Annotated in this window: 115 protein-coding genes, 2 tRNA genes and 2 pseudogenes; 55 read left to right on the top strand and 64 right to left on the bottom strand. The window is 59.2% G+C overall.

The annotated features are described in order from the left end of the window. Positions 1–84: 84 nt before the first annotated feature. Positions 85–231: a hypothetical protein gene (locus OC445_RS04555; protein ID WP_169918770.1), complete on the bottom strand. Its 147-nt coding sequence runs from the start codon at positions 229–231 to the stop codon at positions 85–87. Between the two features lie 197 nt (positions 232–428). On the opposite strand from OC445_RS04555, the gene OC445_RS04550 reads away from it, so the two are divergent. Next, positions 429–1,736 carry an MFS transporter gene (locus tag OC445_RS04550; protein ID WP_003189550.1) on the top strand — a complete coding sequence of 436 codons (1,308 nt, stop codon included), beginning with the start codon at positions 429–431 and terminating at the stop codon, positions 1,734–1,736. Then, a complete protein-coding gene (locus OC445_RS04545; RefSeq protein WP_034126595.1) occupies positions 1,733–2,491 on the top strand; it encodes a substrate-binding domain-containing protein in 759 nt (252 codons plus the stop codon). Before OC445_RS04550 ends, OC445_RS04545 begins: the two co-directional genes overlap by 4 nt. Here OC445_RS04545 and OC445_RS04540 read toward each other — a convergent pair. Continuing rightward, positions 2,483–3,385 (bottom strand): LysR family transcriptional regulator, encoded by a 903-nt coding sequence (locus tag OC445_RS04540; RefSeq protein ID WP_262020012.1) that lies wholly within the window; start codon positions 3,383–3,385, stop codon positions 2,483–2,485. The two genes, OC445_RS04545 and OC445_RS04540, sit on opposite strands and share 9 nt — an antisense overlap. A 333-nt stretch (positions 3,386–3,718) precedes the next feature. On the opposite strand from OC445_RS04540, the gene OC445_RS04535 reads away from it, so the two are divergent. Continuing rightward, a complete protein-coding gene (locus tag OC445_RS04535) occupies positions 3,719–4,000 on the top strand; it encodes a type II toxin-antitoxin system ParD family antitoxin (RefSeq protein ID WP_034127030.1) in 282 nt (93 codons plus the stop codon). Beyond that, positions 3,997–4,350, top strand: coding sequence for a type II toxin-antitoxin system RelE/ParE family toxin (locus tag OC445_RS04530; protein ID WP_034126594.1), 354 nt, complete (start codon positions 3,997–3,999; stop codon positions 4,348–4,350). The genes OC445_RS04535 and OC445_RS04530 overlap by 4 nt, the downstream gene beginning before the upstream one ends. 18 nt (positions 4,351–4,368) lie before the next feature. Here the strand turns inward: OC445_RS04530 and OC445_RS04525 are convergent, their stop codons facing one another. The 3 genes from OC445_RS04525 to OC445_RS04515 form a co-directional block, all read right to left on the bottom strand. Beyond that, complete coding sequence (locus tag OC445_RS04525) at positions 4,369–5,421, bottom strand: histone deacetylase family protein (protein ID WP_054897599.1); 1,053 nt, start codon at positions 5,419–5,421, stop codon at positions 4,369–4,371. Between the two features lie 134 nt (positions 5,422–5,555). Beyond that, on the bottom strand, positions 5,556–6,788 hold the full coding sequence (locus tag OC445_RS04520; RefSeq protein ID WP_057975667.1) for a Zn-dependent hydrolase: 1,233 nt from the start codon (positions 6,786–6,788) through the stop codon (positions 5,556–5,558). A gap of 11 nt (positions 6,789–6,799) precedes the next feature. Continuing rightward, positions 6,800–8,116 (bottom strand): MFS transporter, encoded by a 1,317-nt coding sequence (locus OC445_RS04515; RefSeq protein WP_054897601.1) that lies wholly within the window; start codon positions 8,114–8,116, stop codon positions 6,800–6,802. A 156-nt stretch (positions 8,117–8,272) separates the two neighbouring features. Here OC445_RS04515 and OC445_RS04510 point away from each other — a divergent pair, with 156 nt between their 5' ends. Together OC445_RS04510 and OC445_RS04505 are read left to right on the top strand one after the other, a co-directional pair. Continuing rightward, positions 8,273–9,214, top strand: a complete 942-nt coding sequence (locus OC445_RS04510) for a LysR family transcriptional regulator (RefSeq protein ID WP_054897602.1) — start codon at positions 8,273–8,275, stop codon at positions 9,212–9,214. 133 nt (positions 9,215–9,347) lie between these two features. Then, the gene (locus OC445_RS04505) at positions 9,348–10,574 is read left to right on the top strand and encodes an MFS transporter (RefSeq protein WP_262019975.1); all 1,227 of its coding nucleotides are present in this window, start codon (positions 9,348–9,350) and stop codon (positions 10,572–10,574) included. 72 nt (positions 10,575–10,646) lie between these two features. Here OC445_RS04505 and OC445_RS04500 read toward each other — a convergent pair whose 3' ends face one another. Further along, positions 10,647–10,898: a DUF6124 family protein gene (locus OC445_RS04500; protein WP_054897604.1), complete on the bottom strand. Its 252-nt coding sequence runs from the start codon at positions 10,896–10,898 to the stop codon at positions 10,647–10,649. Positions 10,899–11,540: 642 nt separating this feature from the next. Between OC445_RS04500 and OC445_RS04495 the strand changes: the two genes are divergently transcribed. Beyond that, positions 11,541–11,780, top strand: coding sequence for a type II toxin-antitoxin system RelB/DinJ family antitoxin (locus OC445_RS04495; protein WP_054897605.1), 240 nt, complete (start codon positions 11,541–11,543; stop codon positions 11,778–11,780). Further along, a pseudogene (locus OC445_RS04490) lies at positions 11,770–12,061 on the top strand (type II toxin-antitoxin system RelE family toxin). The gene OC445_RS04495 and the pseudogene OC445_RS04490 overlap by 11 nt, the downstream one beginning before the upstream one ends. 96 nt (positions 12,062–12,157) lie before the next feature. On the opposite strand, the gene OC445_RS04485 reads toward OC445_RS04490, so the two are convergent. The 5 genes from OC445_RS04485 to dapA all read right to left on the bottom strand — a co-directional run bounded on the left by OC445_RS04485 (position 12,158) and on the right by dapA (position 15,846). Beyond that, positions 12,158–12,247, bottom strand: a tRNA-Ser gene (locus tag OC445_RS04485). Between the two features lie 83 nt (positions 12,248–12,330). After that, entirely contained in the window at positions 12,331–13,044 is a 714-nt protein-coding gene (purC, locus tag OC445_RS04480) for a phosphoribosylaminoimidazolesuccinocarboxamide synthase (RefSeq protein ID WP_027604309.1), read from the bottom strand. Between the two features lie 27 nt (positions 13,045–13,071). After that, entirely contained in the window at positions 13,072–13,830 is a 759-nt protein-coding gene (locus OC445_RS04475) for an MBL fold metallo-hydrolase (RefSeq protein WP_054897606.1), read from the bottom strand. A gap of 4 nt (positions 13,831–13,834) precedes the next feature. Further along, on the bottom strand, positions 13,835–14,950 hold the full coding sequence (gene bamC, locus OC445_RS04470) for an outer membrane protein assembly factor BamC (protein WP_032892980.1): 1,116 nt from the start codon (positions 14,948–14,950) through the stop codon (positions 13,835–13,837). A 17-nt stretch (positions 14,951–14,967) separates the two neighbouring features. Next, positions 14,968–15,846: a 4-hydroxy-tetrahydrodipicolinate synthase gene (gene dapA, locus OC445_RS04465; protein WP_054897607.1), complete on the bottom strand. Its 879-nt coding sequence runs from the start codon at positions 15,844–15,846 to the stop codon at positions 14,968–14,970. A 262-nt stretch (positions 15,847–16,108) separates the two neighbouring features. On the opposite strand from dapA, the gene OC445_RS04460 reads away from it, so the two are divergent. Together OC445_RS04460 and OC445_RS04455 are read left to right on the top strand one after the other, a co-directional pair. Continuing rightward, entirely contained in the window at positions 16,109–16,669 is a 561-nt protein-coding gene (locus OC445_RS04460) for a glycine cleavage system protein R (protein WP_003189463.1), read from the top strand. Between the two features lie 14 nt (positions 16,670–16,683). After that, positions 16,684–17,157 (top strand): peroxiredoxin, encoded by a 474-nt coding sequence (locus tag OC445_RS04455; RefSeq protein ID WP_198791479.1) that lies wholly within the window; start codon positions 16,684–16,686, stop codon positions 17,155–17,157. A gap of 19 nt (positions 17,158–17,176) precedes the next feature. Here the strand turns inward: OC445_RS04455 and OC445_RS04450 are convergent, their stop codons facing one another. Further along, positions 17,177–17,416 (bottom strand): sulfurtransferase TusA family protein, encoded by a 240-nt coding sequence (locus OC445_RS04450; RefSeq protein ID WP_054897608.1) that lies wholly within the window; start codon positions 17,414–17,416, stop codon positions 17,177–17,179. Between the two features lie 95 nt (positions 17,417–17,511). On the opposite strand from OC445_RS04450, the gene OC445_RS04445 reads away from it, so the two are divergent. Next, entirely contained in the window at positions 17,512–18,945 is a 1,434-nt protein-coding gene (locus tag OC445_RS04445; RefSeq protein ID WP_003189458.1) for a M48 family metalloprotease, read from the top strand. A 68-nt stretch (positions 18,946–19,013) separates the two neighbouring features. On the opposite strand, the gene OC445_RS04440 is transcribed toward OC445_RS04445, so the two are convergent. The 4 genes from OC445_RS04440 to rpoE all read right to left on the bottom strand — a co-directional run bounded on the left by OC445_RS04440 (position 19,014) and on the right by rpoE (position 22,862). Next, on the bottom strand, positions 19,014–20,450 hold the full coding sequence (locus OC445_RS04440) for a DegQ family serine endoprotease (protein WP_014717365.1): 1,437 nt from the start codon (positions 20,448–20,450) through the stop codon (positions 19,014–19,016). 234 nt (positions 20,451–20,684) lie between these two features. After that, on the bottom strand, positions 20,685–21,644 hold the full coding sequence (locus OC445_RS04435) for a MucB/RseB C-terminal domain-containing protein (RefSeq protein WP_262019974.1): 960 nt from the start codon (positions 21,642–21,644) through the stop codon (positions 20,685–20,687). Between the two features lie 16 nt (positions 21,645–21,660). Next, on the bottom strand, positions 21,661–22,248 hold the full coding sequence (locus OC445_RS04430; protein ID WP_034126575.1) for a sigma-E factor negative regulatory protein: 588 nt from the start codon (positions 22,246–22,248) through the stop codon (positions 21,661–21,663). A 32-nt stretch (positions 22,249–22,280) separates the two neighbouring features. Beyond that, complete coding sequence (gene rpoE, locus OC445_RS04425; protein ID WP_003172477.1) at positions 22,281–22,862, bottom strand: RNA polymerase sigma factor RpoE; 582 nt, start codon at positions 22,860–22,862, stop codon at positions 22,281–22,283. 460 nt (positions 22,863–23,322) lie between these two features. On the opposite strand from rpoE, the gene nadB reads away from it, so the two are divergent. Beyond that, entirely contained in the window at positions 23,323–24,930 is a 1,608-nt protein-coding gene (gene nadB, locus OC445_RS04420) for an L-aspartate oxidase (protein WP_020301035.1), read from the top strand. Positions 24,931–25,544: 614 nt separating this feature from the next. On the opposite strand, the gene OC445_RS04415 is transcribed toward nadB, so the two are convergent. From OC445_RS04415 to OC445_RS04385, 7 genes are all read right to left on the bottom strand, one after another. Further along, positions 25,545–26,588 carry a hypothetical protein gene (locus OC445_RS04415; RefSeq protein ID WP_056789499.1) on the bottom strand — a complete coding sequence of 348 codons (1,044 nt, stop codon included), beginning with the start codon at positions 26,586–26,588 and terminating at the stop codon, positions 25,545–25,547. Between the two features lie 38 nt (positions 26,589–26,626). After that, on the bottom strand, positions 26,627–27,058 hold the full coding sequence (locus OC445_RS04410; RefSeq protein WP_056789497.1) for a hypothetical protein: 432 nt from the start codon (positions 27,056–27,058) through the stop codon (positions 26,627–26,629). 195 nt (positions 27,059–27,253) lie between these two features. Continuing rightward, positions 27,254–27,544, bottom strand: coding sequence for a hypothetical protein (locus OC445_RS04405; RefSeq protein ID WP_056789494.1), 291 nt, complete (start codon positions 27,542–27,544; stop codon positions 27,254–27,256). Next, positions 27,541–28,338, bottom strand: coding sequence for a Rha family transcriptional regulator (locus tag OC445_RS04400; protein ID WP_056789493.1), 798 nt, complete (start codon positions 28,336–28,338; stop codon positions 27,541–27,543). The genes OC445_RS04405 and OC445_RS04400 overlap by 4 nt, the downstream gene beginning before the upstream one ends. Positions 28,339–28,810: 472 nt before the next feature. Beyond that, entirely contained in the window at positions 28,811–29,419 is a 609-nt protein-coding gene (locus tag OC445_RS04395; RefSeq protein ID WP_153442915.1) for a hypothetical protein, read from the bottom strand. A gap of 96 nt (positions 29,420–29,515) precedes the next feature. Next, positions 29,516–29,893, bottom strand: coding sequence for a hypothetical protein (locus OC445_RS04390; RefSeq protein WP_056790528.1), 378 nt, complete (start codon positions 29,891–29,893; stop codon positions 29,516–29,518). Between the two features lie 28 nt (positions 29,894–29,921). Continuing rightward, complete coding sequence (locus OC445_RS04385) at positions 29,922–31,364, bottom strand: tyrosine-type recombinase/integrase (protein ID WP_056790525.1); 1,443 nt, start codon at positions 31,362–31,364, stop codon at positions 29,922–29,924. A 43-nt stretch (positions 31,365–31,407) separates the two neighbouring features. Between OC445_RS04385 and OC445_RS04380 the strand changes: the two are divergent. Further along, positions 31,408–31,599: pseudogene (locus tag OC445_RS04380) on the top strand (L-aspartate oxidase); the annotation flags it as partial. Here OC445_RS04380 and OC445_RS04375 read toward each other — a convergent pair. Further along, a complete protein-coding gene (locus OC445_RS04375; protein WP_034126566.1) occupies positions 31,568–32,014 on the bottom strand; it encodes a protein YgfX in 447 nt (148 codons plus the stop codon). The pseudogene OC445_RS04380 and the gene OC445_RS04375 sit on opposite strands and share 32 nt — an antisense overlap. After that, positions 31,998–32,252: a succinate dehydrogenase assembly factor 2 gene (locus OC445_RS04370; RefSeq protein ID WP_003189444.1), complete on the bottom strand. Its 255-nt coding sequence runs from the start codon at positions 32,250–32,252 to the stop codon at positions 31,998–32,000. Before OC445_RS04370 ends, OC445_RS04375 begins: the two co-directional genes overlap by 17 nt. A 140-nt stretch (positions 32,253–32,392) precedes the next feature. Between OC445_RS04370 and OC445_RS04365 the strand changes: the two genes are divergently transcribed. Continuing rightward, on the top strand, positions 32,393–33,334 hold the full coding sequence (locus tag OC445_RS04365) for a YgfZ/GcvT domain-containing protein (RefSeq protein ID WP_057975661.1): 942 nt from the start codon (positions 32,393–32,395) through the stop codon (positions 33,332–33,334). A gap of 35 nt (positions 33,335–33,369) precedes the next feature. Then, positions 33,370–34,191 carry an HDOD domain-containing protein gene (locus OC445_RS04360; RefSeq protein ID WP_034126564.1) on the top strand — a complete coding sequence of 274 codons (822 nt, stop codon included), beginning with the start codon at positions 33,370–33,372 and terminating at the stop codon, positions 34,189–34,191. Here the strand turns inward: OC445_RS04360 and OC445_RS04355 are convergent, their stop codons facing one another. Both OC445_RS04355 and OC445_RS04350 read right to left on the bottom strand, forming a co-directional pair. Next, positions 34,192–35,577 carry a sensor histidine kinase gene (locus OC445_RS04355; protein WP_197900777.1) on the bottom strand — a complete coding sequence of 462 codons (1,386 nt, stop codon included), beginning with the start codon at positions 35,575–35,577 and terminating at the stop codon, positions 34,192–34,194. It abuts the gene before it with no gap. Continuing rightward, complete coding sequence (locus OC445_RS04350; RefSeq protein ID WP_014717358.1) at positions 35,570–36,241, bottom strand: response regulator; 672 nt, start codon at positions 36,239–36,241, stop codon at positions 35,570–35,572. The genes OC445_RS04355 and OC445_RS04350 overlap by 8 nt, the downstream gene beginning before the upstream one ends. A gap of 235 nt (positions 36,242–36,476) precedes the next feature. On the opposite strand from OC445_RS04350, the gene OC445_RS04345 reads away from it, so the two are divergent. The 5 genes from OC445_RS04345 (at position 36,477) to OC445_RS04325 (ending at position 41,939) form a co-directional block, all read left to right on the top strand. After that, positions 36,477–37,769 (top strand): OprD family porin, encoded by a 1,293-nt coding sequence (locus OC445_RS04345; protein WP_054897614.1) that lies wholly within the window; start codon positions 36,477–36,479, stop codon positions 37,767–37,769. A gap of 28 nt (positions 37,770–37,797) precedes the next feature. After that, positions 37,798–38,787 (top strand): Bug family tripartite tricarboxylate transporter substrate binding protein, encoded by a 990-nt coding sequence (locus OC445_RS04340; RefSeq protein WP_161793218.1) that lies wholly within the window; start codon positions 37,798–37,800, stop codon positions 38,785–38,787. 147 nt (positions 38,788–38,934) lie between these two features. Beyond that, positions 38,935–39,393 (top strand): tripartite tricarboxylate transporter TctB family protein, encoded by a 459-nt coding sequence (locus OC445_RS04335; protein ID WP_054897615.1) that lies wholly within the window; start codon positions 38,935–38,937, stop codon positions 39,391–39,393. Between the two features lies 1 nt (position 39,394). Continuing rightward, on the top strand, positions 39,395–40,909 hold the full coding sequence (locus tag OC445_RS04330) for a tripartite tricarboxylate transporter permease (protein WP_014717355.1): 1,515 nt from the start codon (positions 39,395–39,397) through the stop codon (positions 40,907–40,909). Then, positions 40,902–41,939, top strand: a complete 1,038-nt coding sequence (locus tag OC445_RS04325) for an AbrB family transcriptional regulator (protein ID WP_057975659.1) — start codon at positions 40,902–40,904, stop codon at positions 41,937–41,939. The genes OC445_RS04330 and OC445_RS04325 overlap by 8 nt, the downstream gene beginning before the upstream one ends. Before the next feature lie 29 nt (positions 41,940–41,968). Here the strand turns inward: OC445_RS04325 and ung are convergent, their stop codons facing one another. Further along, positions 41,969–42,661, bottom strand: coding sequence for a uracil-DNA glycosylase (gene ung / locus OC445_RS04320; protein ID WP_020301023.1), 693 nt, complete (start codon positions 42,659–42,661; stop codon positions 41,969–41,971). Between the two features lie 136 nt (positions 42,662–42,797). Between ung and OC445_RS04315 the strand changes: the two genes are divergently transcribed. Then, a complete protein-coding gene (locus OC445_RS04315) occupies positions 42,798–43,910 on the top strand; it encodes an enoyl-CoA hydratase/isomerase family protein (protein WP_262019973.1) in 1,113 nt (370 codons plus the stop codon). On the opposite strand, the gene OC445_RS04310 is transcribed toward OC445_RS04315, so the two are convergent. After that, positions 43,896–44,348 carry a DUF3757 domain-containing protein gene (locus tag OC445_RS04310; protein ID WP_054897618.1) on the bottom strand — a complete coding sequence of 151 codons (453 nt, stop codon included), beginning with the start codon at positions 44,346–44,348 and terminating at the stop codon, positions 43,896–43,898. The genes OC445_RS04315 and OC445_RS04310 overlap by 15 nt on opposite strands. 157 nt (positions 44,349–44,505) lie before the next feature. Then, positions 44,506–44,865, bottom strand: a complete 360-nt coding sequence (locus OC445_RS04305) for a hypothetical protein (protein WP_262019972.1) — start codon at positions 44,863–44,865, stop codon at positions 44,506–44,508. Positions 44,866–44,932: 67 nt separating this feature from the next. Between OC445_RS04305 and OC445_RS04300 the strand changes: the two genes are divergently transcribed. The 7 genes from OC445_RS04300 (at position 44,933) to OC445_RS04270 (ending at position 49,971) form a co-directional block, all read left to right on the top strand. After that, on the top strand, positions 44,933–45,100 hold the full coding sequence (locus tag OC445_RS04300; protein ID WP_155718216.1) for a hypothetical protein: 168 nt from the start codon (positions 44,933–44,935) through the stop codon (positions 45,098–45,100). A gap of 8 nt (positions 45,101–45,108) precedes the next feature. Further along, positions 45,109–45,321, top strand: coding sequence for a cysteine-rich CWC family protein (locus OC445_RS04295; protein WP_262019971.1), 213 nt, complete (start codon positions 45,109–45,111; stop codon positions 45,319–45,321). Continuing rightward, positions 45,311–46,003, top strand: coding sequence for a 16S rRNA pseudouridine(516) synthase (locus OC445_RS04290; protein WP_236454081.1), 693 nt, complete (start codon positions 45,311–45,313; stop codon positions 46,001–46,003). Before OC445_RS04295 ends, OC445_RS04290 begins: the two co-directional genes overlap by 11 nt. Positions 46,004–46,307: 304 nt before the next feature. After that, positions 46,308–47,192, top strand: a complete 885-nt coding sequence (locus OC445_RS04285; RefSeq protein ID WP_054897622.1) for an alpha/beta fold hydrolase — start codon at positions 46,308–46,310, stop codon at positions 47,190–47,192. 113 nt (positions 47,193–47,305) lie between these two features. Next, positions 47,306–47,379, top strand: a tRNA-Gly gene (locus OC445_RS04280). 181 nt (positions 47,380–47,560) lie between these two features. Beyond that, positions 47,561–48,820, top strand: coding sequence for a tyrosine-type recombinase/integrase (locus tag OC445_RS04275; RefSeq protein WP_060772891.1), 1,260 nt, complete (start codon positions 47,561–47,563; stop codon positions 48,818–48,820). Positions 48,821–48,855: 35 nt separating this feature from the next. Then, the gene (locus tag OC445_RS04270; protein WP_060772892.1) at positions 48,856–49,971 is read left to right on the top strand and encodes an acyltransferase family protein; all 1,116 of its coding nucleotides are present in this window, start codon (positions 48,856–48,858) and stop codon (positions 49,969–49,971) included. Positions 49,972–50,005: 34 nt separating this feature from the next. On the opposite strand, the gene OC445_RS04265 is transcribed toward OC445_RS04270, so the two are convergent. The 26 genes from OC445_RS04265 to OC445_RS04140 form a co-directional block, all read right to left on the bottom strand. Further along, entirely contained in the window at positions 50,006–51,943 is a 1,938-nt protein-coding gene (locus OC445_RS04265; protein ID WP_060772893.1) for a hypothetical protein, read from the bottom strand. A 70-nt stretch (positions 51,944–52,013) separates the two neighbouring features. Beyond that, positions 52,014–58,487, bottom strand: coding sequence for a hypothetical protein (locus tag OC445_RS04260; RefSeq protein WP_262019970.1), 6,474 nt, complete (start codon positions 58,485–58,487; stop codon positions 52,014–52,016). Continuing rightward, positions 58,484–60,586 (bottom strand): transglycosylase SLT domain-containing protein, encoded by a 2,103-nt coding sequence (locus tag OC445_RS04255; RefSeq protein WP_262019969.1) that lies wholly within the window; start codon positions 60,584–60,586, stop codon positions 58,484–58,486. The genes OC445_RS04260 and OC445_RS04255 overlap by 4 nt, the downstream gene beginning before the upstream one ends. Beyond that, a complete protein-coding gene (locus OC445_RS04250) occupies positions 60,586–61,047 on the bottom strand; it encodes a hypothetical protein (RefSeq protein WP_158688678.1) in 462 nt (153 codons plus the stop codon). Before OC445_RS04250 ends, OC445_RS04255 begins: the two co-directional genes overlap by 1 nt. Positions 61,048–61,058: 11 nt before the next feature. Then, positions 61,059–61,526, bottom strand: a complete 468-nt coding sequence (locus OC445_RS04245; RefSeq protein WP_262019968.1) for a phage protein Gp13 family protein — start codon at positions 61,524–61,526, stop codon at positions 61,059–61,061. Next, positions 61,513–63,855, bottom strand: a complete 2,343-nt coding sequence (locus tag OC445_RS04240) for a hypothetical protein (RefSeq protein WP_262019967.1) — start codon at positions 63,853–63,855, stop codon at positions 61,513–61,515. The genes OC445_RS04245 and OC445_RS04240 overlap by 14 nt, the downstream gene beginning before the upstream one ends. Then, complete coding sequence (locus tag OC445_RS04235) at positions 63,852–64,451, bottom strand: hypothetical protein (protein ID WP_262019966.1); 600 nt, start codon at positions 64,449–64,451, stop codon at positions 63,852–63,854. The genes OC445_RS04240 and OC445_RS04235 overlap by 4 nt, the downstream gene beginning before the upstream one ends. Before the next feature lie 58 nt (positions 64,452–64,509). Continuing rightward, positions 64,510–64,797 carry a hypothetical protein gene (locus tag OC445_RS04230; RefSeq protein ID WP_262019965.1) on the bottom strand — a complete coding sequence of 96 codons (288 nt, stop codon included), beginning with the start codon at positions 64,795–64,797 and terminating at the stop codon, positions 64,510–64,512. 9 nt (positions 64,798–64,806) lie between these two features. Beyond that, entirely contained in the window at positions 64,807–65,247 is a 441-nt protein-coding gene (locus OC445_RS04225) for a Bbp16 family capsid cement protein (RefSeq protein WP_057710808.1), read from the bottom strand. A 36-nt stretch (positions 65,248–65,283) separates the two neighbouring features. Beyond that, positions 65,284–66,276, bottom strand: coding sequence for a major capsid protein (locus OC445_RS04220; protein ID WP_262019964.1), 993 nt, complete (start codon positions 66,274–66,276; stop codon positions 65,284–65,286). A gap of 18 nt (positions 66,277–66,294) precedes the next feature. Beyond that, the gene (locus OC445_RS04215; RefSeq protein WP_262019963.1) at positions 66,295–67,014 is read right to left on the bottom strand and encodes a hypothetical protein; all 720 of its coding nucleotides are present in this window, start codon (positions 67,012–67,014) and stop codon (positions 66,295–66,297) included. Then, complete coding sequence (locus tag OC445_RS04210) at positions 67,011–67,331, bottom strand: hypothetical protein (RefSeq protein ID WP_262019962.1); 321 nt, start codon at positions 67,329–67,331, stop codon at positions 67,011–67,013. Before OC445_RS04210 ends, OC445_RS04215 begins: the two co-directional genes overlap by 4 nt. Further along, positions 67,331–69,025, bottom strand: coding sequence for a portal protein (locus OC445_RS04205; RefSeq protein WP_164486617.1), 1,695 nt, complete (start codon positions 69,023–69,025; stop codon positions 67,331–67,333). Before OC445_RS04205 ends, OC445_RS04210 begins: the two co-directional genes overlap by 1 nt. Before the next feature lies 1 nt (position 69,026). Further along, positions 69,027–69,344 (bottom strand): hypothetical protein, encoded by a 318-nt coding sequence (locus OC445_RS04200; RefSeq protein ID WP_262019961.1) that lies wholly within the window; start codon positions 69,342–69,344, stop codon positions 69,027–69,029. A gap of 37 nt (positions 69,345–69,381) precedes the next feature. Continuing rightward, a complete protein-coding gene (locus tag OC445_RS04195; RefSeq protein ID WP_241173655.1) occupies positions 69,382–70,842 on the bottom strand; it encodes a terminase large subunit domain-containing protein in 1,461 nt (486 codons plus the stop codon). Then, positions 70,805–71,431, bottom strand: a complete 627-nt coding sequence (locus OC445_RS04190) for a hypothetical protein (RefSeq protein ID WP_057710802.1) — start codon at positions 71,429–71,431, stop codon at positions 70,805–70,807. Before OC445_RS04190 ends, OC445_RS04195 begins: the two co-directional genes overlap by 38 nt. After that, positions 71,428–71,643, bottom strand: a complete 216-nt coding sequence (locus tag OC445_RS04185) for a hypothetical protein (RefSeq protein ID WP_262019960.1) — start codon at positions 71,641–71,643, stop codon at positions 71,428–71,430. Before OC445_RS04185 ends, OC445_RS04190 begins: the two co-directional genes overlap by 4 nt. Further along, entirely contained in the window at positions 71,640–72,116 is a 477-nt protein-coding gene (locus OC445_RS04180; RefSeq protein WP_262019959.1) for a DUF2514 domain-containing protein, read from the bottom strand. Before OC445_RS04180 ends, OC445_RS04185 begins: the two co-directional genes overlap by 4 nt. Then, positions 72,113–72,628: a glycoside hydrolase family protein gene (locus OC445_RS04175; protein WP_262019958.1), complete on the bottom strand. Its 516-nt coding sequence runs from the start codon at positions 72,626–72,628 to the stop codon at positions 72,113–72,115. The genes OC445_RS04180 and OC445_RS04175 overlap by 4 nt, the downstream gene beginning before the upstream one ends. Continuing rightward, a complete protein-coding gene (locus tag OC445_RS04170) occupies positions 72,625–72,876 on the bottom strand; it encodes a holin (protein WP_262019957.1) in 252 nt (83 codons plus the stop codon). The genes OC445_RS04175 and OC445_RS04170 overlap by 4 nt, the downstream gene beginning before the upstream one ends. Before the next feature lie 175 nt (positions 72,877–73,051). After that, a complete protein-coding gene (locus tag OC445_RS04165) occupies positions 73,052–73,933 on the bottom strand; it encodes a hypothetical protein (protein ID WP_060772913.1) in 882 nt (293 codons plus the stop codon). A gap of 40 nt (positions 73,934–73,973) precedes the next feature. Further along, the gene (locus tag OC445_RS04160; RefSeq protein ID WP_060772914.1) at positions 73,974–74,408 is read right to left on the bottom strand and encodes a RusA family crossover junction endodeoxyribonuclease; all 435 of its coding nucleotides are present in this window, start codon (positions 74,406–74,408) and stop codon (positions 73,974–73,976) included. After that, entirely contained in the window at positions 74,401–75,120 is a 720-nt protein-coding gene (locus OC445_RS04155; protein ID WP_198342822.1) for a replication protein P, read from the bottom strand. Before OC445_RS04155 ends, OC445_RS04160 begins: the two co-directional genes overlap by 8 nt. After that, positions 75,047–75,820, bottom strand: a complete 774-nt coding sequence (locus OC445_RS04150; RefSeq protein ID WP_262019956.1) for a DnaT-like ssDNA-binding domain-containing protein — start codon at positions 75,818–75,820, stop codon at positions 75,047–75,049. The genes OC445_RS04155 and OC445_RS04150 overlap by 74 nt, the downstream gene beginning before the upstream one ends. Then, positions 75,820–76,128: a CII family transcriptional regulator gene (locus OC445_RS04145; protein WP_198798677.1), complete on the bottom strand. Its 309-nt coding sequence runs from the start codon at positions 76,126–76,128 to the stop codon at positions 75,820–75,822. Before OC445_RS04145 ends, OC445_RS04150 begins: the two co-directional genes overlap by 1 nt. Before the next feature lie 2 nt (positions 76,129–76,130). Further along, positions 76,131–76,367 carry a helix-turn-helix domain-containing protein gene (locus tag OC445_RS04140; protein ID WP_073844292.1) on the bottom strand — a complete coding sequence of 79 codons (237 nt, stop codon included), beginning with the start codon at positions 76,365–76,367 and terminating at the stop codon, positions 76,131–76,133. Positions 76,368–76,381: 14 nt separating this feature from the next. Between OC445_RS04140 and OC445_RS04135 the strand changes: the two genes are divergently transcribed. The 20 genes from OC445_RS04135 to OC445_RS04035 all read left to right on the top strand — a co-directional run bounded on the left by OC445_RS04135 (position 76,382) and on the right by OC445_RS04035 (position 87,921). Further along, on the top strand, positions 76,382–77,134 hold the full coding sequence (locus OC445_RS04135; protein WP_315986348.1) for a helix-turn-helix domain-containing protein: 753 nt from the start codon (positions 76,382–76,384) through the stop codon (positions 77,132–77,134). 711 nt (positions 77,135–77,845) lie between these two features. Beyond that, on the top strand, positions 77,846–78,118 hold the full coding sequence (locus OC445_RS04130) for a hypothetical protein (RefSeq protein WP_262019955.1): 273 nt from the start codon (positions 77,846–77,848) through the stop codon (positions 78,116–78,118). Further along, a complete protein-coding gene (locus OC445_RS04125; RefSeq protein ID WP_233093613.1) occupies positions 78,115–78,351 on the top strand; it encodes a hypothetical protein in 237 nt (78 codons plus the stop codon). Before OC445_RS04130 ends, OC445_RS04125 begins: the two co-directional genes overlap by 4 nt. Positions 78,352–78,478: 127 nt before the next feature. Next, positions 78,479–78,994 (top strand): hypothetical protein, encoded by a 516-nt coding sequence (locus OC445_RS04120; RefSeq protein WP_262019954.1) that lies wholly within the window; start codon positions 78,479–78,481, stop codon positions 78,992–78,994. Between the two features lie 110 nt (positions 78,995–79,104). Then, positions 79,105–79,365, top strand: coding sequence for a hypothetical protein (locus OC445_RS04115; protein WP_198798672.1), 261 nt, complete (start codon positions 79,105–79,107; stop codon positions 79,363–79,365). A 3-nt stretch (positions 79,366–79,368) separates the two neighbouring features. Beyond that, positions 79,369–79,740: a hypothetical protein gene (locus OC445_RS04110; RefSeq protein ID WP_198798671.1), complete on the top strand. Its 372-nt coding sequence runs from the start codon at positions 79,369–79,371 to the stop codon at positions 79,738–79,740. 52 nt (positions 79,741–79,792) lie between these two features. Continuing rightward, positions 79,793–80,545 carry a hypothetical protein gene (locus OC445_RS04105; protein ID WP_198798670.1) on the top strand — a complete coding sequence of 251 codons (753 nt, stop codon included), beginning with the start codon at positions 79,793–79,795 and terminating at the stop codon, positions 80,543–80,545. Continuing rightward, positions 80,542–82,200, top strand: a complete 1,659-nt coding sequence (locus tag OC445_RS04100; protein ID WP_198798669.1) for a Heme peroxidase — start codon at positions 80,542–80,544, stop codon at positions 82,198–82,200. The genes OC445_RS04105 and OC445_RS04100 overlap by 4 nt, the downstream gene beginning before the upstream one ends. Next, positions 82,197–82,397, top strand: a complete 201-nt coding sequence (locus tag OC445_RS04095) for a hypothetical protein (RefSeq protein ID WP_198798668.1) — start codon at positions 82,197–82,199, stop codon at positions 82,395–82,397. The genes OC445_RS04100 and OC445_RS04095 overlap by 4 nt, the downstream gene beginning before the upstream one ends. A 9-nt stretch (positions 82,398–82,406) precedes the next feature. Further along, positions 82,407–83,411, top strand: coding sequence for a DNA translocase FtsK (locus OC445_RS27025; RefSeq protein WP_198798667.1), 1,005 nt, complete (start codon positions 82,407–82,409; stop codon positions 83,409–83,411). A gap of 63 nt (positions 83,412–83,474) precedes the next feature. Then, positions 83,475–83,795, top strand: a complete 321-nt coding sequence (locus OC445_RS04085) for a hypothetical protein (RefSeq protein WP_233093612.1) — start codon at positions 83,475–83,477, stop codon at positions 83,793–83,795. Beyond that, positions 83,795–84,052 carry a hypothetical protein gene (locus tag OC445_RS04080; protein ID WP_198798666.1) on the top strand — a complete coding sequence of 86 codons (258 nt, stop codon included), beginning with the start codon at positions 83,795–83,797 and terminating at the stop codon, positions 84,050–84,052. The genes OC445_RS04085 and OC445_RS04080 overlap by 1 nt, the downstream gene beginning before the upstream one ends. Then, positions 84,049–84,225 (top strand): hypothetical protein, encoded by a 177-nt coding sequence (locus OC445_RS04075; protein ID WP_198798702.1) that lies wholly within the window; start codon positions 84,049–84,051, stop codon positions 84,223–84,225. The genes OC445_RS04080 and OC445_RS04075 overlap by 4 nt, the downstream gene beginning before the upstream one ends. Further along, positions 84,218–84,607: a hypothetical protein gene (locus OC445_RS04070; RefSeq protein WP_198798665.1), complete on the top strand. Its 390-nt coding sequence runs from the start codon at positions 84,218–84,220 to the stop codon at positions 84,605–84,607. Before OC445_RS04075 ends, OC445_RS04070 begins: the two co-directional genes overlap by 8 nt. Before the next feature lie 292 nt (positions 84,608–84,899). Further along, a complete protein-coding gene (locus tag OC445_RS04065) occupies positions 84,900–85,202 on the top strand; it encodes a hypothetical protein (RefSeq protein WP_198798664.1) in 303 nt (100 codons plus the stop codon). After that, complete coding sequence (locus OC445_RS04060; protein ID WP_198798663.1) at positions 85,199–85,891, top strand: hypothetical protein; 693 nt, start codon at positions 85,199–85,201, stop codon at positions 85,889–85,891. Before OC445_RS04065 ends, OC445_RS04060 begins: the two co-directional genes overlap by 4 nt. A gap of 51 nt (positions 85,892–85,942) precedes the next feature. Continuing rightward, positions 85,943–86,314, top strand: a complete 372-nt coding sequence (locus tag OC445_RS04055) for a hypothetical protein (RefSeq protein WP_262019953.1) — start codon at positions 85,943–85,945, stop codon at positions 86,312–86,314. Beyond that, positions 86,311–86,541 (top strand): helix-turn-helix transcriptional regulator, encoded by a 231-nt coding sequence (locus OC445_RS04050; RefSeq protein ID WP_262019952.1) that lies wholly within the window; start codon positions 86,311–86,313, stop codon positions 86,539–86,541. The genes OC445_RS04055 and OC445_RS04050 overlap by 4 nt, the downstream gene beginning before the upstream one ends. A gap of 449 nt (positions 86,542–86,990) precedes the next feature. Beyond that, positions 86,991–87,323: a hypothetical protein gene (locus OC445_RS04040; RefSeq protein WP_262019951.1), complete on the top strand. Its 333-nt coding sequence runs from the start codon at positions 86,991–86,993 to the stop codon at positions 87,321–87,323. A 97-nt stretch (positions 87,324–87,420) separates the two neighbouring features. Next, positions 87,421–87,921, top strand: coding sequence for a methylated-DNA--[protein]-cysteine S-methyltransferase (locus tag OC445_RS04035; RefSeq protein ID WP_034126552.1), 501 nt, complete (start codon positions 87,421–87,423; stop codon positions 87,919–87,921). Positions 87,922–88,012: 91 nt separating this feature from the next. Here OC445_RS04035 and OC445_RS04030 read toward each other — a convergent pair whose 3' ends face one another. The 4 genes from OC445_RS04030 to OC445_RS04015 form a co-directional block, all read right to left on the bottom strand. After that, positions 88,013–88,540: a DUF4142 domain-containing protein gene (locus tag OC445_RS04030; protein ID WP_262019950.1), complete on the bottom strand. Its 528-nt coding sequence runs from the start codon at positions 88,538–88,540 to the stop codon at positions 88,013–88,015. A gap of 119 nt (positions 88,541–88,659) precedes the next feature. Further along, positions 88,660–89,301, bottom strand: a complete 642-nt coding sequence (locus OC445_RS04025) for a LysE family translocator (RefSeq protein WP_198791464.1) — start codon at positions 89,299–89,301, stop codon at positions 88,660–88,662. Between the two features lie 47 nt (positions 89,302–89,348). Then, positions 89,349–89,765: a fosfomycin resistance glutathione transferase gene (gene fos, locus OC445_RS04020; RefSeq protein ID WP_054898736.1), complete on the bottom strand. Its 417-nt coding sequence runs from the start codon at positions 89,763–89,765 to the stop codon at positions 89,349–89,351. Further along, positions 89,766–90,698, bottom strand: coding sequence for a LysR family transcriptional regulator (locus OC445_RS04015; RefSeq protein WP_405647278.1), 933 nt, complete (start codon positions 90,696–90,698; stop codon positions 89,766–89,768). A gap of 77 nt (positions 90,699–90,775) precedes the next feature. Here OC445_RS04015 and OC445_RS04010 point away from each other — a divergent pair, with 77 nt between their 5' ends. Further along, positions 90,776–91,252 carry a DMT family transporter gene (locus OC445_RS04010; RefSeq protein WP_034126548.1) on the top strand — a complete coding sequence of 159 codons (477 nt, stop codon included), beginning with the start codon at positions 90,776–90,778 and terminating at the stop codon, positions 91,250–91,252. Here OC445_RS04010 and OC445_RS04005 read toward each other — a convergent pair. Together OC445_RS04005 and yiaY are read right to left on the bottom strand one after the other, a co-directional pair. Beyond that, positions 91,224–91,898 carry an NAD(P)H-binding protein gene (locus OC445_RS04005; RefSeq protein WP_197900785.1) on the bottom strand — a complete coding sequence of 225 codons (675 nt, stop codon included), beginning with the start codon at positions 91,896–91,898 and terminating at the stop codon, positions 91,224–91,226. The genes OC445_RS04010 and OC445_RS04005 overlap by 29 nt on opposite strands. 86 nt (positions 91,899–91,984) lie before the next feature. Further along, positions 91,985–93,133, bottom strand: a complete 1,149-nt coding sequence (gene yiaY, locus OC445_RS04000) for an L-threonine dehydrogenase (RefSeq protein ID WP_034126546.1) — start codon at positions 93,131–93,133, stop codon at positions 91,985–91,987. Positions 93,134–93,256: 123 nt separating this feature from the next. Between yiaY and OC445_RS03995 the strand changes: the two genes are divergently transcribed. Further along, positions 93,257–94,273, top strand: coding sequence for a DUF4917 family protein (locus tag OC445_RS03995; protein ID WP_262019948.1), 1,017 nt, complete (start codon positions 93,257–93,259; stop codon positions 94,271–94,273). A gap of 113 nt (positions 94,274–94,386) precedes the next feature. Here the strand turns inward: OC445_RS03995 and OC445_RS03990 are convergent, their stop codons facing one another. Continuing rightward, positions 94,387–94,914, bottom strand: a complete 528-nt coding sequence (locus OC445_RS03990; RefSeq protein ID WP_197900787.1) for a helix-turn-helix domain-containing protein — start codon at positions 94,912–94,914, stop codon at positions 94,387–94,389. A gap of 160 nt (positions 94,915–95,074) precedes the next feature. Here OC445_RS03990 and OC445_RS03985 point away from each other — a divergent pair, with 160 nt between their 5' ends. Beyond that, positions 95,075–95,857 carry an aldolase gene (locus tag OC445_RS03985; RefSeq protein ID WP_034126544.1) on the top strand — a complete coding sequence of 261 codons (783 nt, stop codon included), beginning with the start codon at positions 95,075–95,077 and terminating at the stop codon, positions 95,855–95,857. Between the two features lie 30 nt (positions 95,858–95,887). Next, positions 95,888–96,766 (top strand): dihydrodipicolinate synthase family protein, encoded by an 879-nt coding sequence (locus tag OC445_RS03980; RefSeq protein WP_057975652.1) that lies wholly within the window; start codon positions 95,888–95,890, stop codon positions 96,764–96,766. A gap of 48 nt (positions 96,767–96,814) precedes the next feature. Here OC445_RS03980 and OC445_RS03975 read toward each other — a convergent pair whose 3' ends face one another. Continuing rightward, positions 96,815–97,147 (bottom strand): YegP family protein, encoded by a 333-nt coding sequence (locus OC445_RS03975; RefSeq protein ID WP_054917601.1) that lies wholly within the window; start codon positions 97,145–97,147, stop codon positions 96,815–96,817. A 168-nt stretch (positions 97,148–97,315) separates the two neighbouring features. On the opposite strand from OC445_RS03975, the gene OC445_RS03970 reads away from it, so the two are divergent. The 3 genes from OC445_RS03970 to OC445_RS03960 all read left to right on the top strand — a co-directional run bounded on the left by OC445_RS03970 (position 97,316) and on the right by OC445_RS03960 (position 101,500). Beyond that, positions 97,316–97,855 carry an RNA polymerase sigma factor gene (locus OC445_RS03970; protein WP_181124959.1) on the top strand — a complete coding sequence of 180 codons (540 nt, stop codon included), beginning with the start codon at positions 97,316–97,318 and terminating at the stop codon, positions 97,853–97,855. After that, positions 97,852–98,820 (top strand): FecR family protein, encoded by a 969-nt coding sequence (locus OC445_RS03965; protein WP_054898729.1) that lies wholly within the window; start codon positions 97,852–97,854, stop codon positions 98,818–98,820. The genes OC445_RS03970 and OC445_RS03965 overlap by 4 nt, the downstream gene beginning before the upstream one ends. Positions 98,821–98,947: 127 nt before the next feature. Next, positions 98,948–101,500 (top strand): TonB-dependent receptor, encoded by a 2,553-nt coding sequence (locus tag OC445_RS03960; protein WP_072446845.1) that lies wholly within the window; start codon positions 98,948–98,950, stop codon positions 101,498–101,500. Positions 101,501–101,737: the final 237 nt, after the last annotated feature.

Genomic DNA, 101,737 nt, shown 5'->3' with positions numbered 1-101,737 from the left:
GGTGGATCAGCCGACGACTCCGTTGACTGACACACCGCCTTCGCGAGCAAGCCCGCTCCCCCAATTAGACCGCGTTTACCTGACTCAAGGCTTGAGCGGTCGCTCCTGGTCACGCTCGGAAAGCTCGGTGCCATCGTCCGGATGCTTCCAGGTTTGCGGCTTTTCGTCTTCGCGCTGCCGCCGGGGTTCTTCACGCTCCGGCTCGTTGTGCTGCTTGTGTTCGTTCCCCATAACGGCCTCCGCCCATAAGAATTGGAAACAGCTTCAAGCATAGGACACGGCGGGTTGTCTTGAAGCCGGAATGGATTGATAGCAAATACGCATCAATTCATCCAAATTAGTCACTTATCATTTCTAAATGTGTCAGCCACTATCCCAAGTCTTAAGCGAAACAAGCACTTTAAAAAGAACGCTGGAGACACAAAACCATGACGACCCCTTCCCGGCCTGCGGCTGCCCCCTCGAAAGTAGGCGCGGTATTGCGCGTTACTTCGGGCAATTTCCTCGAACAGTTCGACTTCTTTCTGTTCGGTTTCTACGCCACCTATATCGCTGCCGCGTTCTTCCCGGCCGCTAATGAGTTTGCGTCATTAATGATGACCTTCGCCGTGTTCGGCGCTGGCTTCCTGATGCGTCCATTGGGCGCGATTATTCTGGGTGCCTACATCGATGACGTGGGCCGTCGCAAAGGCTTGATCGTGACCTTGTCGATCATGGCCAGCGGTACGCTACTGATCGTGCTGGTGCCGAGTTATCAGACCATCGGCCTATGGGCGCCGTTTCTGGTGCTGCTGGGGCGCCTGCTGCAAGGTTTCTCGGCCGGTGCGGAGCTGGGTGGCGTGTCGGTGTACCTGTCCGAAATGGCCACGCCGGGCCGTAAAGGCTTCTACACCAGTTGGCAGTCGGGCAGCCAACAGATCTCCATCGTCGTCGCCGCGGCCCTGGGTTATGGCCTGAACGTGTGGATGGAACCTGCGGTGGTGGCCGATTGGGGCTGGCGTATTCCGTTCGCCGTCGGCTGCGTGATCATTCCGTTCATCTTCGTGCTGCGTCGCAACCTGCAGGAAACCGAAGAGTTCGCCAACCGCAAGCATCGCCCGACCATGCGTGAAGTGATGGCGACCCTGGTGAAGAACTGGACCGTGGTCATCGGCGGCATGCTGATGGTGGCCATGACCACCACCGCGTTCTACCTGATCACCGTGTACGCGCCGACTTTCGGTAAAACCGTGTTGCACCTGAGCACCTCGGACGCCTTGCTGGTGACCTTGCTGGTCGCGATCTCGAACTTTTTCTGGCTGCCGATCGGCGGCACGTTAAGCGACCGCTTCGGCCGTAAACCCGTGCTGATTGCCATGACGGTGCTGACTGTCCTTACGGCTTATCCGGCATTGTCCTACGTGGTCAACGCACCAAGCTTTGCGCACATGCTGGAAACCCTGCTGTGGTTCTCGTTCCTGTATGGCATGTATAACGGCGCGATGATCCCGGCGTTGACTGAAATCATGCCGGTGGAAGTGCGTGTGGCGGGTTTCTCCCTGGCCTACAGCCTGGCGACAGCAGTGTTCGGTGGCTTCACGCCAGCGATCTCCACCTGGTTCATTCACATCACCGAAGACAAGGCTTCACCTGCGTATTGGATGATCTTCGCCGCGCTGTGTGCATTGTGTTCGACCCTGGCGTTGTATCGCCGCGCCAATACCCGCGGCCAAGTCATGCAGGAGGCTGCGCAATGAAGCCGCTGTTCAAAACCCTCGCTGCTGTCGTCCTCGGCACCCTGGCGCTATCAGCCCAGGCCGAACAACTCAAGGTCATGACCTCGGGCGGCTTCACCGCCGCGTATAAATTGCTCGGCCCGCAATACGCCGAGCAAAGCGGTGACACCCTCGACACCATCCTTGGCCCGTCCATGGGCAAGGCGCCGGAAGCGATTCCCAACCGCCTGGCCCGTGGCGAACAGGCCGATGTGGTGATCATGGTCGGCTATGCCCTGGATGAGTTGATCAAACAAGGCAAAGTCGATCCCGCGTCCCGCGTGGAGCTGGCCGACTCGCGGATTGGCCTGGTGGTGAAGGAAGGTGCGGCCAAACCTGTGATCAATACAGACGCCGAGTTGAAGGCCGTGCTGAGCAAAGCCAAATCGGTGGCCTATTCGGATAGCGCAAGCGGCGTTTATGTCGAGAAGGAATTGTTCAAGAAGCTCGGCATGCCGGCCAAGGGCACCATGATCCAACGCGTGCCGGTGGGCGAACAGGTGGCCAAGGGTGATTACGAGGTCGGCTTGCAACAAGTGGCGGAATTGTTGCCAGTCAAGGGCGTGACGTTCGTAGGCAAGATCCCGGAAGACGTGCAGTCCGTTACCCGTTTCGCCGCCGGTATTCCAGTGAACGCCAAACACCCTGAGCAGGCCAAGGCACTGTTGCAGTTCATGGCATCGCCCGAGGCCCAGCAGGAGGTGCAATCCACCGGCCTGGACTCGGTGTCACGCTGACCGGAACGGCATCTCCCGTACCAGTCGCTCCAACTCCAGCGCCGCCGGTGGCAACGTCCGCCCGCGGCGCTTGATCAAGCCCACATTGCGCAGCACCTGGGGCTCCACCAGCGGCACACTGACCAGAATCGGGTGAGTGTGCGCCGGCATCGCAATCGACGGCACCATCGCCACTCCCAGCCCCGCCTCCACCAGCCCGATCATGGTGGTCACGTGGTGCGTCTCGCAGATACTCGGCTTTTTCACCCGCACCCCACGCAAGGCCTGGTCGAGCAGGAAGCGGTTGCCCGACGTCTTGTCCACCTCGATGTAGTCATGCTCATAGGCCTCGGTCCAGCTCACGCTGTCACGCCCAGCCAGAGGGTGATCACGCCGGCAGGCCAGCACGTAGCGCTCCTGCAGCAGCAACTCGAATTCCACCTCATCGGCCAGGCTACCGCTGAAACTCACGCCAAAGTCCGCCTCGCCGCTGGCCACCGCATTGCACACCTCGCCGGCACTGGCATCCAGCACCCGCAGGCGAATCCTCGGATACAGCTTGTGGAACTCGGAGATTACGTGGGGCATGAAGTAGTACGCGGTAGACGGCACGCAGGCGATGGTGACATTACCCATGCGCGTCGAGGCGACGTTGCTGATACCCATCAGCGCGATGTCGAGATCGTCGAGCATGCGCTCGACCTGGGGTAAAAATGCACGCCCGACCATGGTCAGGCTGACCCGTCGCGTGGTGCGTTCGAACAGCTTTACATCCAGCGCGGATTCGAGCTTTTCGATACGCCGACTGAGGGCCGGTTGCGAGATACGGATGGCCTCGGCAGCGCCACGAAAACTGCCCTTGTCCACCACGGCGCGGAAAGCTTGGAGGTCGTTGAGGTCGAAGTTGATGATCACGGGAGGCAGGCCAAAGGTGGTCGAGGTGGCGAGCATTATCGTATGGGAGCCGGTGGGACGCCATGTGTGCCTAGATGGTTTGCCGAGATCATCCTGTTACACATATGAAGTCATACATATCAGCAGGTTATCAGCCACCTACGGCAACGCGATCGCCAAAACGGGTCAATACTTTCGGCCTGACCTACACAACTGGAGACGTAGCAACTCATGGAAACCTACCCCTTCTGGATGGACGACGAGGCGCCGGGCATCGGCATCGATCAGTTGCTTCTTGCATCGCGCCAATGGTCGAGTAGGATTGAATCCCACTCACCTCAGGCGGATACACCCATGCGCTCAACCCAGCAAATGAGCATCACCTTGCCCCTTGAAATGGCGGCTCTGGTCAAAGCCAAGGTGGCTGCTGGCGAATATGCCAGCGAAAGTGAAGTGATTCGCGACGGCCTGCGGGCGTTGCTGGCGCGTGATCGTGCCATGGAGGATTGGCTCAGAGCCGAAGTCATCCCCGCAGCGACCGCCCTTGAGGCGAAGCCTGAGCTTGGGTTATCGCCAGAACAGGTCCGCGAACATATGGCCGCCAGACGTCAGCGCAAAGGCACAGGGGAAGCGTGAGCTACTCGGTAGTTTTCTCGCCCGAGGTCTTGGCGCAACTCGATGCTCTCGAAGACTACATCAGCGATGTCGGCTCCCCTCCTGTAGCGGCGCGTTTTATCGACAATCTTGTCAGCTACTGCGAAAGCCTTGCCCTGTTTCCCTTGCGTGGCATGCGCCGTGACGACCTGCTGAAAGACTTGCGCATCACTCACTATCGTCGCAGCACCATTATTGCTTTCAGGGTGAAGCCTGACTTCAAAACGGTATCGATAGTAGGGGTGTTTTATGGCGGGCAAGACTACACGGCGTTGTTGCACGCAGATCAGAACGAGCACCCGACAAGGGCTGAAAAGCCTGCTGAAAACTGATCAGCAGGCTTTTAGCGTTCAAACATCCTTTAATGAAGGGCCTGATAGCGAGTTCCAAGCCGCTGGTGCACCGAAAAACGCCTGGGCATTACTGTCCAACGTTTCCAAGTGATACCCGCCTTCCTGCACGATCACGCAGGGCAACCCCAGCGCACGGATGCGGGCTCCCAACCGCGCAAAGCCTTCCCGCGTCACCGCGACTTTGCTTTGTGGGTCCAGCTCATAGATATCGAAGCCCAGTGACAACACCAGCACATCCGCCGAGAAGTCCTTCACCGCTGCCAGGGCCTGCTCCAGTTTTTCAAAGAACACCGCTTCGCTGGCACCATGGGGCATCGGCAGGTTGAGGTTGTACCCCTCGCCGGCGCCGTTGCCTTTTTCCTCGGCAAAGCCTGCGACGCCAGGATAGAAGTTGGTCGGGTCGCCGTGGATCGACACATACAGCACGTCGTCGCGGTCGTAGAAAATTTCCTGGATGCCTTGGCCGTGATGCATATCGGTATCGAGCACGGCGACACGCTGGAAACCTTGGCGCAGTGCCTGCGCAGCCACGGCCGCATTGTTGATGTAACAGAAGCCACCGGCCGCGTCGAAGCGGGCGTGATGGCCCGGGGGCCGGCACAAGGCGTAGGCGGCAGGGGCGCCGTCGAGGATGTCTCCCGCTGCGGCGATGGCGCTTTGGGCTGACCAATAAGCCGAGCGCCAGGTCAACTCACCGATGGGGCAACTGCCATCGGCCAGGTAGCGTGCCGCCTGAGCCAGGATGCCGCGCAAGGCATTGGGTTCACGCACGAAGATGTTGGACATGACTTCGTCGCCCCAGTCTTCGGGAATTTCTTTCCAGCGCTGGTGAGCTTCTTGAAGAAAAGCCAGGTAGTCGCCGCCGTGCACCGCGAGCAAAGGATCCATACCGCAATCGGTCGGTTGCTGGATATCGAAGCCCAGGGTTTGCGCAGCCAACAGCAGGTTGCGCGCTCGCTCGGGAACCTCCTGGGGCGTGCGCATCTGGCCGCGGGAATAGTAGCTACGCGGGTGATGCAGGAGTTGTTCGGGGTGAAAAAACGTCTTCATGAGTTGCTCCTGGATAAACACAGAACCTGTGGGAGCTGGCTTGCCTGCGATGGCGGTGAATCAGGCAGTACATTGCTCTCTGACAGTGCGCAATCGCAGGCAAGCCAGCTCCCACAGGGGTGCGGCGTCGGCCTTTAGAAATGAACATGCCCGGCGCGTTTCAAGACGGCGTTGAGCAAGACATCGGTACCCTGGCGCACATCGTCGGGCAAGACATCCTCGGCTTCGTTGTGGCTGAGGCCGCCGACGCAGGGGATGAAGATCATCGCGGTGGGGCAATAGCGCGCCAGGTGAATCGCATCGTGGCCGGCGCCGCTGACGATGGTCTGCTGGCTGTAGCCCAAGCCGTCCACCGCAGCCTGCACGCAAGCCACGCACTCGGCGTCGAACGGCGTAGCCGGGCTGATCCATTGAGGCGTGATGGTGACGCTCAGGCCACGGTTGTCCGCGATAGCCTGCAGGCGTGCACGCACTTGCTGCTCCATGGCGTCGATGTCGGCGTCGCGGTGATGGCGCAGGTCGACGGTAAAGTTGAGCAAGCCGGGGATGGTGTTGCGCGACGACTTGGCGATGCTCAGTTCACCCACAGTGGTAAGGCCCTGCGGGGCAAAATCGGCAGCGAGGTTTTCCAGGGCCTGGATCATTTTTGCCGCGCCGCACAGCGCATCTTTACGCAACGGCATCGGCGTGGTGCCAGCGTGCGCGGCCATGCCTTCGACCCGTACATCGAGCCAGCGAATCGCTTGACCACCGGTGACTACGCCGATGCTGTTGGCGTTGTCTTCCAGAATCGGGCCTTGCTCGATATGCGCTTCGAAATACGCATCCACTGCGCCACCCAACGGGCGCTCACCGTTGTAGCCGGTGGTGCGCAACGCCTCGTTCACGCTGATACCGTCTACATCAGCGGTTGCCAGTGCCATGTCCAGGGCAAGCGTGCCGGTGAACACTGCCGAGCCCAGCATCGCCGGGGTGAAACGGGCGCCCTCCTCGTTGGTCCACACTGCAATTTCCAACGGCTTGCGCGTCTGGATGCCGTGGTCGTCGAGGCTGCGGATGACCTCCAGGCCAGCCAACACGCCGTACACCCCATCGAAGCGTCCGCCTTCGGGCTGGGTATCCAGGTGGCTGCCCATCATCACCGGGGCGGCGTCATTGTCGGTGCCCGCGCGGCGGGCGAACAGGTTGCCGATGGCATCCACGCTCAACGTCAGGCCGGCTGCTTTACACCAGTGGCTGAACAGCTCACGACCGGCCTTGTCTTCAGCGCTCAACGCCAGGCGGCAGCTGCCACCGCGTGCGGTCGCGCCGATCTCGGCCATGTCCATCAGGCTACGCCACAGGCGCTCGCCATTAATCTTCAACATTGCTGACTCCCTCAACTGTGTGCCATTTCCAGGCGGTGGGCCGTGGCATGGCGGCGGGACAAGGCCAGTACGCACACCAACGAAACCGCCGCGATCACGCTGTAAAACACTGCCATCGGCCACCATTGGCCCAAGTATTGATGGGCCAGCCAGGTGCCGATCAACGGTGTCAGGCCGCCGGCCAGCGCGCCGCATACCTGGTAAGCCAGGGAGATCGCGGTGTAGCGCACACGGGTTTCAAACAGGCCGCTGACAAAACCTGCGATGACGGCGTAGAACGACGCCATGCACACCACCGCCAGGGCAATGCCGAGGATGATCAACGGTGCCTGAGCGCTGCTGACCAGGACGAACATCGGGTACGGCGAGGCCATTGCCAGCACGCACATGGCGCACAGAAACCGCGTAGCGCCGACCTTCTCCGCCACCCAGGCGGCCAGCGGCTGGACGCAGAACTGAATAATGGCGACGAAGAACAGGCATTCCAGAATCAACGAGCGCGGCAGATTAAGTTGCTGAGTGCTGTAGGCAATCATGAAGGTGTTGGTGAAATACACGCCGGCAATTCCCAACGTATTGGCGCCAATGCACAACAACAGTGGACGCCAAGCGGTCTTCAGCACTTCCAGCACGGGGGCTTGGTCCTGCTTGATCGCTCGCGCTTTTTCCGCCAGAGCCTTGTCTTCGAGGAACTCCGGCGACTCGTTCACACCCAGGCGAATCGCGAGGCCGACGATCAACAGCAAGGCACTGGCCAGGAACGGCAGGCGCCAGCCCCAGCTGAGCAGGTCCTCTTCAGGTAAACGAGTGACGGCACTGAACGCTAGCAAGGAAAGAATCAAACCGGCCGGGCTGCCCAACTGCGCGAAGGATGCAAAGAAATTACGCCGCCCTTTCGGCGCGTGCTCGCCAGCCATCAACACCGCCCCACCCCACTCGCCGCCAACCGCAATACCCTGCACCACCCGCAACAGGATCAACAGCACCGGTGCGGCAGCGCCGATCTGGGCATAGGTCGGTAACAGGCCGATGCACACCGTGACCACGCCCATCATCACGAGGGTAATCACCAGGGATTTCTTGCGGCCGATGCGGTCGCCGATATGACCGAACACGATGCCGCCCAACGGCCGCGCAAAAAAGCCGACGGCGAAGGTGCCGAACGCGGCCATGGTGCTGAACAATTTATCGTCGGAGGGGAAGAACAGTTGACCGAACACCAGCGCTGCAGCGGTGGCATAGATGTAAAAGTCGTACCACTCGATCATGGTGCCGATAAAGGCGGCGGCCGCAGCACGGCGAGGCTGCGGCGAAGCGGAAGGCTTCATGGGGCTGGCTCCTTTGTTTATTTTTTTGGCAGGAGAAAGTCAAACCGGTGCGCTCTGGTGGCGCTCGTTAAACCCGATTTTTCGGCCAGGGGCTATGATTAGTCAATTTTCTATTTATTATCTTGATTATAAGAACTGCTTATATCGAGCGCCGCCATGCCCGAATTCCGCCGCGATATTCACCCTCTGCTCAATGACCGCCTGGACTGGAACCTGCTGCGCACCTTCCGCGTGATCGGCCAGGAACTGAGCATCAGCCGCGCCGCCGCCCGCCTGCATCTGACGCAACCGGCCATCAGCCAGGCGCTCAAGCGCCTGGAAGAACAGCTGGATTGCCAGCTCATCCTGCGCCGTGGCCCGCGCTTCGTGCTCACCGAAGCCGGTGAGCAGATCTTCGCCATTGCCGGAGAGATGTACGGCCAGGTCTCGCAGATGAGCAACGCCCTGCAAAAGCCGGGTGATGAAGTGATCGGCAAAGTGCGCTTGCTGATGATCAGCCGGATTAATTCCGACACTTTCGATGACTTTCTCGCGGGTTTTCATCGCGAACATCCACGGGTCGATCTGGAAGTAGAAGTGATGCGCAGCTCCGACATTGTCGCCGCGCTGCTGGAAAAAACCGCGACCCTGGGGCTCAGCCTCAATCGCCGGCCACAACCGCGCCTGGAACAGCATCTGTTTCTGCGTCAGCGTTATGCGTTCTTTTGTGGAAAACACCACCCATTGTTCGGACGCACAGGGTTAGTCGAAGGGGATCTGCAATCGGAGAATTTCGTGAGTTTTACCAGCGACCAGATTGGCGGCATGTTGTCGCCGCTGACTATTTTCCGTGATCAGCAAGGGTTTGGCGGGCGGATCGTAGCGTCATCCTCCAGCCTGGAAGAAGTGCGGCGATTGGTCATCGCCGGGTTTGGCTTGGGCTGTTTACCCACTCATGTGGTGGCGGACGATGTGGAGCGCGGGCTGCTGTGGCGGTTGCCGCCGGATGAGGGGATTGCGGATGTGGATATTCATCTGTTGTGGAACCGGGAGCAGAAGATGAGTCGGGCGGAGGGGGTGTTTATTGAGTGTCTTCTGGAGCGGTTGGCCGAAAAATGATTGCTCACATCGATAGCACTGATGATTACTATCGAAACGAGCGCCTGAACGATTGCCGACACTGATTCCTATAATCGCCCCACATTCCCTCCTCGCCTGGCTTCAGGCGACATTCCTCCCGGAACCCAATCCCATGCCAAGCGCGAGCCAGGCCCCTAGCGGGCATCCTGAACATAATCAACTAAGCGTCAAACAGCAGTGGTTGGCGATTCTTTCGGTCGCCGTGGGTGCCTTTGCCCTGGTGACCAGTGAGTTCCTACCGGTGGGCGTACTCAACGACGTCGCCAGCGATTTGGGCATCAGTGCCGGTCACGCCGGATTGATGGTGACATTGCCCGGCATCATGGCTGCCCTCGCCGCGCCGTTTCTGTCGGTCAGCATTGGCGCCATGGACCGTCGTTACTTGCTGATCGGCCTGACATTGGTGATGATCATCGCCAACTTGGTGGTGGCCTTCGCTAATGATTTCAGCCTGCTGCTGTTCGGCCGCGTATTGCTCGGCATCAGCATCGGCGGCTTCTGGGCCACGGCCATTGCCCTCAGCGGGCGGCTGGCGCCCAAGGGCGTGGGCGTAGCAAAGGCCACCTCGATCATCATGATGGGCGTGACCCTGGCCACCGTTCTGGGCGTGCCTGTGGGTACCTGGCTCAGCGGCCTGATGGGCTGGCGGATGACCTTCCTGGTCACGGCGTTGGTGGGCATTCCGGTGCTGTTGGCGCAAATCTTCCTGCTGCCGCGACTCACCCCTGAGAAAGCCATTCAGATCCGTGACCTGCCAGCTTTGTTTATCAACCCACAAGCGCGGGTCGGGTTGATCGCCGTACTGCTGATCGGCCTGGCGCACTTTGCTGCGTATACCTATGTCGCGCCGTTCTTTAAACACAGCTCCGGCTTCGACGGGCCAACGATTGGCTCATTGTTGCTGCTGTATGGCGTGGCGGGCGTGCTGGGCAATGTGTTCGCCGGCTTCGCCGCCAACCGCAGCGTACGCAACACCCTGCTGCTGGTCGCGCTGATGATCGGTACCAGCACTGCACTGTTCCCCTACTTCGCCACCGGTATGACAGGCGCCGTGGTGCTGATCGCGCTCTGGGGCTTTGCCTTTGGCGCCTTCCCGGCCTGCGCCAGTATCTGGATGTTCGTGGTAGCGCCCAAGGATGTGGAGCGAGGCATGCCGCTGTTCGTGGCGCTGTTTCAGGTGATCATTGCCCTGGGCTCGTTCTTTGGTGGGCGGATCGTCGACCAAATGGGCAGCTCGGTGTTGTTGAGCCTGGCCACTGTGTTGGTGGGGTTGGGGTTTGCGACCGTGCTGGTGTTGGGCCGCAAGGTGAGCAACAGCTTGGTGGCGCAGCCTGCCTGACCGAGTTGCAGCCAAAAAAAAGCCTGCTGAGCGTTGAGTTCAGCAGGCTTTTTTCGTTTCCGGAGCAGGTGTTTATTGGGCCGTGGGGAAATCACGCTCGAGGACAGCGTCCACCAGGGCTTGCGCGTTCTCAATCAATTGAGCCAGGGCCATGATCACGGGTGACTGCGTGCTGACTGGATCTTCGGCGCATTGGTAAGCGGTTTGCAGGGCGGATGACAGGATTTCGGTGGCGTTTGTGAGGGCTTCTTCGGTGCCAACGTCAGCGCCTACATGGAATATTTTACGAGGGGAAAATTCGGAATCAGAATCGAGATTGCTCATTGTGTAGCTCCTGTATGCAATGGGAACTGCCACATCCCGCTGTCAAACAGGATCAGGTGGCAGCTGTGCGCGGGTTGACAGACCGGTATACAGGACCCGGCGCACCCGAAGATGCCCCACGCACAGCCGCCATAAAACGACGTCACAGCAGAAACGCTGTAATCGCATGGAGGACGTACACCTGTAAATCAGTCTGTCAAAACTGGTCGCCATGAGGACGACGGCGGAAGGTTAGCGCCCTACCCCAGCCAACGCAACCCTGCCCGAAAACTGCCGCCTCCGCATAACGTAAGCACCTGTTTCGGAAAAGCTTGGTAACCAGAATGCCCACAGGGAACCTTGTGCGCATAAGCCTCTGAGCTAGCCTGAAAAAGGTCGCCGCCGGGGCGGCATACTGTCAAGGGTGCTTATATGCCAACAAGATATCGCGATGCGGTCACAGGTGAATACGTAACAGAGCAAGAGGCGAAGAAAAGACCAAGAGAAACGGTGAAAGAAACCGATAAAAAGCGCCCGGCAAAGCCGACGAGCAAAAAGTAGGATCAACAGATGAGAGCGATTGCCGTATGTCTAGACAGACTTGCCAATGAAACCCGATTGCTCCAATGTAATGACCAACGTCATTACACAAGGAGCTATCCCTTGGCATCTATCAACATCCGTATCGATGACGACCTGAAAACTCGCGCCTACCTGGAGCTGGAGAAACTCGGTGTCACCCCTTCCGAACTGATACGCCAGGCGCTGCAATATGTTGCCGAGCGCGGCCAGTTGCCATTTAAGCCTGTGCTGATGACTGAAGAGGATGAAGCCTTGATGGCGACCGTACGTGAGCGTCTTGCATCGCCTCAACGCGTGAAGGTTTCTTTGGATGACCTATAGCCTTGATTTTGATGCGCGTGCATTGAAGGAATGGCAAAAGCTCGGTGACACCCCGTCAGCAACTCAAAAAGAAGCTAGTCGAAATCCTGAACAACCCACGTATTGAAGCTAATCGCCTCCATAGCCTGCCTGACTGCTACAAGATCAAACTGCGTAGTAGCGAGTACAGGCTGGTGTATCAAGTGATCGATCAGGAAATTACGGTGTTCGTGGTCGCCGTTGATAAACGTGAGCGTGATCAGGCTTATCGCAAAGCGTCTGAGCGCCTTGAACAGCGCTAGGCAGGACTAAAACAAATCCCTGAAACAGCCATTAATAACGGCCGGAAACGAAAAAGCCCCGCAACTTATTCAGCTGCGGGGCTTTTTTCTATGTAATGGCGGAGAGATAGGGATTCGAACCCTAGGTACCGGTGAAGGTACAACGGATTTCGAATCCGTCCCATTCGGCCACTCTGGCATCTCTCCAACGGCGCGCATCATAACAGCATGATTGATGGATGCAAAGCGCCGAAGCGATTTTTTTCCGTGCTATCAGATGCTTGCGTCGATTACAGCGGTACGCCGAGGCGCTTGGCGACTTCTTCGTAGGCTTCGATCACGTCACCGAGGCCTTGGCGGAAGCGGTCTTTGTCCATCTTCTTCTTGGTGTCCTTGTCCCACAGGCGGCAACCATCCGGGCTGAACTCGTCGCCCAGGACGATGGAGCCGTCGTGGAACACGCCGAATTCGAGCTTGAAGTCCACCAGCAACAGGCCGGCGTCGTCGAACAGCTTGCTCAGCACGTCGTTGACCTTGAGGGACAACTCCTTCATGCGCGCCAGTTGCTCAGCGGTGCCCCAGCCGAACGCCACGACGTGGGATTCGTTGATGAACGGGTCGCCCTTGGCGTCGTCCTTCAGGAACAGTTCGAAGGTGTAAGGGTTGAGCTTGAGGCCCTCTTCCACGCCCAAACGCTTGACCAGGCTGCCGGCGGCGTAGTTACGCACGACGCATTCCACCGGGATCATGTCGAGCTTCTTGACCAGGCACTCGTTGTCGCCCAGAAGTTTGTCGAATTGGGTCGGGATACCGGCCGCTTCGAGTTTCTGCATGATGAAGGCGTTGAACTTGTTGTTCACCATGCCTTTGCGATCCAGCTGTTCGATGCGCTTGCCGTCGAACGCCGAGGTGTCGTTGCGAAACAGCAGGATCAGGCGGTTGGCGTCGTCGGTCTTGTACACCGACTTGGCTTTGCCGCGGTAGAGTTCTTCACGTTTTTCCATGATGGGCTCCGCTTTGAGTAAGGTGGGCTAGGCGATGTGTCGCCAGTCGAGCCCTGAATCTTGATCGGCCAGTTGCAGCCAGTCCGGGTCGCACCCTAGGGTGTCGACAAAACATTGCCGGGCAAGCGTCGGCAGGTTGTTCTTGCTGCTGAGGTGAGCCAGGACCAGGTGTTGCAGGTCTTGCCAGCCCAACTCGTACACCAGATATGCCGCCTGGTGATTGTTCAAATGTCCCAGCTCGCCGCCCACCCGTTGCTTGAGAAAGTAAGGGTAGTGACCGCGTGCCAGTAGATCCCTGCAGTGGTTGGACTCGATCATCAAGGCATCGAGGTCCCGGTAACCGTCCAGCACCCTGGCGCAGTAGGAACCCAGGTCGGTCAGCACGCCGAAACGCCGCTGGCCGTCACTGAATACGTATTGCGTGGGCTCCTGGGCATCGTGGGCAACCGCGACGACATTGATGCTCAGGGCACCGATTTGCAGTTGCTCGCCACCGGCCAGAAAACCTGCCGGCTCAATGGGTTTGCGCATCCCGCGCAACGTGCCACGACTCAAGTACACCGGCAGATTGTAGCGCCGAGACAGCAAACCCACGCCATGCACATGGTCGGCATGTTCGTGGGTTACCAGAATCGCGCTCAGTTGCGTGGGGTGAACCCCCAGGCGCAACAGGCGCCGCTCGGTTTCCCGCAGGGAGAAACCACAATCGACCAGCACGTACGTGTCATCATGGGCGACCAGCGTACCGTTCCCTTGGCTACCGCTGCCGAGAACGGCAAAACGCATCGAATCAGCCCAGGTTGTCTTGAATCACGCCCAACACTTTGCGCGCTGTTTCAGCTGGCGCGACGGTGTTGATGTTCTTCTCGACGGTGACTTGCACGCTTTCGCCCACCTTGCTCAAACGAACCTGGTAACGCTCGGCACGGGTTTCGATCTCTTCCTTGGTCGGCGCGCTGCCGAACAATTTGCCGAAGAAACCTGGCTCGTCGTCCTTCTTCTCAGCCTTTTCAGCCACGTTGATGTAGTACAGGCCCAGGCTGCGGTTGATGTCTTCAACGCGCCAAGGGCCCTGCTCCAACGCGCGGCCAACACTGGCCCAGGCGCGGTCGAGGTCTTCACCCAGGTTCAGCACGACGTTGCCGCTGCCGTCTTCGGTGAGGCTGACGCGGCTAGGGGTGTCGTAATCACGGGCGGCGAGTAAGGATACGGAACCGCCCTTCTCGGAGATACGGCTCATGCTGGCCAGCATCTCGTCGACCAACGCGGCGTCGACACCGGTGTTGACCGAGCGCGGCGTGAAGTCGACGTCAGCCGTGCTGCCGGCAGGCCGCTCGGCGCTGACTACATAGACTTCGCTGGTGTTGCGCTGCACGCCAGGCTCGATGCGTACACGCACACGGGCTTCGCTGTCGGCGGCAACACCGCCCGCCAGCAGGCGCTGGGCCATGTTGGCTGACAGCTCGCGACCTTGCTGCCACGCGGTGGTGAACTCACCGGTCTGCGGGCGCTGCTGGTCGAGACGGAAACCGTTGTCCTGGAAGAACTGCACCGCCACCGGCCAGACTTCGGCAGGTGGGCGCTGGGCCACGATCCAGCGGTTGTCGCCGCTTTTCTGCAGGCTGTAGTCGCTGGCATCGGCCACGGCCATGATCGGCTGTGGGCGCGGCACTACGTACTCACCCTTGACCGTGTCGTCGGCGACGTTGCGTGGAATCGGCAACAATGGGTCAAGGCGCTTGGCGACATTGACATCAGGCGGCAGTTGCATCGGTTTGGTTGCTTGCGCTTCCAGGTAATCGCTGCCGCGGTCACGGAAGTAGCCTTCCGGGCCCCATACCCAACCGCAGCCACTGGTGCTGGAGATAATCAAGGCAAGTGCGGAAAGTCCGGCCAATCGCTTCATGCGTAGTGCTTCCTCAATTAAACCAGGACGCCGGACTGGCGCAGGGCCTGTCGCAGCGGTTCGTGACAGGCTTCGCTGAGGGGGGTGAGCGGCAGACGGATACCGTCCGGCATCAGGCCCATCTCAAACAGCGCCCACTTCACGGGAATAGGATTGGATTCGATAAACAGTGTCTTGTTGAGCGGCATCAGCTTTTCGTGGATGGCGCGAGCGGTGGCTGCATCGCCCGCGATGGCGGCGGCACACATATCGCTCATGGCGCGCGGGGCCACGTTGGCGGTCACGGAGATATTGCCCTTGCCACCCAGCAGGATCAGCTCGACAGCGGTGGCGTCGTCACCGGAATACACCAGGAAGTCGCTGCTCACGCCGGCCAGGATGTCCTTGGCGCGTTGCAGGTCGCCAGTGGCTTCCTTGATGCCGATGATGTTCGGCACGGTGGACAGGCGGATCACGGTCTCGGCCTTCATGTCGCACGCGGTGCGACCCGGTACGTTGTAGAGGATCTGCGGGATCTGCACGGCTTCGGCGATGGCTTTGAAGTGCTGGTACAAGCCTTCCTGGGTCGGCTTGTTGTAGTACGGGGTTACCAGCAGGCAAGCGTCGGCGCCAGCCTTCTTGGCGTTCCTGGTCAGCTCGATCGCTTCACGCGTCGAGTTGGCGCCCGTACCGGCGATCACGGCAATGCGGCCCGCAACGCGCTTGACCACGAACTCGATCACCTGGATGTGCTCTTCCACATCGAGGGTGGCCGATTCACCTGTGGTGCCGACCGCCACAATGGCGTTGGTGCCCTCTTGCAGGTGGAAGTCCACCAGTTTGCCCAGGCTGTCCCAGTCGAGACGACCTTGTGCATCCATGGGTGTGACCAGTGCCACCATACTGCCCGCAATCATGCAACCGCTCCTGCCGGAAAAAGAGAGCCGTAATGGTACTGGCGCCAAGATGCTTGTACAAGCGAAGTACCGCGTGAGGATGCGTTCTGGCGCAACTAAACGTCGGGCAATGACATCATCGGGCCAAAGCACCGCCCGAAGCCGGCTGATCACGCAATGAAAACGCCACCTCCTAGCCCTTGGCGACGCTTTTCGCTACCCTTGATCCTTTGATCGATACAGCCCACACGGTATCGACCGCTCATCGCTTTAGGAAGGCTGCATGTCCACCCCCACAGTTCGCGAACAATTCCTTGTTATCAGTGCCCTCGGCGCCAACCCCATGGAGCTGACCAACGTCCTGTGCCGCGCCAGCCATGAGAACCGCTGCGCCGTCGTGACCTCCCGCCTGACCCGCCACGGCGAGTGCAGTGCGCTGGTCCTGCAGATTTCTGGCTCCTGGGATGCCTTGGCACGCCTTGAAACCGGCCTGCCGGGCCTGGCCAAAAAGCACGACTTTACCGTCAACGTGGTACGCAGCGCCGCCCTGGAAAATCGCCCACAGGCTTTGCCTTACGTGGCCTATGTCAGCTCGGCCTACCGTTCGGACATCGTCAACGAGTTGTGCCAGTTCTTTATCGACCATAACGTCGAGCTGGAAAACCTGACCTGTGACACCTACCAGGCGCCACAAACCGGCGGCACCATGCTCAACGCCACCTTTACCGTGACCTTGCCGGCCGGCGTACAGATCAGTTGGCTGCGCGACCAGTTCCTCGATTTCGCCGATGCCCTGAACCTCGACGCCTTGATCGAACCATGGCGCCCACAGAACCCCATGTAAGGAAGTACCTCTCTATGCCGGTAGCCATCGACACACCCGTGGCCGATTTCGAGGCCCAGGCCACCAGCGGCCAGACCTTCAGCCTCGCGGCCCTCAACGGCAAGCAAGTGGTGATCTACTTTTACCCGAAGGACAGCACCCCAGGCTGCACTACCGAAGGCCAAGGCTTTCGTGACCAGTACGCCGCATTCAAGGCCGCCAATACCGAAGTGTTCGGCGTGTCGCGTGACAGCGTGAAGTCCCACGAGAACTTCAAGGGCAAACAGGAATTTCCTTTCGAGCTGATCAGCGATAAGGACGAAGCGGTCTGCCAGCTGTTTGATGTGATCAAGTTGAAGAAGCTGTATGGCAAGGAATACCTGGGTGTGGATCGCAGCACATTCCTGATCGACAGCCAAGGCGTGCTGCGTCAGGAATGGCGCGGAGTGAAAGTGCCGGGGCATGTTGATGCCGTGTTGGCGGCAGCGCAGGCGCTGAATAAGGCCTGATTCTGCGTCGACAAGGCCGTCAGGCCTTGCGCAACCAATAACGGTACACACCCTCGGCGGCGTCTTCATGCTCCAGGGTGTGGCCGGCCAGCTTGGCAAAGGTGCGAAAATCACGCTGGGAGCCGGCGTCGGTGGCAGTCACCTTGAGCACGGCACCGCTGGCCATTTTATTGAGCTCCAGCTTGGCCTTGAGCAACGGCAAAGGGCAGTTAAGACCGCTGGCGTCGAGTTCGGCGTCACAGGCTACAACGTCGGTCATGGTGCTACTCCAGGCAAACATTCGGGCCGCTTAGAATATCTGGTCCCAAGCTCAGTGTCCGGCTACAGTAAGCTCTTTGTCGAAAGGCTTTGTGCATGACTTTTTTGCGCCCTACCCTGCTGACGCTGGCCTGCCTGCTGGCCTCCCCGGCCTTTGCTGACGACCTGCCGTCACTTGGTGACGCCAGCTCTGCCATAGTCTCGCCGCAACAGGAATACCAATTGGGCCGCGCCTGGCTGGCCTACCTGCGCGGCCAGGTTTCGCAACTCAATGATCCGCAACTCAAGGATTACGTTGAAACCAGCGTGTACAAGCTGGTGGAGACCAGCCAGGTCAATGACCGGCGCCTGGAATTCATCCTGATCAACAGCCCACAGCTCAACGCCTTTGCGGCTCCCGGTGGGATCGTCGGGGTCAACGGCGGCCTGTTTCTCAATGCACAGACCGAAGGTGAATACGCGTCGGTACTGGCCCACGAACTGGCGCACTTGTCCCAGCGTCACTTCGCCCGAGGCGTGGAAGCGCAATCACGCATGCAACTGCCGATGATGGCCGCCCTGCTTGGCGGCATTATCGCCGCCGCTGCGGGTGCCGGCGATGCCGGTATCGCCGCGATTGCCGGCTCACAAGCCGCCGCGATCCAGGAACAGCGCCGCTTCTCTCGCCAGAACGAGCAAGAGGCCGACCGCATCGGCATCCTCAACCTGGAGAAAGCCGGCTACGACCCGCGCTCCATGCCCACGATGTTCGAACGGCTGATGCGCCAATACCGCTTCGACGCCAAGCCACCGGAGTTCCTGCTGACTCACCCGGTAACCGAATCGCGTATCGCCGACACCCGCAACCGCGCCGAACAAGCCAAACCTGGCGGCAAGGAAGACAGCCTGCGCTATCAACTGATTCGCGCACGGGTGCAGCTCAAGTACGAAGACACACCTGGTCTGGCCGCCAAGCGCTTCCAGGCGCAGCTGGATGAGAACCCTAAAAATGACGTAGCGCGTTATGGCCTGGCCATCGCTCAGATCAAGGGTACTCAACTCAAGGAAGCGCGGGAAAGCCTGGCGCCGCTGTTGGCCAAGGCGCCCAACGACATTACCTACAACCTGGCCCAAATCGAACTGGACATCACCAGCAACCGCATGCCGGATGCGCAGCAACGTACCGACCGCATGCTCACCCAGTACCCCAGCAACTACCCGCTGAACCAGGTGCGGGTAGACCTGCTGCTTAAGCAGAACCGTACCGCCGATGCAGAAAAGGCGCTGGATGGGCTGCTCAAGTCGCGGCCGGACGATCCGGACGTGTGGTATCAGGTCGCCGAGACTCGCGGCTTGTCCGGCAATATCATTGGCCTGCATCAGGCTCGCGCCGAATATTTCGCATTGGTGGGGGATTTCCAGCAAGCCATCCAGCAATTGGACTTTGCCAAGCGGCGCGCCGGCAATAACTTCCCGTTGTCCTCACGCATCGACGCCCGTCAGCGCGAACTGATCGAACAAGAGCGTTTGGTGAAAGGCATGATGAGCTAAACCCGGCGCCCACAAAAAAGCCCCGCTGCCGTTAACTGGCAGCGGGGCTTTTTTATAGGTCTAGCGGATTACTCGGCCAGTTTGAAGGTGATGAAGCTGGCACGGCCTTGACGCAGGACGCGCATCGACACCGAGCGATTCTTCGGCAACGCCTTGGCGATGTCGGCGAATTCCTTGGTGGTATCGATTGCCTGGTTGTTCAAGTGGGTGATCACGTCACCCGGTTGCAGGCCGATCAAGGCGGCTGGGCCGTCCTGCACTTCCTTGATCACGACACCGCTTTGCAGGTCGAAGGTTTTCTTCTGCTCGGCGGTCAGTTCAACGACGGCGATACCCAGGCGGTTACTGCTGCGCTCGGCGCCTGGCTTGGCGTTGCCCAGGGCGTCCAGGGTCGCGCCTTCTTCCGGAATTGCCCCAACGGTCAGTTCGACGTTCTGGCGCTTGCCATCACGAATCACTTCCAGCTTGGCTTTGCCGCCGGCCTTGAGCGCGCCGACCAAGTGAGGCAAGTCCGCCGACATGATGATCGGCTGGCCGTTCATGCTCAGAATTACGTCACCGACTTTCAGGCCGCCCTTGGCCGCAGGGCCATTGTCCTGAATCTGCGCAACCAGGGCACCGGCCGGCTTGTCGAGACCGAAGGACTCAGCCAGGTCCTTGTTCACTTCCTGGATTACCACACCCAACCAGCCGCGGCTGACCTTGCCGCCGCTTTTGAGCTGATTGGAGACGTCCATGGCCACATCGATCGGGATCGCGAAGGACACGCCCATGAAGCCACCGGAGCGGGTGTATATCTGCGAGTTGATCCCCACCACTTCGCCGGCCAGGTTGAACAGCGGACCACCGGAGTTGCCCGGGTTGATCGGCACGTCGGTCTGGATGAACGGCACGTAGTTTTCGTTTGGCAGGCTGCGACCAATGGCGCTGACGATGCCTTGGGTAACGGTATGGTCAAAGCCGAACGGCGAACCGATCGCGACCACCCACTGACCGGCCTTCAGGTCCTGGGACTTGCCCAGTTTAAGCACCGGCAAGTCCTTGCCATCGATTTTGAGCAAAGCCACGTCGGAACGTGGATCGGTACCAATCAGCTTGGCCTTGAGTTCACTGCGGTCGGCCAGGCGCACGAGAATCTCGTCGGCATCGGCAATCACGTGGTTGTTGGTGAGGATGTAGCCGTCAGGCGAAATGATGAAGCCGGAGCCCAGGGACTGGGCTTCGCGCTGACCACCGCCGCCACGAGGAGAGCGAGGTTGCGGCATCCCGCGTTCGAAGAACTCGCGCAACATGGGCGGCAAGCCTTCCAGGTCGGGCATCTGCTGGTTCGAGACTTTGCGATCCGGCAGCTTCTGCGTGGTACTGATGTTCACCACGGCAGGCGAGGCCTGCTCCACCAGTTGGGTGAAGTCAGGCAGCTCGACCGCTTGCGCAGGTAAGGCCTGGCCCAGCACCAGCACTGTGGCGACTATGGATAAGTAAGACTTCAAACGTGGTATCGACATACAGCTCCCGTTACGACGAGCAGGGTTAAGCGACAGGGTTCAATAAACGCCGGATACTGCGAGCGGCATTTTTGTTCCGCGAACAAACAAGGCCAGAGCCATCAAACCCTGACCTATAAAAAACATGGGAAGTTTTTGCAAGTGAAAATGCTGATCCAGAGATTTCATACGCCCAGCACCCAACGAAATTCGGGCCCAGATTGATAGACCAGGATGAACATAAGATTAACAATCTCAGGGCTTGGCGGCGGCCTTTTCACCACGCACCGACAACGCGATGCGCTCAGCAGTGCCAATGGGAATTTCGCCCACCACCGTGACCATCATTTCGCCATCTACCGTATTCAAACGCCGGGATACTGCCACGGTCGGCCAAAGCTGAGCGCGGGTTTCATTCACATCGGCGCCGTTGGCTGACTCAAGAAACACCGAAAAACGCGCGAGCCCATCGTCATACATCAGGCTGTCGACGGTAGATTTCGTTTGGGCATCTTTGCGCGTAGCGCTGCTGATCTGTTGGAAACCAGGCGGTAGCCAGTCCAGATGCCACTTTTGCGTGGCAGACAGCTCAGGTGCTTTAGCGGCGGACATCGTTACCGGCGAACAGTCGCCGCTGGGCTGCAAGTCCTGGTCAGAAGGAATGGCCGAAGCATCCAGACGGGTGAACTGAAAACGCTCCAACAACTGCCCTTGGTCATTCAGCAGCAAGGATTTAAGCGGCAGCGCAGTTTCACGGTCCAGGTGTAATTCAAACCCATAACGGTAGGGATCACGCGGGCTGATCGACACAATCACCGCATGACGACCGGCCACGCGCGATTTGCCAATAACGGCCAGGTCATAGAATGAAGTGAGTTTTTTTGGATCAAGAATACGCGAGGGTGCCTCAGGTGACTGACCGAGACCAGCTGCCAACGTGCCACTGACACATTGTGCCCGACCATCAACCCTGACCGCTTCCTGGGCGGAGCCGTCAAGTTGCAACAAGCGTTCACGGACATGACCATTCTGGACACGGTGCCAGATGTCATGGGTAGAAAAACTGCCGTTACGTTCGTAGACAAACGTACCTTCAAAGCTTTGCTGCTGCTCTGCACGCCCAAGTCGAATCAGCCAGTCTTGGGCTTCATCGGCATGGGCGGATAGTGCAAACCAACTACTGAGCAAAAGCGTAAGGAGCGGTATGGCGCGCATAGGGCTCCTTAGCGAATCAGCGGTTTTCCTGGCTTGCTGCACGAGCGTATGGCAGAGCGCTGTCAGTGCCTTTGGCAGCCGATTCCTGCGCATGTTGACGCAGGTAGCCTGGAAGGCGCTGATCCTGCCAGCCGGATTGCCCCTGAAGTACACCATTAGCCATAGGGCCGGTGGTATCAGTGCTTTCCTTGTAGCCAGCCAGCACGGCCGGACCTTTGACTTGCGGACCGGCCATGACCGGTTGCTGAGTCTGTTGGGCCAGCTCGTTGCCTGCGATCTCGTCCTGGTTGTACAGGCGAACACCTGCCAACACAGCAACAGTCACCGAAGCGGCCACTGCCAGACGACCCAGGCTGCGCCACGGACCACGCGAGGCTTTTGCCGGAACGGCTTCATCAGCCAGTGCAGCAGAAACGGCCGCAGCAATATCCAGACGAGGGATTAGGAGATCCTTGTGCATCACCGCCCGAGCGACTTGGTAACGAGACCAGGTATCACGGGTTTCGGCGTCATCAAATGCGTTGAGCACTCGACGAAGTTCCAGTTCATCCGCTTCGTTATCCATCACTGCGGACAGCGATTCCTGCAGGGCATCACGACTCATGGCGGTTCCTCTCTTGGCTGTCGCCGCTGTCTTTAGTTTTCCTGCAACAACGGTTGCAAGGCTTTGTCGATGGCTTCCCGGGCCCGGAAAATCCGCGACCTCACAGTCCCCACCGGACATTGCATGACGCTCGCAATGTCTTCGTAACTCAGACCATCGAATTCACGTAAAGTTAACGCCGTACGCAAATCTTCTGGCAGTTGCTGAATAGTGCGATGGACGGTGCCTTCGATCTCGTCGCGCAGCAATGCACGCTCCGGCGACTCGAGATCTTTGAGGCCGTGATCACCATCGTAGAATTCAGCATCTTCTGAACTGACATCACTGTCTGGTGGGCGGCGACCGCGTGACACCAGATAGTTTTTCGCCGTGTTGATGGCGATGCGGTATAGCCACGTGTAAAACGCACTGTCACCGCGGAAATTTCCAAGTGCACGGTAAGCCTTGATAAAGGCTTCCTGCGCAACGTCCTGCGCTTCATGGGTGTCGTGCACAAACCGCACGATCAACCCGAGAATTTTGTGCTGGTATTTCAGCACTAGCAGATCAAATGCTCGCTTATCACCGCGCTGTACGCGCTCGACCAGCTGCTGATCCTCTTCCTGGGTTAGCATGAACACTCCTCGTTGTACTTGAAGGAGGCTTGCATAACTAAACGATCAGGCTTGCAAACATAGACTCGGGCTTTTCGCAAAAGTTCTCCCCCTTCAAGCAAGTTTCCGGCATGCACTGATTTGGCACACACGAAAAACGCAGCACGGTCGGTGCCGGCTGCGCGAATAATCTTGTCGCCGGTTTCGTGACGCGTCCAATGCTCCCGACGGGCCAATAAACTCAACGTTTTCCCAGCTTTCGGGCAACCTGCTATTGAGTCGGGGCTTATGCAAAAAGTTCCCGTCCCGCCAACCGGCCGTTTCCCAAAGCTGCGCAGCATAATCTCACAATGCCACGAAGGCGTGGCTATTGTGCCGCTCCACCCCTCTATATACTAGTGGCCCGTGTGACCCTTTGATTCGCCGATCCAGGCGTCCTGTTTGCGCCCCCCTTTGGATCGCTTTTTGCGGAATCCGTCAAATGAGCCAACAGTTTCAACACGATGTCCTCGTAATCGGCAGCGGCGCCGCCGGCTTGAGCCTGGCCCTGACCCTGCCCAGCCATTTGCGTATAGCGGTTTTGAGCAAAGGCGACCTGGCCAACGGCTCGACCTTCTGGGCCCAGGGCGGCGTTGCTGCGGTGCTGGACGACACAGACACCGTGCAATCCCACGTCGAAGACACCCTTAACGCTGGCGGTGGCCTGTGCAACGAAGACGCCGTGCGCTTCACCGTCGAGCACAGCCGGGAAGCCATCCAATGGTTGATCGACCAAGGTGTGCCTTTCACCCGCGATGAACATGCCGGCAGCGACGACGGTGGCTTTGAGTTCCACCTGACCCGTGAAGGCGGCCACAGCCATCGCCGAATCATTCACGCTGCCGATGCCACCGGGGCCGCGATTTTCAAGACCCTGCTCGACCAGGCCCGCCAACGTCCAAATATCCAATTGCTGGAGCAGCGCGTCGCGGTCGACCTGATCACCGAAAAACGCTTGGGCCTGCCGGGCGAACGCTGCCTGGGCGCCTACGTACTCAACCGCACCAGCGGTGAAGTCGATACCTATGGCGCACGCTTCACCATTCTCGCCTCGGGCGGCGCCGCCAAGGTCTACCTCTATACCAGCAACCCCGACGGTGCCTGCGGCGACGGCATTGCGATGGCCTGGCGCTCGGGCTGCCGGGTCGCCAACCTGGAGTTCAACCAATTCCACCCCACGTGCCTGTACCACCCGCAGGCCAAGAGCTTCCTGATCACCGAAGCCCTGCGCGGCGAAGGCGCACATTTGAAGCTGCCCAATGGCGAACGCTTCATGCAGCGCTTCGACCCACGCGCCGAGCTGGCACCACGCGATATCGTCGCCCGCGCCATCGACCACGAAATGAAGCGCCTGGGTATCGACTGCGTGTACCTGGACATCAGCCACAAGCCCGAAGCCTTCATCAAGACCCACTTCCCGACCGTCTACGAACGCTGCCTGACCTTCAACATCGACATCACCAAGGGCCCGATCCCCGTGGTACCGGCCGCGCACTACACCTGCGGTGGCGTGATGGTCGATCAGCATGGCCGCACCGACGTACCGGGCCTGTATGCCATCGGCGAAACCAGCTTCACCGGCCTGCACGGCGCTAACCGCATGGCCAGCAATTCATTGCTTGAATGCTTCGTGTATGCGCGCTCGGCGGCAGCGGACATTCTTGAGCAACTGCCGCGCATCCCGGTACCGGCCGCCCTGCCCCGCTGGGACGCGAGCCAGGTCACCGATTCGGACGAGGATGTGATCATCGCCCACAACTGGGACGAGCTGCGGCGCTTCATGTGGGACTATGTGGGCATCGTGCGCACCAACAAACGCCTGCAACGGGCGCAACATCGGGTGCGCTTGCTGCTGGATGAGATCGACGAGTTCTATAGCAACTATCGCGTAAGCAGAGACCTGATTGAATTGAGGAACCTTGCTCAAGTAGCGGAACTGATGATCAGGTCTGCCATGAAACGTAAGGAATCTCGGGGTCTGCACTACACGTTGGACTATCCAGAGCTGCTGCCAGAGGCGAAGGATACGATCCTTACACCCGACAAATGAGGCACGTTAGGAGCCATAGCGTAGCACCATGGGGCCCCAGTTTGTAACAGCTTTGGCGCACATTTGTCCCAACGCTGAGGTCCTTATCACCTGCCCGCAAGGGTCCTTATCGTGCGCCTGAGCGAGCATGCGAGGGCCTATGGGGGTAAGCGCGCAGGTTAGTAGTTACAGGTGGTCACTCAGATTTTTGTGCCAGATCCTCATGAGGTGCCCTTGAGGCACCCATACAGCCAGAAGGCCACATGAACACCAACGCAGGCCCGTAGGCCGCGCTAAACGTGTCCATGAAGTTGTCCTAAGAGTTAAGGGATCGGTGAACCGTCAGGTTTGTGAGACCGTATTGAGTGGCAATCTCAAGGATGCCCTCATAGGATTTAGGCCAGCCTCCACCACTTGAGTCGTTGGTGGCCCCTGACTGGAGCAGGGCAAAGCAAACGGCTGCATATGGGGTCAGGTGATCGACTTGTATCTTCGTAACCACCCGTTTGTCCTTGTAGGTATAACAGAGAGTAAAACTCATGGCTGGCCTTGCCGTAACATGGTCGATGCCCAAGCATAGCAACTAAACAGCTCGCCCACGAGGCCCATTACGGACCTCATGGATACAGCGGGTGTTACGGCTTGACGACCACACGGGTGATCAACGGGAAGTCTACGGTCTCGACCTGAAGTTTCTCAGTAGGGTCCGCTGGGTTTGCCAACTTGATCCTGACCTTGGCCTGAGCCATTACGTCAGCCACACCGCTCACCTCAAAGTCCCAGCCCTGTACGCCAGCGTTACGGCTCGCCAGGATCTTCCATACGTCGCCTTCTTGATCATGGCGGAACGACAGCGAGGCAAAGCCCTTAGGCAGCATGAAGACACCACGGTCAGACCCAGAGTAGAACTGAGTGCGGCAACCCAACAGGTCCTCAATGGATTCGACACCGGCACGCTGGGCAGCACGCTCAAGCATTGCCTGCTCGGTCATGTGCATCAGCAACACGAAGTCGCTCAGAGAGTTACCTACCGACTGGTTGATGCTCATGGTCAAAGCGTCGATCCAGTCCTCAGCACGATCTCGTGGAGTGGTGCCCGCAATGGTGACCTCCTTGGCTTCGGTGCTTGGGGACTTAATGAGGATGTCCACAACGGTGGAACCACATGCCTTCTCGAAGTCGGCCAGCATCTTGTCCATCATCTGTTCCATGCCGTTGCCGGTGAAACCAGCGACCACATGAGCATCCAGAAGGGTGAAGCGGTGCGAGAAGAACGCAGCGGTATTGGTCGGCTCAGTGAAGATGAAGTCGCCCGCTACGGCCTCCCCTTTAGTGATCTTGGAGTGATCGTAGATCGACTGGCGCGGGTCAAACTCTACGTTGCGATTGACCATGTTGACCAGTTGAACGGGGGTCGGCTCGGTGCCCTTAGGGCGGAACTCGCAGGGGATCGCATCGACAGCGTTGTCGTGCCATTCGCCACCATTGAAGAATTCGTCCATACCTTGGGTGATGGCCTGGGCCAGCACACTGGAGTCAGTCGCCTGGGCGCCCATAGAGGCCTGGGTGGTGAACTGAAGGTTACCGCCATTGCCCCATACGGCAGCCTCATAGGAAGTCGGCGTGGTGTAGCGGTCGCGTTGGTCGCGGTGATCTGTAGATTTGAATGGGTTGGACATGAAATTGGTCTCCTGAATAAAGTTGAGAAAGGACAGGCTTAGTTGTTGTTGTCGAGCCAGTTGCCAGACGAGAAGTCGCTACGACCATTGGCACTGCGGATAGCGCGGCCCATGTCTTGATACTTGCGCTCACGGTCTTCACGCTTGGCACGGCGACGCGCTTCGTCCAAAGGGGTGATCTCGTAGGACTTGAAGCGCTCCGCATGTTCACGAGCTTCTTTGAGGCGCTCTGCAGTTTCACGCTCGGCCACAAACTTACGGGTCTCGACGGACCTCACGATGGCCGGGAAGGCAGCAACGCTCAGCCCAGCGTCCATGTACTGGCTTACGATGACTTCCTGGGCAGGCTTATTGGTTCCCGCTGTGGCAATCAAGGTAGCCAGCATCACGCCTTCAGCGTAAGCACGAGCCACGACCTGACCTTGTACTTCGACAGTTTCAGGGGTTACGTTTTGGATATTCAGTTGCATAGTGTTGGGTCTCCTACATCGAGACATTGATTCATGGCCTTGCCGCATAGAGGCAACGTGACCAGATGGCAAGGAGTAGCCGCACGGGCCTCTCAAGGTCATGATCAATATCTTCTGGGTTTGGGTTAGTTAGTGCGATCACGGGTCTGTAGCTTGGCGGGTGTGATCCGGGTGCCGATGGCGGACGGCGGAAAGTTAAAGCGGGGAAGTGATCGGCTGGCGGGTCAGCGGGATGCGCATGGGCGCTCGCATAACGGCGTCAAGATTCATGCTGGTTGTGGTGGTGATGGACTCGACGAATGAGACCATGACCGGATTGATCGCCTTCAGGTGTCCTATAAGTTTCTGGTAGTCCACTCCATACTCATCGTTGGTGATGACCTGTTCGCGGACATGCCAATCACGCCAGATTGTGCGCAAGGTGATCAGCTTGGTTCGGCTGGCTGGAGACGTGAAGAATGCGTTTAGCTGTTCGGTGAAAGTCACGGGCACATTCCCTTCGGTAGATCGGCAATCGTCATGCGTGCAGCGCCATCGCCCTTGATGTCGATCACATAGCCGTCAGTGTCGACCACAGGACGAGGCTTGCGGTGTTCGATCAGTCCCTTGGCGATGTTCTCAGCGTTCGGTCGAAGCCACTCATTGATACCCTTGAGGGTGACCTTGAAGAGGTGGCCGGTCAGTTGAATAGCCTTGTTGGACGTGGAGACCTCACGGACCCAACCGCTCTTGGCGTACTTAGGGTGCATCCGGGTCAGATCCTTGCGCTTAGCTGCGCGCCCCGTGGAGATGAACATTTCCATCACCTTATCTGGGTTCGCTACGCCAGCCAGACGGCAGGCTTCACGCCACGTATAGCCCGTGGTGGTCCCTTTACGGACATGTTCGTCGTAGGCTGGTGCCATTGCATCGACTCGGGTTTGCAGGTCGATCAGCGTTTCCGTGATTGCCTGTGAGGCGAACGCCGGGTTGGCTGCCTGCTCCAGTTCGATCCAGCGACCGACCACGGTGTAGCGCAGACCAGTGTCATAACCGGTGATAAGGGTGAATACCATGTGCTTGTTGAGGACCAGCATCGGGCGCTCAGCCTTCCGCCCGTCCAGGTATGTAGCTTCGATGGCCCCTGTAGATTGGTCATTATTTGAACACTCCTCAGATTTGAGGGCGTTAACCTTCGCGACAATAGCGTGTGCATCTCGAAGTACGTTGTCGTGACGCTTGCCAGTCATTGCGGCAATCTCGACGGTGGTCATGGTGATTTCTTTGATACCGTTAAACATAGTTGTCGGTCCTTTTCTGATAGCGCTCTCCAGGTCGCACCCACAGCCGATCATCCAGCCCCGACAAAGGGAACCGGCGTGGCATGAAGAGCGCTATCAGAAAAGACTGGATTGATGGTTGGCCCAGCGACGGGCGTTTGTGACCAGGGAATGGCTGCTGATATTTATTTCAGAATAAACCGAGCTGTCCCTGTTATTGTGAGGGTTTTTAAATCCACTTGACGAACCGCTTCGATTCCTTTAGGGAATCATGAAGTCCGTACCGGATGGCGAGACCCGTGGCAGACCCAAAGGGAGGGAGTTTCTTATGGGATCTTAAAGTCCACTTGTGAGTAGGGATTATTTTGCATTAGCAAATCCCTTCACCCTGGGTCCACCTTCATCCCAGGGAGTCCGCATTGAGAAACTCAGAGTTTTACCCCCAGACCTTAAAGACCTGGGTCATAAAGTTTTTCTTTTATATTATCCGGCGTTAAGTCTGAAAGGCCCGGAATAGAGCCTCCGAGTCCAATTCAGCCTTGATTGAAGGGTACCGCTCGACGTAGGAGGCGATCCCATGAGCAGCATGTCGGGCAGCCTTGGCGATGCGCTGTGCGGTCCGTAAACTGATCTCGCCGGTCTTGCAGGCCTCCGCCGTGATCTCCGTGGCGAACAACGCACCGATGACTGCACGGGCCTTTACGTTGATCTTGCCATTCGTAACCCCGGCACTGGTGATGATCGACCCCGTGATGATGTGATCGACCCACGGCAGTAGGTTAGGCACCGCGAGAAGGTACATGTAGGCAGCTACTGGATTAGCAAAACTGGTCTTGGGTCTGCCACGGACTGAATTGGCTGGCTCGACAGCTTCAGCAGTTGGTTCAACCTTTGACAGGGTGACATTGCCATGGTCCGCCGCGAGGCGATTATCAGCCCTACGCTCAGCAGTCCAGGCTTGATACTGCGCTTCAGGATTCTTGGGCCTGACCATCTCCCTTTGAGTGATGACCTCGCCCGTGGTCGGATCAGTGTGGAGGATGTGCCCCGTCTCATAATCAACGTGACGGTGAAGTGGTCCGGGTTGAGTAAGCAAAGTCATAGGGTGCCCTCACAAGATCAAATTGGCGACCGTTGCGGCCACCGTGTTCTTGTGAGGGTTTTTGGATCTTCATCGAAGGTGTAACTAAACCGTCGCTCAGGAAAAGAGCTTGTACAAACCGAATAACCCGAGGGCGACGAAGATATAGAAAGCTATCTGCACACCCTTTTTGGTGACCTTGCGGTTAATGACACCAAGCTCATCGAAAAAGTACGAAACAAACGTATTTGAGTCAACGTCCATCTCGTCGCCGGTTTCCCAAAAAGCAGCTATAGCCTCACCGTGTTTAATTCGCGCAAGGTTCGAGGTTCGCTCGTTGCTGTCTTCTAAATTTATCTGATCTTGAATGAAACATTGCCAAGCCATAATTCGAGCTGTTTTTTCACCAAGAGAGGGAATTCGATCCACTACTATCGCGCGCGCCTGTAGCTCGCTGTTGACCTTAGCAATTCCGTATAAATCAAGGTTTCTCATAGCCGACTCCATTCAATTTTCAGCAATATCATAAGGCCATACGGAACGCGCTCACCAGAGCTTTCGCCATCCGTTCAATAGCCACGGCGCTCCCTGCCCCATACAGGTCATAGCTAATCGAACCTGAAGCGTGTCCCAAGATGGACTCAGCGGTCCCCACAGGCACCTCAGCGGCCTTCAAGGCACCTGCCAGCGAATGACGCAACGAGTGAAAGGTCTGGGTCCGATCAGCGTTCAAGCTCAGGACATCTCGTAGTGCACCATTAAGCACGTTCGAGAACTGACCAGCGCCCAATTTGAACAGCCGAGAGTCGGAGCTATCGACAAACTCACGGAACGCCTGAAGGTCAAACCCATAGGCACCGTCAGTTAGCGGTATGACCCTCAAAGCATTCTTGGTCTTGGCTGTCTTGCCATCGTTCCTATTGATGTCGATGACCCACACGCCCCCAACCTGCTTAATGTCAGCCTTGGTCAACTGCCTCAGTTCCTCGATACGGGTCCCTGTGATGACCCCAAGGGACAAAGCCCAACGCTGCCATGCGTCCACTGGTAGTGAGTTAGCGTAAGCCATCAAGGCTGCTACCTGATCCTGGGAGAACGCCTCACGGGAGCTGTCAGCATCCTTGGATAGCTTCAGTCCCTTATCGAAGCCCTTGGTGAGGTAGCCGTTATTCACAGCCCAATCCATCACCGTTGATAGCCGGGTCATTAGCTTATTCACAGTGGAACCTTTGCGGTCCTCAAGGAGCTTGTCCCGAAGGTTCTTCATGTCCTCCCGAGTGTGGCCCCGCATGTCCAAGTCGCCCAGGATCACGCTGATAGCCTCACACGATGACTTCACGTCACGCATGGTGCTGGCCTCAATGCTGTCTTTGCGTTCCTCCATGTACAGCGCAGAAAGGAACTTGAAGGTCAAAGCTGGGGAAGCGTTTACAGATATAGGCAGGGAGAGGGCCAAAGGCGTGCCACAAGGTTCACTATTGAGGTCCTTCACGATCTCGACCAGCTTCCCTGAACGCCCCCGCATACGCTCCTGTGAGGCCTCAAGGATCTCCAGTGCCTTACTCACTGCCCGTTGCTGATTGATGCTCAGGGGTAGCTTTGCGGAGGCCTTACGAAGCGCCAAGTGATGCTCATCGTTGATCATCTCGTAAGCGACCAGTGAGCTGTCACCGTGTGCCATCGTCAGGTTGTACTCAGCGAACTCAATCAAGCGCTCACGGAGTTCGTCCCATGACGCCTCGGGGTTGTCCAAGTGGTAGGCCTTGAGGGTCGAGAGGATGTCGTCGGAGATGGTCATTGCGGTGGCCTTGTCGGTAGTCCTGAGTGACAGCGTGAAGAAGCCCTTAACGGTTCCTTGAGGGCGAAGGCGAAGGTAATAGCGACCAGACCGGCGATAGTGGTACGGCTTGGCGAGCGCAGTTTGTAACAGGTTTGTCCCACTTTGGGAGCGGTGGTTGATGGTCATCGGCTGAAACCCCTGTATCCATTGGGTTTAGCCTCAAAGGGTCGAGTTCTATAGCAATTATAAGGTCAGCCGCGACTTGATCGAGTTGCGCAACCTGGCCCAAGTGGCCGAGCTGATGATCCGGTCGGCCATGGAGCGCAAGGAAAGCCGCGGCCTGCATTACACCCTCGACTACCCACAGATGCTGCCCGAAGCCCGGGACACTATCCTGGTGCCAACCACCTACGGCGGCTGAACTTCAGGCGTACCCGCAGGCGCCGGTGCACATCGGCGGCCTGCGCATCCTTTGCCACGCAGATGGACCGCACTCGCCGTTCACCCTGCACTCGGTAACGCAACACCACGATCAGCGGCAACGCCAGGCTGTCGGGCCGCAGCTGCACTGGGTGCCACCCGCGTGCGGCGCTCCATAATTGCCAACCATCGTCGTCACGGCGCAGGCCACGAATCGACGAACGGTGAGTGAGTAGGATTTGCCGCGGCAATACCCAGGCACAATGAGCCAGGCATAGCAGGATGCCAAGGCTTGAATAAGGCAGGTCGAGAGCCAGCAGGCTGCCCAGTGCGACCAGCTGGGCAAGCACATAGGCCGCCAGCAACAGCCGCGAGGCCTGCCAGCGGCATTCGAAACGATTACTTGGGCTGGACACGATCCAGGATCATCCGAACCATGCGCTGCAGCTCCGGGTCTTCGGATTCGGCGCGCTCCATGAACCAGCCAAACATGTCCTGGTCTTCGCACTCGAGCAACCTGACGTAGAGGTCGCGGTCCACCTGATTGAGCGTCGCATACACCTCTTTGGTGAAAGGCACCAGCAACACATCCAGCTCCAGCATGCCGCGACGGCTGTGCCAGTAGAGGCGATTGATTTCTACATCTTCGACCATGGAGCCCTCCTAAAATAGAGCGCAAGTATACAGCCCCGACGACACTGGAACAGTCGGCTTTGGTCGCCCTATATGGAAACTATGCATTTGCCGGACGCCCCTCTATGATGCACCCATGACTTTTTGACCTGCGATGACCCATGGCTGACTCCGCTTTTTTCTGCTCCCTGTCCCACGAAGGCGTTCTCGCCGTCCGCGGCTCTGATGCTGCCAAGTTCCTGCAGGGCCAACTGACCTGCAACCTCAATTACCTGAGTGATACCCAGGCCAGCCTGGGCGCGCGCTGCACGCAAAAAGGCCGGATGCAGTCGAGCTTCCGCATCCTGCTGCAGGGTGATGGCGTGCTCCTGGCCATGGCCACCGAGTTGCTTGAGCCGCAGTTGGCGGATTTGAAAAAGTACGCGGTGTTCTCCAAATCCAAGCTCACCGACGAAAGCGCTGCCTGGGCGCGCTTCGGCCTGGCGAACGCAGACGCGGCCCTGAGCGCCCTGGGCCTCGCGCTGCCGGTCGAGACCGATAGCGTGGCGCGCAACGAGGCATCGATTGCCGTCCGCGTTTCCCCGGGCCGGGCCGAACTCTGGGTACCTGCCGAACACGCCGACGCCGTGCGCAGCCAATTGGCCGCGCAGTTGCAACAGGCTGACTTGAATGCCTGGTTGCTTGGTCAGATCCGTGCCGGTATCGGCCAGGTGATGCCCCAGACGCGCGAGCTGTTCATTCCGCAGATGCTCAACCTGCAGGCTGTGGGCGGCGTCAGCTTCAAGAAAGGCTGCTACACCGGCCAGGAAATCGTCGCGCGCATGCAGTACCTGGGCAAACTCAAGCGGCGCCTGTATCGCCTGAGCCTGGAGGCCAACGAGCTTCCCGAGCCAGGCACTCCGTTATTTTCCCCGAGCCATAACAGCGCGATCGGCGAAGTGGTCATCGCAGCAAAAGCCGACCAGTCGATTGAACTTCTCGCCGTGCTGCAAGCCGAAGCTGCCGACAGTGGCGACGTGCGCTTGGGCACCCTCGAGGGCCCGGGCTTGAATCTGCTTGACCTACCCTACCAACTGGACCGTGACCGCGAGATCCAGCGTTAATCGCCGTACTTTTTGCAGCACCCTAGAGAGCATGAATGAACAAGCTGGCGGAAAAAGTCCAACAAGCGTTGGTAACGGCCATCGACAACGATGACCTGGTTCTGCCGACATTGCCGGAGGTGGCCCTGAAAATTCGCCAGGCCGCCGAAGACCCGGACATCAGCATCAGCCACCTGAGCAAAGTGATCAGTCGTGACACGGCCCTGTCGGCCCGCCTGATCAAAGTGGTCAACAGCCCGCTGCTACGGGCCAGCCAGGAAGTCACCGACCTGCACACCGCCATCACCCGGCTCGGTACCAACTACAGCAGCAACCTGGCTATCGGCCTGGTGATGGAGCAGATCTTCCACGCCCGCTCAGAGGTGGTCGAACAGAAAATGCGCGACGTGTGGCGCCGCAGCCTGGAAGTGGCGGGCGTGAGCTACGCCTTGTGCCGTCGCCACAGCCAGCTCAAGCCAGACCAGGCGGCCCTGGGTGGCTTGGTGCATCAGATAGGCGTGCTGCCGATCCTCACGTATGCCGAGGATCACTATGAGCTGCTGGCCGACCCCGTCAGCCTCAACCACGTCATCGACAGCATCCACCCGGTGCTGGGGGACAAGCTGCTGCGGGTCTGGGACTTCCCTGAGATGCTGGTGAACGTGCCGGGCCAATACCTGGACCTGACACGCGACTCTGCAAGCCTGGACTACGTCGACCTGGTGCAGGTCGCCGCGCTGTACTGCCACCGCGGCACCGACCACCCCCTGGGGACCGTGCCGATTACCGCCTTGCCGGCCCTCATGAAGTTGCGCATAGACCTGCACAGCGACGCCCTGCGCAGCGAACTGGACGAAGCGCGGTCGATGTTTTACTGATCAACCCGCGATAAAACTCACGCGCACCTTAAGCCCCGCCAGCTCGCCATCATGCAGGCTGATCTGCGCCAGGTGCGCACGGCAAATCTCCCCGACAATCGCCAGCCCCAAGCCCGACCCCATGCCCTGCTGGCTGCGTCGATAAAAGCGTTCGAACACCCGGTCCCGCTCATCCAGTGGGATGCCAGGGCCGTCATCTTCGACTTCCAGCACCGCCGGGGCCGTCACTCGCAGAATCACATTGCCGCCGGGCGGGGTATGGGCCAAGGCGTTATCCACCAGGTTGCTGAGCAGCTCATTCAACAGCGTTGGTTCGCCGCGCAGCCATACCGGCTCGTCGGCCTCCAGCGCCAGGGCCACGCCCCGCGCGTGGGCCAGCGGCGCCATGGCCATACCGAGCTCACGGGCCAATTGGCTTAAATCGAGCAGTTGCGCACCGCCTTCGGCAATGGCGCGGGCACCGTTTTCGATGCGGGCCAGGGACAACAATTGATTCGCCAGGTGCGTCAGGCGGTCGGTGCCCTGGGCGGCCGTCTCCAGGGTGCTGCGCCAGTTGGCTGGTTCTTCGGCACGCAGGCCCAGTTCCAGCCGGGCCTTGAGCGCCGCCAGGGGGGTGCGCAGCTCGTGGGCAGCGTCGGCAATAAACTGTGCCTGGCGCTCGAACTGCCCGCGCAAACGTTCGGTGAAATGGTTGAGCGAGCGCACCAGTGGGCCGAACTCATCCTGAACTTCCACTAATGGCAGAGGCCGCAGGTCATCAGGCTGGCGCTCTTCCACCGCCGTACGCAGGCGTTCCAGCGGGCGCAGTGCGGCGCTCACCGCGAACCACACCAGCAATAACGCACCGATGGCGAGCATGCCCAGACGCAGCAGTGTATCGGCCATCAGGCTGCGGGCCATGGCCACCCGGGCTTCGTCGGTCTCCGCAACACGAATTTCGGCCATGCCGTTCATGTTCGGTTCCGAGACGGCCTTGAGCAGGCTCACCACGCGCACATGCTGGCCCAGGTACATGGCGTTATAGAACCGCGCCAAGGCTGGATAATCGTCGGTGCGGGGCGTGCCTGGCGGCGGGCCAGGCAGGTTTTCGTACCCGGAAATCAGTTTCTGATCAATATCATTGACCTGGTAATAAATGCGCCCGGCACTGTCGTAGGCAAAAGTGTCCAAGGCCACATAGGGCACATTGGCGCTGAGGGTGCCGTCCACCTGGGTCAAGCCGGCGGCAATGGTGCGTGCCGAGGCCAGCAGCGTGCGGTCATAAGCGGTGTCGGCGGCTTCGCGACCGTTCCAATAAGCGCTCATGCCGCTGGCGAGCATCAACAACACCAGCAATAACGCAAGGTTGCACAGCAAGCGCCAGCGCAGGCTGCTGGGCTTATGCATCACGGGCTTCCAGCAAATAGCCAAGGCCCCGGAAGGTGACGATGGCGATGGGTTGGCCATCGAGCTTCTTGCGCAGACGATGCACGTAGATTTCGATGGCGTCGGGACTGGCCTCCTCGTCCAGGCCGAATACCTGGGACGCCAATTGTTCCTTGCTCATCACGCGCCCCGGCCGGGCGATCAACGCTTCGAGCACCGCTTGTTCTCGGGAGGTCAAGGTCATCAGCTCGCCTGCGACCGTGAAGCGCCGGGTGTCGAGGTCGTACACCAGCACACCGCAGGTTTGCTGACGCTCGCCGCCCAGCACGCTGCGCCGCAACAGTGCCTTGACCCGTGCTTCGAGTTCCGTGAGTTCAAACGGTTTGGCCAGGTAGTCATCGGCGCCCAGGTTCAGGCCGTGCACGCGGTCTTTTACATCACTGCGAGCAGTCAGCATCAGCACCGGCAGGTTTTTTCCACGTGCCCGCAAACGTGCGAGCACCTCGAAACCATCCAGGCGCGGCAACCCTACGTCCAGGATCACCGCGGCGTATTCCTCGCTGCTCAAGGCCAGGTCCGCCGCCACGCCGTCATGCAACACATCAACGGTCAAACCCATGCTCTTGAGCGCTTGGGCCACGCTTTCGGCGAGCTGCAAATGGTCTTCAACCAGGAGGACACGCATGGATTTCTACCTCGTTCAGGGGTGGTCGACGCCACGCTTTGCCCGGCAGTTTACAGCCGCAACCTGGCCTGTGAAGCCCGAAAACATTGAAAGGCGATTGAAAGGTTAGTGAAAGCTTCGCCCTTTAGCATCCAACCACGGTGGTCTATGCCCGCCGAGTTGCCTGACCCGTAGCGCCCGAAAAACGCCTCGAAGCGTTTTCGCCAGAATAAGAACAATAACGGAGTACACCACGATGCTGTCGACCCAGCCACAGGCTTGCCCGCCTGTTCGTTCTTCCCGCCTGACCCACACCGCCCTCGCCAGTGCCGCTGCCCTTGCCGGCTTTTCGCCGCTCAGCCAGGCTGCCTTCTTCGAAGACAGTAGCGCGACCCTGGAAACCCGCAACATGTACTTCAACCGCGACTTTCGCGACGGTACCAGTGCCCAGCAATCCAAGCGCGACGAATGGGCCCAGGGCTTCATGCTCAACGTGCAATCGGGCTACACCGACGGCACCGTCGGCTTTGGCGTGGATGCGCTGGGCATGCTCGGCGTCAAGCTCGACTCCAGCCCCGACCGCACCGGCACCGGCCTGCTGCCGACCCACGATGACGGCCGCGCCGCCAACGAGTACTCCAAGCTGGGCCTGACCGGTAAAGTGAAAATCTCCGCCACCGAGCTGAAGATCGGCTCGCTGATCCCCGAACTGCCGATCCTCAAGCCCAACGACGGGCGCATCCTGCCGCAGACCTTCAACGGTGGCTTGATCACCTCCAAGGAACTCAAGAACCTGGTATTCACTGGTGGTCGCCTGGACAAAGCCAAGGACCGCGACGACACCAACTACGAAGACATCGCGCTCAATAACAAGAACAGCCGCTTCCTCAGCGGTGCCACCGGCAAGCACTTCAACTTCGGTGGCGTCGACTACAAGTTCGCCGACAAGATCACCGGCAGCTACCACTTCGCCCAACTCGACGACGTGTATCGCCAACACTTCCTCGGCATGGTCGCCTCACGCCCGATGGGCCCTGGCACTTTCGCCGCCGACCTGCGACTGGCAATCAGCGATGACACCGGCTCGGCCCGCGGCGGCAATATCGACAACACGTCCCTCAACGGCTTGTTCAGCTATGCCCTCAATGGCCATAAGCTCAGCGCCGGCTACCAGCACATGTCCGGCGACAGCGCCTTCCCGTATGTGGATGGCAGCGACCCATACCTGGTCAACTTCGTGCAGATCAACGATTTTGCCGGCGCCGAAGAACGCTCCTGGCAGGCACGCTACGACTACGACTTTGCCAAGCTGGGCATTCCTGGCTTGAGTTTCATGAGCCGTTACCTCTCGGGTGACAACATCAAGCTCAAGAACGGAGAGACCGGCAAGGAGTGGGAACGCAACAGCGAGATCAAGTACGTGGTGCAAAGCGGCACGTTCAAAGATGTGGCCGTGCGCCTGCGTAACGCCACCTATCGTTCCAACTATTCGGCCCGTGACGCAGATGAAATGCGCTTGCTGGTCAGCTACAGCGTCGCACTTTGGTAGTAACCCCCTCATAACAAAAACGATGGAGATCACCATGACCCTTTCACTGCGTAAATTTGCCCTCGCCGCTGGCTGCATGCTGTTCGCCGGCCAACTGCTGGCCGCCGACGAACCCAAGCGTCCGGAATGCATCGCCCCGGCCTCCCCAGGCGGCGGTTTTGACCTGACTTGCAAACTGGCGCAAAGCGCGCTGGTGAACCAAAAGCTGCTGACCAAGCCGATGCGTGTGACCTACATGCCAGGCGGCGTGGGCGCGGTAGCCTACAACGCGGTCGTCGCCCAGCGCCCTGCGGATGCGGGCACGTTGGTTGCCTGGTCGAGCGGTTCGCTGCTGAACCTGGCCCAGGGCAAGTTCGGCCGTTTTGATGAAAGCGCCGTGCGCTGGTTGGCGGCAGTGGGCACCAGCTATGGCGCCATCGCGGTGAAAAGCGACTCGCCCTACAAGACCCTCGACGACCTGGTCAAAGCCCTGAAGAAAGACCCAGGCAGCGTGGTGATCGGCTCCGGCGGCACCGTCGGCAGCCAGGACTGGATGCAAACCGCACTGATCGCCAAGGCCGCCGGGATCAACCCGCGCGAACTGCGTTACGTCGCCCTTGAGGGTGGCGGTGAAATCGCTACGGCTCTGCTGGGGGGGCATATCCAGGTGGGCAGTACCGACATCTCCGACTCCATGCCGCATATCCAGAGCGGCGATATGCGCCTGCTGGCGGTGTTCTCCGAGCAACGCCTGGATGAGCCGGAAATGAAGGATATCCCGACCGCCAAAGAGCAAGGCTACGACATCGTCTGGCCGGTGGTGCGTGGCTTCTACCTGGGGCCAAAGGTCAGCGATGCCGACTACGCCTGGTGGAAAGACGCCTTCGACAAACTGCTGGCTTCCGAGGAGTTCGCCAAGCTGCGTGACCAGCGCGAGCTGTTCCCGTTCGCCATGACGGGCCAGGAGCTGGACACCTACGTGAAGAAACAGGTGGCTGACTACAAAGTGCTGGCCAAAGAGTTCGGCCTGATCCAGTAATCGCCCCTCTTTTGTGTAATGCCCCTGTAGGAGCGAGCGTGCTCGCGAAGAACCCAAGGACATCCACGTGCGTCCAGAGAGCACGCGTTATCGTTGACGTTTTTCGCGAGCAAGCTCGCTCCTACAAGAGGGGCCTTGGAGTTTTCTATGCTCTTACAACGCATTTTCGCTGCCGTGCTATTGCTGGCCTGTATCGGCCTCGCGCTGATGGCCTGGCCGTATCAGGCGGCTTTTTCCTACGAACCCGTAGGGCCAAGAGCCTTCCCCCTGCTGTTGCTCGGGCTGATGGGCCTGGCGCTCATCTACATGATGATTCGCCCGCAGGCGACCAAACACACTGACGATGAACCCGCGCTGGATCAACCCACGTTGGTCAAGATCGGCATCTGTGTGGCTCTGCTGCTGGTGTTTGCAGGCACATTCGAATCCTTGGGTTTCATTCTCAGCAGCATGCTGATCGGTATTCCGATGGCACGGCTGTACGGCGGCCGCTGGTTGCCCAGCGTGGTGATCATCACCTTGATGAGCGTCGGTCTTTATCTGCTGTTCGATAAAACCATGGACGTACCGTTGCCCCTCGGCCTGCTCGACGTTCTGGAGAACTGATATGGATACTTTTGGCTATTTGGGCCAGGGTTTCGGCGTTGCGCTGAGCCCCTATAATCTGGTGACCGCGTTATGCGGCACCCTGATTGGCACCGTGGTCGGCCTGTTGCCGGGCCTGGGCCCGATCAACGGCGTGGCACTGCTGATCCCCATCGCCTTCGCCCTGGGCTTGCCGCCAGAGTCGGCGCTGATCCTGCTGGCAGCCGTGTACCTGGGCTGCGAATACGGCGGCCGCATCAGTTCGATTCTACTGAACATCCCGGGCGAAGCCTCCACCGTCATGACCACCCTCGACGGCTACCCGATGGCCCGCAAAGGCCTGGCTGGCGTGGCACTGTCATTGTCGGCCTGGAGTTCGTTCATCGGCGCGTTTATCGCCACCTGCGGCATGGTGCTGTTCGCTCCGCTGCTGGCCAAGTGGGCGATTGCGTTCGGCCCGGCGGAATACTTTGTCTTAATGGTGTTTGCGATTGTCTGCCTGGGCGGCATGGCCGGTGACAAACCACTGAAGACTTTTGTTGCGGCGCTGATCGGCTTGTTCCTCTCTTGCGTGGGCATCGACGCCAACAGCGGTGTGTACCGCTTTACCGGCGACAATATTCACCTGACCGACGGTATCCAGTTCGTGGTCCTGGTGCTCGGCCTGTTCTCCATCAGCGAGATTCTCCTGCTGCTGGAAAAAACCCACCGTGGCCAGGAAGCGGTGAAAGCCACAGGGCGCATGATGTTCAACGTCAAGGAAGCCTTGTCGGTACTGACCGTGAACCTTCGTTGCGGCGTATCGGGTTTTATCATCGGCGTATTGCCGGGTGCGGGTGCGACCATGGCCTCGGCCGTTGCCTACATGACCGAGAAACGCATCGCAGGCGCCAGCGGCAAATTCGGTCAGGGCGACATGCGCGGCCTGGCCGCTCCAGAAACCGCGATCGGCGCGTCGGTCTGCGGCGCCATGGTACCCATGCTGACCCTCGGCGTTCCTGGCTCGGGCACCACGGCGGTGATGATCGGCGCCCTGTCGCTGTACAACATCACCCCCGGCCCACTGCTGTTCCAACAGCAACCGGACATTGTCTGGGGCCTGATAGCCTCGTTGTTCATTGCCAACATCATGCTGGTCGTGCTCAACATCCCGATGATCCGCATCTTCACCCGTATCCTCGCCGTGCCGAACTGGGCGCTGGTGCCGGTGATTGCCATCATTACCGCGATTGGCGTGTACGCCGTGCATGCCACCACCTTCGATCTGTTCCTGATGATTGCCATCGGCATCTTCGGCTACATCCTGCGCAAGCTGGACTTCCCGCTGTCGCCGCTGCTGCTGGGCTTTATCCTCGGCGGCCTGATGGAGCAGAACCTGCGCCGTGCGCTGTCGATCTCCAACGGTGCGCTGGAAATCCTGTGGTCGAGCCCGATCACCTTTGGCGTCTGGGTGCTGACCGCAATCATGCTGCTTGTACCGCTGCTGCGTATCTGGCGTAAACGCGTGCAACAGCGTCGTGCCCTGGCCGATGTCTGAGGTCACCTTTAAACATTGGTGGGGAACACCGCTGGTCGGCCTGGCCGGCGGTTACCTGGCCAGCCTGGTGGGCTGGCCTTTGCCGTACATGGTCGGCTCGTTGCTGGCGATCATCCTGGTGCGCTGCCTGACGCCCTGGCAATTGGCAGAGATTCCCGGCGGGCGCAAATGCGGCCAATGGGTGGTGGGCATCGGCATCGGCCTGCACTTCACCCCGGTGGTGATCGAGCAGGTGATGAGCCACTTCGGCCTGATTTTCTTCGGTGCACTGGTCACCAGCTTGTCGAGCGTGGTGGGCGTGTGGTTGATGCGCCGCAGCGGTGAAGACCGCGCCACGGCGTTTTTCTCCAGCATGCCGGGCGGTTCCGGGGAGATGGTCAACCTCGGCGCTCGCAATGGCGCGGTGCTCAGCCGGGTTGCGGCCGGGCAAAGCCTGCGTGTGCTGGTGGTGGTGCTGTGCGTGCCAGCGATCTTCAAATATTTGCTCGGAGGCGGCGCGCCGCAGTTCCATCCGGCGCCCGTGGACTGGGCGTGGCTGGCCGTGCTGTTTCCGGTGGGTGCGCTGGTTGCCTGGGGCTGGCAGCGCTTGCGCCAACCCAACCCTTGGCTGTTCGGGCCATTGCTGGTGAGCGCGATCGCCAGTGTGACTTGGGATTTACACATCGGCCTGCCAGACGGCGGCAGTCAGATCGGCCAATGGTTGATCGGCAGCGGTTTGGGCTGCCACTTCAATCGGCAGTTCTTCCGTCGCGCGCCATCGTTCATGGGCCGCACCTTGATTGGCACGGCATTGACCATGCTGCTGGCGACGTTAGCGGCGGTGGGCTTGAGCGCCCTCACTCACCTCGACCTGCGATCACTGACCCTGGGCATGATGCCAGGCGGTATCGCTGAAATGAGTCTGACAGCTGAAACCCTGCAGCTGTCGGTGCCCTTGGTGACGGCGATGCAGGTGATGCGCTTGTTGTTCGTGCTGTTTTTGGCCGAGCCTTTGTTTCGGCACTGGAACCGTCAGCCAGCCCCCCTCTAAAACCTCCCACATGTTGAATGTGCCAGGCCTCACACCGGTGGCAAACGCCACTCGATGGGGGCCTCGCCATTCTGCTCGAGAAACTTGTTGGCCCGGCTGAAATGCCCGCAGCCCAGAAACCCGCGATACGCCGACAACGGCGACGGATGCACCGAGGTCAGCACCAGATGCTTGGTGGCGTCGATAAGCTTCTGCTTGCTTTGAGCATGGGCGCCCCACAGCAGGAACACCAGGTGCGGCTGATGCTCGCTGACCACTTCGATAATCCGATCGGTGAAGAACTGCCAGCCCTTGCCGGCATGGGCGTTGGCGTTGGCGCGCTCCACGGTCATGGTGGTGTTGAGCATCAGCACGCCCTGGTCGGCCCAGCTTTGCAGGTAGCCGTGGTTGGGGATGTCGATGTTCAGGTCGCGCTTGAGCTCTTTATAGATATTGACCAGCGACGGCGGTGCCGGCACGCCCGGTTGTACCGAGAAGCACAAGCCGTGGGCCTGGCCAGGGCCGTGGTACGGGTCTTGTCCGAGAATCACGACCTTGACCTTGTCCAGCGGCGTTGAGTTGAGCGCGTTGAAAATCAATGGGCCGGGGGGGTAGATCTCTTTGCCAGCGGCATGTTCCTGGCGCAGAAACTCGCGCAATTGCGCCATGTAGGGCTTCTCGAACTCCTCCCGCAGGGCGTGTTTCCAGCTGGGTTCGAGTTTGATACGGTCGCCATCGGTCATAGTTGAATTGTCTTGTAAAAAAGAATGAGGCGAACCCTAGGAAAGCCGACCCCGCTTGTCAATTGATCTGACACAGCACCGGCACTTTCCCACGAAGGGATCATACTCATCCTTCACCTTCTCGATTGAGGCCACGATGAACCTGCATTTCGAAGAACTGACCGGCAGTGGCGGCGCTCGCATCGGTATCGCCAGCCTGGACGCGCCAAAGTCCCTTAACGCCCTCTCCCTGCCGATGATTCTGGCCCTGGATGAGCGCATGGAGGCCTGGGCCAAAGACCCGCAGATCGTCTGCGTGCTGCTGCGCGGCAACGGCCCCAAAGCTTTTTGCGCCGGTGGCGAAGTGCGCAGCCTGGCTCAGGCTTGCCGTGAACAGCCGGGCGAAGTTCCGACCCTGGCCGCGCAGTTTTTTGCCGCCGAATATCGTCTTGACTACCGCCTGCACACCTACCCGAAGCCGTTGATCTGCTGGGGCCACGGTTATGTATTGGGCGGCGGCATGGGCCTGTTGCAAAGCGCCGCCGTGCGTATCGTTACGCCAAGCAGTCGTTTGGCCATGCCCGAAATCAGCATTGGCTTGTACCCGGATGTGGGGGCCAGTTGGTTCTTGTCCCGCTTGCCGGGCAAGCTCGGCCTGTTCCTGGGCCTCACCGGCGCCCATATCAACGGTCTCGACGCGCTGGACTTGGGCCTGGCCGACCGTTTCCTGCGTGATGACCAGCAAGACGATCTGCTCGATGGCCTGCTGCAGCTGAACTGGCAGGAACAGAGCGCGATGCAACTCAACAGCTTGCTCAAGGCCCTGGCGCAGGAGGCAAACAGTGATCAACCCGAAGCGCAATGGCTACCGCGCCGCGCACAGATCGACGAATGGCTTGATGTAGGAGATGTGCGGTGTGCCTGGCGCGCCTTGAGCCTGCTGCGCGACCACAGCGACCCGCTATTGAGCCGGGCCGGCAAAACCCTCAGTGAGGGCTGCCCACTGACGGCGCATCTGGTGTGGGAACAGCTCCAGCGTGCCCGTCACCTCTCATTGGCCCAGGTGTTCGAGATGGAATACACCCTGAGCCTCAACTGCTGCCGTCATCCGGAATTCGCCGAAGGGGTTCGGGCGCGCCTGATCGACAAAGACCAGGCGCCTCGTTGGCACTGGCCGGATATCAACACACTCCCGCAAACGGTGGTGCAGGCGCACTTTGACAAGGCCTGGGAAGGTAGGAATCCTCTGGCGGATTTATCTGACTACTGACAGGTCTGTACGCTTGTCGTTGACCTTGAAAGCGCAATTGTCCGGCTGGCTGTCCTCGCACGTATACACCGGCAACTCGAACGCATCGGGCTGCAGCCTCCAATACAAGGTGCTGGTCAACGACATGTTGATAACCTCATTTCCGCTGCTTGGCCTCAACGCTACAACACCGTTCCAACTGGTGCGGTAGATGCACTTGTCCATGTAGCCGTTTCCTCTCTCCTCGCCGTCGCCCGGCATGAAGATTGCGCCAATGAACCCGTCGACAACACCACGCGACGCTACCTTCGGGCTTTGCCAGCGCAGGCCATTGTCCTGGGCGCGATAATGGCCGTCTGCATACGCGACCTGCGACGGATAAGGACAGCCTTGCTCCGCTCTTGCCGATGCAATGAAGCAGCTCATCAGCAGGAGCACGCAAATCAATTGTTTGAACATAGGGTTTCCATCTGCTCAGTCTCACCACGCAAAAGCACAAGGCTCCTCGTTAGTGAAGTACAGCTAGCGCCTCAAAGATAGCTGTTAAATCTGACAGTACGGACATACGGTACCTATAAAAAACGGCGCATGATGCGCCGCTTGTTTTTCAAGATATTTAACGGTGACCGCCGCGGCCACCTCCGTGGTTGGAACCGCGTCCACGCCCGCCATTGCCCCAGCGGTCGCCCCACCCCTGGTTTGGGTAGGGCCGGTACCCGGCGCGGGGGTAATAGCGCGGGGCCGGTTGGTAGTAGCGCGGCGCCGAATAGTAGCGAGGCTGTGGCGCATAGTAGCGAGGCGCTGGCGCGTAATAGCTGCGCCCAGAAGGGTAATAACGCGGGCCGCCGTAGTAATAGGCTGGCGCCGGCGCGGTGTAGACCTCGGAGCGATAGTAGGAAGCGCCTCCATCGTAATAGGGCACGCAGGCTGAAAGGGTCAGGCCGAGCAAAGCGATGAGCAGCAGTCGTCGATACATGGCGGCCTCCTGGACCGCGGAAGAGCTCCTCCAGCGACGCTGGCGAGCGGCATTCAGCTTTCACTGAATGACGAAACATCTGACATCAAAAACCGAATCTGGTGCGTTCGTGACACAAGTGGAAACACCTGTTTCAGACGAAGTGAAAGCCCGTCAAAACGCCATGATGATGGAATGCCGCGCAGCCGCGCTGTATCGTGCAACAACTAACGCGCCCTACCCGATTTCCTTCTGAACCGACCCATGACCACACCGCCCCTTTGCCCCGCCTGTGGTGCCCGCAACGACTGCTCCCTAGCCGATCCGCGCACTGCCGATCAAGCCTGCTGGTGCTACGGCGTCATCATCGACCCGGCGGTACTTGAAGCCCTGCCGGATGAGTTGCGTAATAAAGCCTGCCTGTGCCCACGCTGCGCCCAGGTGGACGAACAGTTGCGTAACCGCAATGCGCGTTGATCGCTTCCTCAGCAACCTGCCACAGTTCAATCGCAAGCAAGTGCGCCTGTTGCTGGTGGAACGCCGGGTGACCGTTGAAGGGGTTGCGGTCAGCGATCCTCACCATGACGTACGTGAATTCAGCCAGGTCTGCGTTGACGGTGAAATCCTGCAAGCGGGCAAGCCGGCGCGCTATTTCATGCTGCACAAACCCCAGGGTTGCGTCAGCGCCACGTCGGACCCGCAACACTCCACGGTCCTTGACCTGCTGGACGAACCCGACAAAGCCGAACTGCATATCGCCGGGCGCCTGGATTTCAACACCACCGGCCTGATGCTGATCACCAACGACGGCCAATGGTCGCGGCGCCTCACGCAACCGCAGACCAAGTTGCCCAAGGTGTACCAGGTGCAAACCGAACAGGACATCGGCCCGCAGTACGCGGTGACGTTCGCGGCGGGCGTGTATTTCGCTTTCGAAGATCTCACTACCCAACCTGCCGAACTTGAACTGCTGGGTCCCAGGACAGCGCGGTTGAGCATCATCGAAGGCCGATATCACCAGGTCAAACGCATGTTCGGTCATTTTGATAACAAGGTGATCGGCCTGCACCGCGAGCGAATGGGGCCCTTAGTGCTCGATGCGTCGCTTGCGCCGGGTCAGTATCGACCACTGACTGACGAAGAGATCCTAAAAGTCTGACGACCGTTCAGCCGATGATGGCAAAAAACCAGCCGCTCGCCTTGCGACATGCGTTCCGTACTGCTTGAATCAGGGCTTCAGCCAGATAATGACTGATGAGTCGCCTATAACCTCCAAGAAACACCTTGCCTCGCCCGCGCTTGATCCATGGGTCTTCCCGGCAAACCGCCCGCCATAACAACACCCGCCGGCCAGCCGTCATCGGACCGACATGGGCCCTCATTTTCCAGGCGTATGCCTACCTGTCATAAAGCTCGTGCAGAGTGATCTGCGCGCACTACCCGCTTGCCAGGAGTCTTACGACATGAGGCCAGAAATCGCTGTGTTGGATATACAGGGTCAGTATCGGGTGTACACGGAGTTCTATCGCGCGGACGCGGCGGCAAAGACCATCGTCCTGGTCAACGGCTCAATGGCGACCACAGCGTCCTTCGCTCAAACCGTGAAAAGCCTGTACCCGCAATTCAATGTGGTGTTGTACGACCAGCCCTACGCTGGCCGTTCCAAAATCCATAACCGTCATGAGCAGATGCTTACCAAGGAAGTCGAAGGCCAGATCCTCCTTGAACTGCTCGACCACTTCGCCGCTGAACACGTATTGTCCTTCTCCTGGGGCGGGGCCGCCACGTTGGTTGCCCTCGCACAGCGCCCCCGTCGGGTAGAAAAAGCCGTGATCAGCTCATTCTCGCCGGTGATCAATGCGCCGATGCGTGACTACCTCGAACGCGGCGTCGACTACTTGGGCAACCTCGACCGCGACCGCGTCGGCCATCTGGTCAACAGCACCATCGGCAAGCACCTGCCTTCGCTGTTCAAACGCTTCAACTACCGCCATGTCAGCAACCTGGCCGCACACGAATACGGGCAGATGCACTTTCACATCAGCCACGTGCTCAACAGCGACCGGCAGTGCTACCTCAAGGCAGCCAGGCAGATCGATATTCCAGTGCTGTTCTTGAACGGCGAATGGGACGAATACACCAGTGCAGACGACGCCAAGCTGTTTGGCCAGCATGTGGCCAAGAGCAGCTTCAGCACCATTCAGGCGACGGGACACTTCCTGGACATGGAACATAAAGCCGCGTGCCGCGACAGCCGTGAGGCCGTGGTGGGCTTCTTGAAAGGGCAGCGACCCGCAAGCCCGTTACGGTATAGCCAGGGCCAGGCGCAGCATGCATGGGCGCTTTGAAATCAGGCCCGACACTGTGGCGAGCAAGCTGTGTCGCCACACGCAACTCTCACATTTTTCAAAGAAAAACTTCAAATCCAGCTGAACATCTGGTACAAAGTCAGCCGCTCTGAGCGGGTATAGTTTAGTGGCAAAACGAAAGCTTCCCAAGCTTTAGTTGAGGGTTCGATTCCCTCTACCCGCTCCACATTCTTATTCCCTCCCCGTCCCACTCCCTCCCGCTACACACCAAACCCCCGGCAATACTGAATAAACTCCAATCCCTGCTAATCCCCTCTATTCCCCTTTGTGTCCGCTTATCCTTGATTCTGTGTATGGCGCCATGTATGGTGCGCACAACATCGAACCAAACCATACAAGAACCCAGCATGAAACGAACCGAGATAAAGCGCCGGCCACTGGCCGACACGGTGCTGGCTTCCCTTGAGCCAGAGGCAAAGGAATACCGCGAGAACTATGGAATAGACCGGCTTTATTTCGTGGTCAGCAGCACGGGCCGTAAACGCTGGGAGCTTCGATTCAAGAAGCCCAACGGCAAATGGGGATGGCACGGACTGGGCGCCTATCCGGACGTGACGGCCAAAAAGGCCAGGGAGAAAGCGCAGGAAGCGCGGAGGCTCAATGCCGAAGGTGTAGACCCTATCACCCATAAGGCGACGCTGAAGGCTTCCAGGGATGCAGCAGAAGCGAACACGTTCAAAGCCGCCGCCGATCTATGGCTTGATAAAAAGATCAAAGATGGCCGCGCCGAAAAGACCCTGGCCGGAATCAATGGCGCGCTTAACAACGACATACTCCCGGCCCTTGGTAGCAAGCCCCTGAGCAGAATCACCAGGGCGGATTGCGCCAACCTCCAGGCAAGCATCGAGAGCCGCGGTGCCCACAACACCGCCGAGAAGGTGCGCGTGTGGGTGAATCAGATCTTTGGCCTGGCCATCGCCAAGGGCATGACCGAGAACAACCCGGCCAGCAACTTGATCGACATTGCCGAAAAGGCGCCAGAGGAATCGCAGTACCCACACCTTCTGGAGTCGGAACTGCCAGAGTTCTTGAGGGCGCTGGTTGAATCACGCAGCGGCACAATCGTTCGAACTGCAGCATGGCTGACCCTTCTGACCGCGTCACGGCCAGGTATGACGCGCTGGGCGGAATGGTCCGAAGTTGATCTTGATGCGGGCCTGTGGACAGTGCCAGGCGTCAAGATGAAAATGCGGCGTGACCACATTGTGCCGCTACCCACTCAGGCTGTTGAGCTGATCAGGGATCTGCAACGGCTTACTGGCCGGTCCCGCTACCTGTTCCCATCATCGGGCGAGAAGGTGCCGGTTATTTCAGACGCATCGATCAACAAGTGCTTTGCACTGATCGGGTACAAAGGGCGGATGACAGGCCATGGCAGCCGGCACACCTGCGAAACACTGCTATCCGAATTTGGCTGGGACGAAAACTGGCGGGACATGCACCTGGCCCACAAGAAAGCCGGACTCAAAGGCGTGTATGACAAAGCGATCTACCTGCCGCAGCGCCAGAAGATGGTGCAGTGGTATGCGGACTATCTTGATGCGCTTCGGGAAGGCATGACCGACGAACAGCGAGACGAGTTCCGGCGCAAAGTTAATCACGCGTAAAACCAAAATCAAGAACTGGAAAATGGATACTGATCATGAGCATGGAACAGGGAAGGCTTGACTGGGTTCAAGCGCTTAGAGGAATAGCCGCTATGCTGGTCGTGCTGTGTCACGCAGCGGACTACCTGAGAGACTCACCCAGCTATCCGCTGATAGAGAGCGCGCTTTTGCCTGGAGCAATGGGTGTGGATCTGTTCTTCATCATCAGCGGCTTCATCATGGTTTACTCGACCCGCAAAGCGACGGGGACCATTGATGACGTGAAGAACTTTGCAATCAGCCGGTTCTCAAGGATCTGGCCAACCTATGCAGTCGTCTCTCTGCTATGGATCTTCATCGCTTATTCGGGGCTGGCGTATTTCAGCAGCACTGAAAACCTAACTGCGCTCTTGAAAAGCCTGACCTTTATCCCGGTCAAGGAAATGGCACCGCTTTACTTTGAGCCGGTATTTGCACTCGGCTGGACATTGAATTTCGAGATGTATTTTTATGCAGTGTTTGCAGTGTCGTTGCTTTTCAAGCGATTCCGCCTCGCCGCAATGCTCACCTGGATAGCGCTGACAGTAGTGTTAATCCCCGTAATGACACGGACATTTTCCACAAACCCTTTCACATACTATAGTTTTGATTTCAACTACTTAAACCTAATGACAAATCCAATTATCTTGGAATTTGTGGCGGGTGCGCTGATCGGGTACCTATATCTATCAAAGCATATATCAATCAGTAGCAAGGTCGTTGCTGTAAACCTTCTTGTATCTAGCATAGCGCTGGTGATTTGGTTTAATTATTCTGGACCTGCGTCTACCCATGGGATCACTAACTGGGGTGGACCATTGGCACTCATGGTTTTGGCGCTGGCTATATGCAGTAAAACCGTGCACATCAAATCGCCCAAGGTTCTAATTTGGCTCGGGAAAATATCTTACTCACTCTATCTGACGCACTTTCTAACCAGGTCGGTTATGGATCACTCTGTCGGCTCAATTGGATTCAGCGCTTATACGCACACATGGGGGTACTTCGCATTTTCAGTGGTGCTATGCGTCTCGGTTTCTGCTGCCTCCCAATATCTGCTTGAGCAAAAGCTATCCAATATTTTCAGGGATGCTCTGCATAAACGCCTGCCAACCAAGACGGTTTCGGCATAACCGGAAGGGCCCGACAGCGCCGGGCCCAGACTTGTTAGAACGCCCTTTTTAGTATCACTGATATTTCAGTGGAAGGGATCACGATGTTTGAGCTGGTAGGGTTGGAAATTATCACATGGACGACGCCGTTCCCTGCATGTGCCGTAGGTATACACCCGAACAAAGACCTTAAAGCATAAGCATCCACGCGGTCATTCAACAGTGCTGTAGATAGTGTTATGTCAAACGTAGCTATAGCTCCAGCATTGATCGTGCCTGCATATGAGGCGCTGGCGTGGTGCGTGTGGTGCTGGATGATGTCATACATATCCAGCGTTTCATTGAGACTGAAACCCAGGCGATTTGTACCGCTACTCCCTGACGAACCCAAAATCATCGATGGTTTAGAGTTCAAGTTGTATTTCGAAATAGCGGCACCGTCCCCGAGAGGGATTACTGACAGGTTAGTCATCACCTGCCGGCCAGGGTCTTTTATGGTGCACACATAACCATTTGTGGATGGGTTTTCAATGGTCAAGCCATCCCATGTCTGGGAGTAAACCGAAGCGCTCCACTCAGCCCAGGTGTGGCACCCCTCAATATTCTCATTGATAAACATGTTTGTTTCAGACCAGTTATTCGGCTGTGAGAAATCATATGCAACTTGGTTATCCGAAATGCTGTTGTTGTAAAACGTGTTCCTGTTTGCAGCACCGCCAAAGTAATGGCCGATCCCGCATGGCTTGATGATGTTGTGCGATACCTCGTTCAAGAATGACTGCACAAATACAGAGGGCGTGTGCCCGATGTTCCACGAGAACGCGATATAGAAGTTGGCTATTTCATTTTTGCTGAACGTGCACTGCATCGCATTGCGGACAGAGAAGCAAACTCCTGTCCCCGTACCAAGCCCAACAATAGTAAGCCCTTTGACGTTGGAATCGAGGCACAAGCCTGGAAGGTAGCCGGCCGGCCTGTACGTTTCAAACCCGATCCCGCTATGTGTCACTTCAAGGCGGTTCCTGCGCCCCGATCCGGCACCTATAAGGGAAACACCTGGGTAAAGATTGACCTTTTGACCAAGCTTATATGTGCCAGTGATCTTGCAGGTTTCACCGCCGTCGGCATACAGGATTGCACCGATAGCATTCAATATCGGAGCGATGTCAGCACCTTCCACAGCGCCAGCCTGCTTTACATTCAAGTCCGTATAGGCAAGCTTCCATCGTGCACCGTCCACGCCGACGATAACCGTGATGCCATTGTCCGGACTGGTCGTGTCAGTAGGATCTACATAGAAATCGCCCCCGCCCTTGTCGCCTTTCGCGTAATACCCAAGCGTGCGGGCCCGCTGGTTGCGCGACGACGACAGCAGGCGCAGCGCGGCAACGCTATCGACCCTGCGCGCCAGTCCATATTTCAGGTAATCGAACAGCGTCCCGGCGTCATAGAGAATGCCGGTGGTCGTGTTGACCAGGCCGCTAACGCTCTCCAGTAGTGCGGTGAAAAAATTGGTAGACCAAAGCTTGTTTGCAGCGTCGTGCGGCTCAACCGGATCTTTTACGTCCGTGATCCGCCTGTTCTCCGCGTAGAAATAATCACGCCCAAAAGGACGTGTAAGAGCGCGCTTGAAGATGCTGAAACCCTGCTGTATCAGCATGGTCAGCTTGTCGAATACATCCTCATGCGTTTCCGCCAGGAACTTCCCCTGATTGCGCAAGCTGGTCTTTTGGAAGGCATCCATTTCCCTGGAGACAATCAACTGCCCAGGGCCGGCGAGCGCCGACGTAGTGACGATGCTCCCGCCCTGCTCGTTGCCTGCGCCGTTGACGGTGTAGTTCGTGCCGAGCGTGAGAACGGAACTGACACCGGCCGGATTCACATAGGTGACAACCAGATCCTCATTGGCCAGGAACTTGAAATAAAACGGGTAGTTGGTGGTTACCCCGTTGGTATCGAACTCTGCAACGCTGCCTATTGTGCTGACGGTCACGGGTGTGACTCCTTTCCTGGGGGCAAAAAAAATCCCGCTCAATGGCGGGATTCGGTGGGGTGCTTCGCTGTTATTTTTTCGGGGCGCCGTGTAATAGGGCCTTGATGAACTCGGCCGCGTCTTCGGGGGTTTCCTCGCCCACTGCGACGTTGTAGAGGTATGAGCCCTGGCGGGTTAAGGGTTTGGTAGGCACGCCCAGCAGGTAGCCGCCGGCGGTGACGACCGACTTGGCCGCCGCACCAGCTTCCTTTTCACCTGTAGCCAGCCCAGCAACTGCCGCACCTGCTTGCCGGCCGGCATTGATCGCTTGCCAGGCTGGAGACAGTGAGCCCGCGTGACCACTGAGGGCGGCCCCGAGGGTGTCGCGGATAACGGGGAAGCCGGACACGCCAAACCCGAGCGTACTTTTTGCCATCCAGGCGGCAGTGTTCTCATCTTCGTCGGGCCCCTTGCCGGTGAGCAGATCGCCCACCACGCCCTGGAAGAACGCCACGGCCAGCATGGCGGCGGCGGCGCTGGCCACCGTGCGCGAACCCTGCTTGGCCTCAAAGGCAAGGTCTCGGTTCTGGTTGTAGTAGGCGCTGAACGGGGTGTAGAACATCGTCAGCAGGCGCATGGCGGCGCCCTGGTCCTTGCGCTGGATGGCTGCAATATCCATTGCCCCGGTGCCGCCCTGCGAAAGGCGTACAGCCTTGTCGCCATCGAGCGCCGCCGCCGCCGAGTCCTTGCCGGCCGCCAGCCCTTCGCGATAGCTGGCCATCCAGATCGCGCCGGAAATCCCACGGTCCAGGTAACCCAGCAGGTTGAACGAGAACCGGACCAGGTCGTCACGCTTGCGGAAAAATGCGTTCTTGCCGATGAGGTCGGCCATGCTGGAAGCAAGGCGGCCATCCTCGGTATCCCAGCGCAGGCGCATTGCCGGGGAAGCGTCGGTGATCACCCGGTACGTTTCGATAGGTGACCGGATGCCATCGAGCAGGCTTTTTGCAAGAAGCTGGGGTTTCACATACAGCAGCCCAGGAATCAAGCCGCCTACCTGGGCCAGCAGCGTGGTACTGGAAAGGCCCAGGCCGACGATGGACGTATTCGTCCTGGCCGCGTCGAGGAACCGGTTGAAGTTGCCTGTTTCTGGCGGGTTGCGGTCATTGGCTATCGCCTTCAACCACGGCAAGAACGAATCAGCGCCACGCGGCCCCAGCTTGTCGATCAGCACAGCCCTTATCTGCGGGTCTTTGGTCAGGCGGTGAGCGTCCTGCAATGCCTCGCGGTGCGTCAGGTCGTGGACGTGCTGGGCCAGGCGCTGGGGGATGGCGCTCAAGTCGAGCAGCAGCGGGCCGCTGGCGTTGTCGTTACGCTGGTTGGTGAACCCGTTGGACGGTAGTGCGCCCTCGAAACCCTCATTGAACAGCTCGCCACCCACGGCAGCCGGCGGCGCCCCTGCGCGCTTGCGGTCGTACATGATCGGGAAGTAACCGCCACGGTATTCACCGAACGCCGTACTGACTGGCTTTGGCTCAATACGCGACGGCGCCACGCCTGACAGGCGTTTGTACATCGCGGCGATATCAGGCCAGAGATTGTCAAAGGAATCCCACACCGACTGCACCAGGTCCCAATCCTGCTTGTCCAGGCGCCCCAGCATGTCGGCCAGTGCCGCGTCATTCAGCTTGTTGCCCTTGAGTAGCTTGGTACGGTTCGACTCGTTACCAGTGTTGAGCGCGTGCATCAGGATTTCACGGCGGTTGAACGACTTTCCAGCGCTGGCTATATAGAAGCGGTCGGCCAGACGCTTGGAATCCATATCGGCAAAGCGCTCAACAATGGACCGAATGCCATTTTTGAATAGCGTGCGCTCGTTGGCCTGGGCTTCGGCCAGTGGGTTCCACACCAGTTCATGCCAGGGGCCGCTTGTGTTCTTGCCGTCCAGGCGGTTGATCACGTTTTCCATACGGGTAAGCGAGGCATCGAGCCCTGCCAGTGAACCAAAAGCCTTATCGGCGGTGGTTTCGCTGCTTTCGGAGGTGGCGATCTTTCGCGCATCAACAGGCACGTTTTCATTGAGGGAGCGGATAAGGTCACTACGGGCCTGCTCATAATCTCGTTTGTACTTGCTGTTCAGCAGTTTGTTTTTCAACTTGGCCAGGTGTTCGATGTTCACCACCGCGTCACGCACGCCATTCAGTTCTTCAAAGGTCAGGTCTCGGTAGTTAACCCGGGCGCTCTGTTCAATCAGGTGTTGCGGGACGGTCACGACATTGCCGGCGGCTTCCTGCTCGCTGACGAACTGGGCCAGGCTACGACGGCGCTCTACCTGCGGGCCGCTGACCTTGCGAAATTCATACTGATCAAGCAGGCCCTCGATCTGCTCCAGGTAGCTGGCGCCAGCCTTGCCGATGCGTTCACGCGTCGAAGGCTTTTCGAAGCGGCGCATGAAGGTGTAAATCTTTTCTTCTTCCTTGCGGGCGGCGGTTGCTTCCCGGTACAGGTAGTGATTCAACAACTCGCGCTGCTTGGCCTCAGCGGCTTCCTGCCAGCGGTTTTTGGTGGCGAAGTTGAAGGCGTCACGGTTAGCCTTGCGTTCGGCGTTCAAGTACAGATGTGGCTGGATATCGCGCACCACCTTGTCAGCGATCACCTGCTTGGACACGGCGCGTATATCTTTCAGGGATGGAATGGCGCTGTAGGCGTCTTCGCGCAAGGCGCGGGAATTGCCATCCTGTGCACGCTGGACCTTCTCCACCTGGCGGCGCAGGCGGTCAATGGCGCGCAGCTCTTCCCGCACGACCTGGGCGCGATCATCGTTGTGCACCGCATCAATGGCGCGGTCAGCTAGTGAGCCGTCGTTGAGCATGTCGCCATACTCGGCGCGCATCCTGGCGTCGGTTTCAGCCTGGATCAGCTCTTTGCGGCCACGGGCACCCACCAGGGCCTGAACCATTTCATCGCCCGAGGTGTAACCGAACTGCTCGGCGACGATATCGGGGTGAATCCCATCTTCACTGGTCATGCCGCGCAGGCGGGACACTACTGGCTTGCCATAACGTTCAACCAGCGGACCACGGGACAGCTTGACCGGCTCCCCCACGGTGCCATCGGTTTGCAGCCCTTTGCGCAACAGATCCTGTACGCGGTAAACGGGTTGGGCATCGACTTCCTTGGTCACCGCTTCCTGCATAACGCCGCGGGCTTCCTTCCACCACTTCTGCTGCTCGCGGGTCAGCTCATGCAGTGCTTCGGCGGTAAGACGTTCTTCGGCGGCCTGGCCTGCTTTGTCGGCGGTTGCGCGGTAGGCGTCGAACTCGGAGGGCGACATGCCGGCCGTTTGCGCGTCGGTGAACAGGCTGCGGTACGGGGCCTGGGCTACGGCGATTTCGTCATCGGTGGCCAGCAGTCGGTCAAACACTCGGCGCACGTCGTCATTGAGCTGAACGTTAAGGCGGCTGGCATCCCGGTAGATTTGGGTCAACCAAGCCTTGAATCGGGAAAAAGCCGACTGCAATGCAGCGCTGGGCGCCTTGCCTTCGCGCAGATATGCCTCAAAGCCACGGGCAAACTGTTCGTGCTGATCAACCTTAACGCCGGATCTATCCTTCACACCGAACCAATCAAGGACCGTCTGGTAATCCTGCTTTACCTGGTCAGGAACGTCGGCGCGTGCTGCCAGATCGCCCATTACCTCCAGGTAAAAGTGCCCGGTTTCATGCAAGAACGTGGACAAGTTGGCCTTGTCGGTCAGCTTGATATTGAATTTCCGGTCGGCGCCGAACTGGATAAACCCCCGGGCACCGTCATTGCCAGAGCCCTGCGCAAGTGTGATGCCTTGATGGTCTCTGTACATCGTGTCGCTGATTTCATAATCGCGGTTGCGACCTTTATTTTCGATGAAACCGAACCTTTTATAGAAAGACTCAAGCCGCTTTTTTGACCCGCCGAAATCAGACGAGGGCGTCAAGGACAACTGCTTCCCGGTCTCGTCCGCCCACCTGGCAATTTCTTGCATAACCTGGGTCCCCACACCTGACTCGCGCCGCGCCTCCGGCACTTCAATCCGGCTAATGGAGATGCGATTTCCACGCCCCATAAGGTTCAGTTTCAGACCTTCGAACTGTGCAGACAGCCGTGTTTCAAGCTGTTTTGGGGTTTCTACCGGCTGATCAAATCTAGACTTTCCTTCACCAGCCAAAGCCGCCCGGATACTTGCATTATCCAGTGCATTCAGGTCGAGGCCCGATTGATCAATAGCGCGCTGCAGGTCGTCCAGAGTCGCCCGGGCGTTGAACTGTTCCTGATTAAGGTTTCCGGGCGCTGACTGGCGCTGGCCGCGCAACTCCTTGTCAAGTGAGGACAACAGCATATCGGGCGTTGCGGTTGCGACATTGCCGAAATAACCCGCTTCGGCGGCCTGGGTCGCCATATCGTCGAGGCTGCGCCCCCCCCTCCTGGCGATACGATTGGCACCACGACGCCCCACGTCGGCATCACGGGCAGCCAGCTCGCCGCCCTCGTCGTTGATCCCGCCGCGCTCACGGATGAAGTCGATCAGCGACGGCCCGTTGACTGTGGCGTCGTCCGGAATATCACCGGTTCGCAGCCGGTCCAGCATCAAATCCAGTTGATCAGCGCTTGCCGGACTGCGCAGCACTTCAGGAATGTCCCGACCAACACGCAACTGGTACTGATTGAACAGGTCGTAGGGATCAATGCCGGAACGCTCGCCCAGGGACCGGAACGCCGATTGATACAACGATGCCTCACGGTCGGCAGTCTGTGCTTCTCGTCCAATGCCCAGCAACTGCCCGCGCACGTCCTCAAATACACGGCGGTCCGAAGCTGCAACAGTGTCCTGTTCAACGCGGTCGCGCAGGCGGTCCAGTTCTTCCGGAGCACGCTGCTGGAACTCGGCCAACTCGCGCAGGGTCATTGCATCAGGAGTGGCGCGCATGTCCTGCTCCAGCCCCCGGTGGTGACCATCCTTTGCGATAACGGACGCCCACTTTTCCAGCGGGATAGAGATGTCGCCGCCCAGGGTCAGGGCCTCACCCAGGGCGCCAGCGTTGCCGGTGGCTGCCGTGGCGAACTGCTCAGGGTCAAGGTTGTTTTCCTGAAAGTAACGTTGGAACTGTTCAGCCGGGACCAAGATATTTTCAACGTTTCCACCGGCCTGTTCCTTCAAGCGCGCAATCAATGCCTCGGCGCGCTGTGGCGAGCGCTGGAACATTTTGGAGCTTTTCGCCATATCACCCAGGCGCTGGACTGCGGCCATGTCTTGCTCGATCTGCCAGTACCGACGGCCAGAACTGGCACCGGCAATCGCCACATCAACCGGTGCGGTGGCCAGGCCCAGGGCGGCGTTCAGGAACATCTCTCCCCCGCTCGCCTCTTCGCCCACGGCGGCGGCGCCTGCTGCTGCACCACCAGCACCACCGGCCGCCTGTGCCGCACCTTCAGCGGCGACGTTGCCAAGCTTCCCGCCAATACCGCGCCCAGCAAATGGAATGGGTAGCATCCCGCCCAGGGCGTTTACAGAGGCTTCGGCCAACGTGCGCTTGAGGCTGTAGGCGTAGGACTGGTCGATATCGCCGGTTTTCTTGAAACCCTCGGCCAGGTTTTCACCGGCACCACCAGCAATGCCGGCGCCGAAGTTCACGCCACCCACAACAATGGCCTTCTCTGCGGCGCGCTGAGCGAAGGTGCTGGCCAGTCGGCTGACAGCAAAGTTCTTCGCCGGTTGCGCTGCAAGCCCGCCCAGCCCGCCGCCGGCGACCAGACTTGGCAACGCCTCGGTCAGTGCGCTACCGATGAGCCCGGGGTTGCGCAATGCGTACATGCCGGTGTCCGCCGCTGCACTACCAAAGCCAGCACCGCCAGAGCGCGCCTGATCAAACACCTGGCCAGCGAAGGCAATGCGCTGATCCCGAGGCATGGCCATGTACCCCTCAACAGCGCTGACGACGTTGTTGTCAGTCTGTCCGGTGTAGTTGGGCTCATCGGTACCGTTGCGATCAAGGGCGCTTTGTGGGGCCAGCATGTTGACGAAGAACCCGCCAACCGAGGAAAGCGAACGGTCAAGCAGGTTCGCGCCGGCCTCACCGATCAATCCGAGCTGCCCAACGCCACGGGAAAGCGCATCCAAGGTGCCGGTGGAGTGCTGCTGACCCGACTCTTTGACGAAGCTGTCGAAAGCCCCCTCTACGTTCGACAGGCCGTCGATATCGTCGTGGGCCACGCCGGCGTTATTCGGATCGGTCAAAAACTGGTTGGTAACCGGCGCACGGCTTAGCAGCGCGTCATAGTCCACGGCGTCAAGCTTCGCTTTGCGCTCAATCTCCGGGCGGTTGCGCGAGACCATTTCCGGCGCCAGCCCGGTCAGTTCGGCCAGGCGCTGGATGTTCGCCTGCTCATCGGGGTTTGTGTCAGCGACATAGCTCAAGGTGTTGCGCGGGTTCGGCAGGTCGCGCTGGCGCTGAATCACTGCGTCGTATTTGTTGGGCTCAGCGGCGGCCTGCTCACCGGTGCTGGTGAGAATTTCGTCGTAGCGATTCATTGATTGGCCTCATTGAACAGTTTCAAAATGTCGGCGTCATTGGGCACGCGGCCATGGCGCTTGAGCGCTTCGACGATCTGCTGGTGTTCATCTGCTGGAATTTGCTTGATGTCCCGGACAATCACCTGATCGCCGGGCTCACGTTCGAAGGCTCGCTTCTTGGACGAGAACATCCCCATGAAGCCGGAGCCAGGCACATCACCCTGGATGAATGCCCGGTCTACGACCTTCTGCACCTGGTCGGGGGTGGCCTTCTTGCCTTGGTCCTGTTCCAGGGCGCGGATCTGCGTATCGACGTATCGGCGTGCAGCGGCGACAGACTTGGCGTCGGCCTTTCCGGCCTTTGCATTGGGGTCAATGCCGGCATTGCGCAGGGCTTCCTTGAAAATATCGTCATTGCTGCCAATGGACGATGTGGCCTCAGCGCCCTTCTCACGCCGATCCTGCTGCAGCTTCGTCAGTTCCTGAAAGTCGGTGTCGGAGAGCTTGGCGCGCATCCCCAGCAGATTCAGCTCGTTGCCGCTGACAATCTCGTCGCGAGCCCGGTAATAGACCTCCTGGTCTGTTGGGCGGCCTGGCTTGTAATCCATGATCTGCTTGCGGCCTTCGGCGGGCAGCGCGGCCCAGGTGGCGGCCGGGATCGTGTCCCAGCTATTGCCCTGCAACACCACATCCCATGCGGACTCCAGGTTCTGCGTATCCTGTTGCTTACGCTGTTCGGCTTGCCAGTCAATGCGCTGCTTGGCGGCTTTCAACGCAATAGACTTCTGGTCAGCGGTCAGATCGTCACGCGCATCAATGGCCTGTGCTACCTGGCCAAAGCTGGGTTCCTGGGTCTGCAATGCCTTGCCCAGCACCTTTTCGGTGTATTCGCGGGTTTCTTTGAATGGGATCTTGTCCAGGAACTCGGCCTGGCTGATTTCACCGGTGCGCGGGTCACCCAGCTTGAGCTTGCTTGCGTTCTTTCCGGTGGTATTGGTGCCGTTGATCCAGTCGTTAACCATGCCTGGGCCAGCGTTGTAGGCGGCCACGGCCAGCGCTGGCGACTTGAAATCGTTGGTCAGCTTCTGGAAATAGGCTTGGCCGAGCTGACGGTTGTAGTCCGGATCATTGCGAAAGCGGTTCTCGTCCCATTCAACACCGGCAAGCTTTGCCGCTTCTGGCCCGGTGCTGGGCATGATCTGAGCGGTACCAATGGCGCCGCGGCTGGACGTCATCGGCTGGCCGTTGCGGTCAAACTGCTTGCCGCCGCTTTCCGCCTGGAGGATTGAAGCAAACACACGGTTATCCTGGCTGCTGACATCCTGCACGGCCTGGCTGCCCACACTGACACCAACCTGGCGATCAATAAGCGGCTTGAGCATTGAGGCCGCCCGGAGCTGCGCGTCGGCGGTCATGCTGACAGCGTTGTCCATGAAGTATTGCTTTGCCTTCATCGGGTCACGCGCAGCCAGTTGTTCAATCACTGCCGCATTAAGCCGGGTGTTCGCCTCCAGGCGTTTCTGTTCAGCAAGTTCAGGCGGAAGGCCCTTGCGCTGCGCCTCAGATCCTTCCACCACATTCATCTTGGCTTGGTAGTAGGCGAGCTGCTGCGGGTCGTTGGCGTACAGGGCGGCGCCCTGGATGGCACTCCGGCGCTGCCCTTCGGCCGTGTCGTCGTAATGCTGTTCCCGTTGGGCGAACTCGTATTTGTTCAGTTCGTTGGACAGTGAGTTACGGCGGCTGGCGACAATCTGTGCATACCGCGCTTTCTGCTGCTCACTGGTCAGCGTCTCGGCAATCTTGGCCTGGGCCTCTTCGAACTGGCCCAGCGTCTGGTTGGTGATATCGAGCGCAGCCCCGCCCTTACGCGTGTACACGCCGCCTTCCGGGTTGAACATGGTGTTCTGCTGCCACTCGGTCAGCTTGCGATCAGCATCCATGATCGAGGCGGTATCAGCCTGTTCCCTGGACTTGTTGGCCAGGATTTCCGCGCCACGCTGAAAGCTCTGCAAGCCCTGGGCAATCGAGGTGGTATCAGGCGCAACGCCCTGCAACTGGACGGGCCGGGTTGGCTGCTGCTGGACCTGCGCCGTGTCGTATGTCGGTACCCGTGGCATTAGCGAGCCCCCGCGAACGAACCGAATGCACCGCCAATGCCGCCGAGGATTGAGCCCATGGCGGCGGTCTTGCCGTTCTGCACGGTCTGGTTGGCATTGAGCAAGTCTTGCTTGGCCTGTACGCGGTAACCGTAAGCCTCGCGGGCGGCGTTGTTCTGAATCGTCAGGGCGTCCAGCTCGCCGAGCATGGCGGTATCGTCTTGCATCTGTGCAGAACTGCCGCTGTTCACGTCGATCCCGTTGGCGGCCTGCACGCTGCGCTGGGTACCGACGGCCTGGCCGGTGCGCACGCGCTGCCAATCCGCCGAGGTGTTGCCGGCGTTTATCGTTTCGTCAGCGGTTTGTCGCTTGAACGCGGCGTTCTGTTCCATCATTCCAGACTGGAATTGGGCGTTTTGCTTCTGGCCCTGGGCCTGCATCATGCTGCCGGCCAATCCAATGGCGACGGGTATTAATGCCATCCAGCACATGGTTATTCCTCTCGGTTCAGGGTGAAGGGGTAGAACGGCAGGCGCTTGGGCCCATACGGGACGGCCTCGCCGAAGTCGAAGCCCAGCCATTTCAGCCAGCGAATGGCCGAGGTGTTGCGGGCGTCGACGTAGTTGATGAGGTGGCGGTGCCGGGTGAGCATCCCTTGCACCTCGGGCTTGCAGACCTTGAGGAATGCGCGGGCGTGGCGCTCTACGTGGGTTGTGCTGATCAGCCAGGGGACGCCGACCGATCCAAGAAGGCTGTGCACCGCATCCCCAAAAACGGCAACGATGTGGCCGTCAACCACGATCTTGCGGGCGTTGAGGCTATCGTTGATGCCTGACTGCAACTCTCGCTCAAGGGATACACCGAGACCTTCGACAATCTCGTCGATATCGGCCTGGCGCACGTCGCGCAGGATCACCGGGATATCCTCTGGCTCGATGGGCAAAACGTCAGCGACCGCCAATGGTCACCTCCGGAATCACCGCCAGCACGGATAGCGGCAGCGGGTCGGCCTGCCGAATAAAAACGCGGCCCTTGCCCTGCCAGTCGTTGGGGATAGAGATTTCCGCTTGTCCGGTCAACAACTCGATAGGCGACTCATAGTCATCACGACTGGTCTTGTGTGGATACAGGCTGTTTTTATCCTTCCCCGCAAAGATGCCCCGCGATTCCTCGACCAGAACGATCAAGCTGTTGACGGCGATCTTCTTGTCTAGCACCGTCTCATTGGCGTTTTTTAGCTCCAGGTCGAGGGTTTCCATGTCGGATATGTATTGCAGCCCTACGTGGGCGATGCCTGCGGCTTCCTGCAATGCAACGGAGCCGCCTGTAACAACGCGCTGGGGGTGCACGCTGCCGTCGGCCAAGATTGAAACGGTCTTGCCTTCAAGGTGGCCCAGGCCGGACAGCGTTTTAACCTGGCGCGCCCATTTAGAAACTGGGACGCCGCGCAACGATTCGGGGCAGATGATCAGCAACTTGACCGTGACCACGCTGGGGCTGGTGTAGCCGACCACCTCAACCCTGACAATTTCTGTAGCTGGGTCGCCGTTCTCGTCGATCACCTGGCGCTTCAACGAGTAATCGACGCCCACACTCCCCGCCGCGAATGGGGTGTGGCCGACCGCCGTCATGGTGACCACCTCGGGAAACTGCCAGGTTGTGCCGCCGGATAAGGTGAAGGTCTTGGCCGCGTCGGTGTTGCGCCCGTCATAGGTCAGGCCGCAATCAACAAAGAAAGCATCCTCGATGCTGGTTATCTGCCGGCTTTCCATGCGCTCTATATAGCGCTTCTGCACGCCGTTGATGTTGCGGCGCACCACCATGTACAGCACATCCTCCTGGCCTTCCGGGATGCAGGCGATCGACTCGACGAAGCCGTCAGTGTCGTGCCAGTGCCAGCCCACCAATTGCTGTTCGGGAACGTAGGTCAGGCCCAGCAGTACACCGTCATCGCGCACATACCAGACAATCGAATCGGGCACCTTCTGGTAAGCAACGTTCGTCAGTTCCTTGCCCTTAAACAGGTGAGCGCTGAATAGCGTCAGGTCGTCAGCGGCGAACCCGTCGGCATTCAGGGAGTAGCCGAACGATGAAACCCGGTTACCCCGTGCTTGGACATACACGGCGCTGTTGCCCACTACCACGGGCGGAACAATGGCTGTGCCGTCGTAGCCCTCTGGAACGGCCTGCACGGTCTTTGCCGATAAACCTGTGTCACCGCCCGAAATGGTGAACTCTGCGCCCGTGGTGAGCGCCAGCAGCTTACGCAGCCCCAGCAGATGGCGAACCCGGTTCACCTTGTTGCTGCTCAAGGTGAAGGTAATAGCGTCATCATCCTTGTTGGGGACGGAATAGCCGAAGTTCTTGAAAAGGCCGGTCTTGCTCGTCCACACAGTCTGTGGCTGCAAATTGCTACCGGCGAATATCAGGCGCTGCTGGTAATACACCACGGCGCCCGGGAAGTTACCGGCGCCGACAAAGGGGTCGTTGCCGTTCGGTGGTGTGTCGGTCTTGACGGCCGTGATGTTCTGGTCCGTGAAGGTGGTACCGGTGGCACGCCCGATGAATCCGTAGATCCCGGCGCCGGCGTTGTCCTTGTAGATGATGTAGTAAGTCGCACCGGTAACGGCGGGCCAGGTGATGGTTGCTGACGCAACGTCTGTGTGGGTCGTGACGGGGTTGGACGTGGCAGGCAGGGACTCATCCAGGGTGTTGCCGTCATCCAGCACAGAGGTGACCTGGTAGCGCCAGGTTTGCGCCGTGCCAGTGCCGCCACCACTTACCGCCGTGGCAGATGCAGGCGCGGCAATGCGCGGCGCCAGGTTGATGTCGGCGGTGGTCCAGTTGTCGTGGGCCAAGCGGTTCAGTTCACGCGGCTTGTATCCTGGCTGCGCGAACGTCATCACGTCAGCAGACTGGGTGTAATTCAGGGATGCCAGGTCATATTGCGTGTACGGCATGGCCAGTTCGAAGGGCGTACCGATGCTGGGGCCTGCGCTGTACAGCACCTGGCCACCGTCCTTGATAACCCTCATGTTCAAGTCGCCAAACGCCAGGATGTAGGTCTGCACGTCGTTGAACTGGAACGGGACCAGGCGGCAAAGTTTGGTCGAATCCTTTACCTCGGCCACAAGGCGCGTGCCGGCACGGTTACGCACGCCACCGTAGGGCATGACCATGAAGTTGCGGCACAGCTTGAGGCCCGTGTAGTAGCGGGCAATGTCGGTACGTGCGCTGGCAGACGGCGAAAGCTCGCCCGCCGCGAAGGTCGGCTGGAGTATTCCGCTCATGCTCGCACCGTAATGAATTCAGACTCAGGATCTGGATCGTCCTGTGATTCTTGAAAGGCCGACCCCTTAGCAATCGACAGGGCCAGGTTGTACTGCTGGGTTGCGAATTGCTGCAGGTCTGATTTCGAACTCAGGGGCAACGCCAGATCCATAGCCAAACGCCAGGCAAGAACGTCGGCAAAGGCCGGATCAAAGAACGTGGAGTCCTCAACTTTGAACGTGAAGCGGCACGCAGCGTCAATCTGGTCGGTATGGATTACGCGGCCGCCAGAGTCATATCCGATCTTGTACGGAATGCGCTGATCGCTGGTCATCGTCATGCGCTGGCCTGGCACAACGATGTTGCGCACCTTGAGGCAGTCGGCCGGGTAGCGATACCGGAACGCCCACCCAGGCGCAGGGCTGCCCAAGCTCGCCAAGGCAACGATTGATTCCGCGAATGGCCAGGGGAAAGCCTGCAATACCAGCTCACGAAGCGGGCCATAGAACACCCGGCACAACTCGGCCGCCTTGCTCTTTTCCGTGAACGACACAATCGGCTGGGTGTACGCAACCCGCGACAGGGCGATGTTGCAAATCTCTACGTCGCTGGACATTCGGGAACCTCAGAAATGAGAAAGGACCCGTGAGGGCCCTTAGGGTTACTGCTGTGGATCAGGCGATTTCGCCGCCATCGTTGAGGCGTTGCGCCTCGGTTTCGGCTTCTTCCTTGGTGCCGATAAACTTGCCCACCATTTGTCCGGCGGCGTCCTTGACCACAAACTTGCCGGCGGCACTGCGGGCTGCAACGTAGCCGGTGAAGGTCTCGCTACCCTGCTCCGGCAACTCGCTGCCCTCGACCATCCATGAGCCGAGGTGCTTCTTGCTTTCAATGGTGAAGGTTTCACCAACTTCCTTGAGGCCGCCGCCGTAATAGCCGCGTTCTTTCGCTGTAACTTCCATGACGCCCCCTTACAGAATCGAGAAGCCGCTGGCGTACTTAGTGTTGTCTTGTACGTCTTTGACCAAGCCAGCCCAGAAGCGGCCAGCGGTGAGTGGACCGGTACCGATCACGTAGTTCACGCGCAGGTAGCGACGAACGCCACGCGGAACGGCGACCTGTACCGGGCGGGTGCCAGCGGTCAGGCTGGACAATGCCAGCGAGCCGGAATCGAACAGCGTCACCCAAGTGGCGTTGTCATCGCTGGTCTGCAACTGGATGTTGGTTGTGGCGGCGCCGGCGGCGGCAGCGGCGATCAGGGTGGCTACCACCAGGTAGATAGGCTCGCCGGCGCCGATATCGCGGCGGGTGTTGCCGTGGGTCAACGGGCCCAGGTCAAGTACATCGGTCGATGCCGCCGAAGCGGTAACGTCCTGAGCGGCGCTGAACGTGTTCAGTTTGTCGGTGATCATGTTTTCGGTCTCCAATGAGCCAGGGGACCAGCAGTCTTAGACTACTGGTGCCTCGGTGTTGAGAAGGGCGTCGACGGTGCGGAAAGGCACGCCGCGCAGGCTGGTGATGAACTCACCGTCGTATTCGCTGATCTTGAGCTGAACGTTTTTCTTGTTCATCGCCTGAATATCCAGGCACTCGGCGATGGTGCGGTTCATGTAAAACGCAGCACGGCCCATTTTCAGGTTCGGGATGCGGTGAGCTGCGCGGATCATGGCTTCGATGATCTTCACGCTGGTACCGTCGGTGTCGGCCACCAGGTCAGATGTGTCGATGTTGCAAATGCGCACCGCATAGCGCCAGTCACGCAGGGCGATACCCGGAACCCATTTGTAGTGGTCACGGTAAGCGCGGAATTTCTTGCCCTCCCCGTCGTCCACAAGCTCAATGCCCATGTCGTTGTGTTCGATACCGGCTTTCGAACCCTTTGGGTAGATACCGTGAACACACTGGTCACCCCAAACAATCAGCCAGATCGAGGTGTTGTCGGAGCCAGAACCGCCCATCTTGATAATGTTCTGGCCGTTCTTGGCGGTGCTGTCGCTGTAGCGCGGAGCCATGCCGAGGAACTGGGCGGGGGCGAGCGCGTCGTTGTTGTAGAACAGGCCGGTGGCCATGTCCTGGTTCATGCCCTCGATGAAAGCGGAGTTCTCCGAGAGGCGAAACGCTGCGGTGTTACCGTTCAGCTCAGCCAGCGCAACGTCGACCACACCAAGGTTTTCCAGCATCGCGCAAGTTTCATCAATCTGCGCAGTGGTGGATTTCCCTGTGGCGATGCCGCCGTTCAGCGCCCGCCAGGTGCCCTTAGGCAAACCGGTACGTGCGGTGGTGCGGTGGCCGGTGGGCAGATTGCCCTCAAGCCAAAGCATGTCGGTCAAAATTTCGTTGGTTTGGTCCAGCATCTCAACGATGCGGGCCTGTTTGTTGTCCGGGTCTTGACGCTTGGCCCAGTCCGCCAGGGTGATGGCAGTGTTCGCGATAACGCCCATTTGTTGGTACTCCGTGGTTTAGGAATTGCTGCCGTAGAAAACGTCTTCGTTCGACTTGCGGCCTGTGGATGACTGGCTGCCAGGCAAGACAAACTTGTCTTCCGAGATAGCCGAGCTGATGCGGTGGCAGAACTTGAACAGCGCCGGGTTGTTTCCAAGCCCGGTGGACCTCAACAACTCGGTCAATGCCGGGTCGCCAAAGGACTGGATGACCTTGATTGCGCTCTCTACGCTCTTCTCGTAGTTCGCGCCGCCAAGCACTGGGTCGTTTCGCACTTCGGCAGCCCAGTCCTGGGCCTGCTTGGTCACGGCAGCCTGGTATTCCTCGGCCTGCTTAGTCGCCAATTTGGTCTGGAAGTCGACGATTTTTTGGGCTTTTTCCTGCGGCAGGTTCAGCTCTTTGGCGAAGTCCTTGAACTCACCAAGAACCTCGGCATCCAGGGCCATGCCGTCTGGCAGGGTGAAATCTTGATAGGCTTCTGGCGCGCCGGTGAGCTTGGCGTCGGCTTCGGTCTTGTCTTTTGCCGCGTCAGCTTCTTGCTGGGCTTGTTCCGGGGTCTTGGTGTCGGCCGCCGGTGGTGCATCAGTTGCGGCTGGCGTCAGTACCGACCCTTCAGCGGCTGGTGCTGGAGCATTAGCCGCAGGAGCCGACGTATCAGCACCGCCGCCCTGGCCGCCATCGGCTTGGGCTTCATTCATCAGCACGCGGCCCAGCAGTTTCATCATCAAAGCGTTCATTCATCAGTCTCCTGATCGTTCGAAGGTTCGGTTGGCTTGGGCGCGTTCTCAGCTGCCATAACCCCGTATTGCTCAGGGCACAGCCTGGTAATGCGCCCCAAAAGAAGAAGGCCAGCATTGCGCTGGCCTTCGTTGAATTCTGTCTGCCCGGGCAGATGGTTGAACGATGTTCGAAACAACCCGTAATCGCCGAGCGTTGCCCACATGAAGCGGCGCCCGCGGGGATCAGCCATCAGCCAGCGAAAATCGGATTCGCGTTGCTCGATAGCTACTTGCTTCTCCAATTCCTGGCGGGATTGCTGCTCTTCGCCTCCCATCACATCATCCCCGTGAGCTGGGTTAAGGCGTTGTTGCCGCCCGTGTCTGCCTGGCTCAGCACCTTGACGCCTTCGATGGCGCTGCCCAACTGCTGCTGCATTTCTGCCTGCTGCTGGGCCTGGGCACGCTGCTCGCGGATGGCCTGTACAGCGTCGTCGGAGCGAATGAGCGCTGGCGGCACGGCGGTGACCTTGAAGTACTCGCGTAATGCGTTATCGGTATCCAGCAGGTCCAGGGACGATGGGTCTTGCTTGATGTTGGCCACGGTGCCGGCGAACCCGATAGCGCGCTCAATGGCCGAGCCTTCGACGGCACGCTGGGCCTGAGCCAGGATGCTGGTGTACTCAATGCGCAGATCAAGGCCGCCCATTTCCTTGGGTGGCGGTGGCAACAGAGGGTTACCCGGCAACAGGCCCATCCAGCGGGGGATCGACTGCTCAACCATCAGGTGGAATACCTGGTCAACGCAGGGGTCCAGCAGATCATCGTTCTGACGCTCAAGCACAGGGCCGAGCATCAGCATCTTCTCTTCCTTGCGGGTAGCGATTTCGTAGGCTGTCCGCACTGTGTCCATCTGGCTGATCATCAGGAACAGATCGACGAAGAATGCCGTATCGGCAATCTGCTCTTCTGCGGCAATCTCCCCGCGCAACTGACCAAGCCAGCCGGGGTTTACTTCCCACAACGGAGCAAACTTGGCGCCCTGCTGCATGTCGTCCAGGTAGGTGATGCTGCCCGGCAGGATTGAGGCTTGCTGTACTTGCAGGCTGGCCGGCGCACCCATCGGAGGGCGCACACCCTTCTCTACCAGTTCAGCCTTGCGGCGCTCCATCAGTTGCAGGGCGCGGGTTGAGCCTATGCACTGCGAGCCTGGGCCCGTGCCATACACATCCTCGCCCAGCACGTCCCAGCGCGGCGCCATCACCGGGAACTCTTGGAATCCCGACTGGCGCAAAAGCTTGTCGTTGTCGCCGCCCTTCTCCCAGTACACGGACTGGTAGGCCATGTTCGTGTTGTCCTTGCGGCCATGCTCGCGGCTCTCGTTGGGCTGGGTGGCGTGGCAGACCTCAATCCACGCTTCGGAGTTGGTGCTAAGCAGTTGCTGCGTGGTGCCGCTCAAGGCCTCTTTGCCGAACTGCTGTTCCATCTGGCGGGCAGTCATCTTGAACTCGCGGTAAAGCGTATCGACCTGCTGGCGGTCGCTGTTGGCGATCATGTAGCTGCCCACGGTGAACGGGTAGAAGCGCACGGTATCGCGCTCATCCGGCAATGCAGCCATGGCGGCGGTGCCAAATACGCCCTCTTCGCCGTAGATGGTAGGCAGGACGTTGTAGAGGTTGGAGCGCGCCATAACTTCGCGCATGGCCTTCTCAACCGCATAGAGCCATTCCTTGACCGGGCCGTACTGCATCAGGCCAGGATCAGGCGTGCCGAGCTTGAACCACGGGGATGCGGGGCTGGTCATGCCGCTGTGCATACCGGCTGCCAGGGTGCGGGCGGCGAAGGTGGCACGCGGGTTGATAATTTTCTTGTCGCGGCGCTGCCCCTTGTTCACGTCAGAGGTATTGAACCGGCCGGCCCTGGGCAGAATGTAATCACTCAGGTCGCGCCACTCGGGCAGCCAGTTGGTGTCGCGCTCGGACTTGAGCCGCGTCAGGCGCTTGTCCAGCTGTGAACGCAGGGAGTCGACCAACTTACACCCCCAACAGCGTTTTCTGGCTGGTGTTGGCACCGCCAAGCACGCCAGAAGAGCCGGTCAGGATGGTGCCGTTCTGGCCGGATTGAGCCAGGCGGCGCTTGCGTTCAGCCTCTACAGCGGCCTGCACTGAGTCGCTGGAAGTGGTAGGCGCAGCACCTGGTGATGTTGAGCCAGCCGCTTCGGCTGCTGCCTTTGCCGCTGCCTTCTCGCGCTCGACCTTGTTGAACATGCCGGTGTTCTCGCCAAACATGTTCGGTAGGCCCATCCCTTCAAGCAGGACGTCACCGCCGCGCAGAGGGTCTAGCGCAACCACCTTGTTAACCAGTTTCTTAATGCTCTTTCCGCACATGTCAGTTGCTCGCGTAGGGGTCATAGTCGGATTGGTAGTTGCCACCAGGTGGCGTACCAAGTTTCCAGCGCGGCCTTGCGAGCCTGCGCATCATGTAGGCGTAACGAACGGCGGAAAGGATGTCGTCGTTCAACTTGACGATCTTCCCGTTCTCGTCGCGGTGGTAGCTCATCTTCTCGTCGAAGAAGTCGGTCAGGTGCGAGAACACCTTGAAGCGGCCGGTGGTCATGCGCTCGTAGAGCTCAACAAGGCCAATCTCAACGCCTACCCCACCGTCAGGCCACGTTGCGTGCTGCGACAGCATTTGCCATCCGGCATCCACATAAGCCTTCTTCTGCTGCTCGCCCGACGACTTCTCAGACTGCAAACCGTCAGATGGCCAGGCTGTTGGTATGTGTTGTGCCCACGACTTGACGGTGCCCCATACGGTCGAGGGTGTGACGCGGGACTTCTTCCAGGCGTGGGCCAGGTAGATAACGTCCGAGTCCATATCAATCCAGAGCTGGACATGGGCCTGCGGGTGATCCCACCCGAAGTCCATGCCGTTGATAATCCAGAAGTGCGGCGGGCACGGGAACGACTGGCATTTGATCGTTTCGTCGCCGAAGTCGAATATCAAACCGGTGCCCAGCAATGGCATCCCCTTGGAACGCATGTCGCGCTGCCACTCGGGGTACATGCCCAACAACTTGCGCTGAGTGTCAGCGGTCAAGTGCGGTGCATCGGCCCAAGTGGCGCGCTGGATGTATTGGCCCTCGGCCGGGCAGTCCATGAACTGGATAACCAGCTCGGTGCGCCCGTTCTCGGGGGTGAACGTCAAGATGCCGCGACCACCTCGGCCACCGTCGCCAGTCGCGGTACGGGTGAGCACTTGCGGGTAGATCGCTTTGTCGCGGGGCTCTTCGTCGATGTGGTACCAGTCGACGCTGTCGCCCATGATTGCGTGCTGGCCCTGGCTGTAGGACCAGAACTGCACCGTGGATTGACTGCCGGACTTGTGCCGGACGGTGATCTGCCGCATGGCGCCGGATGTGCCGGTAGCGGACAGATGCGCAATGATTCGGTCAGCGGGGATTAACCCACCAGTCCACTTGCCCCCCTCCAGCGTGCCGAACAAAGGCGTTTGGAGCAGGTCACGGGTTTTCTCCATCGAGAACCCCAGCAGCCAGCACATCGGCGCATGGTCGAATGCGTGGCCTTCCCAGTCCTCGGGGTAATCGCCCAGCAGGTGCATCGCATCGATGGTCAACCCGGTGCGTGTCTTGCCCACCCGGTTTGCCGCCATCAACATGCATGACGTGTGGTCGGCCGTGGCCTTTACGAACTTGCGCTGCCACTCATACAGAGTTTCGAACTGGAGCAGGTGACGCCTCTGTGCATCCCGGCGCGCCTTTTCCTCAAGCAACGCCAATAGCTCAAGCTTGTCAGCCCTGGCCTGCGAGCTTGGCGATTCTGCGATCAAGTTCTTCTTCCGTCAGTTGGCTGCGGTCATCGCCTTGCTTCTCGGCGCCAACGTCATAAGCCTGGCGCTCCAGGGCGATCAGGTTCTTCAACGTTTCGGCCAGTTCCTTCATGGTCTTGGTGCGGGCGGGCAGATCAATGACCTTCATGTACAAGTCGTTGCGCTTGTCCTGGCCCTTGTCGTCCTCATCACGCAGCAACTCTCCCAACCGGTCGAACAGGTCGCGGTTGTCGGTCAGCCCTTCCAGCTCATCCAGCAGCTTGTTGGCCAGTCGACGTGAGCGGCCAATGTCAGTTCGGTGGGCAATGCGAATGTTTGCAATGACCTGAGCATTGGCTTCAACGATCCCGCGTTCGGTTGCCAGTGCTTGCGTGGAAACCTCTTTGGAAACCTCGGCTTTGGAAACCAGCGAATCAGCCTTGGCCTGGATCTTCGCTTTCAGGTCTCTATCCCAGCTACCAGCCTTGGCCCGCTTATTGATCGCGGTATGGGACACACCGCACGTTGCAGCGATTTCACGCACTGAAAGCAGGCCGGCACGGTAGAGCTGTTCAATGCGCTCCCAGTCGGTTGGCTGCTTATCGGTCATTGCTCACCCACCAACTCTGGCTTTTCGGTAGAGGGCTCACCTTCCACGACTGGAGCAGTTACAACAGGGACAACCTTGAGCCAATCGAATGAACCGAAGATGGCTACAACTGCGCCCCCATCGCCAATAAGGCGAAGATCTTCACCCTGCACGAACGTTGCAGCCATTACTTCGTGCACTTCGCCAGCGGACTTGATGTGGTACTTAATCATTTGGATGCCCTCATGGCGTCGTAGGAGCGTTCACAGGCAAATCCGGCCCGGCGACTTGCGTCAAGCGCTGCTGCCAGTTCGCCCGCATGGTTGTCAGCTTCTGTGCGCAGCTGGGCGAGCAGATCGTTAAGGTCGTCGATTGTCTTGCCTCTTGCGGCAAGGCGGGTACGGAGATTGACGCGGTCGGCAAGCAGGCTGGACTGTTGCTTGCGCAGGCTGACACCCACAGCAACAAGCTCAGCAGCGTGAGCGTCATCGCTGATCTTTTGATTGGCTGCATCGGTGCGTACCTGGTCAATTTCTCGTTGGCGTTGCTGTTCGGTCTGGCGGGCCTTCTCGCTGGCTTCCTGTGCCTGGGTAGCGATGCTGGCCACGTAGTCCGCGTGATCGGTCTGCGCATTGTCCAGGCGGTGCGTCTGGATGCCCGCCACGATCACCAGCAACGCAATGGCGGCGATCAGGTAGCGATTCATTGCGCAGCCATGCACTTGGCGTGGCGCTCTAACTGGCGAGCCCAGACGCCGGCGCAGCGCTTGTTACCCGGCGTGGAGCAGTCGAAGCCGGCAGCGAACTTGTACTTGAGCAGGTCATTGCAAGCCTGGGCGTAGTTGCCGGCCAGCAGGTCACGACGCGGCGAACCCTTGAGCCAGGTGCCAATGCCGTACTGGCCTACGAAGTCCATGTAGATATCGAATTCAGCCTGATACAGCTTCACGCCAGGGAGCGATGCGGCGAACTGCTTTTCCGCCTGGCTGTTCAGGTTGCGGGCCAGGACTTCGGCGCGGGCCGGGGTGATCGTGTCGCCCATGCGAACCGGTGAGCCGTCTTCGTAACGGGTCGAGCCGTGGCCGATGGTTGGCACGTCGCCCTTGGTGGGGATCACTGCGACCGGGGTGTAGCCCTCACTCGCCTGCCACGTGGCGAAGCCTGCAGCGCTCAGGCTCAACACCGTTACGGCGATGCGCTGGCGAATGACGGGATTCATGCCCGTGCCTGCTCTTTCAGGGCTTCCAGGCGTGCAGCGCTTTCGATGGACTCGCGGCGATCCTTGCGGACCTGGAAGAACAGATTGATCAGCAGGCCCACCACCGCCACCGCCACACCGGCAATGCCTATCCAGTTGACTTGCGACAGCCAGCCAACCATGCCAGCAGCACCACCAACCAGCATGCCCTTGTTGGCCACTGACGCACCCACCACCTCTACGATGCTCTCGGGCGTCGGGTTGGCCATGTTTCTGCTCCTACCTGGGGCGTCCATACGGGCCTCCAGAAACGAAAAAGCCCCGGCAAATGCCAGGGCTCGGGGGATTGTTCCAGGCAACAAAAAACCCGCACTTGGCGGGTTTCTGGTGACCGGGCGTAACTTTGCAACGTGGGAAAAAGGTACAGGAACACTCATCATTTGGTCAAGCGACCCGTTTTGACACGTCTCCAACTCGCTGGCGTTGGCTCCAGTACTCGCTGATTCTGTCGCTGTACACCAGGTGGCGGCCGGGATTCTCCTGTGTGTCGCTGCCCCACTCGCGGCGGTACGCGGCGCCGTAGGCGTTCATGCGGCGGAACCACCGGCGAAGCTGCTCGGTGCCCATGGCGTTCAGCCGTGCATGCAAGGCTTCGCGGGCAGAACCCCGGCGAGCGGCATAGGCCTCGGCCCGAAGGTCGGCAACGTGTTCGCGGTCGTACAGATCCCACCTGCTGGTGCCGAACACACGGCGCTCAGCCATTTTGACGATGACCGCCGCCACGGGCTTTAACGCCTTCGCGTCGAGCTGATCCACGGTGCTGGCGATGGCGGCCCAGATCGCTGACCAATCCCGCGCCCAGTTGGCAACGCTCACCTTCGTCCCGTACCAGTCGTGCACGAACTCGACCACCCGGCCAGGGCCCCAGGGCTCGCGCCCATTGACGGCGGCCTGGTGGCTCTTGATCGCGGCCAGGGCCATCCAGTAGGCCACTTCCTTGCGCTTGGCGGTGCACTCGCCCAGGTCCACGGTCAACCACACCAGGGCGTGCGCCACGTTGATGTCCTGGCCATTAGCAACAGGCGAGTACAGCGCGTGCCCAAAGTGCTGTAGGGGCTTTGGCAACGTCCCAATGGCAGATTGCACGAGGCCGGCAGCCAGCATGTGCGCACACCGCCCGTTGCTATCCCGCATCGAGGGTATGGTTTCACCGACCACCCGGCCCCGCTTGCCCAGCTTGATACGCTCTTGGGCCGCTGCCAGCACCGAGTCGCGGCTCTCGTGAAGCGCTTCCCGCCATGCTTGTCGTGCGCTGATCAGTCTCATAAATCCCCCTCATTGCGTATTTTCGCGTATTGCTGATCTTTCACAGGCACAGCGGCACAATTCGAACGTGGACGCCTGGGACATCGCCCCAGCGCCGTCTAAACGATCCATCCGTAACCTGCACGTCATCCTTGAACACAACGCCGTTAAGAGCGTCACAGACGGCCTTGAGGACGTTGTCCGCATCTGGTTTTTTCGTGCAGGCGATTTCCCCGGCCAATGCCTGGGACTTCCACTTTTTCGACTTGGATTGAGGCACGCCGTGGACAATGCGCAGCTCAATCATCACCGGGCCTTCGATCAGGTCACGGCCTTGCATAACGTCCTGGGCGGCGAGTGCTACCAACCCCTCATAGGCCACGGTCTTGGCCGGCGTGTACATGCGGGCGAAGTTGCCGACCTTGCCGATGCGGGCACGGCCTTTTCCTTGGGGCTCTCCCGGCACGACGAAAGAAACGGGCTTGAGGTCAGACATGTTCGTCTCTCCGAATCTTGAGCATGTCCAGCAACTGATACCGGGCTGCTTTGGGGTCTCTTGGGATTTGAAGCTTGTCGACGATGCGCTCTGCTTCCTGGCGGCTGTGCTCCAGCTGAACCTGCTGACGCGGCCTCATGCTGTCGTGACCCAAACCCTTGGCAATGCGCCCTTCCAGCGGCTGGCCGGTCTGTGCACGGCGCATGACGATGGCGTAGTTGCGTTCGAAGCGCTGGCGCAGTGCCTTGTCGTTGTTCGAACCGGTATGCAGGTCGTAGGTGCTGGTCGCTTCGGCTGCGATGCGCACGGCCGGGTGGCTGTACGTGCCTGAACGGGCTTCGTCCCAGGCTTGGGCTTCCGATGGCAGATCGTCCACACGCTTGCACAGGTCGACAAAGTCGCTTGGCGATGGCGGGAACTTGCATTCCTGGACCATGCGATGCAGGCCGCGGTTGATCGCGTCGTCACCGAAGTCCTTGACCACGGTCAGCCACACGCGGCGAGCCATTTGCTCAGCCTTCGCATCGCCGTAGTGTTTCTCGTACCAAGCCGGGAACGCCGTTTTCAGCGTTGCGAACACGCGGCGTACGGCCTGGCGTGCTTCGGTCTCCAGCGGGGTGACGTTCTCAGCTACAGGCTCACCAAGTTGGGTCTGTGAGGATGTCGTGAGCGTTACGCGTGCGGCCTTGAGTAACTCGTCTACCGGTTTCATTGGGTGATCCCCCGTTGGCTTGCTGGGTGCGTGCTTGGCGTTTCAGTTGCTGGGCGAGCGCGTGCTCCCACTGGGCCTGGGTTTTCAGGTCATCAGGTCGGCTGATCCAGTACGAGCGGAATTCAAGAAGCTGGTCGGCTTCGAAGGTTTGGTTTGCCATGCCGTTGCGAAACAGGACGGCGGAAAACGTTTTGGGATCTGGCTCCCAGGCGTCGTGAAGCGAGAACTTCGTCTGCGCGGTATGTGTGTGTAGTTCTTTACTCTTATCTGTATCTAATCTGTCGTGACTTTTCGTGACTGGACGTGACGTATCATTTTTAGGATTTTCCGCCTTGGAATTTCTTTCCCTTTCCCGCTGCTCTCTTTTGCGCTGAGCGGCCGACTTAGCCCCTGTTTCCGGGTTCCCGGTGTCCTCACGCTTAGGCTGGCGCCCTTCCCAACCTGTCAGCTTGTCACCGTCAATAACGCGACCTTGCATGGCAGAAAAAACAGCCTCCACTTGTTCGTCTGTCACGTCCAAAGCGGACGCTATGTCCTCTTTCGTGACTGTCACGTGACCACGCGTGACATTTACGGATGCATCAACAAGCAGGTGCAGGTACATCGCCTGGACCAAAGCAATAGGCTGGCCGGAAACGCGGGCAATCGTCCGCCACTTCGGGTCGTTGGGCATGTCGTGCCAGAGCCTGAGCCAATCCATCACTCACACTCCAACTGGTCGGTGTCCTGGATCAGATCCATGTAGCGCTTGGCCTGGTGCAGCAGGGTCGCAATGTCCCGCTTGTCGAAGCACTGCATTTCCTTCGGCACAACCTTCAAGTCGAGAACGGCCAGGATCTGGCAGAACTGCTCAAACTTCTCCGGCTTCATGCGGCTGATGGTGGCTTCGTCGCAACCGACTGCAAGCGCCACGGGTGCGTTGCCGACCGATGCAAGGTGCTGCATGAGAACGGAGTAGTTCTTGCGGGCCCTTACGGTCTGCTCTTGGCTTAATGGGCTCGTCGACATGGCTACGCCGCCTCAGAAGCGCCTGTGAAGCGCTCCGGGTAGAGGATGTGGATTTCGGTTATCTCCCCATCGAATACCTGGCTCAGCTTCTCGGCCAGAGTGGTGGAGGCACGCTGAACACCGCGCTCCACGCGGGACAGATTGCCGGAGTCGATGGAGTCGCCGAGCTGGGCAAGACGTGCCGCTACATCGGCGAGCGTCCATTTCCTGGCGGTTCGTGCACGTTTCAAAGGAGTCATGGCGATGCCCTGAGTTGATTTCAGGGCAATTCTGCGATTGGCGCAGATTTAAAGCAACCAAATTCTGCGCCTATCGCTTTGCGCACAACGCAGCAACACCGGAAAATCAGCAGATGGAAATAGGTCAGATCATCAGAAATGCGCGGAAAGCCAAAAAGCTTTCCCTGGAACAGCTCGCCAACCAGGTCGATTCGGACACGGGCAACCTGTCACGCCTGGAGCGGGGGCAACAAGGCACTACGCCTGAGAAGCTCAAGCGCATCATGGACGTGCTTGGTATCAAACTGGCTCAGGTTGGCCAGGGAATGGACTCGCCCCAAGACAGCGGAATGTCGAACGTGCAGATGGCCCTGCAACCAAGCCGGGGCCCTAAGGATTATCCGTTGATCAGTTGGGTTATTGCCGGGGAATGGGCGGAATCCTGCGACAACTTCCACCCAGGCGATGCAGAAACATGGATTGCCTCGGTAGAGAACGCCGGCCCCAATGGTTTCTGGCTGGACGTCAAAGGCGATTCAATGACCTGCTCAGGAAATCCCAACTTTCCGGAGGGTTCGCGCATCCTGGTACAGCCGGAGGCGGATTTGATCAGCGGGAAGTATTACGTGATTAATCTGGAAAACGGCGAAAGCACGTTTAAACAGTACATCGAAGACGCAGGGCATAAGTACCTGCGCCCGCTCAATCCCAATTATAGAACCATCGAAATCGACCGCCCATTCAAAGTAATAGGGCGTGTGGTCGACACCAAAATGACCGGCCTGTAACGGTAATCCCGCCCGCTCCCATTTAAGCCCGCCACTGTGCGGGCTTTTTTGTGCCTGACTTTTAAAATCTGCGCTTGACGCAGAATAAAATCTGCGCATAATGCAACCCATGTTCTGCGATTAACGCAGATTTACAACCGCTCTTTAACAACCAGCCGCAACAAAGCGTCGACCGGGAAAGGCTTTGACGCATCGGGCGTGGGCGACTCCCACCCTGATGCGCCGTATAGACCTCGGTACGTCGACGAGAAACACCGAGCGCCTGGGCAACCAGGCTGCATCGGGGTGTGATCTGAACCGCCAGCAGACATTAAGGCGCTGGCAAATAGCCGAAAGCGAGGGTTCGCAACCTCGGGAAGAACGCGAGACCACGACCAGGCAGTGAGAAATCACCGGAGCGTGGCTTGAGGGGGCGCACTCAGAGGCGCAAAGCGGGGCTTGCCTTCCGCGCAGATCACACCCCGATGCAGAAGCGACGTTGAAAGCTGGGTTGAACGCTTCGGCGGCCCTGGAGAAACGTAGGTTAAGAGGGCGCCGGCGTAAGCGTGGTTAGCCTGTCCGAGCGGTCGTCCTGAAAGGGTCCGCTCTAGCCGGGATAGCGTCCGGCCTTCTGCATCACGTCGGGAATCGCTGCGTCAGTTCGACGCTAAAGCACAGGCAGCGTGACAGCCGGGAAAGACCGGCACCTATTCAAGACGCCTGGAGGCGACCATGAACCATGAAATTGTTGTTGAAGGGTACGTCCTCCAGGTGGAGGTGACGTACTGCGAGGACATTCCGCCAGCCGGGATCGCGAATGGAATCCGGGAGCTGACGTTCAACGTGGTCGCCGGGACCATGTACGACGCCGACGGCGTTCCGATGGATGTGTGCCAGATGGAGTTGGCCGTAATTGCCGAGAGCAAGGACTACGTTCCTATGATCGAGAAGGCGCTGTGGCACGAAATCGACGCCCGCAAGCGCCGGGAACGGTGTGCAGCATGAACAGCCGCCTACATCAGATCGCCGTGGACATGATCGATTCACGGTTTGCCCTTTTACAGGCCGGTGACACATCGGCGGCAGTGCATGCCGAGGCAAGCATGGCCGTGGAGCTGGCTTACTCGCTGGGTGCCATCGACATTGATGAACACCGGCACTACGTGGAACGCCGCGACCGCATCTACGCCAGACAGGCCGAAGCGCTCATTACAGACATCCGGAGGTGCGCACCGTGACCATCATCTGCAGAACATCCGCCCAACTTGTTGAAGTCCTGCGCCGTCAGGGCTTTTTTTTGGTCACTGATTTGCCCCGTCCGCTGAAACTCGAAACGCGGCGCGGCATGCTGATTGCGAGGGTGTCATGAACATTGATTGGAGCAAGGCGCCGGAATGGGCCAATGCAGTCATTAAGGCAAAAACTGGAAACCTTGTTTGGGTTCCGTTCGCTGATGGCATTTGCATTGGATTGATGGTCGAGGGTGGTTATCCCCAAGAGGTTGATATGGTTCCACCGCATGAATGGAAACTGGTTGAGGTACGCCCAACCGAACCCTGGAACGGCGAAGGCCTGCCGCCTGTTGGGACGGTGTGTGATTCGAACGTAGAAGGCACCTGGGAAGAATCAACGGTAATTGCTCACGATAGAGGGATGGCAATCATCCGCCGGTTCTCACATGAGCATGAAGCCACCATGTACAACCCTGTCGACGAGTCGCAAATTCGCCCCATCCGCACGCCCGAGCAGATCGAGGCGGAAGAGCGCAAAGCAGCTATCGACGCAATGTATCGCGTGTTTCATGACTCTCCAGGGCTTGCAGCGCAAGAGGGCATCGCCGCGCTGTACGACGCGGGCTACCGCAAGCAGGTAGATCCATGACCACCCGCCAAGCCATCCGCCTGACCTCGGCCATCGTTGGCCTGACCTTCCTCACCATCGTTCTGCTGGGCCCCGCTATCGGCGGGCTCATTACTCAATAGGTAAACACCATGTCCAACCAAAACAATGGCGGGCCGGCCTTTCCGCTTGCCCGTGAATCTTCATTTTCAAAGAATTACGAAGGCATGACCCTGCGCGACTACTTCGCGGCAAAGGCCATGCAGGGAATGCTTGCAGTTCCGGATGATCAGCGTTACGGAGACCGCGCAGATAAGTCATTGACTGTCGCGCAGTGGCAGCGTTGGTGTGTCACTGGCGTTGTTGAGCATGCATATCGGGTCGCCGACGCCATGCTGGCCGCACGGGAGTGACTCATGAGCCGCCACGCCAAAGACTTCGAAGCCCGCAAGGCTTCGGCAATGGAGACGGCGCGCTGGCTGCTGCCGGAGCTGCACCGGGCGATTGATCGAGGGCTGGACAAGGTCGAGCTGTCGGTTCAGGACGTCAAAGAGGTGCTTGCCTACCTGGAAGCCACCGCCCAGCGCGAGAAAGTCGAGTTCGCCGGCAAGCACCTGGGCTTTGCTGATCCCGAAATGATGCGAAGCCTGATGACCCGTGACCGTGCTTCGGCGCCGGTCCTGTTCAAGAAAACACCGAAATACTGCATCGAAGTGTTCTACGTCGATCTGCCGCCGAACGCCATCCAGTTAGAGAAGCGCCAGCAACGGCTGATCGCTTCCGCCTAAACCACTCCCGTTAAACCATCAGTGCTGCGCGCGTCGCGGCAAGGAAACTCTTGTGTCCGAATTAGCCATCAAGCCCACGTTCAGCCTGCTGCCACAGAACATCGACGAGGCATTGCGCTTTGCCGACTACCTGTCGAAGTCCTCAATCATCCCGAAAGACTTCATCAACAACCCCGGCAACATCCTGGTCGCCATCCAGTGGGGCATGGAGCTGGGCCTGCAACCCATGCAGGCGATGCAGAACATCGCTGTTATAAACGGCCGCCCTTCGCTTTGGGGTGACGCTGTCATCGGTCTGGTGCGCGCTTCGCCACTTTGCGAGTACGTGACAGAGACTGACGACGGCGAGACGGCGACCTGCCGCGTTAAGCGTGTCGGCGAAGAAGAACAGGTCCGCACGTTCAGCATGGCCGATGCCGCCCAGGCTGGTCTCAAGGGCAAGCAAGGCCCATGGACCCAATACCCGAAACGCATGCGGCAGATGCGCGCCCGCTCGTTTGCGCTACGCGACATGTTCGCCGACGTGCTGCGTGGCATGCCGATTGCCGAGGAACTGCAGGACATGCCTACAGAGCCGATTCGCGGCACTGCTCAGACGGTCACGCAGAAAATTGAAGCGACCGCGCTCCCGCCATATCCGGAAGAAAAGCTCACAGGGATGCTGCCGCAGTGGCGAAAGGCTGTTGAGGACGGTCGATCCATCCCTGACCACCTAATCGCAACCATCAGCACCAAATTCACTCTGTCGGCCGAGCAAATCGACACGATCAAGGCCTTGGCCGTCATCGAAGGAGAGCAAGCATGATCATTCATAACGTTGCCCAAGGTTCCCCTGAGTGGCTCGCGCTGCGCGCCAACTTCAAAACCGCGTCCGAAGCGCCGGCCATGATGGGCGAGTCTAAGCAAATCAAACGTACAGACCTGCTCAATGCCAAAAAGACCGGGCTTGATCGTGACGTTTCCTGGTGGGTTCAAACGTTTCTGTTTGATAAGGGCCATGAAGCGGAAGCCAATGGGCGCCCCATTGTTGAAGCAAGCATCGGCGAAGACTTGTTCCCGGTGGTCGGTACCGAGGGCGACCTGTTGGCCTCCATGGACGGCATGACCCTGCTGGGTGAAACGCTGTTTGAGCACAAAATGTGGAACGAACAGCTTGCCGCCGATGTGCGTGCTGGCACCCTTGACCCCCACTACTACTGGCAGCTTGAGCAACAGCTGCTGGTGAGTGGTGCCGAAAAGGTGATCTTTGTTTGCTCCGACGGAACCGAACAGAACTTCGTGTCCATGGAATACCTGGCCGTGCCGGGCCGTGCAGAAACACTGGTGGCTGGCTGGAAACAGTTCGATGCTGACCTGCTGGAATACACGCCGGCCGAGGTGGTAGCCGAGACCATCGGCAAGACGCCGGAAACGCTGCCAGCGTTGCGCATCGAGGTAACCGGCATGGTCACCGCGAGCAACCTTGATCAGTTCAAGGCGCATTCCCTTGCGGTGTTTGATGCGATCAATACCGAGCTTGAGACTGACCAACACTTCGCCGACGCGGAAAAGGCGGTCAAGTGGTGCGGCGATGTTGAAGAGCGGCTTGAAGCGGCCAAGCAGCACGCATTGAGCCAAACCGAAAGCATTGACCTGCTGTTCCGCACCATCGACGAAATCAGCGCCGAAGCCCGCGCCAAGCGCCTGATGCTGAACAAGCTGGTCCAGGCCCGCAAGATCAGCATCCGTGAAGATATCGTGATGGATGCGGCCAAGGAGCTGCAAAAGCACGTCGATCAAATCAACGAATCGTTGGGCGGCAAAGCGCGCTTGCCGGTGATACCTGCCGGGTTCGCCAATGCCATCAAGGGCAAGAAGACGATCAGCAGTTTGCGCGACGCGGCAGGATCTGAGCTTGCCCGGGCGAAGATTGCCGCCAGCGAAACCGGCGACAAGATGCGCGCCAACCTGGCAACGCTGGTTGAGCTGGCCGTTGACTACACCTTCCTGTTCAACGATATCCAGCAACTGGTGATGAAGGACAACGCCGATCTGGCGCTGTTGATCAATGCCAGGATCGCTGATCACAAGCGCGTCGAGGACGAAAAGGCCGAAGCCCAGCGCGAGAAGATCCGCAAAGAGGAGCTGCAGCGCATCGCCAACGAGCAGGAAGCCGAGCGCCTTGCAGCGATCAAGCCAGAGCCAGTTGTCGAACCGGTTGCCGAGCCTGCCCCTGTACAGCAGGCGCCAGTTCAGCAGTCGAAGCCAGCGCAGCAAGCCGCCAAGCCTGCCGCCTCAGCACCTGCCCAGGCAATGCAGGCCGAGGTGTTCGACCTGGAAGCCCTGGTGCAGGCCGTCGCCGCCGGCCAAGTGCCCGTCACCGTGCTGACCGTCAAGTGGGAAGTGCTCGATGCTCTGGTTGCTGAGCAGGGCACCAGCTTCAACGCCCCTGGGGTTCGCCTCGTCCGGGTAGCCGCGTGACAGCCCAATCAATCCTCGACATTTACGACAGTGTCGAGGAGTTCGCCTCCATCCTGACCTCCGCTGAGCTGCACGCCAGCGGGGCCTGGGAGTTGGATTTCGTCGAGAACATGCGCGCCAGCTTCAAGCGTTATGCCGCGCACACCAACCTGACCGCGCTTCAACAACAACACCTTGAGCGAATCGCCAAGCACTGAGGGATACCCATGAAAGCTGAACACAACGCAATCATCGAACGCGCAAAGCTGGGCGGATATGAACCGTCCATGATTGCGCATGAACTGCTGGTGCATGACCTGGTGGAGGCGGCGCTGTTTGAATTCCGCAATGTCCGTGCGCCGTTTCACAGCCTGAACGAAGGCCAGCAACAGGAAGTCATCGACCGGGTGACGGAATCGGCCACCAAGAGCGTGTACAACGCGATCAGCATCATCAGCTCCCGCAACGTTGACACCATCCCGGTGACCATCGTTGATGCGAAGTTCAAGGCGAAGGCGATCACGGTCACCGCCGCCATTGATGCCCAAGACCCGAACCGGCATGGCCTGATCGACGTTGCTGGCCGGCTGTGCCTACTGGTGCTGGCGCCGAACGACTATGCAGAGGGCTTGGACGGCATCAAGCCTGACCGCGATCAAAAAGACCTGCCACTGCACGTAAGCGACCTGACTGGAAGCCTGTTCGCAGGTGGCAGCGGACCAGATGAGCCGGAAGGCGATGACGTCTTTGTAGGCGATGACCAAGACCCGCTGTACGTCGAGGCGGTGCTGTTCGTCACAGAGACACGGCGTGTAAGCATCAGCGCCGTGCAGCGACACCTCAAGGTCGGCTATAACCGCGCAGCCCGCATGATCCAGTGGATGGAAACGCAAGGAATCGTCACGGAAATGGATACGAACGGCGGTCGCGAGTTGATCGCGACGACCTCACCAGCTACCGGTGGCGGTGTGGATCGACCAATGCCCGAAGAACTGGGCAAAGAGTTCGGCGAGTTCACCTACGAAGACGCGGCCCAACTGATCGTCCTCAAGGCGCCAAAGGGGCACTTTGAAGCGTCGTGGATCCAGAGCCGACTGGCCATCGACAGCGACAAGGCCGCAACCCTGCTGATGCGCCTGCTCGACAACGGCGTGATCAAGCTGGAGAAGGAAGGCGAAACCGCGCTGGAGCACTCGTACTACGTGATCGCCACCCTGGCCGACGTGACCTAAACCCATCCCGCAACACCACCAGGCGCCTGCGGGCGCCTTTCTCTTGTCCAGAGGAAAGTGCCCATGAACCCCACAGCATTTAAAGCACTGGCGGACGCGCTCGACCGCCAGTTTCAGGCGCCCAAGCCGAAACCCAAGCTTCTCCCGCCAGTCCTGGCCAGCGAGCCGCTACCCGAACTCGCGATCACCGGCCCTATCAACCGAGTCATGGAGCTGGAGGGCAAGCGGTACGCCGTCGACTTCGTGCAGGCCCTGGGCGCGTCCATCCGGCGCGAGCCGACGCGGACCAAGGCCATAGCAGACCTGACCCGGTACGCAGCCGCACAGCCTTCCAGCAGGGCCAGCGGCGTCAAGATCGTTATTGATATGTTGAAGGGGGCGTGATGGTCAAATTCCCCTATGAGGCGTGGGTAACCGGTCCTGACGGGGTTCCCGTGCTGGTCACGTTCGTCCGTTCCGACATGTGGGGCGAAAGCCATATCACCCTGCCATTCAGAAAATACAAAACGAAGTTCATCTACTTCACTCGCGAAGCCGCTTTCAAATCCGCATTTGAATATGTCGATAGGGCTGCGCTCAGCCACCACGATGCCATCGCCGCTCTTGCTGAGCTGCGGGTGAGACTGGAGGCCGCATTGTGACCGCCCTACGCCGCACCACCAAGATACGCGGCGCGCCGATGCGCCCGCTGGATCTGCAAACAATTTGCGATCAATGCCAGCGCTCCCGCGCCCACGGCAACCACGAAAAATGCAGCAAGGCCCGGCAGGCGGAAATGGCCGAGCTGCGCGCACGGGAGAAGAATCATGAGTGAGGTAAAGCGATACCACGTCACCGAGGCCGGGCTTGTTGAAGGCTCTGCGCTGGGGAGAATCAACGTTGTGTTGGGCGCCGACTTCGACCAGGTAACCGCCAGGCTGAAAGAGGGCATCACCAAGCACTGGCAGATTGTTTGCGACCAGCGATCCAAGATCGACGCACTGCAAGCCCTGCTGACCGCAGCGGATGAGAAGAACGACACGCTCTCTACGGCATATCTATCGGCAGGCGTGCGGGAACATCTGCTGCGCTTGCGCGTGGCTGATCTGGAAGGCCTGCTCCAGATGTTCATTGAGAACACCGATGACAAAGACGTGATCGAGCTGGCACAGCACGCACTCAAGCCAGCAGAGGGTGGTGGCGATGAACAGGGGTGATGCGCTGCCCTGCCGATGCCCAAAGTGTCGGAGTGCTGACCTGGTGGTGTTCGAAGAATTCATCGTCATGGACGCCTATCACATCGAGGCAGGCAGGCTGACAGATAGGACCGGCGACACACTCCCCAACATGACCGGCGCCGCCTTCGGACGATGCAATAGAGCGTCTTGCGGCCATGAGTGGCGCTTTCGGGCAAACCCAATACAGGCGCATGAGAATTCAAAGCTCTAACCAACTCCCCGCCTACTGCTGGTGCCTGCTGGCACTGGCACAACTGATTTGAGGTGATTTATGAACAAAGAGCAGCGTTATAAAATGATCAGCCTCGACCTGGCTGCCGACGCGGCAATCGCCGAGCAGCGCAAGTTTGCAATGCAGGTTTACCCGAAGGGGTGCCTTGTTCGCGTCCACCACTCGCGGGGATCGTTCGAAGCTCGCGTTGAAAACCACGATCGTAACGGCCACCAACTGACAGTCGTCAACTGCAAGACTGGAAAGGCCACCTACGCATACCCGGCAAGCAGCCGGACAAACACCTATGCGGGCGAGGCCTGGGCTTCGAACGTTGAATTCCTGGAAGGACCGAAGCCATGACCACCAACCAAACTATTGACGGCGTGTCGCGTGCGTTGCTGAAGCGAATTTACCGGCACTTGTTCGTAGAGCCTTCGCTGAACCGGGACGACGGCAAAAAGCTACGCGCCCTGCTGGATGCGCCTGCAAAGCCCAGCGCAACCGCCGAGACCGTGACGGCCATCATCTGCGACATCTGCGAGCATGAGCCGGACGACAACCCGGACAGCGCGCACATCAGCATCAAGGCCCTTGAGTTGATCCTTTTGCAGAACCTGGAAGGTCTGATCAAGCCCGCCGCCCAGCCCCAGGGCGAGCCAGTGGCGTGCGCCCATGAATGGACAGATGACGGCGAGTTCACGCTGACATGCACTAAGTGCGGCAAGACAGAAAACCATGAGCCGTACGGCTGGGTGCAGACGCGCGGCAATGCGATCAACCACTTCACGCAGGAATGGGATGTGGTCGAATCTTGGGAAGATCAGGGCTTTGAATACAAGGCGATGTTCGACCACGCCGAGCAGCCCGCGCCGGTAGCGGTGGTGCGCTGTTCTTTCTGTGATGTCACCGACCAGGATGGCAACCCATGGAGCGGCGGAAGCGCTACCCAGGACGGGATCCTTATTTACCGAGTTATTGGATGCAAAGACCATAAGCACTTGGCTGATGCCTGCCTTGCCGAAGTAACCCGCCTCAACCCCTCTCTGTAACCCCTCCCCCTTCAATCAATCCACCCGGCAACGGCGTGGCGAGGTATTCCCATGGACAATACAAATGCAGACGTGTTGCAGGAATTCGACTCACTTTTGAGCCGCGCACGGTTTTACAGGCAGGGGGCTATCATTCCTCAGAAAGTGCTTCGCGGACCAAAAAGAAAAAAGCAGCACCAACTTACCTTCGGCTCCGACAGCTGGGTGTTGCCGACCAAAACGGGCTACTTGGTAGTTTGTGCTACCGGGGTTAACACCTCAGCAATCAGGCTGCGCGGCCTCCCCGCGGGGACTTATATAGGCTCCCCATACCACCCTGGCGGCGAGACGCACTGGCAAGGAGATAAAGGAATTTCCCGTGATCAGTGGGCGAAAAACGTTATCGAAACCCTAAAGAAAAAGAATGGCGAGGCATTCCTATGAACCAACAACACACCGCCCTGGTGGGCAACAAAGAAGTTCTCAAGATGCTGGGCATGCAAAGCGTGTCCGGCCTTAACAAGCTGCGGGTTCGTGACAAGACGTTCCCGGCGCCGATCAAAAGCAGTGACGCACGGGGCGCCCGGTGCCGCTTCGACCCAGTCGAGGTCGAAAAGTGGATCGAGGGCAAGAAAGCCGCCCGAAACCAACAAGCCAACGCCGACGAATAAGCGCCGGCACTTCATCGCTACGGGGCTGGGCAATCCGCTGTAGCCCCAAGCGTTCTGTATGGGCGCTTGTATGGTGAAACGATGAAACCTCCTACAGGCCACGTAATCCGTGATCAATCACAAGTCCTCTACCCGCTCCACTCAGATTTGCACTTGCGTCAGGGGGTTTCTGGCGGAGGCTGCACAAAAAACCGGTCCTTGGTGACCGGTTTTTTTATGCCTAAAATTTAGTCTCCAGCACTCATCTGCTGCTCGGCTATCTGTTGAATCGCATCGTTGAATACCTGTTGAATCATCCACAGGAAAAAGCTGCTCGGGGTTTCTGGCATTCGCAGCGCGAAAGGCATTACAGCAGGAGCGATAGGTACGCCTAAACAAAGTCTTACAGGAAGACCGGCAACACCTCACGATAATGTAGGCTCATCGGCCCAGAGCTTGGAAACATGGCAATGCTGGACACCAAAAAAGCCACACCCAAAATCATCCTGTGCCAAGTAGCCGGCTGGGTGTTGGTTTTGCCGCTGCTGGTCTCGTTTGTACGGCTGCCCTTCCCCCTCGGATTATTGCTGGAGTCAGGAATGATTGCCGCCTCAGCGTATGGCGTGAGGTTTGCCTGGCGTCACGCAACCCCAGGCGTGGCTGTGTTCGCTTTGTTTGTCACCCTGCTCAACGTCATTTCTATGGTCATGTTAGGTACAGCGTCAGTACTCAAGGCCCTTTACATTATCGCCTGGCTCTACTGGTCCCCCCATTATTCCAGCTGGGTTTACTGGAATGTCTAGTTGGACAAGAATTTGACCGCAAGAAACGTAGTTCCCAACCCCCTTGGTGGAACTACAGTGGCGTGGTCCCCATCAACGCCCTTCAAGGAAACTGCTCATGGACTACCAATACAAGCTCATGCCTTCCCCTGTCGGTGAACTCACTCTGGTGGCGCGGGATGGCAAACTCAACGCCATCCTCTGGGAAGTAGAACGTGCCAATCGCGTGCGCCTGGGTGAATTGATCGAAGCCGACGACAGCCCAGTGCTCTTGGAAACCGAGCGCCAATTGCAGGAATACTTCACCGGAAAGCGTAACCACTTCGAACTGGAACTGGACTTCACCGGCACTGACTTCCAGAAGCAAGTCTGGCAAGCACTGCTGACCATTCCCTTCGGCGAAACCCGCAGCTATAGCCAGATCGCACAGCAGATCGGCAACCCCAAAGCCGTGCGCGCCGTCGGCGCCGCGAATGGGCGCAACCCCATTTCAATCATTGCGCCATGTCACCGGGTGATCGGCGCCTCCGGCGGACTGACCGGGTTCGCGGGCGGGTTGGCAGCCAAGCAGTATTTACTCGCACTTGAAGGCACAGGCCAGACGGAACTGGCGTTATAGGCGGCATTGACCCATACCCCGTCTGAAACCCGGCATGAAAACGGCGGTGGGAGTCCCCTCCCACCGCCGTTTTTCAGATCGGGCAGCGGCCTCAACCGTCGCCTTGATGGCCCTTACCGTAGGTCGACGCCAGGGCCCGGGCTTTTTGCAAGCGCTCTTCAAGCTTGGGTAGCGTCTCATCCACCAGTGCCTTTATCTCTGGCACATCCGACGCCGCGCCTTCTTTCTGGAACAGAGCGATGGCGTCTTCGTTTTCCTTGACCTGCTGCGCGGTATAGGCAGCGTCAAACGAATCGCCGTCCTTGAATTCAGGCATCAGGGTTTCGGCTTTATCAACGATCTTCTCCCGTGGGGCCACTGGCAAATCAAGCTTCTTGGCGATCGCCGCCAAGTGCTGGTTGGCCAGCGTGCGCTCGTTGATGACCTCAATGGTGTAGTCCTTGATTTCCTGGGACGAGGTCTTGGCGTGGGCCATGCGGCTGGTTTCGATATCGGCCATACCTTTGGCCGAAGCCTGCTCGATGAATTCTGCAGGCGACTGGGCGAAAGCATTGCTGGCGCCGAGGCCCAGCAGCATCGCGAAACTGGCGGTGCGTAACCGGATAGCCATGCGGCTCATGATGGGTTCCTCCAGGGCAAAAATAGGCGCGGGAGCATATAACCCGCCCTGAATTCGAATTTTCAGGACGGTAAAGGTTTAGAAAAAACTTACCTGGGCGACGAACGGTCTTCGTCACCTCAGGCCGGTTTGCTGCCGAACAGGCCCGGCAATGCGTGCGCCAGGGCATTGAGGGCGAAGCCGATAAACATCACGCCGCAGAGTTTGGTGATCAGGATTTCATGGCGTTGATACAGCGTGCGCACCCGTCGTGCACCCACCACGCCGATCAGGATCGCGTAGGCCAGCAAACCACCGATAAAGCTCAGCAGGATCAAGGTCGGCAGCATCGACCAAGTCAACAACTCGGCCCGGCTGGACAGCAACGCGGTGAACGTCGCCACGGCAACCGGGTAGGCCTTGGGGTTGGTCAAGCCAAACAGAATACCGTGCCAGAACGGATGGCGCGCCGCGCCCTGAGGAGCGTCGCTGTTGCGGCGTTGGGTACGGATCGCACGCCAGCCGAGCCAGAACAAATACATTCCACTGAGTACACCGAGTACGTCAAACGCACTGCTGCCGACTTCCCGCGCACCAACGATGGCAATCAGCGCCGTGCTGCACCACACCACATCGCCGAGCAAATGACCGCACAAGAATCCTGCCCCGGCACGCCGGCCACGGGCCGCACCGATGCCGAATACGGCCAGGACACCGGGGCCTGGGGTAATACCGTAGATAAAACCCGAAGCCAGCACGGCGAACAGCAAGGATGGGGTCATGGATAGACGCTCCGACAGACGCTAAAAGGTGATTGATTCTGCATGTTTCAGCGCGGTGGGTAAAACTTCATTCCAGCATAGGGCTTGGCACGACAGGCTTGCAGCCGCGAGGCCAGATCGCCGACATGGGCCTCCAGCTTATGGCCGTCAGGGTCGAGAAAATAAAACGATGCGCCTTCACTGCGGTTGTCTCGCCACTCCTGTACGCCGGCGGCGCGCAGGCGTTCGACCAAGGCAGTGAAATCAGCAGCATCGACAGTGAAGGCATAGTGGGTGTAATCCATCGCCGGAGCAGCCGAGCGCAACGGGTCCAGCGACAGGCACAGCCAAAGCCCAGGCAATGAGAGATAGGCACCGTTATCCCAGGTTGCGTCGAGCTGCAGGCGCAGCAGGTCGTGATAGAAACTGACGCTGCGCGGCACATCGGTGACGGCCAGGGTCAGGTGGTTGAAACCGCTGAGCATCTAGGTGTTCTCGCGTTGTCGTGGGTCTGCGGACAATACACCCACCACCCTGCCAATCAACCACTGCAACCCCACATCCCCGCCCCGCCGCGTATGCCAGGCCAGCTCAAAGGCAAACGACGGAATATGAAACGGCGGTGGCACGGCCAGCAATTGCCGAGCGTCAATATTCATCAAACCCCGGGACGACACCGTCAGAATCAGGTCCGTGCCCTGGATCAACTGCGGCGCCACGCTCCAGTGCGGCAGGCTGATCGCCACGTGGCGGCGTTCACGAATGGCCGTAAGCGCCCGTTCGATTTCCGGCGTGCCGCTGCCGCGCATCTCCAGCAGCACATGGGGGCGTGACAGGTATGTCGGCAGGTCCAGCACTCCGTTGGGCGCAAGGCTGGTGGGGTCGACCAGGCAGGTGTAATGCTCTTCGAACAGCGGCGTAGTCCGCAGTTCGGCGGGCATGTCGGGGAATACGCCCGCAGCCAGATCGAGATCGCCATTGAGCACACCCTCAACCATGCCTTCGCGGCTGGCCTGGATGATCTGCAAGTCGATACCGGGCGCTTCATGGCGTAGGACGCGAACCAGGCCGGGCAGGAATATCGCCGCGCTGTAGTCCGACATCGCCACGCGAAAGCGGCGCTTGGCCGAGGCGGGATCAAAACGATTCGGCGCCAGTAATGCCTGCACCTGGGCCAGAGCTTCGGTCAATGGCGCCGCCAATTCCAGGGCGCGGGCGGTTGGCACCAGTGTGCCGCCCTGACGCATCAACAGCGGGTCGCCCAGCATATCGCGCAGCCGTGCCAACGCATGGCTGACCGCCGGCTGGCTCAGGTGCAGGCGCTCGGCGGCGCGGGTGACGTGTTGCTCGCTGAGCAAGGCGTCGAGGATCACCAGCAGATTAAGGTCGACGCGGCGCAGATCATTCATCAACTGCATGTCCAGCATAAGAATTTGGAATTTAAATTTGCGCGACGAATACCCTAGAGTCCAGCAAAACCTTTGGGAGCGTCGAGATGACTGTGTTGCATTGGGTAGGTTTGTTAGCGCTGGCGGTGTTCGCCGGCGCGGTAGTGCCGTTTCAGAGTGCGATCAACGCCAACCTCGGGCGCGGGCTCGGCCATCCGTTGTGGGCCACCCTGGCGTCGTTACTGGTGAGCATCATCGTGCTGCTGCCGGTGATTGTGGCGATGCGTTTACCCCTGCCGAGCCTGGCCTTTATCAGCAAGGCACCGTTGTGGATGTGGGCCGGTGGTGCCTTTGGCGTGTGTTTTATTTCATTGGCGTTGATGCTGCTGCCCAAGCTCGGCGCATCGGGCTTCATTGCGCTGGCCATGGCCGGGCAGATTCTCGCGTCGTTGCTGCTGGACCATTTCGGCCTGTTCGGCCTGGTGGAACGTCAGTTGACAACCTCCCGGGCGTTGGGCGCGTTACTGCTGATCAGCGGCGTTGCGCTGATTCAGCTCAGCGGCGCTCAGCCGCCAGGCGATTGATCTGGGCCTGCTCCACCACGGGCTGCGGCGCGCCTTGGCTGGCCGCCTGCAACATCGCACGGCCGACGGTCTCGGTGCTCACCACCCAATCCGGTTTCAGTCGCCGCACAAACGAAAGCACCGGCCCAAGCACGCTGTAGAAGGATTGGTACAACGGCGTCTTCGAACGCACACCGTGCAACGGCTGGATGATCCCGGCGCGGAACAGATACACCGCCTTGAACGGCAAGCGCAGCAAGGCATTTTCGGTCTTGCCCTTGACCCGCGCCCACATCGACTTGCCGGCTTCGGAACTGTCCGTGCCGGCGCCGGACACATAGATAAAGGTCATCTGCGGATTGAGCCGCGCCAGGGTGCTGGCCGCCACGAGGGTCAGGTCATAGGTGAGGTGGGTATAGCGCGCCTCCTTCATGCCCGCCGACGAAACACCCAGGCAGAAGAAACATGCATCAAAACCCTGCAACAGGTTTTCCAGGGGCTGAAAATCCAGCATGTCGTTGTGCAACACCTGATGCAGCTTGTCGTGCTCTTGGGTCAAGGGCGTGCGGCCGACGGCCACCACTTCCTGCACATCGGCCGCCAGCAGGCACTCGCGCAGCACACCCTGGCCCACCATGCCGGTGGCGCCGAATAACAGAACTCTCATGAAGTGACCTCAGCGGCACGCCGCACGCTTGATGCTTGAATGCATTGAGCGTGTAGCTTACCGCGTGCTGCCAAAGGCTGCCCCTATCAAAAAGCGCTACGAAAGATCTCCTCAATCTGACGCTGGTCCGCCCGCCGTGGGTTGGTCAGCCCGCAGGCATCTTTCAACGCATTGCTGGCCAGCAACGGAATGTCCTGCAACTTAGCGCCAAGCTCACGCAAGCCCGCAGGGATTTCCACGTCCTGGGACAACCGACGAATCGCCGCGATGGCAGCCTGGGCGCCCTCCTCGGCGGTGATGCCCTTGATATCTGCACCAAGGGCCCGGCCCACGTCGCTCAGGCGTTTGGCGCAGACACTGGCATTGAAGCTTTGTACATGGGGCAATAGCACCGCGTTGCACACGCCATGGGGCAGGTCGTACAAGCCGCCCAATTGGTGGGCCATGGCATGCACGAAACCCAGGGACGCATTGTTGAAGGCCATGCCAGCGAGGAATTGCGCGTAGGCCATGTTTTCCCGTGCGGCCTTGTCAGTGCCGTCGCGCACCGCCAGGCGCAGGTTGGCGCTGATCAATTCGATGGCCTTGATCGCGCAGGCGTCGGTGATCGGTGTCGCAGCGGTGGACACGTAGGCTTCGATGGCGTGGGTCAGCGCATCCATGCCCGTGGCGGCGGTGAGGCCCTGGGGCATGCCGACCATCAGGGCCGGGTCGTTGACCGACAGCAACGGCGTGACATTGCGGTCGACGATGGCCATTTTTACGTGGCGGCTTTCGTCGGTGATGATACAAAAACGCGTCATCTCGCTGGCCGTGCCAGCGGTGGTATTGATGGCTACCAGCGGCAGTTGCGGCTTGCTCGATCGGTCCACGCCTTCATAGTCGCCGATACGCCCACCGTTGGTGGCGCACAGGGCAATGCCCTTGGCGCAGTCATGGGGCGAACCGCCGCCCAGGGACACGACGAAATCACAGGCGCTCTGTTGCAGTAACGCCAGGCCTTTTTCGACGTTTTCCACGCTGGGGTTGGGCTTGGCGCCGTCGTAGATCACCGAGTCGATATCCTGCATCGCCAGCTTCTCGGCGATCATGCCGGCCACACCGGCTTTGGCCAGGCCGACGTCGGTGACGATCAACGCCTTGCCAAAGCCGTAGTTGCGGATGGCGGTCATCGCTTCGTCGAGGCAATCGATACCCATGATGTTGACGGCGGGGATAAAGAACGTGCTGCTCATGATCAATCCTCAAAGGCTTTATGCCGACAGAATCAACCTGTACCGCGTGGCGCATCTTGATCAGGATCAATGCCGGCTCGTGATAAAGTCACCCCCCAGCCGATTTCGAGTAGACCCGCCGCAATGAAGGATTTCCAGGATATTGACGCCCACCTTGAAGACTGGAGCTCCCTGCGCGCTGCCGTCGACTTCAGCGGGATTCTGATCGGCAACGGCGCCAGCCGCACGATCTGGGAAGACTTTGCCTACGACTCGCTGTTCGAAAACGCCCGTACCGTCGAAGAAAAACCCCTGAGCGCCTCCGAGCTCAGCGTGTTCGACGCCTTGCAAACCCGCAGTTTCGAGCAAGCCTTGGGCGCCTTGAAAACCACCAGCCGGGTCAACAAGGCCCTGGCGGTCAGCTCGGCGGCGCCGCGTAACCGTTACTACGCGATCAAGGAAGCACTGATCAACACCATCCATGCCGTGCACATTCCCTGGCGCCTGGTGCAACCGTCGACGCTGGCGACGATCAACGCGGAGCTGGCCACCTACGCCACCGTCTTCACCAGTAACTACGATTTGCTCAACTACTGGGCGACCCTGCACGCACCGGGTATCGACGACCTGTTTCGCAGCGCCGACTCAAGCTTCGACCTGCGCAATACGCGCACCGACATCACCCGCATCCTGTACCTGCACGGAGGCCTGCAAATGGTGCGCAACCTCGACGGCACGGCGCGCAAATTGCCGTCCACCGACAGCACCCTGCTCAGCAGTTTTGCCATCAACAACACGATCAAGACCCTCGACGATGTGCCGCTGTTTGTCAGTGAAGGCAAGGTGGAGGAGAAACTCAAAAGTATCCGCAGTTCGGATTATCTGTCGTTCTGTTATGAACAGCTATTGAGCCATGAAGGCGCGCTGTGCATCTTCGGGCATGACTTGGGGCCGCAGGATAAACACCTGGTAGAAGCTATCGGCCAGGCCCGCATCAGCACCCTGGCGATCTCGGTGTCGGGGCGCAGTGATGGGTTTGTTCGTCAGCAGAAGCGGCGGTATCTGGAGCTGTTCGAGGGCTCTAATGTGGAACTGAGGTTCTTTACCGCGCGTACGCACCCACTGGGCAATCCGGCATTGTCCGTCCCTGTAGAACGCTGAGCAAAATGTGGGAGCTGGCTTGCCTGCGATGGCGGTGGGTCAGCGACAGATTGGGCACCGATAAACCGCTATCGCAGGCAAGCCATTGAATGCATTTCAAGTCGGGCTCAGTCTCACTCCTCAGCGCTGTGCACCACCACCAGCAACTGCGCCTGCACCTCTCCCACCGAGCGAATCCGGTGGGGTTTCTGCGCGTTGAAATGCAGCGCATCACCTCGCGCCAACAGCACGCGCTCGTTCATGAAATCCACCTCAACCTGGCCTTCATGCACGAATAAAAACTCCTCCCCCAGGTGCTCCTTGAAGGTCTTGTCGGTGAACTCCGCCGGCGGATAAATGATGAACGGCAGCAGGCTGCGCTCGCTGACTTGGTGGGCAAGCACCGCATAACCCGGCGAGGTGTCGGGCCGCTCATGGCTGCGCACCAGGCTGTAGCTGTCGAGGGTGACGTTGTCTTCGCTGAACAATTCTTCGACCTTCACGTTCAACGCCTTGGCGAGTTTCAACGCCGCTGCGATGGATGGCGTATTAAGCCCGCGTTCGACTTTCGACAGGTAACTCTTGGTCATCCCGGATTTTTCGGCCAGGGCCTCCAGGGTCACGCCAAGTTTTTTTCTTAATATTTTCAAGCGGATAGACATGTGCTGCGGTTAATCCCTGCAGAAAGCGATGATACAGGCTTGCCAATGACACAAAGTGTCATATAGCATCTTTAGTGTCATTTGCATTCACCCAACGACCTTGCGAGCAGCGGGCGACCAGCAAATCCGACGTCCATTGAACCACCCAAAGGACACCGATATGGCCAAGACATTAGCACTCCCAAAAGACCAACTGGTCAAGCAAGCACTGAGCCAGATGCAAAACAGCCTGGCAGATAATACGTGGACCGACCGGCAAAAGCTGGCGCTGACCTGCCGAATCCTGTTCGAGTACGGCCACGACTCCGGCCTGGCCGGGCAGATCACCGCACGTGGGCCGACGCCCGGCACCTACTACACCCAGCAACTGGGCCTGGGTTTTGACGAAATCACGGCCAGCAATCTGTTGCTGGTCAACGAAGACCTCGAAGTACTGGAAGGCCATGGCATTCCCAACCCCGCCAACCGTTTTCACACCTGGGTGTACCGCGGCCGCCCGGATGTAAACTGCATCATCCACACACACCCCACGCACATTGCCGCGCTGTCGATGCTGGAAGTGCCGTTGCAGGTGTCGCACATGGACCTTTGCCCGCTGTACGAAGATTGCGCGTTCCTGGAGGCCTGGCCCGGCGTACCGGTGGGCAATGAAGAAGGGGAAATCATCACCGCGGCCCTGGGCGACAAGCGCGCCATTCTGCTCTCGCACCACGGCCAGTTGTCCACTGGGGCCAGCATCGAAGAAGCCTGCGTGATTGCGCAGTTGATCGAACGGGCTGCCAAGTTGCAGTTGCTGGCGATGTCTGCTGGTACCGTCAAACCGATCCTGCCGGAGCTGGGGCGCGAGGCCCACGACTGGATCTCCAAACCCAAACGCCACGGCGCCGCGTTCAACTATTACGCCCGGCAAAACCTGCGCAAGCACGCCGATTGCCTGAACTGATTGCCCCCCTTTTCGACCGGAGTTTCCCCCATGTCCAACCCAACCATTCACGGCATCATCGGCTACACCATCACGCCCTTCAGCGCCGACGGCCAGCGCGTTGACCTCGACGCCCTCGGGCGCTCCATCGACCGCTTGATCAACAGCGGCGTCCACGCCATTGCGCCCTTGGGCAGCACGGGCGAAGGCGCATACCTGAGCGATGCCGAGTGGGATGAAGTCAGCGCCTACAGCATCAAGAAAGTCGCCAAGCGCGTGCCGACCATTGTCAGCGTGTCCGACCTGACCACCGCCAAGGCCGTGCGCCGCGCCCGCTACGCCGAAGAGCACGGCGCCGATGTGGTCATGGTGCTGCCGGCCTCGTACTGGAAACTCAGTGACGCGGAAATCCTCGCTCACTACGCCGCCATCGGCGACAGCATCGGCGTGCCGATCATGCTCTACAACAACCCGGCCACCAGCGGCACCGACATGTCGGTGGAGCTGATCCTGCGTATCCTCAAGCAGGTCGAGAACGTGACCATGGTCAAGGAGAGCACTGGCGACATCCAGCGCATGCACCAGTTGAAACTGCAGAGTGACGTGCCGTTCTACAACGGTTGCAACCCGCTGGCGCTGGAAGCCTTCGCGGCTGGCGCCAAAGGCTGGTGCACCGCGGCGCCGAACCTGATCCCGCAACTGAACCTGAGCTTGTATCAGGCCGTACTGGCCGATGATTTGAGCAAGGCGCGGGAGCTGTTCTACCGACAGTTGCCATTGCTGCAATTCATCCTCAAAGGCGGGCTGCCGGCGACGATCAAGGCCGGGTTGCGCTTGACCGGGTTGGAGGTGGGTAATCCGCGCTTGCCGGTGTTCCCGTTGGGTGAGGCAGGGATCGGACAGCTCAAAGCGTTGCTGTCATCGGTATAAAAAACGCCCGGCTCTCACGAGCCGGGCGCAGGTCTTCTTGCACAACCGTCAGGTCTTGTCCTTGATAGTGACACTGGGACCATTGGTCTTGACGCTGGCAATGCCATTGTCTCGTGCGGCTGTAGAGGTGTACTGCTCACTGCTGCCGATCACTTGATGATTGGCCGCCTTGAGGTTGAAGAACGGTTGGCCGTTGCTGGCCACTTTTTTCTCATAACGTTCATCATGTGGGCTGTTTGCCTGCACTGAAGCAATGCCGGCTTCAGTAGCACCGCGGGTGGTGTAAAGCTCGCTGGTCAATATGGTTTCTGCGTTCGCCGCCTTAAGCACGAAACGAAACTGCCCGTTACTGCTTTTACTCAACTCATACCATCCAGCCATGACTTTCTCCTTTGAGTGGGATATCGCTCCCAAACTTGTAGGATTAAAGGCCATGCCCCAATTTTTTCCAGCCAAACACGGGAGATCTATTTAGCTGGAGACAAATGACAATAGTTCTCGATATCATTCGCAACTTTTCCACGTCGTACTTCGTCAAGAAGGGTATCCATGTCTCGTCCCCAGCCCGACCCGTCGGCGGCCGATGCCTGTCGCGGGTTTTATGCAGACATTCTGTATTTCCTGCGTAAACGCACGGACAACGCCAGCGACGCGGCGGACATGGCCCAGGATGTATTTACCCAATGGCTGGGCTACCGCGACCGTGCCAAGGTCGAGCAGCCACGAGCGTTTCTGTTCCAGATGGCGCGCAACCTGCTGCGCGATCACTGGCGCAAACAGAAGGTACGGCAAACCGTCCACCCTGATCACGCCGAAATGGATGCCGAGCCGGTCACCGACGAGCACAACGACCCCATGGCCGCCGCCCTTCGCCTGCAACGCCTGGAACAGTTGAAAGAAGTCCTTGCCGAACTCTCGCCGCGCCGACGAGAAGCCCTTATGCTGCACCGCTTCGAAGGCTTGAGCCAGGCGCAGATAGCAACGCGCATGGGCATCTCCACCAGCATGGTGGAAAAGCACATCGCCTTTGCCCTGCTGCACTGCAAGCGCCGCCTTCAACCCGTCCCCGGCACGGAGCAGCCAGAATGAACCGCCCGAGCGACACAGACGCGCTGGACAGCCAAGCGAGCGATTGCATCGACGCCCAAGCCGCCAGTTGGTTTGCACGCAACCGCAACGAAGCAAGCCGCGCCGACCGTAAAGCCTTTGCCGACTGGCAGGCGGTGCCCGCGCATGCGCGCGCCTATGCCGAATTCGAACAGCTGTGGGCCGACCTCGCCCAGTTGCAACAACTGAACAAACCGTTGGCACTGCCCAAGCGCAAGCCCAGCCTTTGGCGCCCTGCCCTGGCGATGGCCGCCGCCCTGCTCTGCGCCGTGCTGGCGACCTCTATCGGCGCACCGCGCGAGCTGTATCACAACCAGGTTGCCACCCATGCCAAGGGCGTGCGCACTTTGAATCTGCCAGATGGCAGTACCTTGTATGTGAATGCCAACACCCATATCCGCGTGGACTTCAGCGCCCATCAACGGGTGCTGCATCTGGACAAAGGCCAGCTGTACATCGAAGTGGCCGCCGACAAGGAACGCCCCCTCTACGTGCAGGCCGGCGAGTCGAGCGTACGGGTGGTGGGCACGGCTTTCGATGTGCGCCGTGGGCAGCAGCAATTGGTGGTCAGCGTTGCCCATGGCCAGGTCGCTTTCGCGCCAAATGGCGAAAGCCCCGTCACCCTGCTCGACGCCCAGCAACGGGCCTCATACAACTACGCCAAAGGCACCGTGCAATCGCAAAGCCTCAGCGCCGAAGAGATCGCCGATTGGCGCAGCGGGCATTTGTCGTTTCGCAATCGAGAGCTGGCCAGCCTGATCGACGAACTTAGCCTCTACCGTCCACAAACGCCGTTGCAGGTCAGCAAGGCCGTCGCGCAGCTCAAGGTGTCGGGCAACCTTGATGTGAGCGACCCGGACGCCCTGCTCAACGCCTTGCCCGCGCTGTTGCCAGTGAAAACCGTGCTCTCGGCGGATGGCATCATGAGAATCGAGCCGAGCAAATAAACGGCAGAAACCACACATGAGAATATTTTGCATTCGCATGTGTGGTTTTTTTTGCCTGCCCCGTCTTCCTCCTGTCTGTGTTTGATACGCACACCTTTTTGGCTATTTAGCCGCTCCGGGGGATTTCATGTTTCGCGCGCCTTGCCACGCTTCGCACCTGTTTCTTCGACCGACACTCATGGCTACGTGCCTGGCCTTGAGCCTCAGCGCCGAAGCCGAGTCGCTCAAGCTGCACCTGCCGGCCCAGTCGCTGGCCACGTCCCTGAGCCAGGTGGCCCAGCAAGCGAAAATCCAGCTGCTGTTCGATGAAACCCTGCTCAAGAACGTGCAGGCCCCAGCGCTTGACGGTAACTACACCCCGGAAGTGGCCATCCGTTCCCTGCTCAAAAACGGTGAGCTCAACCTGATCAAGGTCGGCAGTACCTATGTGGTGCGCCCCGACGAGGGCAAAACCACCACCGGTGGCGCGATCCAGTTGGACACCCTGAGCGTGATCGGTACTGGCAATGAGGTAAACGCCAGCACCGTCAACCGCTCCACCCTGACCCAGGCCGACATCGACCGTTACCAGTCCAATAACATTCCCAGCCTGTTGCAGACCTTGCCCGGTGTCAGCCAGGGCGGCTCGCTGAAGCCCGGCGGCCAGACCATCAACATCCGTGGTTTCGGCGATGCCGAAGACGTGCCGCTGACCGTTGACGGTGCCACCAAGACAGGCTTTGAGCGTTACCAGCAAGGCACGGTGTTTATCGAGCCCGAGCTGATCAAGCGCATTGAAGTGGAAAAAGGCCCCAACTCGCCGTTCACCGGTAATGGCGGCTTCGGCGGCACGGTCAACATGGTCACCAAGGACGCTCCGGACCTGCTCAAGGACGGCCGCAACAGCGGTGCGATGCTCAAATATGGCTACTCCAGCAACGACCATGAACAGGTCTACAGCAGTGCCGTCTATGGCCGTACCGACGACGGCCGTTTCGATGCGCTGGCCTACCTGACCCAACGCGACGGCGGCGATATGAAGGTGGCCGCCAAATTGCCCAACGACAACAATGAGTACCCGATCAACCCCCAGCGCCTGCCCAACAGCGCCCAGGATGTGGACGGCAAGCTGTTCAAGGTCAACGCGCACTTTACCGATGAGCACAGTGTCGGGCTGTCGTACTCGCGCTCCCACAGCAACCGCTGGACCCCGTTTTCCGCCGCCAGCTACCCCACGCCGCCAACCCAGTTCAACATCGACCGCTACGGCTACGAAGGCGCGTTGAAGCGCTTTCTCGCCCACCGTGACACGGTCGACACCACCTGGTCGGGCAAGTATGAATACCAGCCGCTGGACAACCCGCTGGTGGACTTGACCATCAAGTATTCCCAGTCCAACACCGAACAGACCGATGAGCGTGACGCCACGGCGTTTTTCCAGTTGGCCACCGGCGGGCGCAAGATGGACACCGCCTACACCGACAAGCTCCTGGATATCCGTAACGTCAGCCTGTTTGACACCGGCCCCTTGCAGCATGCCGTGACGGTCGGCGGGCAAATCCGCAAGCACACCCGCGAAACCGAGATGTGGATGCCCGGCGCCACCTACAACACGCCGCGCTACAACTACGGGCACTTCCAGCCGGGCTTCATGCCCCACGGCAAAGTCGATACCAACAGCTTCTTTATCCAGGACGCGGTGACGTTGGGCGACGTGACGATCACGCCGTCGCTGCGCTACGACCATGTGCGCAACCGCGGCGAAGGCAACGATGCGCCCTACTACAACAACCCGGCAGTGGGTCACGACTACAGCGACCGCACCTACACTGGCTGGTCGCCACGCCTGGCGCTATTCTGGACCGTGACGCCGAGTGTGGGGCTGTTCGCCAACTGGAGCCAGACCTGGCGCGCCCCGGTGATCGACGAACAATACGAAGTGCAGGGCGTGGGCAGTCGCACCGCCACCAGCGTCGACCTGGACCCGGAGCGCATCACCTCGATCACCCTGGGCAACATCACCAGCTTCGATAACCTGCTCGCCCAGGACGACAACTTGCAACTGCGCACCACCCTGTTTCACAACAAAGTCGAAGACGAGATCTTCAAGGCCACCGGCGTGGGTTGCCAGAACCAGGCTGTCAATGGCGGCAGCATCGCTTCAGCTTGCCCGCCTGGGCCGATGTCCAACTACCGCAATATCGGCAGCCTGACCATCAAGGGCGTTGAGCTCGAATCGATCTACAACTCCACCTACCTGTTTGGCTCGGTGTCGTTCGCCTATGCCAAGGGCCAGCACCAAGGCGCCTACACCAATCCCTGGGGCCCGGACGTGGCCGCGCGGGATATTCCGCCGACCAAATGGGTACTGGTACTGGGCACTCACATCCCGGCCTGGGATGCCCAGGTGGGCTGGATGAGCCAATTCATCGGCGCCACCGACCGCCTGCCCAGCGACAAATACTCTGGCGGCCCGGGCTCCAGCATCGGCGATGTGTTCTACGACCAGTACGGCAACAAGCGCTACAACACCCAGGGCCTGTTCGCCAAATGGACACCGCAGCAGGCATATCTCAAAGGCACCGAGGTGAACTTCACGGTGGACAACCTGTTCAACAAAAACTTCCGCCCGGCCTTGAGCGGCGACCGGGCGTACACCAAGGGGCGTGATGCGAAGATCAGCGTGACGCGGTTCTTCTAAGCACACACGCATTCCAAATGTGTGTGTGGCTTGCCTGCGATAGCCATAGGTATCTACACAACTGTGCAGTTCGCCGCAGCCACCGGTAACCACGATGCGAAGCGAGCCGCTCTTGATCTTGATCTGCTTGTGATCTTGATCTCAGGCGCCCCGTTAAACCACGCTGGCCGGAATTCGCCAGTGATTTGGGGGGTAAACCGGCAGGGATGCCGGTTTAGCCGCCCCGCGCCATGGATG

The sequence above is a fragment of the Pseudomonas sp. Pse35 genome (genome assembly GCF_024519715.1).
GTDB lineage: Bacteria > Pseudomonadota > Gammaproteobacteria > Pseudomonadales > Pseudomonadaceae > Aquipseudomonas > Aquipseudomonas paracarnis.
This window is presented reverse-complemented; position numbering and strand designations above follow the sequence as displayed.

Coding starts and splice junctions, on each gene's coding strand:
- rpoE (WP_003172477.1), bottom strand. CDS start 22,862: ATGCTAACCCAGGAAGAGGATCAGCAGCTGGTCGAGCGCGTACAGCGC.
- OC445_RS04365 (WP_057975661.1), top strand. CDS start 32,393: ATGGCTGACTCCGCTTTTTTCTGCTCCCTGTCCCACGAAGGCGTTCTC.
- OC445_RS04040 (WP_262019951.1), top strand. CDS start 86,991: ATGCTGGACACCAAAAAAGCCACACCCAAAATCATCCTGTGCCAAGTA.
- OC445_RS04065 (WP_198798664.1), top strand. CDS start 84,900: ATGAACAAAGAGCAGCGTTATAAAATGATCAGCCTCGACCTGGCTGCC.
- OC445_RS04475 (WP_054897606.1), bottom strand. CDS start 13,830: ATGCGTTTTGCCGTTCTCGGCAGCGGTAGCCAAGGGAACGGTACGCTG.
- OC445_RS04385 (WP_056790525.1), bottom strand. CDS start 31,364: ATGACCATCAACCACCGCTCCCAAAGTGGGACAAACCTGTTACAAACT.
- OC445_RS03990 (WP_197900787.1), bottom strand. CDS start 94,914: ATGTCTATCCGCTTGAAAATATTAAGAAAAAAACTTGGCGTGACCCTG.
- OC445_RS04115 (WP_198798672.1), top strand. CDS start 79,105: ATGTCCAACCAAAACAATGGCGGGCCGGCCTTTCCGCTTGCCCGTGAA.
- OC445_RS03975 (WP_054917601.1), bottom strand. CDS start 97,147: ATGGCTGGATGGTATGAGTTGAGTAAAAGCAGTAACGGGCAGTTTCGT.
- OC445_RS04055 (WP_262019953.1), top strand. CDS start 85,943: ATGGACAATACAAATGCAGACGTGTTGCAGGAATTCGACTCACTTTTG.
- OC445_RS04355 (WP_197900777.1), bottom strand. CDS start 35,577: ATGCATAAGCCCAGCAGCCTGCGCTGGCGCTTGCTGTGCAACCTTGCG.
- OC445_RS04415 (WP_056789499.1), bottom strand. CDS start 26,588: ATGTCCAACCCATTCAAATCTACAGATCACCGCGACCAACGCGACCGC.
- OC445_RS03970 (WP_181124959.1), top strand. CDS start 97,316: ATGTCTCGTCCCCAGCCCGACCCGTCGGCGGCCGATGCCTGTCGCGGG.
- fos (WP_054898736.1), bottom strand. CDS start 89,765: ATGCTCAGCGGTTTCAACCACCTGACCCTGGCCGTCACCGATGTGCCG.
- OC445_RS04025 (WP_198791464.1), bottom strand. CDS start 89,301: ATGACCCCATCCTTGCTGTTCGCCGTGCTGGCTTCGGGTTTTATCTAC.
- OC445_RS04500 (WP_054897604.1), bottom strand. CDS start 10,898: ATGAGCAATCTCGATTCTGATTCCGAATTTTCCCCTCGTAAAATATTC.
- OC445_RS04395 (WP_153442915.1), bottom strand. CDS start 29,419: ATGACTTTGCTTACTCAACCCGGACCACTTCACCGTCACGTTGATTAT.
- OC445_RS04285 (WP_054897622.1), top strand. CDS start 46,308: ATGAGGCCAGAAATCGCTGTGTTGGATATACAGGGTCAGTATCGGGTG.
- OC445_RS04545 (WP_034126595.1), top strand. CDS start 1,733: ATGAAGCCGCTGTTCAAAACCCTCGCTGCTGTCGTCCTCGGCACCCTG.
- OC445_RS04250 (WP_158688678.1), bottom strand. CDS start 61,047: ATGGCATTAATACCCGTCGCCATTGGATTGGCCGGCAGCATGATGCAG.
- OC445_RS04350 (WP_014717358.1), bottom strand. CDS start 36,241: ATGCGTGTCCTCCTGGTTGAAGACCATTTGCAGCTCGCCGAAAGCGTG.
- ung (WP_020301023.1), bottom strand. CDS start 42,661: ATGACCGATGGCGACCGTATCAAACTCGAACCCAGCTGGAAACACGCC.
- OC445_RS04390 (WP_056790528.1), bottom strand. CDS start 29,893: ATGAGAAACCTTGATTTATACGGAATTGCTAAGGTCAACAGCGAGCTA.
- yiaY (WP_034126546.1), bottom strand. CDS start 93,133: ATGAGCAGCACGTTCTTTATCCCCGCCGTCAACATCATGGGTATCGAT.
- OC445_RS04005 (WP_197900785.1), bottom strand. CDS start 91,898: ATGAGAGTTCTGTTATTCGGCGCCACCGGCATGGTGGGCCAGGGTGTG.
- OC445_RS04110 (WP_198798671.1), top strand. CDS start 79,369: ATGAGCCGCCACGCCAAAGACTTCGAAGCCCGCAAGGCTTCGGCAATG.
- OC445_RS04550 (WP_003189550.1), top strand. CDS start 429: ATGACGACCCCTTCCCGGCCTGCGGCTGCCCCCTCGAAAGTAGGCGCG.
- OC445_RS04535 (WP_034127030.1), top strand. CDS start 3,719: ATGCGCTCAACCCAGCAAATGAGCATCACCTTGCCCCTTGAAATGGCG.
- OC445_RS04330 (WP_014717355.1), top strand. CDS start 39,395: ATGGATACTTTTGGCTATTTGGGCCAGGGTTTCGGCGTTGCGCTGAGC.
- nadB (WP_020301035.1), top strand. CDS start 23,323: ATGAGCCAACAGTTTCAACACGATGTCCTCGTAATCGGCAGCGGCGCC.
- OC445_RS04145 (WP_198798677.1), bottom strand. CDS start 76,128: ATGTCGACGAGCCCATTAAGCCAAGAGCAGACCGTAAGGGCCCGCAAG.
- OC445_RS04165 (WP_060772913.1), bottom strand. CDS start 73,933: ATGAGACTGATCAGCGCACGACAAGCATGGCGGGAAGCGCTTCACGAG.
- OC445_RS03960 (WP_072446845.1), top strand. CDS start 98,948: ATGTTTCGCGCGCCTTGCCACGCTTCGCACCTGTTTCTTCGACCGACA.
- OC445_RS04515 (WP_054897601.1), bottom strand. CDS start 8,116: ATGAAGCCTTCCGCTTCGCCGCAGCCTCGCCGTGCTGCGGCCGCCGCC.
- OC445_RS04070 (WP_198798665.1), top strand. CDS start 84,218: ATGAGTGAGGTAAAGCGATACCACGTCACCGAGGCCGGGCTTGTTGAA.
- OC445_RS04060 (WP_198798663.1), top strand. CDS start 85,199: ATGACCACCAACCAAACTATTGACGGCGTGTCGCGTGCGTTGCTGAAG.
- OC445_RS27025 (WP_198798667.1), top strand. CDS start 82,407: ATGAAAGCTGAACACAACGCAATCATCGAACGCGCAAAGCTGGGCGGA.
- OC445_RS04240 (WP_262019967.1), bottom strand. CDS start 63,855: ATGAGCGGAATACTCCAGCCGACCTTCGCGGCGGGCGAGCTTTCGCCG.
- OC445_RS03980 (WP_057975652.1), top strand. CDS start 95,888: ATGTCCAACCCAACCATTCACGGCATCATCGGCTACACCATCACGCCC.
- OC445_RS04225 (WP_057710808.1), bottom strand. CDS start 65,247: ATGATCACCGACAAACTGAACACGTTCAGCGCCGCTCAGGACGTTACC.
- OC445_RS04555 (WP_169918770.1), bottom strand. CDS start 231: ATGGGGAACGAACACAAGCAGCACAACGAGCCGGAGCGTGAAGAACCC.
- OC445_RS04460 (WP_003189463.1), top strand. CDS start 16,109: ATGTCCACCCCCACAGTTCGCGAACAATTCCTTGTTATCAGTGCCCTC.
- OC445_RS04130 (WP_262019955.1), top strand. CDS start 77,846: ATGAACCATGAAATTGTTGTTGAAGGGTACGTCCTCCAGGTGGAGGTG.
- OC445_RS04370 (WP_003189444.1), bottom strand. CDS start 32,252: ATGGTCGAAGATGTAGAAATCAATCGCCTCTACTGGCACAGCCGTCGC.
- OC445_RS04035 (WP_034126552.1), top strand. CDS start 87,421: ATGGACTACCAATACAAGCTCATGCCTTCCCCTGTCGGTGAACTCACT.
- OC445_RS04345 (WP_054897614.1), top strand. CDS start 36,477: ATGCTGTCGACCCAGCCACAGGCTTGCCCGCCTGTTCGTTCTTCCCGC.
- OC445_RS04220 (WP_262019964.1), bottom strand. CDS start 66,276: ATGGGCGTTATCGCGAACACTGCCATCACCCTGGCGGACTGGGCCAAG.
- OC445_RS04295 (WP_262019971.1), top strand. CDS start 45,109: ATGACCACACCGCCCCTTTGCCCCGCCTGTGGTGCCCGCAACGACTGC.
- OC445_RS04015 (WP_405647278.1), bottom strand. CDS start 90,698: ATGCAGTTGATGAATGATCTGCGCCGCGTCGACCTTAATCTGCTGGTG.
- OC445_RS04525 (WP_054897599.1), bottom strand. CDS start 5,421: ATGAAGACGTTTTTTCACCCCGAACAACTCCTGCATCACCCGCGTAGC.
- OC445_RS04505 (WP_262019975.1), top strand. CDS start 9,348: ATGCCAAGCGCGAGCCAGGCCCCTAGCGGGCATCCTGAACATAATCAA.
- OC445_RS04120 (WP_262019954.1), top strand. CDS start 78,479: ATGAACATTGATTGGAGCAAGGCGCCGGAATGGGCCAATGCAGTCATT.
- OC445_RS04155 (WP_198342822.1), bottom strand. CDS start 75,120: ATGAAACCGGTAGACGAGTTACTCAAGGCCGCACGCGTAACGCTCACG.
- OC445_RS04305 (WP_262019972.1), bottom strand. CDS start 44,865: ATGTATCGACGACTGCTGCTCATCGCTTTGCTCGGCCTGACCCTTTCA.
- OC445_RS04445 (WP_003189458.1), top strand. CDS start 17,512: ATGACTTTTTTGCGCCCTACCCTGCTGACGCTGGCCTGCCTGCTGGCC.
- OC445_RS04170 (WP_262019957.1), bottom strand. CDS start 72,876: ATGGCCAACCCGACGCCCGAGAGCATCGTAGAGGTGGTGGGTGCGTCA.
- OC445_RS04175 (WP_262019958.1), bottom strand. CDS start 72,628: ATGAATCCCGTCATTCGCCAGCGCATCGCCGTAACGGTGTTGAGCCTG.
- OC445_RS04290 (WP_236454081.1), top strand. CDS start 45,311: ATGCGCGTTGATCGCTTCCTCAGCAACCTGCCACAGTTCAATCGCAAG.
- OC445_RS04310 (WP_054897618.1), bottom strand. CDS start 44,348: ATGTTCAAACAATTGATTTGCGTGCTCCTGCTGATGAGCTGCTTCATT.
- dapA (WP_054897607.1), bottom strand. CDS start 15,846: ATGATTGCGGGCAGTATGGTGGCACTGGTCACACCCATGGATGCACAA.
- OC445_RS04270 (WP_060772892.1), top strand. CDS start 48,856: ATGAGCATGGAACAGGGAAGGCTTGACTGGGTTCAAGCGCTTAGAGGA.
- OC445_RS04275 (WP_060772891.1), top strand. CDS start 47,561: ATGAAACGAACCGAGATAAAGCGCCGGCCACTGGCCGACACGGTGCTG.
- OC445_RS04255 (WP_262019969.1), bottom strand. CDS start 60,586: ATGCCACGGGTACCGACATACGACACGGCGCAGGTCCAGCAGCAGCCA.
- OC445_RS04235 (WP_262019966.1), bottom strand. CDS start 64,451: ATGTCCAGCGACGTAGAGATTTGCAACATCGCCCTGTCGCGGGTTGCG.
- OC445_RS04430 (WP_034126575.1), bottom strand. CDS start 22,248: ATGAGTCGTGATGCCCTGCAGGAATCGCTGTCCGCAGTGATGGATAAC.
- OC445_RS04160 (WP_060772914.1), bottom strand. CDS start 74,408: ATGTCTGACCTCAAGCCCGTTTCTTTCGTCGTGCCGGGAGAGCCCCAA.
- OC445_RS04100 (WP_198798669.1), top strand. CDS start 80,542: ATGATCATTCATAACGTTGCCCAAGGTTCCCCTGAGTGGCTCGCGCTG.
- bamC (WP_032892980.1), bottom strand. CDS start 14,950: ATGAAGCGATTGGCCGGACTTTCCGCACTTGCCTTGATTATCTCCAGC.
- purC (WP_027604309.1), bottom strand. CDS start 13,044: ATGGAAAAACGTGAAGAACTCTACCGCGGCAAAGCCAAGTCGGTGTAC.
- OC445_RS04435 (WP_262019974.1), bottom strand. CDS start 21,644: ATGCGCGCCATACCGCTCCTTACGCTTTTGCTCAGTAGTTGGTTTGCA.
- OC445_RS04315 (WP_262019973.1), top strand. CDS start 42,798: ATGAACCTGCATTTCGAAGAACTGACCGGCAGTGGCGGCGCTCGCATC.
- OC445_RS04125 (WP_233093613.1), top strand. CDS start 78,115: ATGAACAGCCGCCTACATCAGATCGCCGTGGACATGATCGATTCACGG.
- OC445_RS03965 (WP_054898729.1), top strand. CDS start 97,852: ATGAACCGCCCGAGCGACACAGACGCGCTGGACAGCCAAGCGAGCGAT.
- OC445_RS04300 (WP_155718216.1), top strand. CDS start 44,933: ATGACGAAACATCTGACATCAAAAACCGAATCTGGTGCGTTCGTGACA.
- OC445_RS04140 (WP_073844292.1), bottom strand. CDS start 76,367: ATGACTCCTTTGAAACGTGCACGAACCGCCAGGAAATGGACGCTCGCC.
- OC445_RS04325 (WP_057975659.1), top strand. CDS start 40,902: ATGTCTGAGGTCACCTTTAAACATTGGTGGGGAACACCGCTGGTCGGC.
- OC445_RS04190 (WP_057710802.1), bottom strand. CDS start 71,431: ATGACCGATAAGCAGCCAACCGACTGGGAGCGCATTGAACAGCTCTAC.
- OC445_RS03995 (WP_262019948.1), top strand. CDS start 93,257: ATGAAGGATTTCCAGGATATTGACGCCCACCTTGAAGACTGGAGCTCC.
- OC445_RS04230 (WP_262019965.1), bottom strand. CDS start 64,797: ATGGAAGTTACAGCGAAAGAACGCGGCTATTACGGCGGCGGCCTCAAG.
- OC445_RS04150 (WP_262019956.1), bottom strand. CDS start 75,820: ATGGATTGGCTCAGGCTCTGGCACGACATGCCCAACGACCCGAAGTGG.
- OC445_RS03985 (WP_034126544.1), top strand. CDS start 95,075: ATGGCCAAGACATTAGCACTCCCAAAAGACCAACTGGTCAAGCAAGCA.
- OC445_RS04440 (WP_014717365.1), bottom strand. CDS start 20,450: ATGTCGATACCACGTTTGAAGTCTTACTTATCCATAGTCGCCACAGTG.
- OC445_RS04085 (WP_233093612.1), top strand. CDS start 83,475: ATGAACCCCACAGCATTTAAAGCACTGGCGGACGCGCTCGACCGCCAG.
- OC445_RS04360 (WP_034126564.1), top strand. CDS start 33,370: ATGAACAAGCTGGCGGAAAAAGTCCAACAAGCGTTGGTAACGGCCATC.
- OC445_RS04080 (WP_198798666.1), top strand. CDS start 83,795: ATGGTCAAATTCCCCTATGAGGCGTGGGTAACCGGTCCTGACGGGGTT.
- OC445_RS04030 (WP_262019950.1), bottom strand. CDS start 88,540: ATGAGCCGCATGGCTATCCGGTTACGCACCGCCAGTTTCGCGATGCTG.
- OC445_RS04010 (WP_034126548.1), top strand. CDS start 90,776: ATGACTGTGTTGCATTGGGTAGGTTTGTTAGCGCTGGCGGTGTTCGCC.
- OC445_RS04520 (WP_057975667.1), bottom strand. CDS start 6,788: ATGTTGAAGATTAATGGCGAGCGCCTGTGGCGTAGCCTGATGGACATG.
- OC445_RS04450 (WP_054897608.1), bottom strand. CDS start 17,416: ATGACCGACGTTGTAGCCTGTGACGCCGAACTCGACGCCAGCGGTCTT.
- OC445_RS04180 (WP_262019959.1), bottom strand. CDS start 72,116: ATGAATCGCTACCTGATCGCCGCCATTGCGTTGCTGGTGATCGTGGCG.
- OC445_RS04050 (WP_262019952.1), top strand. CDS start 86,311: ATGAACCAACAACACACCGCCCTGGTGGGCAACAAAGAAGTTCTCAAG.
- OC445_RS04410 (WP_056789497.1), bottom strand. CDS start 27,058: ATGCAACTGAATATCCAAAACGTAACCCCTGAAACTGTCGAAGTACAA.
- OC445_RS04510 (WP_054897602.1), top strand. CDS start 8,273: ATGCCCGAATTCCGCCGCGATATTCACCCTCTGCTCAATGACCGCCTG.
- OC445_RS04215 (WP_262019963.1), bottom strand. CDS start 67,014: ATGAACGCTTTGATGATGAAACTGCTGGGCCGCGTGCTGATGAATGAA.
- OC445_RS04260 (WP_262019970.1), bottom strand. CDS start 58,487: ATGAATCGCTACGACGAAATTCTCACCAGCACCGGTGAGCAGGCCGCC.
- OC445_RS04335 (WP_054897615.1), top strand. CDS start 38,935: ATGCTCTTACAACGCATTTTCGCTGCCGTGCTATTGCTGGCCTGTATC.
- OC445_RS04400 (WP_056789493.1), bottom strand. CDS start 28,338: ATGTTTAACGGTATCAAAGAAATCACCATGACCACCGTCGAGATTGCC.
- OC445_RS04455 (WP_198791479.1), top strand. CDS start 16,684: ATGCCGGTAGCCATCGACACACCCGTGGCCGATTTCGAGGCCCAGGCC.
- OC445_RS04185 (WP_262019960.1), bottom strand. CDS start 71,643: ATGATTAAGTACCACATCAAGTCCGCTGGCGAAGTGCACGAAGTAATG.
- OC445_RS04210 (WP_262019962.1), bottom strand. CDS start 67,331: ATGGGAGGCGAAGAGCAGCAATCCCGCCAGGAATTGGAGAAGCAAGTA.